Genomic DNA, 87,003 nt, shown 5'->3' with positions numbered 1-87,003 from the left:
AGAATAGCTTGTCGTGAATGCCGCCCTTCGGGCCTTCAGGCCCGGGCGGCCAAGCTTTGCGATAGCTTGTCGTGAATGCCGCCCTTCGGGCCTTCAGGCCCGGGCGGCCAAGCTTTGCGATAGCTTGTCGTGAATGCCGCCAAAACCGCCGTTGCTCATGCACAGCAGGTGATCGCCTGGCCTGGCCACCTTGACGACGGCCGCCACCAGCGCATCGACATCTGCGCCGACGACAGCCTGAGCGCCCATCGGCGCCAGCGCCTCCTTGGCATCCCACGTCAGCCCTTGCTGGTTGCAGAAGGCCAGGTCCGCCTCCTCCAGTGCCCAGGGCAGCTGGGCCTTCATGGTGCCGAGCTTCATCGTGTTGGAGCGCGGCTCGAAGATGGCCAGGATGCGGTCTGCCGGCGCGATGCGGCGGCGCAGCCCGTTGATCGTCGTGCGGATGGCCGTGGGGTGGTGGGCGAAGTCGTCGTAGACCTTGATGCCGTTCACCTCGCCGCGCAGCTCCATGCGGCGGCGCACGTTCTGGAACTCGGCCAATGCCGCCGCCGATTGCTCCGGCGACACGCCCACATGTTCGGCGGCCGCAATGGCTGCCAGCGCATTGAGCTGGTTGTGCTCGCCGATCAGGCTCCACTCCACGCGGGCCACCTTGAGGCTGCCGCGCAGCACGTCGAAGGCCTGCGGCTCGCCGCGCGCGCGGAGCATGCCGGCTTCTTCCTTCTTGGCGCCGAAGCGCTGCACCTCGCTCCAGCAGCCGCGCGCAATGACGCGCTGCAGCGCCTCCTCGCGGGCATTGACGACCAGGCGGCCGCTTGCGGGCACGGTGCGCACGAGGTGATGGAACTGCGTCTCGATGGCGGCCAGGTCCGGGAAGATGTCGGCGTGGTCGTGCTCGAGGTTGTTCAGGATGGCCGTGCGCGGCCGGTAATGGACGAACTTGCTGCGCTTGTCGAAGAAGGCGGTGTCGTACTCGTCGGCCTCGATGACGAAGGGGCTCGACGGGCGCGCGCCGGCGTCTGCGGGTGCTGCGCCCAGCCGCGCCGACACGCCGAAGTTCTGCGGCACGCCGCCGACGAGAAAGCCCGGCCGCAGGCCGGCGTGCTCCAGGATCCAGGCGAGCATGGACGTCGTCGTCGTCTTGCCATGCGTGCCAGCCACGGCCAGCACATGCCGGCCTTGGAGCACGTGTTCGGCCAACCACTGCGGGCCCGACACATAGGGCAGGCCGGCGTCGAGGATGGCTTCCATCAGCGGGAATCGCTCGCCCCGCGTGACCACGTTGCCGACGACGAAGACGTCAGGCCGCAGCGCCAGCTGGTCGGCGCCGAAGCCCTCGATCAACTCGATGCCCAGCGCTTCGAGCTGGGTGCTCATCGGCGGGTAGACGTTGGCGTCGCAGCCGGTGACGCGGTGGCCGGCCTCCCGGGCCAGCGCCGCCAGGCCGCCCATGAACGTGCCGCAGATGCCGAGGATGTGGAGATGCATGTCAGTGACCCAAGCGAGCTAGCCCGTGGGGCTGCAGCAATAAACGAGCCATCGAGCGGCGGCTGCGCCGGCCGCCGTGGCCACCGACGCCGAGGCGTCGGGCTTCATTTCAGCGCCGCGCGCGCTGCCGCCAGGGTGGCGTCGATGTCGGCCTGGCTGTGTGCGGCGGACACGAAGCCCGCTTCGTACAGGGCGGGGGCCAGGTAGATGCCGGCGTCGAGCATGGCGTGGAAGAAGCGGTTGAAGCGCTCCTTGTCCGTCGTCATGACCGTCGTGTAGTTCTGCGGCAGCTCGGGCAGCAGGAAGAAGCCGAACATGCCGCCTTCGCAGTCGGCACTGAACGGCACGCCGTTGTCGGTGGCGACGGCCTTCAGCCCGTCGACCAGCGCCTGCGTGCGCGCCGACAGGGCGTCGAAGAAGCCGGGCTTCTGGATCTCGCGCAGCGTGGCCAGGCCGCAGGCGGTGGCCACCGGATTGCCGGAGAGCGTGCCGGCCTGGTAGACGCCGCCCAGCGGCGCCAGGTGTTGCATGACCTCGCGCTTGGCGCCGAAGGCCGCCAGCGGCATGCCGCCGCCGATGACCTTGCCGAACACGGAGATGTCTGGCGCGAACCCCGGCAGCAGCCGCGCATAGTGCGCCTGGGCCGAGCCCAGCCCCACGCGAAAGCCCGTCATGACCTCGTCCAGCACCAGCAGCGCGCCGTGTTGCGTGCACAGGCGACGCATCGCCGCCATGAAGGGCAGGGACGCACGGACGAAGTTCATGTTGCCGGCGATGGGCTCCACGATGACGCAGGCCAGCTCGGCGCCGTGCTGCGCGAACGCGGCCTCCAGCTGCTCGACGTTGTTGTATTCCAGGACGACGGTGTCGGCCGCGGCGCCCGGCGTGACACCGGCGCTGGTCGGGTGGCCGAAGGTGGCCAGGCCCGAGCCCGCCTTCACGAGTAAGGCATCGGTGTGGCCGTGATAGCAGCCCTCGAACTTGATGAATTTGGGTCGGCCGGTCGCGCCGCGCGCGAGGCGGATGGCGCTCATCGTCGCTTCCGTGCCCGAGCTGACCAGGCGCACCTGGTCCATGCTGGGTACGAGCTTGAGGATCTCCTCTGCCAGCTCGATTTCGCGCTCCGTTGGCGCACCGAACGAGAAGCCTTCCACGGCGGCTTTCTGCACCGCCTCGAGCACGGCGGGGTGGCCGTGGCCCAGGATCATCGGCCCCCAGGAGCCGATGTAGTCCACATAACGCTGACCTTCGGCGTCATAGATGTAGGCGCCCTGGCCGCGCGCGATGAAGCGCGGCGTACCTCCGACGGCCCGAAATGCACGCACCGGGGAGTTCACCCCGCCCGGAATCACGCGAGTGGCGCGTTCAAACAACTGTGAATTGGTAACCATTGGAAAATGATGCAAGGGGTCAGTGCATGCGCCGGGGCGATTTGGCGGGTTCTTCGACCTCGGTTTCGGCGTCTTCGAAGTGCGATTCGCTACCCTCTTCGTCGGCCGGTGGCAGGGCCCAGAAGAAGCGGTCGGGCACCACGTTGCCCATGCCCGGGCGGAAGCCCGCATCGAGCGCTTGGTCCAGGAACGAGAGCGCCTCGCCGACCGCTGAGTGCAGCTCCGCGCCGACTGACAGCAATGCCGCCAGCGCGGCTGACAGCGTGTCGCCAGCGCCGACGAAAGAGGTCTCGAAACGCTCGAACTTCTCGCCGGCAATAGGGCCTTGCGAGCTTGCCAACACGTTGTCGACGAACTGGTTGGGCAGCTGGATGCCGGTCACCAGCACATGCTGCGCGCCCGATTGGGCGGCCGCCACGGCCAGCTCGCGGGCCGACGGCGCGCGCTCGCTTTCCCACTCGGGAAGCAAGAAATCGGTCAGCGTCTTGTGGTTGCCGACGAGCACCACCGTCTGCGGCAGCACCAGCTCACGCAGGGCGTCCAGGTATTGCTGCTGCTCGTCCTCGTCGATCCAGGCGATGGACGGGAGGTAGGTGACGAGCGGCACATCGGGGTAGTCGCTGAGCACTTCGGCGACCGCGCTGACGCCCTCGGCATTGCCCAGGAAACCGACCTTCCAGGCCGTGATCGGCACGTCTTCGAGGATGTGTCGCGCTTGCTCGGCCACGGTGTCGGGATCGAGGCTCTGGTGCTCGAAGATCTCGGCCGTGTCGCGCAGCACGACCGCGGTGACGACGGGCAGGCAATGCGCGCCCATGGCCGCGATGGTGGCCACGTCGCCGGCCAGGCCGCCAGCGCCCGAGGCGTCGCTGGCGTTGAAGCTCAGCACGCAGGCCGGTGGTGCGCTTTCCTCGTCCTGAGGCGGGTCGACCTCGTGGTCGTTGGGGTGGGGAGTTGGGCTCATGGGAAGGTCGTGGCGGTCGCGGCCAAAGAGCTGCCGAAAGCGTGGAGTCTGCCGCTAATTGGGCTGTTTCGAAGCTCAGAGCACAGGCGTTTGCCCTCAGCATTGCGCTTACGGGCCCTGGCTAGAATGATGCGATTGTAGTGAGCAAACCCTGAGTGACACGTGAGCGAACCCAGTACCTGGATGTGCCTGATCTGCGGATGGATCTACGACGAGGAGACGGGGGATCCCGAGCACGGCATCGCCCCAGGCACCAAGTGGGCAGATGTCGACATGAACTGGGTCTGCCCCGAGTGTGGGGCGCGCAAGGAAGATTTCGAGATGGTGCGCATCTGATCCCGGCCAGTCCCGAGCTGAAGTTCCTAGGAGGCTAGGTTTGAACGAGCAAGTTTCCAGCACAGCGCCCACCCGGGTTCTGGTTATCGACGACAGCAACACCATTCGCCGCAGTGCCGAGATCTTTCTCAAGCAAGGTGGTCATGAGGTGGTGCTGGCGGAGGACGGCTTTGATGCGCTGGCCAAGCTGGGCGATTTCTCCCCTGACCTTGTCTTCTGCGACATCCTGATGCCCCGTCTGGACGGCTACCAGACCTGCGCCATCATCAAGCGCAACCCTCAATTCTCCGGAGTGCCCGTGATCATGCTGTCATCCAAGGATGGCCTTTTCGACAAGGCCCGTGGCCGCATGGTGGGCTCTCAGGATTACCTTACCAAGCCCTTCACCAAGGACCAGCTCCTTCAGGCGGTGCTACAGCACCGCTCCTGAAAAAGCCCCCATTGAGAGACTGAGTCATGAGTATTCACAACATCCTGTTGGTTGACGATTCCAAGACCGAGCTGCACGCGCTCTCGGAAATGCTGACCAAGCGCGGCTACAACGTCCGCACGGCGGAAAACGGCGAAGAGGCGATGAAGCGCCTGGCCGAGGCCAAGCCTGACCTCATCCTGATGGACGTCGTCATGCCGGGCCAGAACGGCTTCCAGCTGACGCGGGCGATCACGCGCGATGAGCGTTTCATCGGCGTCCCCGTCATCATTTGCACGAGCAAGAGCCAGGAGACCGACAAGGTCTGGGGCATGCGCCAAGGCGCCAGCGACTATGTCGTGAAGCCCGTCAAGCCCGAAGAACTGCTGGCCAAGATCAAGGCTCTGGGCTAACGCGAGATGGCAAACAAGACCGCCCTGCGTGAGCTGCAGCAGCGCCTGGCCGAGCGCATGCAGGCGGCGCGCGAGACGACGCTGATCGCGAACTGGCTGGCTGTCGAGTGCGCGGGTGCTGGCATCCTGCTCTCGCTGAAGCAGGCGAGCGAGATCTTCGCGCCGGTGCCGATCAAGTCGGTGCCGTACGGCAAGCCCTGGCTGGCCGGCGTGGCCAACCTGCGGGGCGGCCTCTTCACCGTGGTGGACCTCGCGACTTATCTCGGGCTGCGCGAGGTGGCGCCCAGCCGCATCAGCTCACCGCAGGCCCGGCTGGTCTCGCTGAGCAGTGAAATGAATCTGAACTGTGCATTGCTCGTGGACCGCCTGGCGGGTCTGCGCGGCGATGATCAGTTGCCATTGGCATCTCAGCAGCCAACGGGGCCCGTGCCTCGTTTCGCAGGTGCCTTGCGCCGCGACGAGTCGGGCCGGCTCTGGCAGGAAATCAATTTGGAAGCGTTGGCGAGGCAGGATGACTTCCTGCACATCGTCAGGTGATGCGCGCTTCACAGCATCGACGTCCGCGCAGCAAAGCGGACATCACAAACATTGAAGGACGAGGGTGAGATGAGCCTGCTGGACAAAATCAGGGGAAAGTCCGAAGCCGATGCACTGCCGCACGCAGTGCCGGATGTCGATGACACGGCGGCAATGGACTTGCGAGGCGCAGGCCTGGATTCGACACGCGGCGGCGACGCCTCGGGCGAGGCTCGTTCCATCATCTCGGCTGCGGTGCCTACCGAGCCGGGCCCGAGCAGTGAATTCCCGTCCAGCGCGATGGGCTTCGCGCCGACGACTACGCAAGGTGCTGACGGCAGCGCAGGGTCGAAGTCGGGGGCCTTGGGCGCCGGCGACGGTTCCGGGTTCCTCAAGCAGAACCGCCAGCGTCTGCTGACCGGTCTGGTGGTCTTCGGCTTGGCCGGCACGGCGACGTCCGTCGGTCTGGTGCTGCTGAACTCGAGTCAAAGCGCTGCGCAGGGCCGTGCGGCCGGTCAGGCGCTGATGCACTCGCAGCGTATGGCGAAGTCCGTGTCGGCGGCGCTCGTCGGCAACGCGGCGGCCTTCGACGAATTGAAGGAGTCGGTCGGCACGCTGAGCGACGTCGTCAACAACCTGCGCACGGGTGAGGGTCCGCTGGCAGTGGCCCCGGCGGCCGTGCAGCCGACGCTGGAAGAAATCAAGCCGCTGGTCGATCGCGCCGAGAAGAACGGCAAGGTCGTGCAGGACCAGAAGAAGATCTTGACGCAGGTGGGTCAGGCGCTTCGCGCCATCAACCGTCAGTCCAGCGACTTGCTGGAAAGCGCCGAGGCGGTGTCCTCCCAGGCGCTGCAGATTGGCGCTTCCGCCGGTGAGGTCTCTGCGGTCGGTCAGCTGGTGATGTTGACGCAGCGTATCGGTAAGAGCGCCAACGAGTTCCTGACGCAGGAAGGCGTGAGCCCCGAGGCCGTGTTCCTGCTGGGTAAGGACTTGAACTCGTTCAAGCTCATCACCGAAGCCCTGATCAACGGCAACCCCGAACTGCGCCTGAACGCGGCGAAGGATCCGCAGATGCGTGAGCGTCTGGAGACGCTGCTCAAGCAGTACGAGCAGACGCGTGTCCAGGCTTCGGCGATTCTGGGTAACCTGCAAGGCCTGGTTTCGGCTCGTGAAGCCCAGACGGCCATCCTTGCGGACTCCGAACCGCTGCGCAAGAACATCGAACTGGCGGCATCGGAACTTGAAAAGTCCGGCGGCGCAGGCTTGGCGCTGATCGCGCTGATGGTGGTCTCCCTGATCGCTCTCATCGCCGGTGCTCTCGGTTTCCTGCGGCTGTTCGTGGCTGACAAGTCCGAACAGGCGGCGTTCGCCGATGCCCAGCGTCTCGAAGCCGAGGCGCAGGAGAAGGAAGCCAAGCGCGTCAACGACGCGAACCAGGCGGCCATTTTGCGGTTGATGAACGAACTGTCCACGGTTGCTGAAGGTGACTTGACGCAACAGGCAACGGTGACGGAAGACATCACGGGCGCCATCGCCGACTCGGTGAACTACACGGTGGAAGAGCTGCGCAATCTGGTTGGTCAGGTGCAGGCTACGGCAGCTCGCGTGACGGACACCACCGGCGCGGTGGACCAGACGTCCACCGACCTGCTGGCTGCTTCCAAGGAACAGCTGCACGAGATTCGTGCGACCGGTGAGGCCGTGCTGGGTATGGCGAACCGGATTACGGAAGTGTCGGCACAAGCGCAGACGACCGCTGAGGTGGCGCGCAAGAGCCGGGAAGCCGCCGAACAGGGTCTCTCCGCGATGCAGAACAACATCGCCGGTATGAATGCGATCCGTGACTCCATCCAGGAAACCTCCAAGCGCATCAAGCGGCTGGGCGAGTCGTCTCAGGAAATTGGCGAGATCACGGAGCTGATCTCGGACATTACGGAACAGACGAACGTGCTGGCGCTGAACGCCGCCATTCAGGCGGCGTCCGCAGGCGAAGCCGGCCGCGGCTTCTCGGTGGTTGCGGAAGAAGTTCAGCGACTGGCCGAACGCTCCGGCGACGCGACGCGCCGGATTGCCGCGCTCGTCAAGACCATTCAGACCGACACCCACGACGCCGTGGCCGCTATGGAGCGCTCGACGCGCGGTGTGGTGGAAGGTACGCAACTGTCTGACGCGGCCGGTAAGGCGCTGGAAGACATCGACAGCGTGTCGCGTCAGCTGGACGACCTGATCGTGCGAATCTCTTCGCAAGCGAAGCAGGAGGCCGAACACGCCAACGCCGTGGCCTCCAACATCCAGCACATCTTTGCGGTGACTGAGCAGACCTCGGAAGGTACGCGCTCCACGGCGCAGATGGTTCACGAGCTGTCGCGCTCCGCCGAGGCGCTGCGCGCTTCCGTGTCCCGCTTCAAGGTCGCCTGACGAGCCACGCATGGACAGCTCTTTGAGAGACTCCGAACTCCCGGCCGACCTCAGCCCACTGGCGTGGGTTCAGGAGGAACTGCGCCGCTCGCTGGAGTCGGTGCACAAGACCCTGCGCCGCATGGTGCGCGACGGTGGCGACGGCCGCCCGGTCGCCGTTGCCGGGGATGGCCAGGCAGGTGCGCCGCTGCAGCAGGCGGCCGCCCAGCTGCACCAGGTCAGCGGGGTGCTGTCGCTCGTCGGCCTGCCGGCCGGCGCCAGCGTGCTGCGTGCTGCGGAAGTGGCAGTCACCCGGCTGGCCGAGCGTCCGCTGGAGGTCGAGGGCCGTGCCGTCGACATCATCGAGCGTGCCGACTTTGCGTTGCTGGCTTACGTGGCGCGCTTGCTGGCCGGCACGAAGACCTCGCCGCTCGCGCTGTACCCGAGCTATCGGGAGCTGCAAAAGTTCAATGGCGTGGATCGCATCCACCCGGCCGACCTGTGGACGCATGAATGGAGCTGGCGCCCGGTGCCGCTCGAGGCCGATGTGCTGCCGCGCTCGCCTGAGTCGGTGCGCGGCCCGTTCGAAGCTGCGCTGCTGCGTCACATGCGCGAGCCCAGCGCTGCGCACGCGGCCAACCTGTCCGGCCTGTGTGCTGGCCTCGCCGCGGCGCTGCCCGCTGGCAACGCCCGTACGCTGTGGCAGCTGGCTGCCGCAGTCTTCGAAGGCCAGGCGCTGAAGCTGCTGCGCAGCGATGCCTACACGAAGCGCCTGGGCTCCCGGTTGCTGAACGAGCTGCGGGCCGTCGGGCGCGGAGAGCGCGATGATGCTCAGCGTGACCGTCTTGCGCAGGACTTGCTGTTCTTCTGTGCGCTGTGCCGGGTGGCAAAGGGCGCCGGGCCGCGCCTGACCGCCGTGCATAACGCCTATCGCCTGGGCGATGAGATCGCCGGCGAGTACGAGGACGCCAGCCTGGGTCGCATCGACCCGGCGTGGGTGGCTCAGGCCAAGCGCCGTGTGCTCGCGGCCAAGGAGAGCTGGTCCAGCGCCGCGGAAGGTGACCAACACCGTCTTGGCAGCCTGGACGAGCAGTTCGCCGGGTTGGCAGATTCGCTGGTTCGGCTGTTCCCCAGCGGCGAAGTGCTCGCGCAGACGCTGCAGCGCGCCGTCGTGGCGACGCTGCGCTCGCGCAGTGCGCCGCTGCCGGCGCTGGCCATGGAAATCGCCACCAGCCTGCTGTATGTCGAGGCGGCGCTGGAAGACGCCGCCTTCGACCAGCCCGAGCAGGCCGACCGTGTCCGCCGCCTCGCGCGCCGCGTCGAGGCCGTGGCCCATGGTCAGCCGGCCGAGCCGCTGGAAGGCTGGATGGAAGACCTGTATCGCCGGGTTTCCGATCGGCAGACGCTGGGCAGCGTGGTGCACGAGTTGCGCGCGAGCCTGTCCGAGGTCGAGAAGCAGTGCGACGAGTATTTCCGCAACCCGGCTCAGCGTGACCTGCTGATTCCCGTGCCCGGCCAATTGCAGGCCATGCGCGGCGTGCTCGGCGTGCTGGGGCTGGAACAGGCGGCGCACGCGACCGTTCGCATGCGCGACGAGATCGACGGCCTGGCCAACACCGAGATCGACTTCGATCGACCCGGTGCGCGCGATGTGTTCGAGCGCCTGGCCAACAACCTGGGCGCACTGGGCTTCCTCATCGACATGCTGAGCGTGCAGCCGGCCCTGGCCAAGCGCATGTTCCAGTTCGACGAGGCCAGTGGTCGCCTTGACGCAGTCATGGGTCGCCGGGAAGGCGCTGTCGAGCTGCCCGACTTCGAGGCTAGCGGCTTCCATACCGAGACGGCCGAGGTGGCGGCGTCCGTGGCGCCTGCAGCTGCGTCACACCCGGACGAACCGCAGGTCCGTGTGGACCTGGGTTCGCTCGACTTGCCGGACCTGAGCCTGCCGGATGTCGATTTGACGGCGCTGGCCGCCGAGCCGGCACCTGCGCCGGTGGTGACGGCCCCTGTGGCGGCGCCACGTGCGGCGCCGACACCCCTGCCTGCTGCCGAGCCCACCGTCGCCGACGATCCCGAGATGCGGGAGATCTTCCTGGAGGAGGCCGACGAGGTCATCGGCAATGCCCGCACTGCGCTCGCCGAGCTGCGCGAAGCGCCGTCCGATCATGGCCAGCTGACGGTCATCCGCCGCGCCTTCCACACGCTGAAGGGCAGCGCCCGCATGGTGGGGCTGGACGACTTCGGCGAAGGCGCCTGGGCTTGCGAGCAGCTCTACAACGCACGTCTGGGCGATCACACGCCCCAGGCCGATGAGTCGCTGCTGGGCTTCACCGACGAAGCGCTGGACTACTTCACGCACTGGCGTGAGCAGATCGCCGGCAATGAGCCGGGTTACAGCTCCTCGGAGCCGGTGCGTCGCAGCGCAGATGCCTTGCGCTTGAGCGGCGAGCGGCTGCCGTTGGCCGCCCATGTCGAGTCGATCGGCGAGTCCACGGGGGTCGACCTGGATCTGGCCCTGGAGCCAGCCGTCATCGAAGTCACCGAAGTTGTCGAGCTCGATGCGATGCCGGCCATCATCGACGTGACGCAGGTCGAGGTCGTCGAGGCGGTTGCGCCAGCGGAGGAGCCGGTGTCGCTCGAGCCCGACCTCGTGCTCGACCTGCCGCTGGAGCCGGTGCTGGTCGACGAGATCATCGCGGTCGAGGCCCTGTCGCTGCCGGAAGCCGAGTCGGCCATTGGTGGCGGTTTGCCGGTCGTTGGCGAAGACGACGTGCAGCGCGGCTTGCTCCTGCCGCTGACGCCGGAAGAGCCGGCGGCGACGGTGCCGGAGCTGCCTGCTGCCGAAGCGGTCGAGACGGCCGAAGGCCTGGAAGCGTTCACGCTGACCTTGCCGGACCTGGAGGTGGCTGAGCCCGAACCGGCCTTCGCGGCCACCATCGTGCCGGAGCCCGAGGTTGAACCGACCGCCGAGCCCGAACTGCTCGACGTGGTGGACCCGGACGAAGGCTACAAGGTCATCGGCCCGCTGCGTATCAGCATTGCGCTGTTCAACATCTTCCTGAACGAGGCCGACGAGCTGTCGCGTCGTTTGTCCATGGAGCTGGCCGAATGGGCGGCCGACACCAGCCATCCGGTGCCGGCGAGCTGCGAGGCTTATGCGCACAAGTTGGCCGGCAATGCGGCCACAGTGGGCTACGAGGATCTCTCGGGGCTGGCGCGCGAGTTGGAGCATGCGTTGGAGCGTGCCCAGCGTGCCACACGTTACGACGCGGCCGATGTGGAGCTCTTCCTGCGTGCTGCGGACGATGTGCGCCGCCTGTTGCACCAGTTCGCTGCCGGTTTCCTGAAGGAAAACGATCCAGACCTCATCACTCGCCTGCATGCCTACCAGCCGCAGGAGGAGTCGGTGGAGGTCGAAGCGCTTGCCGTGCCGGATGTGCAGGTCGAGGCGTTCGAGCCCGAGCTGCACGCGGAGCCCGACACACAGCAGGCGCCGCAGCCCGAGCTTGAGCCGGTTGTCGACCTGTCGAGCGAGGCGGCTTCGGAGGTGGTGCCCGCATCGGTGCCGGAGCCGATCATCGAGATCGCGGCGGTGCCTGCGGATCTGATGGACGAGCCGCTGCCGTCCTTCCATTCGGCGTCCATCGCGGCCGCGGATGGCCCGGAGCCCGAACCCGGCCTGCCCGACAACATCGAGCCCGAGCTCTATCCGATCTTCGAGGAAGAAGGTCGCGACCTGATCCAGCAGCTGCACGCCGCGTTGCGTGACTGGCTGGCCGAGCCGGGCGACCTGGGGCGTTCTGACGCTTGCATGCGGGCGTTGCACACCTTCAAGGGTGGTGCGCGTCTCGCGGGCGCCATGCGCTTGGGTGAGCAGGCTCACCACCTGGAATCCGCGATCGAAGCCTTGCTGCACGCCGGGTCGGCCAATTACGGCCAGGTCCAGACGCTGCAGGATGATGCCGACGCGCTGGAGCAGGCGTTCGATGAATTGGGGCGCAGCCTCAATGCGCCGACGGTCGCTCCGGTGGCTGCGCCCGCGCCTGCGGCCGTGGTTCAAACCCGGCCGGTCGTCGCACCGACGGTGTCGGCTGCGGGCGGGCCCGCCGAGACGGGGCGCACCGTCGACTGGAGTCGCTTTGCCGAAGCCAGCGAGATGGGCGCTGGCGTCGACAGCCTGGCGATCGGGCAGGCGTTGGTGCGGGTGCGCGGCAGCTTGCTGGAGCGCATGGCCACGCAGGCCGGCGAGGTCAGCATCCGTCGTGCACGGATGGAGTCCGAGCTCGGCCAGATGAAGGGCGCGCTGCTCGACCTGGACGACAACCTGGAGCGTCTGCGTGCGCAGCTGCGCGAGCTGGAACTGCAGGCTGAAGCCCAGATGCACATCCAGCAGGAGATGGCGCAGCAGGGCGGGCGCGAGTTCGACCCGCTCGAGTTCGACCGCTACACCCGCTTCCAGGAACTCACGCGCATGCTGGCCGAGTCGGTCGGTGACGTGGCCACGCTGCAGCGCGCGCTGACGCGTAGCGTTCAGACCGGTGAAGACGAGCTGGCGGCGCAATCGCGGCTGACCCGTGAACTGCAGGACGACCTGCTGCGTACCCGCCTCGTCGAGTTCGACTCGATCGGCGAGCGTATGCACCGCGTGGTTCGCCAGGCGGCTCGCGACAGCGGCAAGCAGGTCAAGCTCGAGATCAAGGGCGGCCAGACCGAACTGGACCGTTCCGTGCTGGAGCGGACGGCGGGTGCTTTCGAGCACTTGCTGCGCAACAGCGTTGCTCACGGCATCGAGGCGCCCGACACGCGGACGGCCGCTGGCAAGGACGCCACCGGCACGCTGCGCATCGAGGTGGGTCAGCACGGCAACGAAGTGCAGCTCAACTTCTCGGATGACGGCGCCGGCCTGGACCTCGCCCGCATCCGCGAGCGCGGGCTGCAACTGGGCCTCATCGCTGCAGACGCGACGCCCGACGAAGCGCAGCTGCGCCGCCTGATCTTTGCGCCGGGCTTCTCGACGGCCAGCCAGATCACGGAACTCAGCGGTCGCGGCATCGGCATGGACGTCGTCCGCGCCGAAGTCGGTACGCTGGGCGGCAGCATCGAGACGTCGTCGACCGCCGGCCAAGGTACCAGCTTCCTGCTGCGCCTGCCGCTGACGACGGCGCTCACGCAGGTCGTGCTGCTGAAGAGCGGCGAGCAGGTCGTGGCGGTGCCGGCGGGTCTGATGGAATCGGTGCAGCGCGTGCCGGTGGAGGCCATCGATGCGGCCTACGCCAATGGCAAGCTCAAGCATGCCGGCATCGAGCTGCCGTTCTACTGGCTGGGCGGCTTGCTCGGTCAGGTGGGCCGCGGCAATGTGCACGGGCGCCACGCACCGGTCGTGCTGGTGCGTAGCGCGCAGGCCGCGCTGGCGCTGCACGTGGACGAAGTGGTCGGCAATCAGGAAGTCGTTGTCAAGAACCTCGGCGCGCAGCTCAATCGCGTGCCGGGTCTTGCCGGCATCAGCTTGCTGGCCTCCGGTGACGTCGCGTTGATCTACAACGTCGTCGCGCTGGCCGACTGGTACGGCGCGGATGCGCAGGCCCGCCTGGCCGCCGCGCAGACGCAGACCGATGCGCCGAAGCCGGTGGTGCCGGTGGTTGACGACGAGCACCTGCCGCCGCTGGTGATGGTGGTCGACGACTCGCTGACGGTGCGCCGCGTGACCCAGCGCATGCTGGAGCGTGTGGGCTTCCGCGTGCTGCTGGCCAAGGACGGCCTGGATGCGATGGAGAAGCTCGCTGCCGACGAATTGCCGGCGGTCGTGCTCTCCGACATCGAGATGCCGCGCATGGACGGCTTCGACCTGGTGCGCAACATGCGGGCAGATTCGCGTCTGGCCGACCTGCCGGTCATCATGATCACCTCGCGCATCGCGCAGAAGCATCGTGATTACGCATCGCAGCTGGGTGTGGACCATTACCTCGGAAAACCGTATGACGAGGAGCACTTGCTGGGCTTGATCAGGCAGTACACGCAGTCAGCGGTGGTAGTCTGACGGCATGTCCCAGGTTGTCGACCACCTTGCCGAGCTGACGGGCTTCCGTGACCGTGACGTCATGGACGTCACGTTGGTGATGGCCTTGCGCGATCTGCTCGAGCCCGAGACGGTCGCCATCTATCGCACGGTGGGCGAGCCCGGCAAGGAGCGTTGGTTGACGCGCGCCCATCTGCGCGCGGGTGATGCGGTGGCCTCGGCGGACCCGCTGTGGGCCAAGCCGGAGGCCTTGCCGCCGGTGACCGACCACCCGCTGCGGCTGGAGGCCATGCGCAGCCGCACGGTGACGCAGGTGGTCCAGGACGGGCAATGGCTCTATCTGTTCCCGATCGCGACGGACCGGGATGTCATCGGCGTCATCGAGGTGCTGGCGGCAAAGCGGCTGGGCACAAGTGCCCAGCGCATGGTCAGCAGCGTGCTGCGGATCTATCACAACTTCCAGGGGCTGCTCGACTACTCGGAGCGCGACACGCTCACGGGGCTGCTGAACCGCAAGACCTTCGACGAGAGCTTCCTGAAGGTGCTGTCGGACACGCCGGCGCAGCACGATGGCAAGCATGACGCCGAGGATCGCCGGCACGAAGCGGCGACACCGCACTATGTGCTGGGCGTGATCGACATCGACCACTTCAAGTCGGTCAACGACCGCTTCGGCCACCTGATCGGCGATGAGGTGCTGCTGTTGCTGTCGCGGCTGATGCGCGGCTCGTTCCGCTTCCACGATCTGCTCTACCGCTTTGGTGGCGAGGAGTTCGTCGTGCTGATGCGCTGCGACGAGGAGATCCATGCCGGTGAGGCGTTCGAGCGGCTGCGCCTGAACACCGAGCGTTATGCGTTCCCGCAGGTCGGGCGCATCACGGTCAGCATCGGCTTCACGGAAGTGCGGGCCGGTGACTCACCCGCTGCGGCCTTCGAGCGCGCCGACAAGGCCGTCTATCACGCCAAGGGCAACGGCCGGAACCAGGTGCATAACTACGCGGCGCTGGTGGCCAGCGGCGTGATCCAGGAAGCCACGCAGCTCAGCGACATCGAGCTGTTCTGACCCGTGTCGGCCGGTTCGGCCGAACGTCAGCGCGTGGCCACGGCACGGCTCTTCACGACGGCATAGCGCGCCAGCGTGCGCTCACGGGCGATGGCGTGGTCGACGATGGGGCGCGGGTAGTCCACCCCTGACATCGCCAGCGGCGCGCGCTCCCAAGGAGCGTGGATGGCCTTGGCGTCCAGCGCCGCCAGCTCGGGGCAGTAGCGGCGGATGAAGCGGCCCTCGCCGTCGAACTTCTCGCTCTGACTGGTCGGGTTGAAGATGCGGAAATAGGGTTGGGCGTCGCAGCCGCTGCTGCTGGCCCATTGCCAGCCGCCGTTGTTGGCCGCGAGGTCGAAGTCCAGCAACTGCCGCGCGAAATAGGCTTCGCCGCGCCGCCAGTCCAGGCCGAGGTCCTTGGTCAGGAAGCTGGCCGTCACCATGCGCAGGCGGTTATGCATGTAGCCGGTCTCGTTGAGCTGGCGCATGGCGGCGTCCACCAGCGGGAAGCCGGTGCGGCCCTCGCACCAGGCCTCGAACAGCGCATCGGCCTGCGGCCCGGTCTCCCAGGCGATCGCGTCGTACTCGGGCCGGAAGGCCGACGTCATCGCGTGGGGGTGGTGGTGCATGACCTGGTGATAGAAGTCGCGCCAGATCAGCTCCGACAGCCACACCTCGGCGCCGTGGTCGCCGGCCTGCATGCGTTGATGCGCCAGGCGCACCAGGCGGCGCACGGACACCGTTCCGAAACGCAGATGCACGCTCAGGTAGCTGGGGCCTTTGACGGCCGGGAAGTCGCGCCGGCGGTCGTACTCGTCGATGCGGTCCAGGAAGTCGTCGAGCAAAACGGTGGCGCCGTGGCTGCCCTGGCCCAGGTGCGGTGTGAGGGTCGCCGGCGCGAAGCCGATCTCGTCGAGCGAAGGGACGCCACGTGCCAGCGCCGACGCCGCGAGCGCGCTGGCGTGGCGCTCGACCGGGTAGCTGCTCAGGTAGAACTCGTCGACCTTGCGCAGCCACGCGTTCTTGTAGGGCGTGAACACGCCATAGGCGCCGCCGGCGGCCGTCATCACCTCGCGGCGTTCGAAGACGACATGGTCCTTGAAGGTGTGTAGTGCGGCGCCCAGTGGCGCGAGCTGCCGTGCGACCTCCGCGTCGCGCATCAGCGCCTGCGGCTCGTCGTCGTGGTTCGCGAACACGGCCTGGGCGCCGAGTTCGGCGGCCAGCCTGGGGATCTCATCGGCCGCCCGCCCGTGCCGCACGATGAGCGCACCGCCCAGGCGTCGCAAGTCCTCGTCCAGCACCTGCAGTGCCTGCAGGATGAAGGCCACGCGGCGGTCCGTGCGGGGCAGGACGTCGAGGATGTCGCGGTCCAGCACGAAGGCGCAGAACACCTGCCGGGCGCTCCGCAGGGCGTGGTAGAGCGCGGTCTGGTCGTCGGCGCGCAGATCGCGCCGGAACCAGACCAAGGCTCGGTCAAGATGAGGCTTCATACCCACAGAATAAAATGACCGCCATGCCCGCCGACCGGATCGTCCTGACCAACCAGTTCCTCATCGCCATGCCGGGCATGGCCGACGAGGCTTTCGCCGGCACGGTGATCTACCTCTGCGAGCACAACGACAACGGTGCGCTGGGCCTGGTGGTCAACAAGCCGACCTCGCTGACGCTGGGCACGCTGTTCGAGAAGGTCGAGCTCAGCCCGCCGGCCGACCCGCTGGCCGAGACGCCGGTCTACTACGGTGGCCCGGTGCAGACGGACCGGGGCTTCGTGCTGCACGAGCCGCTGGACGACGAGGGCGGGCACTACAGCGCCACGCTGGCGGTGCCGGGCGGTCTGGAGATGACCACCAGCCGCGACGTGCTGGAGGCGCTGTCCAACGGCGCCGGGCCGAAGAAGCTGCTCGTCACGCTGGGCTACAGCGGCTGGGCCGCCGGCCAGCTGGAAGAAGAGATCGGCCGCAACGGCTGGCTGACGGTGGACGCTGCGCCGGAGGTCATCTTCGACACGCCGGTGGAGCAGCGCTACGAGAAGGCGCTGGGCCTGCTGGGCATCGACCCGCGCATGCTCAGCGCCGACGCGGGGCACGCCTGATGAAGCGCGACGCTGCCGCGCCGACGCTTCAATCCTTTCTCGCTTTTGATTTCGGCACGCGCCGCATCGGCGTGGCCAGTGGCACGCGGCTGCTCGGCGCCGCCGAGCCGAGAGGGACGATACGCAGTGGCGATTTCGAGGCCATCGCCGCGTTGATCCGCACCTGGCAGCCCGACGCCCTCGTCGTTGGCGTGCCGCGCCACCCGGACGGTGCGCCGCACGAGATGACGGCCAAGGCGCAGAACTTTGGCCGCCGCCTCGCCGGCCGTCATCACCTGCCGGTCTTCGAGGTCGATGAGCGCTACACCAGTGTGGAGGCCGAAGCCGAGGGCGCCCACGACGTGGACGCCGCCGCCGCCGCGCTGATCCTTGAACAGTTTTTCCGAGAACATCCCCATGAGTGAATTGCTGCTCGATGCTGAAGGTCTGTACCTTGAGCTCAAACGCGGCGTGCAGCGCCTGCTGACGCCCGACACCGCCCTGGTGGGCATCTGGAGCGGCGGCGCCTGGCTCGCCGAGCGGCTGGCGGCCGACCTGGGGCTGGCGGCCGGCACCATCTCCAGCGCCATGCACCGTGACGATTTCGGCTCGCGCGGGCTGGCCAAGGCGGACCACACCACGCTGCCGTTCGACGTCAACGGCCGCGACATCCTGCTCATCGACGATGTGCTCTACACCGGCCGCACGACGCGGGCCGTCATCAACGAGTTGTTCGACTATGGCCGCCCGCACCGCGTTCAGCTGGCCGTGCTGGTGGATCGCGGCGGGCGCGAGCTGCCCATCGAGCCGGCGTTTTCGGCGGCGCGCGTCAGCCTCAACGCGGACCAGAGCCTGCGCCTCGCGCGCAGCGACGACGGCCGCTTCAGCTTCGAGGTGAAGTGATGTTGAGCAAGCGAAATCCCCAGCTGAACAAGCACGGCGAGCTGATCCACCTGCTGTCCATCGAAGGCCTGCCGCGCGCCGTCGTCGAGCAGATCCTGGACACCGCCGGCAGCTTCCTGTCGGTCAACGACCGCGAGGTCAAGAAGGTGCCGCTGCTGCGCGGCAAGTCGGTGTTTAACCTGTTCTTCGAGAACAGCACGCGCACGCGCACCACCTTCGAGATCGCGGCCAAGCGGCTGTCGGCTGACGTCATCAACCTCGACATCGCACGCAGCTCCACCGCCAAGGGCGAAACGCTGCTGGACACGGTGGCCAACCTGAGCGCGATGCATGCCGACATGTTCGTCGTGCGCCACAGCGAGAGCGGTGCGCCTCACCTGATCGCCCAGCACTGCGCACCCCATGTGCACGTGGTCAACGCGGGCGACGGCCGGCATGCGCACCCGACGCAAGGCCTGCTGGACATGTACACGATCCGGCACTTCAAGAAGGACTTCCGCAACCTCACGGTGGCCATCGTCGGTGACATCGTGCATTCGCGCGTGGCCCGCTCCGACATCCATGCGCTGAACATCCTGGGCGTGCCGGAGATCCGCGCCGTGGGCCCCAAGACGCTGGTGCCTGGCGATCTGCGCGACATGGGTGTGCGCGTCTGCCACGACATGGCCGAGGGCGTGAAGGACGCCGACGTCATCATCATGCTGCGCCTGCAGAACGAGCGCATGAACGGCGGCATGCTGCCCAGCAGCGGCGAGTTCTTCAAGCACTTCGGCCTGACGCCGGAGAAGCTGGCGCTGGCCAAGCCCGACGCCATCGTCATGCACCCGGGGCCCATCAACCGTGGCGTGGAGATCGCATCGGAAGTGGCCGACGGCAAGAGCAGCGTGATCCTTCCTCAAGTGACATTCGGCATCGCTGTCCGAATGGCTGTCATGGCCATCCTTGCAGGGAACGAAGCATGAAGACGGCCCACCCCCGCGGCGCTTCGCGCCACCCCCTCAAGGGGGCACTCCAGGCCGCCCGGCCAAGCCGGATCGGCGGGAGTCGCTGGATGAACGGCGACGCTGCGCGCGCCTTGACTGGTTTTGCACGGGAGTGCTGCAAGTGAAGATCCTGATCAAAGGCGGTCGCCTCATCGACCCGGCCTCCAACCTCGACCGCATCGGCGACGTCGCCATCGCCAACGGCCGCATCGTGCACCTGGGCGACGTCGGCGACTTCCAGGCCGAGCGCACCATCGACGCCAGCGGCCTCGTCGTCGCGCCGGGTCTGGTCGACCTGTGCGCGCGCCTGCGCGAGCCCGGCCACGAGCACGAAGGCTTGCTCGAAAGCGAACTGGCGGCGGCCGCGGCCGGCGGCGTGACCAGCCTGGTCTGCCCGCCCGATACCGACCCGGTGCTGGACGAGCCCGGTCTGGTCGAGATGCTGAAGTTCCGCGCTCGCAAGCTCAGCCGCTGCCGGCTGTTCCCGCTGGGTGCGCTGACGCGCCAACTGGCCGGCAGCGCGCTGACGGAGATGGCCGAGCTGACCGAGGCCGGCTGCATCGGCTTCTCGCAGGCCGAGGTGCCGATCAAGGACACCGTCGTGCTCAGCCGTGCGCTGCAATACGCGGCGACCTACGGCTACACCGTCTGGCTGCGCCCGCAGGATGCCTGGCTGGGCGGCGGCGTGGCGGCCAGCGGGGCCGTCGCGACGCGGCTGGGGCTGTCCGGCGTGCCGGTCAGCGCCGAGACGATTGCGCTGCACACCCTCTTCGAGCTGGTGCGCGCCACCGGCGCGCGCGTGCACATCTGCCGTCTCAGCAGCGCGGCCGGGGTTGAGCTTGTGCGTGCGGCCAAGAAGGAGGGCCTGCCGGTGACGGCCGATGTGTCGATCAACTCGCTGCATCTGAGCGACGTGGACATCGGCTACTTCGACTCCGCCATGCGCCTGACGCCGCCGCTGCGCCAGGGCCGCGACCGCGACGCGCTGCGTGCCGGCCTGGCCGACGGCACGATCGACGCGCTCGTGTCCGACCACATGCCGGTCACCAGCGACGAGAAGGCCGTGCCGTTTGCCGAGGCCACGCCGGGCGCAACGGGGCTGGAGCTGCTGCTGAGCCTGGCGCTGCGCTGGGCCCGCGACAGTGATCTGCCGCTGCAGCGAGCGCTGGCGGTCGTCACGGCCGAGCCGGTGCGGGTGCTGGGCCAGGCGTTGGGTTCGTTGGCGGCCAGTGCAGGCCGGCTGGTGGAAGGTGGCGTCGCCGACGTCTGCGTGTTCGACGCGGGCGCGACCTGGGCCGTGTCGGCCGACAAGCTGGCCAGCCAGGGCAAGCACACGCCGTTCGCGTTCGACCGCACCGGCTTCGAGCTGCCGGCGCGCGTGCGCCACACGCTGGTGGCCGGCCACATCGCCTACAGCGCCGAATGAGCGTACCGCGCCAATGCGGGCGGTGGGCTGCATGAGGGGCGTGTTTCGCCTCGCGCGGCTGGCGCCGCATGTGCTGCACGGGCTGTGGATCGTCAAGCGCCGGTTCGGGCAACTGCCGGCCGTGGAGCGGCAGCGGCTCGTCCAGTGGTGGTCGCGCAAGACGCTGGCCATCCTCGGCATCTCACTGCAGCACGAAGGTGGCGCCCCGGCGCCGGCCGGTCATCTGCTGGTGGCCAACCATGTGTCCTGGCTGGACATCGCGGCCGTCCACGCCGTGCTGCCGCAGGCACGCTTCGTGTCCAAGGCGGATGTGAGGCATTGGCCGCTCGTGGGCGGGTTGGTCGAAGGCGTCGGGACGCTGTTCATCGAACGCGCCAGCAAGCGCGACGCCATGCGTGTCGTGCACCAGACGGCGGCGGCGCTGCAAGCCGGTGACTGCGTGGCGGTGTTCCCGGAGGGCACCACCGGTGCAGGCCCGGCGCTGCTGCCCTTTCACGCCAACCTGCTGCAGGCGGCCGTGGCCACGGAGGCGCCGCTGCTGCCCGTCGTGCTGCGCTGGCATGAGCCGGGCGAGCACTTCAGCACGGCGGCGCGCTTCATCGGCGAGACGACGCTGGTGCAAAGCCTGTGGGCCATCGCCTCGGCCCGACAGCTGGGCATCGCGGTGCAGGTGTTGCCGCCGATCGCCAGCACGGCGCTGGACCGGCGCGCCCTGGCCGAGCGCGCCCGCCAAGACATCGCGCGACATCTGGGCTGAGGCCGATGGCCCGCCTGGGTCCATCACGGGAAAAGTTGTGTGGCCTGGGCTGTTTTTTGCTGGAGTCGGCCGGCGATAGCTGCAAACATGGGGCACTCTGTCGAATTCTGAGGTGTCCCGATGAGATTGAACGCGTTGAAGCTGTCCACACGGCTTGCCGCCGGCTTTGGTGCCGTGCTGCTGCTGCTCGCGCTGATGATGGCGATCGGCTGCTTCAGCCTCGGCCGGGCCGCGGCCGACACCCGCGAAATGATGGCGACGCCGCTGCAGAAGGAGCGGCTCGTCAGCGAGTGGTACATGCTGACGCTCGTGGGCGTGAAGCGCTACACCGCCATTGCCAAGAGCAGCGATGCCAGCCTGGCGGACTATTTCGCCAACGACGTGAAGATCTCGACGGCGCGCGGCAACGAGATCGTCAAGGCGCTCGACGGTCTGCCGAAGTCCGAGGACGAGAAGAAGCTCGTCAAGCAACTGACCGAGGCGCGCGAGCGCTACATCGCCGCGCGCAACAACATCGCATCGCTGAAGAAGGCGGGCGACGAGGCCCAGGTGGCCCAGCTGCTGGAAAAGGAATTTCGACCTTCCTCTGAGGTCTATCTCGAGCAGATGAAGACCTACTGGCAGCAGCAACAGCAGGTGCTGGACGGCATGGCCAAGGGTGTGGACAGCGCCACCGAAGCCGCGCAGTGGCGTATCGCGCTGCTCGGCGCGCTCGCGCTGGTCGTCGGTACGGTGGGGGCCTGGGTGCTGACGCGCTCCGTCACCGGCCCGGTGGCGCAGGCGTCGCAGTGGGTGCGCGCCATCGCGGCGGGCGACCTGACCGTGCAGGTCGAGGCGCAGGGGCAGGACGAGATCTCGGCCATGCTGCGCTCGCTCGAGCAGATGCGCCTGAGCCTGCAGCAGGCCATTGCCCAGGTGCGGGACTCGTCCGACAGCATCCAGCACTCCTGCCAGGAAGTGGCGGCGGGCAATCAGGACCTGAGCCAGCGCACGGAGCAGACGGCGTCGAGCGTGCAGGGGGCCGCCAGCGTGATGGACGAGCTCAACGGCACGGTGGGCAACACCGCGCACTCGGCCGGCGAGGCCAACCGGCTCGCGATCTCGGCCGCCGAGGTGGCGACCCGGGGCGGCGCCGTGGTGGCCGATGTGGTGAAGACCATGAACGACATCCATGGCAGCTCGCGCCGCATCGCCGACATCATCGGCGTCATCGACGGCATCGCCTTCCAGACCAACATCCTCGCGCTCAATGCAGCCGTGGAGGCCGCGCGCGCCGGCGAGCAGGGGCGGGGCTTCGCGGTCGTGGCCGGCGAGGTGCGGCTGCTGGCCTCGCGCAGCGCCGAGGCGGCCCGCGAGATCAAGCAGCTCATCGCCGCCAGCGTCGACCAGGTGGAAGCGGGCACGGCGCTGGTCAGCAATGCCGGCTCGACGATGAACGAAGTCGTGGCCGCGATCCGTCGCGTCAGCGCGCTGGTGGGCGACATCAGCCTGGCCTGCACCGAGCAGGCCGAGGGCGTGTCGCAGGTGTCGGCGGCCGTGTCGCAGATCGACGGCTCCACACAGCAGAACGCCGCCATGGTGGAGGAAATCGCCGCTGCAGCCTCCAGCCTGCAGGGCCAGGCGCACAGCCTGGTGCAGGCGGTTCAGGTGTTCCGGCTTTAACCGACCGCTGCACCCAGCCAGGCCAGGCCGGCCGAGGTGGCGCCGCGCGGGCGGTACTCCAGCCCGACGAACCCCGGCCAGCCGTGCTCGGCCAGCAGTGCAAATTCGGTGCTGTATTCGGCCGCGTCCGGCTCATGCCGGCCGGCCACACCGGCGACCTGCACATGGCCGAGCACGCCCAGATCCAGCGCACGGGCCAGGTGGGGCAGCGACTCGCCTTCCGTCACCCGGCAGTGATAGAGGTCCAGCTGCAGCTGCACGCGCGGCGAGCCCAGCGCCGCCAGCAGGGCGAGCGCCTGCTGCTGGCCGTGCAGGAAATAGCCCGGCATGTCGCGTCGGTTGATGGGCTCGACGAGCAGCGGCAGCGGCGACTGCGCGGCCGCCCACGCGAGGTTGGCCAGCCAGCACGCGCGCGTCGCGGGCGTGTCCTCGGCCAGCCCGGACATCACATGCATGCGGCCCGCGCCCAGCCGGGTGGCCAGGTCCAGGCCGCGCAGCGTGGCATCGCGGAACTGCGCCTCGCGGCCCGGCAGCGCGGCAAACCCGCGCTCGCCGGTGGCCCAGTCGCCGGCCGGTGCATTGATGAGCGCCACCCGCAGCCCGGCCAGCGCATGGGTCAGTGCAGTCGTGTCGTGCAGATGGGGTTGCTGCAGCTCCACGGCGGCAAAGCCGTCGGCGCGGGCCGCTGCCGCGCGGTCGAGATAGGCGTGCTCCGCGTACAGCCAGTCGAGGTTGGCGGCGAAGCGGGGCGGGATCACTGTGCCTCCGCCACCAGCGCCGGGTTCAGGCGCGGGTCGTTGTACATCTTGAACTGGCGGTAGACCTTGAAATAGGCCCGGCCGGTGCGGGCGTCGGCCAGCAGCTCGTCGAAGCAGGCGCCGAGGTCGGCACGCTGGTGCGTCAGGCGCAGCAGGCGTTCGCCGCAGCAGTGGCGGTGGTCGTCGCCCACGTCCTCGCGCAGCGTCTGCTCGCGCATGGCGGCGATCTTCAGGCCCAGGATGGACATGCGGTCGAGCATGGAGCCGGCCGTCTCGCTGCTCAGCCGTGCGGTGGGGGCTGCGGTGGCGCGGGGCAGGGCGCAGCCCAGGGTGGCGGGGTCCACCAGGCCCAGCGCGGCCAGCAGGAACTCATCGATGCGCTCGATCGCATCGTTGCGTGCCTGGTTGTGGCGATCGATCGCGCGTTTGTTGGCCACGATCTCCGCAGCCGGGGCCTGGGTGCGCCGGGCCAGGTCCTCCTGGGCCCACAGGCAGCGGTTGTGGAAGTGGTTGACGGCAATCCAGCCGCGGATGTCGCGGGCTTCGACGAGCCGTGGGGCTTGCGTCAGTGCAGCGTCGTGAGCGGCGATCGTTTCGGCAGCGGCGGGCAGGGCGACTTGGAACATGGGATCGCGCAGCGCAGGCAGAATCCCGCGCCACTTTGCAAAGAACTGCAAATGATAGAAGCCTTTCGAGATCGTCAATCCCTAATCGTTCGCCTTCGCAATTTCGTGGGCGACACCGTGGTGGCGCTGCCCGCGCTGCGGCTGCTTGAGCAGCATGGCTACCGTCTGGAGCTGGTCGGCAAGGGCTGGGCGCCTGCACTGCTGGAGGCCGAGGGCTGGCCGGTGCATGTGCGCCCCGGCACGGTGATGGAGCGGGTGCGGCAACTGCGCGCGCTGCGCCACCGGTTGCGTGCGGCCGATGCCGGTTTTGACCGCCGGTCCAACATGCTGTTGTTGCCCTACGCTTTCTCGGCCGCCCTGGACGCGCGCCTGGCCGGGCTGCGCGCGGAAGGCGTTGCCGACGAGGGGCGTTCCTGGCTGCTGCAGCGAGTGCATCCCCTGCGAAATCGGCAGCACGCGCTGCTCGAATACTGGGCGCTGGCCTGCGACTTCCTGGGCATCGAGGCGCCACCGCCGCCGTCGCGCATCGGCATGCAGGTGACGGCAGCCAAGCGCGCGCAGGCGCTGGCGATGTTGGCGGACCGCAGCGTGGCGCCGGGGCGCTACGTGCTGATCTGCCCGTTTGCGAACGGCAAGGTGGAGTTTCTCGACCGCAGCTGGCCGGCGTTTCCAGCGTTTGTGCAGCGGCTGCATGCGGCGGGCCGCCAGGTCGTCATCGTGCCGGGCCCGTCGGAAGTGGAGGGCGCCCAGCGGCTGTACCCCGAGGCGATCCGCCTCGACGGGGTGGGCCTGGGCGTCTACAGCGCGCTGCTGCGTGAAGCGGCGGTGGTGGTGTCCAACGACACCGGGCCTGGGCACATCGCGGCCGGCGTGGGTGCACGGCTGCTCAGCGTCTGGGGTACGGCGAGCGCCGAGCGCTGGGCGCCGTGGGGCCCCACGGTGACGCTGATGCGACGCGGGCCGGGGGAGTGGCCCAGCGTCGACGAGGTGCTGTCAGCGGCGGATCAGGCCTTGCCCTGATTGGCGACCGCGGCGGCGGCCTTGGCGGCGGCTTCGGCGTCGCCCAGGTAGTAGCTCTTGATGGGCTTGAGGTTCGCGTCGAGCTCGTAGACCAGCGGGATGCCGTTGGGAATGTTGACGCCGACGATGGCGTCGTCGGCGATGTTGTCCAGGTACTTCACCAGCGCGCGGATGCTGTTGCCGTGAGCGGCGATCAGCACGCGCTGGCCGCTCTGGATGGCCGGTGCGATGGTGTCGTTCCAGAACGGCAGCACGCGGGCCACGGTGTCCTTCAGGCATTCGGTCAGCGGAATGTCCTTGGGGTCCAGCTTGGCGTAGCGCACGTCGCTGCGCTCGCTGCGCGGGTCGGTGGCTTCCAGTGCCGGCGGCGGCGTGTCGTAGCTGCGGCGCCAGATCAGCACCTGCTCGTCGCCGTACTGCTTGGCCATGTCGGCCTTGTTCAGGCCCTGCAGGCCGCCGTAGTGGCGCTCGTTCAGGCGCCAGGCGTGGCGCACCGGCAGCCAGGTGCGATCCATCTGGTCCAGCGCATGCCACAGCGTCCAGACGGCGCGCTTGAGCACCGACGTGTAGGCGATGTCGAAGTCATAGCCGGCTTCCTTCAGCAGCCGGCCGGCGCTCTTGGCCTGCTCCACCCCGGTGGGCGTCAGATCCACGTCGGTCCAGCCGGTGAAGCGGTTTTCCAGGTTCCAGGTCGATTCGCCGTGGCGGATGAGGACGAGCTTGTACATGTCACTCCAGAGTGGATAGGTGCGACGGAAATTGTAGGGATCAGGCAACGCCGCGCCGAGAAGCCCCCTTCGACTGTGATTCAGTGCGCGTTCCTGCGCCAAGGAGGCGATGAAATCGATAGTTGTGCCGAAATAATTGATTTTTAAGATCACAAATGGCCAATTCGGCTGCCTCAAGGAGTGAACAAATGATGGTCCAAGCCCGACGTCGCCTGCTTCCCCTGTTGCTTGCCTTGGGCGCCGGTGGCGCCTCGGCCGCGGATGGCATGTTCTCGCTGTCCGGGTTCGGCACGCTGGGCGTGGTCCGCACCAGCACCGATGACGCGCAATACGCGCTGTTCGGCCAGGTGCGCGGCGCGGACAAGGATCCCAGCGCCGAGGTCGACACCAAGCTGGGTGTGCAGCTGGGTGCCAAGTTCAGCCCGATGTTCTCCGGCACCGTCCAGGTCCTGACCAAATCCAACGGCAAGGGCAACTTCAACCCGGGCATCGAGTGGGCGTTCTTGAAAGCCCAGGTGACGCCCGGCCTGTCGCTGCGTGCCGGCCGCATGGGAGCACCGTTCTTCGCGGTGTCCGACTTCCGCGACGTGGGCTTCGCCAACACCGCGCTGCGCCCGCCGACCGATGTCTACAACCAGGTGCCGGTCAGCCATTTCGATGGAGCTGATGCCAGCTACCAGGCCAACACCTCGATGGGGACGCTGACGGGTCAACTGTTCGGCGGCAAGGCCAGCGACACCTCCCAGCGCTACAAGGTCGATGTCAAAGCCATGGTGGGCTTCAACACCACGCTGGAGACGGATTTCGGGCTGACGCTGCGGCTGGGGTACGCCCGCGGCAAGCTGACGGTGGGCAATGCCGCGCTGAACTCGCTGGTGACCACGCTGCGTGCCACGCCGTTTGCGTCCGTGGGCGACCAGCTGGACCCCAACGAGAGCCGCTCCACGTTCTCCGGCCTGGGGCTGACCTGGGATCAAGGCGAATGGGTCGTGAGCGCGGAGTACACGCAACGGCGCATCAAGACGTTCCTGGCCGACACGGACGGCTGGTATGTGCTGGTGGGTCATCGCTTCGGCACGCTGACGCCCTATGTCACGGTGTCCGAGGCCAAGACGGTGGACACCCACGTCAACAACACCATTCCGACCGCCACGGCGCAGCTCGCCGCCCTGAAGTTGGCCGTGGACGGCCTCGTGGACAGCCAGCGTCACTCACAGAAGACCGTGGCCCTCGGTGCGCGCTGGGACTTCGTGCGCAACTTCGCGCTGAAGGCGCAATGGGAGCACATCCGACCTGATGGTCGCGGTTACTTCATTGTGCCCACGGCGAACTGGGGCAATGGCAAGACCGTCAACGTCCTCAGCGTCGCCGTCGACACCGTGTTCTGATCCAGGAGGCAACGCCATGAACTACAAGAAACTCGTCCCGTGCTTCGTACTCGCCTTCTTCGCCCTGGCCGCGCAGGCACAGGTCGCCGTGATCGTGAACCCCAAGAGCGCCGCCGCCTCGATGACGGCCGACCAGGTCGCCAGCATCTTCCTCGGCAAGTCCGCCACGCTGCCCAGCGGTGCCACCGCGATGCCGGCCGATCAGGCCGAAGGCTCGGCGGTGCGCGAGCACTTCTACGCCAAGGTCGCCGGCAAGCAGGCCGCCCAGGTCAAGGCCGCGTGGTCTCGCCTGGTGTTTTCCGGCAAGGCCACGCCGCCCAAGGAACTGAGCAGCTCTGCGGAAGTGAAGAAGTTCGTTGCCGCCAACCCGGATGCCATCGGCTACATCGAAAAGTCCGCGGTGGACGGCAGTGTCAAGGCCGTCTTGACGGTCGACTGACAGCCCGGTTGATCCGATGATCGACGCGCCGCCGGCTGCCGGCGGCGCGTCGCGTTTGCTTCAAGCCCTTGGAGGCAGCTTATGAATGTGAAGACCCGGATCTGGTTGCTGCCGGCATTGGCGGCGGCCATCTTCGCCATTGGCATTGCCGTCGTACTGCTGTTCTCTTCGCGTACGTCGGATGCGATCAAGGCGGTGGGCAGCGTGGCCTACCCCTACCTGGACGCCACGACCCAGTTCGCCGCGCAGCTCGAGGCGCTGGGTGCCACCATCCAGAGCGCCGTCGCCGAGGGCGAGAAGAAGCGTCTGGACGAGGCTCGCGAGCGCGCGGCGGCGATTCGCAAGCTGATCGCGACGATCCAGAAGATCGACGGCAAGGCCGAGGTCGGTGACAAGTTGGGCAAGAGCTTCGAGAGCTATGTGTCGGCGTCGGTCGAGACGGCAGAGCTCTTTCTCGGCATCAAGCAAGGTGACCAGGCGGGGGCGATCCCGAAGATGCAGTCGGCGCTCAAGACGCTGGAGACCGACCTGGCCGCTGCGCGCGCGCAGGCGACTGAGGGCTTCGCCGCCGGGCTCGAGCGGGCGCAGGGCGGCGTGTCGTCCAGCCTGTGGGCCATCGTCATCAGCGGCGCCATCGTCGTGTTGTGCCTGGGGGGCGCATCGCATCTCGTGATCGGCGGCGTCTGGAGGCAGCTCGGCGGCGAGCCTGAGTACGCACGCGACGTGATGCGCCAGATGGCCGATGGCGACCTGTCCCAGGACATCCGTGTCGCGGCGGGGGCGGAGCAGAGTTTGCTGGCGGCCGTGCGCGACATGTCGCGCGGCCTGGCCGCCATCGTGTCCAACGTGCGGCAGGGCACGGACTCCATGACCGTGGCGTCGCGTGAGATCGCCGCCGGCAACCAGGACCTGTCCGAGCGCACCGAGCGCCAGGCCGGCTCGCTGGAGCAGACATCCGGCAGCATGCAGGTGCTGACCGACACCGTGCGCCAGAGCGCCGAGGCTGCCGCCCAGGCCAATCAGCTGGCCGGCTCGGCCGCCACCGTTGCACAGCGGGGCGGTGATGTGGTGGGTCAAGTCGTGTCGACGATGGAGGAGATCAATGCCAGCTCGAAGAAGATCGCCGACATCATCGGCGTCATCGATGGCATCGCGTTCCAGACCAACATCCTGGCGCTGAACGCGGCGGTGGAGGCGGCGCGTGCCGGCGAACAGGGGCGTGGTTTCGCTGTCGTGGCGGGCGAGGTGCGCTCGCTGGCTCAGCGATCGGCCGAGGCGGCGCGTGAGATCAAGGGACTGATCGGCGCCAGCGTCGACAAGGTTGAATCCGGCTCTCGTCTCGTGCAGGCGGCGGGCTCCACGATGGATGAGATCGTCGCCAGCGTGCAGCGTGTGTCAGACATCATCGGCGAGATCACGGCGGCAGCGTCCGAGCAAAGCCAGGGCATTGGCCAAGTCAACGCCTCCGTGGTGCAACTGGATCAGATGACGCAGCAGAACGCCGCCCTTGTCGAGCAGGCTGCGGCTGCGGCCACCAGCCTGGAGCAACAGGCCATCAACCTGCAGCAGGCGGTTGCGACGTTCAAGCTGGCGTGAGGCGGGCGCCGCGGTTCTCGCCTCGCCGATAATCGCGGGTTTTCTGCATGCCCCGAGGGTGAACGCTTGAGCTTCCTGCAACAAAACTGGTATCTGATCGTCGCCGCCCTCGTGTCGGGCGGCATGCTGCTGTGGCCGGCGCTCGTGTCCGGGGCGCAGGGGGCCGCGGTCGGCACGGCGGCGGCCGTGCAGCTGATCAATCGCGAGAAGGGCGTCCTCATCGACGTCAGCGAGCCGGAAGAGTTCGCCAAGGGCCATGCGGTCGGTTCGCGCAACATTCCGCTGGGCCAGATCGAGGGCCACAAGCAACTGCCCTCCAACAAGGCCCTGCCGCTCGTGGTGGTGTGCCCGACCGGCGCACGCGCCGGCCGCGCTGCAGGCATGCTGCGCAAGCTGGGCTACGAAAACGCCCAGGTGCTGGCAGGCGGCCTGAAGGCCTGGCGCGAAGCCAATCTGCCGGTCGAGAAGACGGCGTGAGCCGTCTGCGCTGAAACCGTGTGAGGAAGCCGGCCATGGCCCATGTGAAGATGTACACGACCCAGGTCTGCCCGTTCTGCATCCGCGCCAAGTCGCTGCTCAAGCAGCGTGGCGTCGAGCAGATCGAGGAAGTCCGCATCGACCTCGACCCCGAGGAGCGTCAGGCCATGATGGACAAGACCGGCCGCCGCACGGTGCCGCAGATCTTCATCGGTGACACCCATGTGGGCGGCTGCGACGACCTCATCGCGCTGGATCAGCGCGGCGGCCTGATGCCGCTGCTGCAAGCAGCCTGAAGCACCCCTGGGCTGTCACGCCTGATTTCAAGTCCGGGCAAGCCCCCGGGCGGCGTGTCACGAGGCGTCGCGGATAATTCTTCTACCGCCCGCAGCGCGCCGCCTGCGGGCTTTTGTTTGACGCTTCGCTAGAAAGAGTCCCATGGCCGACGAGATCCAAGCTGCCGCCGAAGGCGCGGCCCCCGTGTTCCAGATCCAGCGCATGTACCTGAAGGATCTGTCGCTGGAACAGCCCAATGCGCCGCACATCCTGCTGGAGCAGCAGCAGCCCCAGGTCGACATCAACCTGACGCTGTCGGCCGAGAACGTCACGGACGCCATCTTCGAGGTCTGCGTGACGGCCACCGTCAACACCAAGGTCGGCGACAAGACGCTGTTCCTCGTCGAGGCCAAGCAGGCCGGCATCTTCGAGATCCGCAACGTGCCGCAGGAGCAGATCGAAGGCATCCTGGGCATCGTCTGCCCGCAGATGGTCTACCCCTACCTGCGCGCCATCGTGTCGGACGTCTGCACCCGCGCCGGCTTCCCGCCCGTGCTGCTGACCGAAGTGAACTTCCAGGCCATGTTCGAGGCTCAGCAGGCCCAGCGCGCGGCACAGGGCGGCAGCGCCGTCAACTGATCGCGGCTTCCGAGCTGACAGCGCCCCGCCGTGTGCGGGGCGTTTTTGCCTCCGGCGAAAAAGAGTCGCATGCAGCGACTCTTTTTTCTTGGGGGACACTTCTACGCATGACGACGATGAAGATCAGTGTGCTCGGGGCCGGAGCCTGGGGAACGGCATTGGCCGTGCAGGCGGCGCGGGCCGGGCATGACGTGAGCCTGTGGGCGCGCGACGCCAGCGCGGTCGCGCAGATGCGTGCGACGCGCCGCAACGCGGCCTACCTGCCCGACAGCGAACTGCCGGCAATTCTGGGGCTGACGGCCGATCGTGACGCCGCCATGGCGCACGCCGCCGACGGCCTCACCATCGTTGCGACGCCGATGTCTGGCCTGCGCGAGACGCTGGCCGCGCTGCCCTCGACACAGCGCGTGTTGTGGCTGTGCAAGGGCTTCGAGGCCGGCACGGGGCGGCTGGGCCACGAGATCGCCCGCGAGCTTCAGCCGGCGATGCGCGTGGGTGTGTTGTCCGGTCCCAGCTTCGCGCAGGAAGTGGCGGCGGGCCGGCCGACCGCGCTGGTGGCGGCGAGTGAAGACGCGGCGCTCGCGCAAGCCGCCGTCGAGGCCTTTCATGGCGAGCGCTTGCGCGTCTACACCTCGGCCGACCCGGTGGGCGTCGAGGTCGGTGGGGCGGTCAAGAACGTCATGGCCATTGCCGTGGGCATCTGCGATGGGCTGTCGGGGTCGTCGCCCGATGCGCCTGGCCTGAACGCGCGAGCCGCCCTCATCACCCGCGGCTTGGCCGAGATGCTGCGGCTGGGCGTGGCGCTGGGCGCGCGCGTCGAGACCTTCATGGGCCTGTCCGGCCTGGGCGACCTGGTGTTGACGGCGACGGGCGACCTGTCGCGGAACCGCCGCGTGGGCCTGCTGCTGGCGCAAGGCCTGGCGCTGCCGCAGATCCTGGCGCAGCTGGGCCATGTGGCCGAAGGCGTCTACAGCGCGCCGACGGTGCTGGCGCGTGCGCGCGCGGCCGGTGTGGAGATGCCCATCACCGAAAGCATGGTGGCCTTGCTGGAGGGGCGCCTGCAGGTGGCCGAGGCGATCGACCGGCTGATGAGCCGCGACGCTCGCGCAGAGTAGTTGCGGCGCCCTGGCGGTCAGCTGCCGCCTGCGTAGCCGTTCTGCCGCCAGGCCTCGAACACCGCCACCGCAACGCTGTTGCTGAGGTTGAGGCTGCGCTGGCCTTCACGCATGGGCAGGCGCACGCGCTGCTCGTTCGGGAAGCCATCGCGCAATGCGGGCGGCAGGCCGGCGGTTTCGCTGCCGAAGACGAACCAGTCGCCCGGCTGCCAGGCCACCTCGCCGAAGGGGCGGCTGCCGCGCGTCGTGAACGCGAACATGCGTGCGGGATCGGGCTGCTCGGCGGCCACGAAGGCGGCCCAGTCCGTGTGCCGCTGCACGCGGGCGTACTCGTGATAGTCGAGGCCGGCGCGCTGCAGCAGCCGGTCTTCCATTGAGAAGCCCAGCGGCTCGATGAGGTGCAGCGCACAGCCGGTGTTGGCCGCGAGCCGGATCACGTTGCCGGTGTTGGGCGGGATTTCGGGGTGAACGAGGACGATGTGGAACATGAGGGCCGGAGTATCCCGCCGCAGCCTTGCATAGGGCCGAGCGCCGGGCGAGGGCCTCACTGATCGCTGGGCTCGGGCGTTCGGGCGACCACCCAGGCCTGGACCGACATCACGCCGGCCTGCCGCAGCAGGCGCGCCAGCTCGAACAGCGTGGCGCCGCTGGTCATCACGTCGTCCAGCAGCGCGACGTGCGTGCCGCGCAGCTGTGGCAGCCGCAGCGGATCGATGGCGAACACGCCGCGCACGTTGGCGGCGCGCGCTTCGAGTCGCAGGCCGGCCTGTCGCTCGTTGTGCCGCACGCGCAGCAGCAGGGCCGGGTCGCTGCGCAGCTCGCGCCGTCGTGCCAGCGCGCGGGCCATCTCGTGCGCCTGGTTGTAGCCGCGCTCGCGCAGGCGTTGGGCCGACAGCGGCACGGCCAGCAGCCAGTCAGGCGCGTCGACCTCGGCGGCCGTCAGCGCTGCGTTCAGTCGTTCCAGCAGGCTGTCGCGCAGTTCCAGCGCCTCGTGGTACTTGAAGTGCTGCAGCAGGCCGTCCCATGGAAATGCGTAGTCCAGCGCGGCCACGGTGCGGTCCAGCGGCGGCGGGGCGACCAGGCAGCGGCCGCACTGCGCGCGGGGGCGGTCGACCAGGGCCTGCGGCAGGCGGGTGGCGCAGGTCCAGCAGCGCGGCTGGACCGGTGCGTAGCGCTGCAGGCAGGGCTCGCAGATCGTCTGCTGGCTCCAGGCGTGGCACACCGCGCACTGGCCCGCGCAGCGCTGCAGCACACGCGCCACGAGTGCGGGCTTTGGGGCGGCCAGCGGTCGGTCGGGCATCGGCTCAATATACTGACTGGCCCATGAGCGAGCCGGCCACTGCCCCCAATTCAAACAAGGGGCTGCGGCCTCAAGACCTCGATGCCATCGCATTGCGGCGTCAGTCGCGGCGCCTCGCACGGGCGGCCGACGCCCCCTGGCTTCACGGTGAGGTGGCGCGCCGCATGGCGGAGCGACTGCCACTGATCAAGCTGCAACCCTCCCGCGTGCTCGATGCCTCACCCGCGTTGGGCGCCAGCGGTGACGTGCTGCGCCAGGCCTATCCGCGGGCGGAGCTGCTGTGGCACGAGGCCGACCCGGTGTTGGCGGAGCGCGCCGCGGCGGCCCGGCCGCCGGGCTGGTGGCAGAAGCTGCGCGGCGGCACCGGCGGGCGCGTCGATGTGCTGCCTGTCAGCCCCGAGGTGGAGCTGTTGTGGTCGAACATGGCGTTGCAGGGCTGCGCCGATCTTCCCGGCGTGCTGGGTGCCTGGCAGGCCAGCCTGGCGGTGGGCGGCTTCGTCATGTTCTCCGCGCTCGGGCCTGACAGTTTCGTCGAGCTGCGTCCGTTGTACGCGCGGGAAGGCTGGGGAAGGCCGGCACCGGATTGGTGGGACATGCACGACATTGGTGACCTGGTCTTGAAGGCCGGCTTTGCCGACCCGGTGATGGACCAGGAGCGCCTGCGTCTGACCTGGGGCGATGCGGACCGCTTGATTGCCGATTTACGTGCGCTGGGTGGCAACGTCGCGCCCGATCGTTTTGCCGGCATGCGCGGGCGCCGCTGGCGCGCGGCCCTGGCCTCGCAGCTCGAAGCGTTGCGAGGCGCAGACGGCCGTCTGGCCTTGACGGTGGAGCTGGTCTTCGGCCACGCGTTCAAGGCGGCGCCTCGGATTCCGGTCTCGGCCGAGACGCAGGTCTCCGTTGAAACCCTGCGTGCCAGCCTGCGCAAAAGCCGCTCTGGCGGGTCTGTCTAGGTGATTCCCGGGGGGGCTCTACCCCCCGGTTGCGAAGGGCCCCTGGGCTAAACTTTCCGTCGCCAAAAGGGTGCACGGCGAGTCGCCTCGGTCCACGGATCACGCATCGCCCACGTCCAGCCGGTCCGGCGGATGGCAAGTCCTGCTCTTCAAAGAACCAAGTGACAACCATGACGATGATGAACGCACGAGTGCATAGCGTCTCACGCGGCTGGGCCCGGTGGGCAGGCGCAGCGGCAGCAACCTTGGCAGCCGGATCGGCCTTCGCGGTGAACGACCTCAAGGGCGGTCCGGGCGTCAATCAGCTCAATCTGCACGAGCCGGTGACCAACATCGCGCGCGACCAGATGTGGCTGCACAACTTCATGCTGATCGTCTGCCTCGTCATCTTCGTGGCGGTGTTCGGCGTGATGTTCTATTCGATCTTCAAGCACCGCAAATCCAAGGGCGCGGTGTCGGCCAACTTCCACGAGAGCGTGGCCGTCGAGATCGCCTGGACGGTCGTGCCCTTCCTGATCGTCATCGGCATGGCACTGCCCGCCACCAAGGTGGTGGTGGCGATGAAGGACACGACGAATGCCGACGTGACCATCAAGGCCACGGGCTACCAGTGGAAGTGGGGTTATGACTATCTGAAGGGCGAGGGCGAGGGCATCGGCTTCCTGGCCACGCTGGACACCGCGCAGCGCGAGGCATCCAACTCGGGCAAGCCCGAGCCGGTGGACGACTACCTGCTGAAGGTCGACAACCCGCTGGTGGTGCCGGTGGACCGCAAGATCCGCATCATCACGACCGCCAACGACGTCATCCACGCCTGGATGATCCCGGCCTTCGGCGTCAAGCAGGATGCCATCCCGGGCTTCGTGCGTGACACCTGGTTCCGGGCCGAGAAGATCGGCGACTACTACGGCCAGTGCGCTGAGTTGTGCGGCAAGGAGCACGCCTACATGCCCATCCACGTGAAGGTGGTGTCCGCCGAGGACTACACCAAGTGGGTGGACGGCAAGCGCAAGGAAGCGGCCGCCAAGGCGGACGATCCGAGCAAGGTCTGGGAGCAGGGCGCGCTCATCGCCCGCGGCGAGAAGGTCTATGCGGCCAACTGTGCGTCCTGCCACAAGGCCGACGGCTCCGGCGCCGGCCCGATCAAGCCGCTGGACCATTCGCCCGTCGTGCTCGACGAGGACAAGCAGCAGCAGATCGCCGTGCTGCTGAATGGCCGCATGGACAAGGGCATGCCGTCGTGGAAGCAGTTGAGCGACACCGAGATCGCCGCCGTCATCACGTACACGAAGAACAGCTGGTCCAACAAGACGGGCCAGACCGTGCAGCCGTCCGACATCGTCGCGGCCCGCAAGTAACCCTGGACGCCGAAGCAGAGGAAATCACATGAGTGCAGTTCTCCCCACACCCGGCGTTCATGGCGGCCACGAGGGCCATGCGCACGACGATCACCATGCGCCCACCGGCTGGCGGCGCTGGGTCTTCGCGACCAACCACAAGGACATCGGCACGCTGTACCTGCTGTTCGCGTTCACGATGCTGATGATCGGCGGCGTGCTCGCGTTGTGCATCCGCGCCGAGCTCTTCCAGCCGGGCCTGCAGTTCTTCAATCCCGAACTGTTCAATCAGTTCACCACCATGCACGGCCTGATCATGGTGTTCGGCGCCATCATGCCGGCCTTCGTCGGCTTCGCGAACTGGATGATTCCGCTGCAGATCGGCGCCAGCGACATGGCCTTCGCGCGGATGAACAACTTCAGCTTCTGGCTGATGATCCCCGCGGCCATCATGCTGGTGGCGAGCTTCTTCATGCCCGGCGGTGCGCCGGCCGCCGGCTGGACGCTCTACGCGCCGCTGACGCTGCAGATGGGCCCGTCCATGGACGCCGGCATCTTCGCGATGCACATCCTGGGCGCGAGCTCCATCATGGGCTCCATCAACATCATCGTGACCATCCTCAACATGCGCGCGCCGGGCATGACGCTGATGAAGATGCCGATGTTCGCGTGGACCTGGCTGATCACCGCCTACCTGCTGATCGCCGTGATGCCGGTGTTGGCCGGCGCCATCACGATGACGCTGACGGATCGGCACTTCGGCACCGCCTTCTTCAACCCCGCAGGCGGCGGCGACCCGATCATGTACCAGCACATCTTCTGGTTCTTCGGGCACCCCGAGGTCTACATCATGATCCTGCCGGCCTTCGGCATCGTGAGCCAGATCGTGCCGGCCTTCGCCCGCAAGCGCCTGTTCGGCTACGCGTCGATGGTGTACGCCACGGCCTCCATCGCCATCCTGTCCTTCATCGTCTGGGCCCACCACATGTTCGCCACCGGCATGCCGGTGACGGGCCAGCTGTTCTTCATGTACGCGACCATGCTGATCGCGGTGCCCACGGGCGTGAAGATCTTCAACTGGCTGGCGACGATGTGGCGCGGCTCGATGACCTTCGAGACCCCGATGCTGTGGGCCGTGGGCTTCATCTTCGTGTTCACGATGGGCGGCTTCACCGGCCTGATCTGCGCGATGGCCCCCATCGACATCCAGATCCAGGACACCTACTACGTCGTCGCCCACTTCCACTACGTGCTGGTGGCCGGCTCGCTGTACGCGCTGTTCGCCGGCGTCTACTACTGGGGCCCGAAGTGGACCGGCGTCATGTACTCGGAGACGCGCGGCAAGATCCACTTCTGGTGGTCGCTGATCGCGTTCAACGTCACCTTCTTCCCGATGCACTTCCTGGGTCTGGCCGGCATGCCGCGTCGTTATGCCGACTATCCGATGCAGTTCACCGACTTCAACCAGATCGCCTCCATCGGTGCCTTCGCCTTCGGCCTCGCGCAGGTCTACTTCTTCGTGTTCGTCGTCGTGCCGATGATGCGCGGCAAGGGCGCCAAGGCCCCGCAGAAGCCGTGGGAAGCCGCCGAAGGTCTGGAGTGGGAAGTGCCGTCGCCGTCGCCGTTCCACACCTTCGAGGAGCCGCCCAAGCTGGACGCCTCGGCCACCAAGATCATCGGCTGAGGACGGCGGCATGACACCCGCGCAGCGCAAGGCCAACCGCCGTCTGGCGTTGATCCTGCTGACGGTGGCGCTGGCCTTTGGGGCGGGCTTCGTCGCCAAGATGGCGCTGTTCGGCCACTGACATGCGCCTGCTCGCCGCCCTGCACGAGGACAACCGCCAGCTGCTCGCCAAGCTGGCGGTGGTGGTGGTGCTGATGTTCGGCTTCAGCTACTCGCTCGTGTATTTCTACGACGCCATCTGCAAGGCGCTGGGCATCAACGTGCTGTCGCTGTCGGAGAAGCAGACGCTGCTGGCGGACCGGGGCCTGGCCAACGGCAACGGCCAGGTGGACTACAGCCGCGAGATCACCGTCGAGTTCGATGCGAATGCGCGTGGCCCCTGGGACTTCAAGCCGGAGGTGCGCCACCGCACCGTCCACCCCGGCGAGCTGGTGCAGGTGATGTACGAGTTCCGCAACAAGCAGGACCGCACGATGGCGGCCCAGGCCATCCCGAGCTATGCGCCCATGCAGGCCAGTGCGCATTTCAACAAGCTCGAGTGTTTTTGCTTCCGCGAATACACGCTGAACCCCGGCGAGAGCAAGCAGTGGCCGGTCGCCTTCGTCATCGACCCCAAGCTGCCGCGCGACGTGAAGACCATCACCCTGTCCTACACCTTCTTCGAAGTGGCGGGCAAGGGCGGCGTCAAGCTGGGCGAGGCGCCGAAGCGTGCAGGAGCCGCGCTGTGAGCGAGCCGGCGCGCGAGCTGAAGGAAGCGGTGGGCCGCAAGGCGTCCGTCGGCCAGACGATCGCGGCCGTGGCCTGGAGTTTTTTCGGCGTGCGCCGGGGCCGGGACCATGAGAAAGACATGGCCAGGCTCAACCCGGTGCACGTGATCATCGCGGGCGTGCTCGGCGCGGCCGTGTTCGTAGGGATGCTGGTGCTGCTGGTCCGTTGGGTCGTCAGCAGCGGCGTGGCCGGCGCCTGAGCGGCGGCGAAACTGAGAACGAGAGGAGAGCGACATGTCGGCAGCGACCACCTCGGGCAAAGCCCCGTACTACTTCGTCCCGGCGCCGTCACGGCATCCGGTGATGGCCGCCATCGGCCTGTTCTTCGTCATCCTGGGCGCGGGCCAGTGGGTCAACGGCCATGGCTGGGGCATGTATTCGCTGTTCGGCGGCCTCGCGCTGTGGGCCCTGGTGCTCAAGCAGTGGTTCGGCGACGCCATCGGCGAGAGCGAGGGCGGCCTCTACAGCGACCGCATCGACGCGTCCTTCCGCTGGAGCATGGGCTGGTTCATCTTCTCGGAGGTGATGTTCTTCGCCGCCTTCTTCGGCGCGCTGTACTGGGCCCGCGTGTTCTCCGTGCCGGCGCTGGGCAGCCTGGAGAACAGCCTGCTGTGGCCCGACTTCAAGGCCATCTGGCCCAGCACGGCGCCCGGCTTCACCGCATCGCCGGCCGGCACCGTCGAAGCCTTCACGACCATGGGCCCCTGGCCCATCCCGACGATCAACACCGCGCTGCTGCTGACCTCGGGCGTGACGCTGACGATCGCCCACCATGCGCTGATCGCCGGCCACCGCGCCAAGACCATCGCCTGGATGTGGGTCACCGTGCTGCTGGGCGCCACCTTCCTGGGCTTCCAGGCCTACGAGTACCACCACGCCTACGCGGAGCTCAACCTCAAGCTCACCTCTGGCATCTACGGCTCGACCTTCTTCCTGCTGACGGGCTTCCACGGCTTTCACGTCTGCGTGGGCGCGCTGATGTTGCTGTTCATCACGCTGCGCCTCATGAAGGGCCATTTCACGCCGGAGCGCCACTTCGGTTTCGAGGGCGCGGCCTGGTACTGGCACTTCGTCGACGTCGTCTGGCTGGGCCTGTACGTCGTCGTCTACTGGATGTAGGCCGGCCCCGCAAAGACAAAGCGCCGCAGCAGCGGCGCTTTTTCGTTGGCTCTCAGGACTTCACCGGCAACCCGGTCGGCTGGATCCAGCCGAGCTTCCAGCTGAGCAAGATGACCAGGAACAGCGCCACCGACAACCCCACCCGCACGGCCAGTGCGCGGGCCATGCTGGGGCTGCGGCGATCGCTGCTGCGGCCCTTGCGCAGCATGAAGAAGCCGGCCGCCGCGAGCGCGCCGAGGATGCCGATGAAGGCGACCAGGATCACGAATTTCATGGTGACGAATTATCTGCCCGGGGGCGCGGGTTGACGGCCCGGCGCTGGGGGCTGCTGGCTGCCGCGCTGCTGGGGGCTGCGCTGACGGCGCGGCTCGGCGTCTGGCAGCTGGACCGCGCGGCGCAGAAGGTCGAGCTGCAGGCGGCCATCGACGCGCAGGGCGCCTTACCGGCGCTGGAAGGGGCGGCGCTGACGGCCACGTCGCTGCACCGCCGCGCCGTGCTGCGAGGCCGTTGGGTGGCCGAGCGCACGGTGTGGCTCGACAACCGGCCCATGGACGGGCGCGCGGGCTTTTACGTCGTCACGCCGCTGCGGCTGGCCGGGCGCAGCGAGGCCATCCTCGTGCAGCGAGGCTGGGCACCGCGCGACGCGGCCGACCGCACCCGGCTGCCGCCGCTCGACACGCCGGGCGGAGACGTCGAGATCAGCGGGCGGCTGGCCGCGGCGCCGTCACGGCTATATGAGCTGGGCACCGGCTCGGGCGGCACGATCCGGCAGAATCTCGATGCTGCGGCTTTCGCTGCCGAGTCGGGCCTGGCGCTGCTGCCGCTGACCCTCGTGCAGACCGAGGGCGCCGGTGCCGATGACGGGCTGCTGCGTCATTGGCCAGCGCCGGACCTGGGCCTGCAGAAACACTACGGCTACGCCTTTCAATGGTTCGCGCTCAGCGCGCTGATCGTCGGTCTCTATGTCTGGTTCCAACACCTCCGCCCCCGGCTCCGTCGCCCCCAGCAGCCCTGAGCCCCTGAGCTTCGCGGTGCACAGCCTGCCCGACCCGCGCGCGCTCGGCAGCAGCGCGCAACAGCGTGCCGGGCGCTGGAAGATGCTGCTGCTGCTGGCCCTGTGCGCGGCGCCGGTGGTGGCGTCGTACTTCACGTTCTACGTCGTCAAGCCGCGTGGCACTGCGTATGGCGAACTCATCACGCCCACGGTCGAGATCCCGGCGGACCTGCCGCTGACCGACCTACAGGGCCGTGCCGTGCAGGCGGAGTCGCTGAAGGGCCAGTGGCTGCTGGTGGCCGTGCAGCCCGCCGCCTGTGGCGCGGCCTGCGAGCGTCAGCTCTACGTGCAGCGCCAGCTGCGCGAGATGCTGGGCAAGGAGCGCGGCCGGGTCGACAAGCTCTGGCTCATCCCGCAGGACGCTGCGCCCGCCGCGCTGCGCCCCGAGCTGCTGGCCGCCGTCAGCCAGCAGGGCATCGAGGTGCAGGTGCTGCAGGTGCCGCGGGCGCAGCTGGAGGCCTGGCTCAAGCCGGCGCCGGGCCACGCGCTGGCCGATCATTTCTATGTCGTCGACCCGATGGGCCGCTGGATGCTGCGTGCGCCGGGCGACCCCGATCCGAAGAAGTTCAAGGCCGACCTCGACAAGCTGCTGCGCGCCAGCGCCGGCTGGGACAAGGCCGGCCGATGAACGAGTTGCTGCTCCCTCTCGGCCAGGTGGCCGCCATCGGCGGCGCCGTGGCCATCGGCCCGCTGCTGTGGTGGCGCCAGCGCTCGCGCGCCGACACGCCCGCCGGCCGGCTGCGCGCGCTGACGCTGTTGACGCTGTTCCTCACGTTCGACCTCATCGTCTTCGGCGCATTCACGCGGCTGACCGATTCCGGCCTGGGCTGCCCGGACTGGCCGGGTTGCTACGCCTCGGCCAGCCCCGTCGGCGCGCGCGAGCACATCCAGGCCGCGCAGACGGCCATGCCCGGCGGCCCGGTCACGCATGGCAAGGCCTGGATCGAGATGGTCCATCGCTATCTCGCCAGCGGCGTGGGACTGCTCATCGTCGTGATGACCGTGCTGAGCTGGCGACTCAAGCGCCGGGGCGGCGAGGCCGCGCCGTCGCCGTGGTGGCCGACGCTGACGCTGGTGTGGGTCTGCGTGCAGGGCGGCTTCGGCGCGTTGACGGTCACGATGAAACTGTTCCCGGCCATCGTCACGCTGCACCTGCTGTTCGGCCTGGGCCTGCTGATGCTGCTGGCCTGGCAGCGGGAGGGCTACACGCCTCAGCCGCTGGCCGCGCCCGCCGGCCTGCGCGCGGCGGTGGTGGTCGTGCTGCTGCTGGCCGTCGCCCAGGTTGCACTGGGAGGCTGGGTCAGCACGAACTACGCGGTGCTCGCGTGCGACGAATTCCCCACCTGCCACGGCGGCGCGTTCTGGCCGCCGATGGACTTCGCCCAGGGCTTCCAGCTCTGGCGTCATCTGGGCCAACGGGCCGATGGCGGCTTCCTGGGCTTCGAGGCGCTGGCCGCCATCCACATGGCCCATCGCATCGGCGCCGCCGTCGTGTTCTCCGCCGTGCTGGCGCTGGCCTGGCGCCTGCGCCGCGTGTCGTCGGCCTGGTCGCGCTGGCTGCTGGCCGCGGCGGGCTGGCAACTGGCCACCGGCCTGTCCAACGTCGTGCTCGGCTGGCCCATCGTCGCGGCCCTGGGCCACACTGCCGGCGCCGCTGTGCTGCTGGCCCTGCTCACTACCTTGCTCGCGCGCTTGAAATGAATCGACCCCTCGCCCAGTCTTGCTCCGCAGAGCGGCTGCCCCTCGGCAGGCACGGCGAGTCCTCAGGGCTCGCCGTGTCCGGCCTCGGCCCCCGAGGGGACGGCGATGCTTGCCGGCTCGACCGGCACGCACATCGCCAGGCGGGCCGGCTTGGGGCGGCCCGGCGCTCGGCCCGGCAATGAACAACTGATATGGCTTCCACCTCTCCTTCGACCGCCAGCGCCATCGCGCACAGCCCGCGCTGGCAACAGTTCTACCAGCTGACCAAGCCGCGCGTCGTCCAGCTCATCGTCTTCTGCGCCGCCATCGGCATGGCGCTGGCCGTGCCGGGCCTGCCGACGGGGGAGCAGGCCTTGACCATGCTCGCGGCAGTCGCCGGCATCTGGCTGGTGGCCGGCGCGGCGGCCGCGTTCAACTGCCTCATCGAGGACGGCATCGACGCCCGCATGAAGCGCACCGCCTGGCGCGCCACCGCCAAGGGCGAGCTCAGCCGCCCGCAGACGCTGGTCTTCTCGGCGGCGCTGTGCGGCATCGGCATGGCGCTGCTGGGTGTCTACGTCAACGTGCTGACCATGTGGCTGACGTTTGCCACCTTCGTCGGCTATGCGGTCATCTACACCGTCATCCTGAAACCGATGACGCCGCAGAACATCGTCATCGGCGGCGCCTCCGGAGCGATGCCGCCGGTGCTGGGCTGGGCGGCGATGCGCGGGGAGCTGGGGTTCGAGGCCTGGCTGCTGTGCCTCATCATCTTCCTGTGGACCCCGCCGCACTTCTGGGCGCTGGCGCTCTACCGCGCCGATGACTACGCCCGCGCCGGCCTGCCCATGCTGCCGGTCACGCACGGCAACGACTACACGCGGCTGCAGATCCTGCTCTACACCTGGGTGCTGCTCGCGGCCACGCTGCTGCCCTTCCTGACCGGCATGAGCGGCTGGTTCTACCTGGCCAGCGCGCTGGCGCTGGGGCTGGGCTTTTGCGGCTATGCCTTCCGGCTCTGGCGGACCTATTCGGAGACGCTCGCACGCCGCACCTTCTGGTTCTCTATCTGGCATCTGTCGCTGCTGTTCGCGGCCCTGTTGATCGACCACTACATCCCATGACCACTCGCCGTATCACGATCGCCGCGCTGGCCGCCCTGGCCCTCGCCGGCTGCCAGCAGGCCGATCCGTCCAAGCCTGCCTTCAAGGGTGTCGACCTGACCGGTGCGGAGTACGCCCGCCAGCTCAACCTCACCGACCAGGACGGCCGCGCCCGCTCGCTGGCCGACTTCAAGGGCAAGGTGACGGTTGTCTTCTTCGGCTACACGCAATGCCCCGACGTCTGCCCGACGACGATGATGGAAGTCGCCGAGGTCAAGAAGGCGCTGGGCGCCGACGGCGACAAGGTGCAGGGTGTCTTCGTCACGGTGGACCCGGAGCGCGACACGCCTGCGCTGCTGAAGGCCTATCTGGCCAGCTTCGACCCGAGCTTCGTCGGCCTGCATGGCAGCGTCGAGCAGACGCAGGCGGCCGCCAAGGAGTTCAAGGTCTTCTACGCCAAGGTGCCTGGCAAGACGCCCGAGACCTACACGATGGACCACACGGCGGCGAGCTTCCTGTTCGACCCGCAGGGCCGGGTGCGCGTCTATGTGCGTTACGGCGCCGGCGCGGAGCCGCTGGTGCACGACATCAAGTTGCTGCTGGCCGGTAGATAGGCCCCCCTACCGGCTTCGCCACTGGATGAAAAAAGCCCCGCATCGCGGGGCTTGGTCGTTGGGAACGGCTGCGGAGGTCAGGCGGCTTCCGTCAGCGCCTTCTTCATCTTCTTCATCGCCGCGACCTCGATCTGGCGGATGCGCTCGGCCGACACGCCGTACTCGGCGGCCAGTTCGTGCAGCGTCATGCCGCCCGAGGCGTCGTCGTTCACCTTCAGCCAGCGCTCCTCGACGATGCGGCGGCTGCGCGGGTCCAGCACGTCCAGCGCGCGCTGGATGCCGTCGCCGGCCAGGTCGTCGCGCGAACGGGCTTCGAGCACGCGCGTCGGCTCCTGGGTGTCGTCGGCCAGGTAGGCGATGGGCGCGAAGCTCTCGCCGTCGTCGTCGCTCTGCGGTTCCAGCGCGACGTCACCGCCGGACAGCCGGGTTTCCATCTCCAGCACTTCTTCGCGCTTGACGTTCAGTTCGCGTGCGACATGGGCCAGTTCGGCTTCCGTCAGCGTGCTGCGATGGGTTTCGCCATCGACCTGGCCCGCCTTGAGCTGGTGCTTCATCGAGCGCAGGTTGAAGAACAGCTTGCGCTGGGCCTTGGTCGTCGCGACCTTGACCATGCGCCAGTTCTTCAGGATGTACTCGTGGATCTCGGCCTTGATCCAGTGCATCGCGTAGCTGACCAGGCGCACGCCTTGATCCGGGTCGAAGCGCTTGACGGCCTTCATCAGGCCGACGTTGCCTTCCTGGATCAAGTCGCCCTGCGGCAGGCCGTAGCCGACGTACTGGCGCGAGATGGACACGACCAGACGCAGGTGCGAGAGCACCAGCCGGCCGGCGGCTTCGACATCGCCCTTGTCACGCAGGCTGCGTGCAGCGGCGGTTTCTTCCTCCGCCGTCAGCAACGGCAGGCGGTTGACGGCGGAGATGTAGGCGTCCAGATTGCCCAGCGAGGGCACCATGGCCCAGGGACTGCGAACGGCAATGGCGGAAGAGGCAGACATCGTCTTGATTCCTGACTAGCCGCCGCGTGAAATGCAGCGGTGAAGGAATATTAGCACTCGGATTCCCGGAGTGCTAAAGCGCGAGCTGTATATCTTGGAACGCACTGTTTCCGTGGGTGAAACAGTGAGCGTGCGCCAACTTGAGGGTCTTGGCGCCTCAGTCGACCAGGCCGAAATCCGGGCTTTTGATCATCGCCTCGATGTCCAGCAGGATCAGCATGCGGTCGCCGATCTTGCCCAGGCCGGTGATGAAGCGGGAGTCCATGGCGGCCGGGACTTCCGGGCGCGGCTTGATCTCGTCCGCGCCGAGTTCCAGCACGTCGGACACCGAATCGACCACCACGCCGACCACGCGGCCGGCCACGTTCAGCACGATGACCACGGTGAACGCGTTGTACTCGCCGGCCTGGCCGAGGCGGATGCGCAGGTCCAGGATGGGCACGATGACGCCGCGCAGGTTGACGACGCCCTTGACGAAGGCCGGCGCGTTGGCGACGCGCGTGGGCGCCTCGTAGGAGCGGATTTCCTGCACACGCAGGATGTCGAGGCCGTATTCCTCCTCGGCGATGCGGAAGGTCAGGAACTGGCGGCCTTCGGTGCGAGCCACGGTCTGTACGGCCTGGGCGCCGGTGGCGGGAACGAGGTCGGTGGAGGTCATCGGGGTGCTAGGGGAGCTGTTTTCAGCGCTCATTCTGCACTTGTCGTGTGGCTGGACGGTGCCAACAAATCGTCGACCAGCGCCAGCAACTGCCGCACGTCCAATGGTTTGGTGAGGTAGTGATGGGCACCGGCGGCCCGGGCCTGCTCGATCTGCTCCGGCAGCGCGTTGGCCGACACGACGATCACTGCCGGCGGCGCCAGGCCCGCCTCCTGCAGCCGGCGCAGCAGCGTCAGGCCGTCGGTGTCGGGCAACTGCCAGTCCAGCAGCAGCAGGTCTGCCGGGTGGGCCCGTTGGGCGTCGAAGCAGGCGGCGGCCGTGGACACCACCTCCAGCGTCAGGCCGGCCCGCTGCCCGAGCACGCCGCGCATGACATCGGCGTTCAGCGCGTTGTCTTCCACATAGAGCACGCGCCGGCTGGGGGCGCGGCTGCTTGTTGGCTCTGGCAGCGCCGGGGGCAGGGCTGGCGGCGCCTCGTCCGGCGCGGCAGGCAGCCGCAGTACGAAGCGGGCGCCAGGAGGCGGCGTGGCGTCGGCGCGCAGGCTGCCGCCCATCATCTCGGCCAGGCGCTGGCTGATGACCAGGCCGATGCCGGTGCCCGGCAGGCCGCTGTCCTCCCGCCCGAGCCGGTTGAACGGCTGGAAGAGGTCGGCACGCTGCGCCTCGGTCAAGCCCAGGCCGGTGTCCTGCACGGCCACCTCCACCCAGCCCGGTTCCGGGCGGCTGGCTTCGATGAAGATGTGCCCGCCCGGGCGGTTGTACTTGACGGCGTTGCCGAGCAGGTTGGCCAGCACCTGCGTGATGCGGGTGGCGTCGCCCACCACGCAGCGCGCATCGGCCTCCAGCCGCTGCTGCACCGTCAGCCCGAGCGCGATGACACCGGGGTGCACCAGCGCCACGGCCCGCGCCACCAGCGGCGGCAGCTCCAGCGTGGCCGGCGTCAGCGGCAGCGAGCCGGTTTCGATGCGCGACAGGTCCAGCGTGTCGTTGATCATCGCCAGCAGGTGCCAGCCAGCCTGCGCGATCTGATGGGCGCGGTGGCGCTGCGCCGGCGGCAGCGGCTGGCTCGCGTCCATCTGCATGAGCTGCGTGAAGCCGAGGATGGCGTTCATCGGCGTGCGCAGTTCATGGCTCATGCGCGAGAGAAATTCGTTCTTGGCCTGGTTGGCCGCCTCGGCCGCTTCGCGCGCGCGGTCCAGCTCCTCGGCGCGGCGCAGGTCGGTGATGTCTTCGATGACGCCCACCATGCGGTGCGGCCGCCCGTCGGGCCCACGCAGCAGGCTGACGAGCGCGCGCGCATGCACGATGCTGCCGTCGGGCCGCACATAGCGCTTGACGCGGCGGTACAGCGGCAGCTCGCCACTCAGCAGCCGGCGGGCCAGGCGGATGTCTTCCTGGCAATCGTCCGGGTGCGTCACATCGATGCCGCGCCGCCCGATCAGCGCCGAAGCCGGGCGCCCGACGAGTTCGCAGAAACGCGCGTTGACCTCCTGCAGCGCGCCATTGAGGTCGGCGAAGGCGATGCCGATGGGGGCGGTCTCGAAGATGCTGCGAAAGCGCTGCTCGCTCTGCCGCAGGGCATGTTCGTCCGCCACGCGCGCGGCGATCTCGCGTGCGAGGGCTTCGGTGCGCTCCTGCACCATCGCCTCGATGTGCTGCGTGCGCCCCGACATCAGCAGCAGCAGGGCGCCGACCATGGCGGTGGCGAGCAGGCCGACGAGGGCGAACGCCCAGCTGCGGCCCGGCGTGAGCGCCAGGCCTGGCAGGTCGTACACACGCACCTCCCAGCTGCGGCCGGCGAACGTCAGCGGCAACTTCACGAGCGGCAGTGGGGCGCTGTCGGCGCGTTGCACGGCCTCGCAGCCCGGCCGGCCGGCGAGGCGGGCCTGCGTCGCGCCAGCACCGACGTCGACGAGACAGGCGGCCAGCTGCTCCGGCCAGCGGGCGGCCAGCCTCGACAGCAGCAAGTCGGGCCGCAGCGTGGCGAACACGAAGGCCTGCGGCGCGCCCTCGCGAGAGATCGGCTGATAGACGACGACGCCGATCGTGCCGTCACGGTCCTGCGACAACTGCAGGCCTGCTGTGGCGGCGGGGCGGCCGGTTGCGGCCGCGCGTTCCGTGGCGGCGCGCGAGGCCGGCACGCTGCGCAGGTTCACCCCCAGTGCCGCCAGGTTGCGCGACAAGGGTTCGATCAGCCGGATGGCGACCATGTCCTCGTCCGGCGGCGGGCGTATGTCGCCAGCGCGCGTGCGGTCATGGGCGTGGTAGCCGGCCGGAAAACCGTCGGCCGCCGCCTCGGCATCCAGGCGTGCCACGCCCGTGCGTGGCACCGTGACCGCCAGGCCGAGCGCGATGAGCGGGCTGTCCTCGTCCAGGAAGCCTTCCGTGGCCAGCGCGAACGCCTCGCGCGAGGGCTGTGGCTGGACGCGCACCAGCCCATGCGCACTCTCCAGGGCCAGCAGCGATTCGCGCAGGCGGCTGGCAACTTCCTGCGCGATGCCCGTGGCATCGCGCGCGAAATCGGCCCGCTGGCGCTGGCGATCCCAGTCCTGCGTTGCAGCCACGCCCAGGCCGACGAGCAGCGTGGTCAGCAGCATCGGCAGGGCCACGTTGAGGCGGCGAGGCGCCCAGGCCGCGCGTGGCTGGCCGATGAAGGCCAGCGTGATCGGCGTGGCGATGAGCACGCCCATCAGGTCGCCGGTCCACCAGACCGTCCACACCTGGGCCGCCTGGCTGTTCGTGATGATGCCCGCGACATTCAGCGCCAGCGTCGCGCCACTGGGGCTGATGACGCCGGCCAGCGCCGTGGCTGCCAGGTAGCCCGCCACCTCGCGCGGCAGCGCCAGCACGAGCGGGCGGCCGCACCAGCGCCGTACCAGCCAGGTGCCGGCGGCGGCCTGCGCTGCGGCGCCCAGCCCGATGCTGAGGGCGAGCGGCAGCAGCAGGGGTGGCTGCGTGTTCATGGTCGTCACCTGCACGATGAACGACCCCAGCGCCACGGCCGGCAGGTAGCGCAGCCCCAGCACCAGCAGCACCGCCAGGCCCCAGCCGGCCGCCGGGTAGATGGGCGCCACCTGGTAAGGCGGCAGCATCATCAGCAGGCCGAGCCGGCCCAGCAGGTAGTAGACGGCCGTGATGCCCGTCGACAGCGCGAGATAACGGGCGATGTCGCGGGCACCGGCTCCGCTCATTCGGCCTGCGCCTCCCTCAGCGTCTGCACCACGGGCCGTTGCAGCACGCCGCGCAGGCTCCACCAGCCGGCGCTCCAGGCCAGCAGCGCGCCGAAGCCCGCGCTCACGAGCGGCACCCAGGGCTTGATCTGCCACTCGAACTCGAACACGAAGCGCGCCAGCAGCGCCGCAATCACGAGTGCCACGGCGCCGGCCAGGAAACCGGCCAGCGCGCCCACGCCCAGCAGCTCGGCACGCTGCACCTGCGCCAGCAGCGACGACGGCGCACCCAAAGCGCGCATCAGCCCGAACTCGCGCGTGCGTGCCTCGCGCGTGCTGCCCACGGCGGCGAGCAGCACGACCAGCCCGGTCGCCAGCGTGAAGCCGAACAGGAACTGCACGGCCTGGATGACCTGGTCGAGCACGCCCTGCACCTGGTTGAGCTGGGCCGACACGTCGATGACCGTGAGGTTGGGGAAACGGCGGGCCAATTCGCGGTCCAGCTTCGCGCCGGCCGGTAGCCGAAAGGCCGCGATCTGCGTGGCGGGCAGGTCGGGCAGGGCGGCGGCCTCGAACAGCACGAAGAAGTTGACCCGCATCGACGACCAGTCCACCTTGCGCAGGTTGGTGATGCGGCCCTGCACCGGCTGGCCGGCGATGTCGAACGCGAGCTGGTCGCCGAGCTTCAGGCCCAGCGTCTTGGCCAGGCCTTCTTCCACGCTCATGCCCAGCTCGCCTGCGGGCGCGGGCGCCGCGCCGCCCCAACGGCCGGCGACGAGCTCGTTATGCGCCGGCAGCTCGCCCGTGTGGCTGAGGTTGAACTCGCGCTCCGCCAGACGCTGGGCGCGGTCCTCGAAGTGCCGCGCCTGCACGGCCTCGCCGTTGATCGTGGTGAGCCGGCCGCGGATCATGGGATACCAGTCGAACTTGGTGACGCCGGCCTCCGCCAGCGTCTGGCGGAAGGCGTCGGCCTGGTCGGGCTGGATGTTGATGACGAAGCGGTCCGGTGCGGCGGCCGGCGTGGCGCGCCGCCAGGAGTCGATGAGGTCGGTGCGCAGCAGCACCAGCAGCGCGAGCGCCAGCAGCCCCACGGCCAGCGACGAGACCTGCATGACGGCGAAACCCGGCCGCGCGGCGACCTGGCGCGTGGCCAGCAGCAGCCAGCGGGGCAGGCGCGCACCGCTGATGTTGGCCGGCACGATGCGGCGCAGCAGCTTCACGGCCGCGAAGGCCAGCGCCGCGAACAGCAGCACGGCGCCCGCAAAGCCGGCCGCGGCGATGCTGCCGAGCACCAGGTCTCCCGCCAGCACGACGAGGATGGCGGCCAGCCCGGCCACGCCCGCGCCCAGCACCAGCAGCGAACTGGCCTTGGGCGCGCCCAGGTCGCGGCGGATGACGCGCAGCGGCGGCACGGCAGCCAGTTGCAGCACCGGCGGCAGGCCGAAGCCCAGCAGCAGCGACAGCCCCAGGCCCAGGCCCAGCAGCGCCGGCCACACGCTGGGGGCGGGCAGCGCCACGTTCACCAGCCCGGCCAGCAACTGCACGAAGACCTGGTGCAGCGCCAGCCCGATCAACACGCCCACCAGGCTGGCGGCCAGGCCGGCGAGCAGGAACTCCAGCCCGTAGGCCCAGGCGATGCGCCGCTGCGGCTGGCCCAGCACGCGCAGCATGGCGCAGGCATCCAGATGGCGGGCCGCGAAGTCACGCGCCGCCAGCGCCACGGCCACGGCGGCCAGCAGCGCCGACAGCATGGCCACCAGCCGCAGGAAGCGCGCCGCGCGGTCCAGCGTCTGGCGCATCTCCGGCCGGCCGGACTCCAGCGATTCCAGGCGCAGGCCGCGCAGCTGCTGTGCCTCGATGAGCTTCTCGGCGGCGCTGACGAACGCCTTGATCGCGCCCGGTGCGGCGCCGGGGCCGGGCACCAGCGCCAGGCGGTAGGTGATGCGGCTGGCCGGCTGCACGAGATGCGTGGCGGCGAGGTCGGCCTCGCCGAGCATCACGCGCGGCGCGAAGCTCATGAAGCCGGCACCACGGTCGGGTTCCGTGTCGATGAGGGCGGCGAGCTTGAGCCGGCTGTCGCCCAGCAGCAAGGTGTCGCCCAGCTTCAGGCCCAGGCCGTCGGCCACCGCCGGGTCGGCCCAGATCTCGCCGGGTTGGGGCGACGGGCCCTGGCCGGGCAGGGCGTCGCGCAAGGCCACGCGGCCGCGCAAGGGATAGCCGGTGCTGACCGCCTTCACGGCGACGAGCCGGCTGTCGCCGCCCTGGGCCTCGTCGGCGCGCGCCATGCTCGGGAAGGCCGCGCTGCGCACCATCGTCAGCTTCAGGCTCGTGGCCAGCTCGACGAGGGCCGGCGGCGTGGGCTGGTCGCTGGCGACGACGGCATCACCGCCCAGCAGCTGCGCGGCGTCGCGGCGCAGGCCCTGGTCGAGCCGGTCCGACAGGAAGGCCACGGCGCACAGCGCCGCAACCGCCAGGGCAACGGCCAGCATCAGCAGCCGCAGTTCGCCGGCACGCCAATCGCGCAGCAGTTGGCGCCAGGCGATCAACAGCGTGGCGGGCGGGCGCGAGGCAGCGGTGGATTCGGACATGCGCGCGACTGTAGCCGCGCGGGGCTTCAATGCCGGTCGTCAGCCGCGGCGAGCGCGGCGGCCGCAGCGTCGCGCCAAGCCGGCTCGGCCGTGTTGGCTCGCTGCAGACCGCGCTGCGCCGCCTTGCGCGCGCCGGCGCGGTCACCGGCATCCAGACGCAGCCGTGCGAGGTTGATCCAGGCCACGGCGCTGTCGTGGCGGGTGGCGACCGCCTCGAACGCGGCACGCGCGCCGGCTGCATCGCCGCCGGCGTTCAGCGCGTTGCCCAGGCCGATGCCGGCCAGCAGGTTGTCGGGCCAGCGCGCCAGCAGCGTGCGGTAGGCGAGGGCCGCGCGCGCGGGCGGCGCGGCGCGCTCGAAGCCGATGGCGGCGTCCTGGGCGTCGGCCTGCAGCGCCGTGGCCGGCAGGCGGTCCGGGGGCAGCACGGCGATGGCCCAGTGGCCGCCGCGGGCCCAGGTGTATTCGAAGGTGCGCAGTGGCAGGGCGACTCGTGGCGTCGTGCCGCTGCGCAAGAGGATTTCGTGGCGCCCGACGTCGTAGCCGATGACGACGGCGTAGTGCCAGCGCGGGAACCATTCCAGCCCGAGGTTCTGCAGCACCACCACCGGGTGGCCGGCGGCGACCTCGCGCAGCAAGGCCTCGAGCTCGCGCGGCAGCCGGGTCGCGACAGCGCCCTGGCGCCGCGCGCCGCCGATCATTTCCAGCTGCAGGCTGCCGGCGCGCGAAGGCAGGAAGACCGCGTCGGCCAGACGGTCGGGGTCGGCGGGAATGCCGGCGTGAACCAGCGCCATCGCCAGCGCCGCCGGGCCGCAGTGATCTCGCTCCTGGGCGAAGAACGGCACCTCGGCGCGTTCGACGCGAGGGGCCAGGTCTTGTGGCGGGCGGGTCTGCAGCGCCGCCGTCTGCGGCGGCGTGAACACGGACGCGCAGCCGCTCAGCAGCAGCGCGGCCAGGGCCGCGCAGGCGCGGGTGATCAACGCACCGAGCGCGTGAACGGGAAGACCTTGGTCAGGCCGAGGATGTCGGTGATCAGCAGGATGATGAAGATCGTGAACAGGATGCCGACGATGTCGGACGCACCGGCCGGGGCCTGGTCGATCTGCGCCACCATTTGCTGGGCTTCGGCGTCCGTCAGGGCGTCGACGCGTGCGCGCAGCTCGTCGGTGGACACGCCGCGGGCCTGGAACATGGCGGCCAGATCCGCGCGGTCCAGCGTGGCTTGCAGGCGGGCATGGGCTTCGGAGCGCACAGCGCCCTGCATCGTCGCAGCGACTTGCTCGGTGCCGATCAGCGCGGTGGGCGCGGCCTGCGCCATGCCGCTGAAGACGATGGAGGAGATCAGGACGGAAGTGAGGATGCGCCGTGCTTGGTTTTTCATGGGAGGGGCTCCTGCTTGGGGAGTCGGTTGTAGGCGCGCGAATGCTAGTGCCTGTTGCGCCGCAGCCTGCAACGCGGTGTTAGGGCGTGGCGCCGCGCTCACAGTGAGCTGGTCCTACTTCTTGTAACAGCCGCCGAAATCCGCGGCGATCTGGCGGCGAGGGTGTCGTGCATCACCCAGCGGCGAACAGCGCATGCAAGGCGGCGCTGTTGGCCCGGCGGGCCGCCGAGGCGCTGCCTAGACTGACCGCAACATCCGCTTGCCCGCCCTGCCCATGAACGCTCGTCTTCCCTTTCACGCCCTGGCCCTGTGGCCGTTGTTGCTGAGCGCCTGCGGCGGCGGCGGTGGTGGTGATTCGAGCTACATGCTGGGAGGCACGGTGAGTGGCCTGAGCAGCAGCGGCCTGGTGCTGAGCGGCGGCGGCCAGACGGTGGCGGTGGCCGCCGGTGCCAGCAACTTCAGCTTCGGCACGGCTGTCAGCGGCAGCTACACGGTCACGGTGCAGTCGCAGCCGGTGGGGCAGACCTGCGCGGTCAGCAACGGCAGCGGCAGCGCCTCCGGCGACGTCACATCGGTGAGTGTGGTGTGCCGCAACTACATGGCCTATGTCGGCAATGCCGCTGGCTACCGCATCGGTCAGTTCAGTGTCGCGAGCAGCAGCGGCGCGCTGACCAGCCAGGGCGTGCTTGCCACGGTGGCGCCGGTCGCCGGCCTGGTGTTCAGCTCGGACGGGCGCTTCGCCTATGCGTCCCATGCCAATGACGCTGCAGTCAGCGCCTTCGCGGTGTCGAGCACCGGCGCGCTGAGCCTGATCGGCAGCGTCGCTGCGGTTGCCGACAGCCGGGGCCTGGCGATCAGCCCCGACAGCGCCCGCGTCTACGTCACCAACTACACCGACAAGACGATCTCGCAGTTCAGCGTGAACAGCAGCACCGGCGCGCTCAGTGCGTTGTCCACGGCGAAGGTGGCCACGGGCAGCACGCCGCAGGCGGTGGCGCTGACGGCCAACGGCAGTTTTGCCTACGCCGCGAATCTGGGCGACAACAGCGTCACGCAGTACAGCGTCGGCTCTGGTGGCAGCCTGGCCGCGCTGAGCACCGCCAGCGTCAGCACCGGCACGAGTGGCGCCCAGCCGGTCGCCCTGGTGGCCAGCCCCGACAGCGGCTCGCTCTACGTCGTGGCGAAGGGCAGTGCCCGGGTGTTGCAGTACACGATCGGCAGCACCGGCCAGCTGACGGCCAAGTCGCCCGCGAGCGTGGCCACCGGCAGCACACCGCTGGGTATTGCGATGACGCCGGCCGGCAAATGCGCCTATGTGGCCAACAGCGCGGAGGGCACGGTGTCGCAATTCATCGTCAGCGGCGGGCTGCTGACGCCGCTGTCCACCGCCACCGTGGCCGCGGGCACGACGCCCACCGGCCTGGCCGCCAGCCCCGACGGCGCGCACCTGTACGTCAGCAACGCGGGCGACGCGACGATCTCGCAATTCAGCATCGGCGCGGCCTGTGCGCTGACCGCTCTGGGCGCCGTGGCGAGCGGCGGCAACGGGCCCGCCGCGATCGCGGTGCGCTGATCAGGCTAAGATGTTGCCAGCGCGGGATTCGTATAGTGGTAATACCCTGGCTTCCCAAGCCAGCGCGGCGGGTTCGATTCCCGCATCCCGCTCCACGCCGCCTCAGTGGCGTGAGTGAACCGAAGCCTCGGGACGAGGCGCTCCGGTCCAACGTCTTTTCACATGACAGGCCCGGCAACGGGCCCGCCGCGCATCGCGCGCACGGGCCCAGCGAGCATCACTCGCGGACGATGCGGCCTGGCGTGGCGCGGTCCAGGGCCTTGGGGTCGGCCTGCAGCAGCTCGACCAACGCGTCGATGTCCGTGCCCATGACGGCGCGGTCACGGCCGTGGCGGAAACCGGCCTGGTCATCGCCGCCTTCCGACAGGAAGTTGTTGACGACGACGCGGTAGTCGCGCGTGCGGTCCAGCGGCTTGCCGTCGACGAGGACGTCGCCGAGCTGGGCTGCGCCGTCGGCACCCTGGCGCCACGTGACATGCAGCGTCCACGACGGCTGCAGGAAGCGCGGTGATCCGCCGTTCTTCGGCAGCTGGCGCTGCAGCACGTCCCACAGCTGCTGACCGGTCATTGTCAGCACGACGATCTCGTTACCGAAGGGCTGGATGGCCAGCAGGTCGCTCATGGTCGTCGGTTTGCCGGGCTCGACCACCAGGTCGGCGCGAATGCCACCCGGGTTCATGAAGGCCACGTCGGCCGGGCCCTGTTTGCGCGCGAAGGCCAGTTGGCTGTCGGCGATGAGGTTGCCCAGCGACGAGTCGCCGTTGGGGTCGCGCGAGCCGCGGCCCGCGCCGCGTGGCAGCGTCGCGACCGGCTTGGTGCGCGCCGCCTCGGTGAGGGCGGCGGCGCGAGCGACCAGGTCGGCTAGCGCGGCATTGGGGGCATAGATCGACTGCAGCACCGGGTGGTTGACGGCCTGGGCGTCGAGCACATGGCCGGCGGCGTCGAGCGTGAGCCGGCTTTGGGTGATCCAGCCGCCATAACTGCCGGCCTGCACGACGAGACGGCCGTTGATCTTGCACGTGTAGGCCTGGTGCGTGTGGCCGCCGATGATGATGGCGTAGGCCGGGTCCAGTCGCTTGGCGATGTCCTGCACACGGCCGGTCAGCGTCGGGCAGGCATAGGTGGGGTCGTTTGCGCTCGCGCCCGGCCCCTGCACGCCGCCCTCGTGCATGACGGCCACCAGCACCTGGGCGCCGGCCGCCTTCAGCGTCGGCACCAGCGCGTTCAGCGTGTCGGCCTCGTCGGCGAAGCGGATGCCCTGGATCGCCTTGGCGATGATGACCTGTGGCGTGTCCCGTGTGGCCACGCCGGCGATGGCGACCTTGAGCTTGCCGCTCTGCTGGAAGATGTGCGTGGGCAGCAGCGGCTGGCCGGTCTTGGCGTCCAGCACGTTGGCGCCGAGGTAGGGGAAGCCTGGGCCCTTGAAGCCGGGCCAGGCGCAGTCGACGGGCTGGCATTCGCCACGTGTCTTGCGCAGCAGCTCGGGCAGGCCGGCATCCAGTTCGTGGTTGCCCAGCGCGCTGCCCGAGATGCCGAGCTGCGACATGGCGGCCAGCGTCGGTTCGTCGCGCAGCAGGTTGGAGATTTGCGGCGAGGCGCCGATCAGGTCGCCGCCCGCCACGATCACCGCGTCGGGGTGCTTGGCCTTGAGTTCGGCCATCGCGGTGGCCAGATGGGCCACGCCGCCGGCCGGCTGGGGTTTCACTTCGCCGGTGGTCGGGTCGGGCAGGCGCGCCATCAGGGGCGTCGGGCGCGAGGCCTGGATGTTGCCGTGGAAGTCGTTGATCGACAGCAGCGTCAGTTCGGTGGTGGCAGGTTGCGTGGCGCAGCCGGCGAGCAGGGCCGCGGCCAGGGCCGCGAGCGCGGCGGGCGCAGTGAGGTGAAGGCGAAGGTGCATGGTGGGCGCAAATTTGACGGGTCCGTAGATCTTAGGAGCCTGTGTGTGACGCTGGTTTGTCGCGGTTTTGCGACAGGCTCTGGAGCTTTACGTACGCGTGGCGGCAGCGATCGCTCGGCCCGAATTGGTGCAGCAGGGATCAGCAACAACGGCGTTTCCGCGGGAAAAAATCGCTTGGCGCCCCAGTTCCTGTGTTGTGCACGGCCCTCCGAACTGCACTGATTTGGTGTGTTTTGTCGTCGACGCGCCCGAAAAATTTGGACTTCTGACTTACCCGTAAAGTTCTGTCATAGAAAGTCATGACAATTCCGGGACGGTCGCGAGACGGCCTCGCAGCCGCCGTCCTCGGGCCGGTGGCGCGCCAAAGAATTTATTGAAGCCCGCGCGCTCGTCGCGCCCACAAGGAGTCTAGGAATGAAGAGCAGATTGTTCTGCAAGACCGCCACCGCCCTGGCAGTCTCGGTTTTGGCCACCGGCACGGTGTACGCCCAGCAGGCGTCTGCCGATCAAGCCAAGGAAGAGGCCGCTCCCCGTGCGAAAGAGGACACGGTCCGTCTGGGCACGATCACCGTCATCGGGACTGGCGCCAAGCTGGGCACCGGTCTGATGATCAATGACGACTCCGTCAAGGGCCGCAGCACCCTGACCAAGGCTGCGATGGAAAAGGAACTGGGCACCGGCAACGTGCTGCAGTCCATCGCGCAGTTGCCCGGTGTCAATACCTACAACTACGACGCGACCGGCATGTTCGGTGGTGACGTGACCATCCGCGGCTTCGGCAATGACCAGATCGGCTTCACGGTCAACGGCGTGCCGGTCAACGACTCGGGCGGCTACTCCTTCTACGCCCAGGAAATGATCGACAAGGAGAACGTCTGTACCGCTTCTGTGGCGCAGGGTTCCGTTGAGCTGGAGTCGCCGAACAGTGGTGCTTCGGGCGGTTCAGTCAGCATGGTCACTTGCGACCCTGTCGACAAGTTCCGCGTGCGTGCCGCACACACCATGGGTGGCTTGAACCTGAAGCGTACTTTTGTGCGTGTTGATTCCGGTCGGTTTTTGAACGAAAAGGCCAAGGTCTTCCTGAGCTACTCGCATGCCGAAGCTGACAAGTGGAAGGGCTCTGGCTCGGCGAAGAAAGACCATATCGATGCCGGCTTCTCGCTGGATCTGAACGAAGACAACAAGATCCTGGGCTCCATCCTTTACAACCGGATGATGAACCAGAACGTGACCAACGTCAGTCTGGCTCAGTACAACAACCCGACGCAGGGCTATTTCTACGACTTCACATCGCCGACGTTCAACGCCCTGAAGGTGCCGGGCAATGGAGCGCAGGTGGATGTCTCGCAGTCGCCGATCTATTACGGCCTCAACCTCAATCCGTTCAAGAACGTCATCGCGTCGGTGTCGGGCTCGTTCAAGCTGGCTCAGGACACCTATCTGAAAGTGCAGCCGTACTACTGGTACGGTTTCGGCAACGGCGGCTGGGGCACTTATCTGCTTGACGAAACCGGTACCCGTCCGATTTGGGAGTCCTCCAGCAGCACCTCCAAGAGCCTGATCGGTGGCGCAGTGGACATCAACGGCGATGGCGACAAATTGGATACGGTGCTCGTCGCCCGTGCCAGTGTGACCAAAACCAACCGCCCTGGCATCACGGCCGAAGTCAGCACCACGCTGGGCAACCACTTCTTGAAGGCTGGCCTGTGGTTTGAGCGTGCCGAGCACCGTCAAACCCAGCCTGCCGTCCGGATCAACACGGACGGCACGCCGGCGGATCGCTGGTTGCAAGAAGGTTGCGTCAAGCGCTCCGACGGCAGCTGCTACGAAGGCCGCAACACCAAAACGATCAGCACGGTCTATCAGGCCTACCTGGGTGACCAGATCAGCCTGTTGAATGACCGTGCGTTTGTCAACCTGGGCCTGCGGTTGAACACCACGGTCCGCGACGTCACCAACTACGCCAACGAGACCGGTTTCCCGACATACACCGGAACTCCTGGCAGCTACGTCTCCGGTCCGCGCGTTTATAACCAAGACTTCAACATCAAGCGCACGTTCCACGAGGCGCTGCCGCAGCTGGGTGGTCGTTTCAACATCGATAGCCAGCAGCATGTCTTCGCCAATGTGTCGAAGAACTTCCGTGCGCCGCCGAACTACGCCTACATGGTCAGCTCCAGCGGCGTTTACGTGGCCTCCTTCAATGGCGGTGCCGTGCGTCCGGTTCAGGAGATCCAGTCGGAAACGACGGTCATGGTCGACGCTGGCTACCGCTTCCAGACGCGTGATGTCTCGCTCACGGCTACGCTGTTCAGCTCCGATTTCAAGGATCGCCAGGTCCAGGTGACGGACGAGGAAACGAAGCTGAGCACCTACCTGAATGCCGGTGGCGTGAAGAACCGAGGCCTGGAGTTGGAACTCGGTAGCGGCGTTTTCGGTGGATTCTCTGCCTATGGTTCGCTGACGCTGCAGAGCAGCGAGATGAAGGACAACCTGCGGGTCACCGCCGCTACCGCCACCACCCCCTCCGGCTTGCTGCCGACGGCTGGCAAGCAGTTCGCCAAGACGCCCGAGAAGATGGCGGCGCTGTCGGTGCAATACGAGCAGGGGCCAATCTATGCTCGCTTGAAGGGCAAGTTCACCGGCGCGCAATACGCCGACCTGATGAATCAGGAGAAGACTCAGGGCTTCACCAGCCTGGATCTGGACGCCGGCTATAAGTTTGGTGACTGGGGCATGCTCAAGAACCCACAACTGCGCTTGAACGTCGCCAACCTTGGCAACAAGCAGGCTCGCGCCGGTGTGGCTTCGGTGTACACGAACACGGCCGCTGTGCCGGCGCTGGTCGGCTCGGGCGCGCCGTACACGTCGACCAGCACTGCGTACTACTACCTGCTGGCCCCGCGCTTCACGTCCCTGACCTTCAGCGTCGACTTCGAGTAACGGTCACGACACCAGCGCTGGGTGCACAAGGCCCGGCGAGGTGTTTCGCAAACCGCGTGCGCAGCCACAAGCTGCCACGCGGTTTTTCTTTTCACGGCGCGCGCGGTGTGCGCAGCGCCGCGCCGGCCGTCAACGGTGCAGGTCGCCCAGGCAGAGGTACTTCACCTCGACATAGTCCTCGATGCCCTGCCGTGCCCCTTCACGGCCCAGGCCCGATTGCTTCATGCCGCCGAACGGCACTTCTGCCGTGGAGATCAGCCCGGTGTTGATGCCCACCATGCCGTACTCCAGCGCCTCGCCGACGCGGAAGATGCGGCCGATGTCGCGGCTGTAGAAATAGCTGGCCAGGCCGAACTCGGTCGAGTTGGCCAGGCGGATCGCATCGTCCTCGGTCTGGAACTTGAACACTGGCGCGACGGGGCCGAAGGTTTCCTCGCGTGAGCACAGCATCTGCGGGGTCGCGTCGGCCAGCAGCGTGGGTTCGAAGAAATTGCCGGCTGGCGTCTCCACGCGCTTGCCGCCGACCAGCACCTTGGCGCCCAGCGCGATCGCGTCGGCCACGTGGGTCTCGACCTTCTGCAGCGCCGCTTCGTCGATCAAGGGGCCGACGTGCACGCCGGGCTCGAAGCCGTTGCCGGTCTTCAGCGTCGACACCTTGGCTGCGAACTTTTCCAGGAAGGCGTCATAAACGCTGGCCTGCACGTAGATGCGGTTGACGCAGACGCAGGTCTGGCCGGCGTTGCGGTACTTGCTGGCGATGGCGCCTTCGACGGCGGAGTCGAGGTCGGCGTCGTCGAAGACGATGAAGGGCGCGTTGCCACCCAGCTCCAGGCTGAGCTTCTTGATCGTCGGCGCGCACTGGGCCATCAGGATGCGGCCGACCTCGGTGGACCCGGTGAACGACAGGTGGCGCACGACGTCGCTCTCGCACAGCGCCTTGCCGATGTCGACCGACTGCTCGGCGTCGGCGGTCAGCACATTCAGCACGCCAGCAGGCATGCCGGCTCGCTGCGCCAGTTCGGCCGCCGCCAGCGCCGTCAGCGGCGTGGCCTCGGCGGGCTTGATGATGACGGTGCAGCCGGCGGCCAGGGCCGGGGCGACCTTGCGCGTGATCATCGCCAGCGGAAAGTTCCACGGCGTGATGGCCGCGCAGACACCCACCGCCTGCTTGATGACGAGGTAGCGCTTGGTCGGGTCCGTGGTCGGCACGGTCTCGCCGTAGACGCGCCGGGCCTCCTCGGCGAACCAGTCCAGGAAGCTGGCGCCATAGATCACCTCGCCGCGCGCTTCGGCCAGCGGCTTGCCTTGCTCGGCCGTCATCAGGCGGGCGAGGTCGTCCGCGTGCTTGATGAGCAGTTGCTGCCAGCGCATCAGCACGGCGGCGCGCTCCTTGGCGGGCTTGGTGCGCCAGGCGTTCAGCGCATTGCTGGCGGCGGCGATGGCGGCATCCACTTCGGGCCGGCCCAGGTTGGGCACCTGGGCGAGCTCCCGGCCGGTGGCCGGGTCGTTCACGGCGAAGGTGGCGGCGCTGCCCACCCATTCGCCGTTGATGAGGGCCTGGGTGCGCAGCAGGCCGGGGTTCTCCAGCGCGTCCAGGGGGGAATTCGCATCCATCAAAGCTTCTCCAAACGAATTGAAGGGCACTCTAACTGCGGGACGCAAAGCCCCCTCCCTACAATCCGCCTTCTTTGTCACCGACCTTTTCGTCAATTTCGCAGGAAGCGCCGCAATGAAAGCCGCCGAGATCCGCCAGACCTTTCTGAAGTTCTTCGAGTCGAAGGGCCACCAGATCGTCGCCTCCAGCCCGGTGGTGCCCGGTGACGACCCGACCCTGCTGTTCACGAACGCGGGCATGAACCAGTTCAAGGACGTGTTCCTGGGCTTCGACAAGCGCGCCTACACGCGGGCCACGACCAGCCAGAAGTGCATCCGCGCCGGCGGCAAGCACAACGACCTGGACAACGTCGGCTACACGGCCCGCCACCACACCTTCTTCGAAATGCTGGGCAATTTCAGCTTCGGCGACTATTTCAAGAAGGATGCGATCAGTTACGCCTGGGAACTGCTGACCGTCCACTTCAAGCTGCCGACCGAGAAGCTGTGGGTCACCGTCTACCAGGAAGACGACGAGGCCTACGAGATCTGGAACAAGGTGGTGGGCGTGCCTGCCGAGCGCATCGTGCGCATCGGCGACAACAAGGGCGCGCGCTACATGTCCGACAACTTCTGGATGATGGGCGACACGGGCCCCTGCGGCCCCTGCACCGAGATCTTCTACGACCACGGCCCGGACGTCGCCGGCGGCCCTCCGGGCTCGGCCGAGCAGGACGGCGACCGCTACATCGAGATCTGGAACAACGTCTTCATGCAGTTCAACCGCACTGAAGACGGTGTGATGCACCCGCTGCCCAAGCCGTCGGTGGACACCGGCATGGGCCTGGAGCGCCTGGCGGCCGTGCTGCAGCACGTGCATTCCAACTACGAGATCGACACCTTCGTGAACCTACTGGCGGCGGCCAAGTCGGCCGTGGACGCGGCTGGCGGTGGCGACTGCGATGCGACGAGCCCGTCGCTGAAGGTCATCGCCGACCACATCCGCGCCTGCTCGTTCACCGTCGTCGACGGCGTTATCCCCGGCAACGCCGGCCGCGGCTATGTGCTGCGCCGCATTGCCCGCCGCGCCATCCGCCACGGCTACAAGCTGGGTGCGCGCACGCCGTTCTTCCACAAGCTCGTGGCCGCACTGGCGGCCGAAATGGGCGATGCCTACCCCGAGCTGCGCCAGGCCGAGAAGCGCGTGACCGACGTGCTGAAGCAGGAGGAAGAACGCTTCTTCCAGACCATCGCCACCGGCATGGAAATCCTTGAAGCGGCCCTCGCCAAGGGCGGCAACGTCGACGGCGACACGGCCTTCAAGCTGCACGACACCTACGGCTTCCCGGTCGACCTGACCGCCGACGTCTGCCGCGAGCGTGACGTGACGGTGGACGAAGCCCGCTTCCACGAACTGCTGGAAGAGCAGAAGAACCGCGCCCGCGCGGCCGGCAAGTTCAAGATGGCGCAAGGCCTGGCCTACAGCGGCGCGGCCACCACCTTCCACGGCTACGAGCACCTCGTCAGCGAGTCGGCCAAGGTCACTGCGGTCTATGTCGATGGCGTGCCGGTCGACGCGGTCCAGGCCGGTGACGACGCCGTCGTCGTGCTGGACCAGACGCCGTTCTACGCCGAGAGCGGCGGCCAGGTCGGCGATGCCGGTGAGCTGCGCAACGGCACGACGCGGGTCGTCGTGTCCGACACGATCAAGATCCAGGCCGATGTGTTCGGCCACCATGGCCAGATCGTCGAAGGCACGGTCAAGGTGGGTGATGTATTCACCGCCAAGGTCGATGCCGAGCGCCGCGCCAAGACCGTGCGCAACCACAGCGCCACCCACCTGATGCACAAGGCCCTGCGCGAGGTGCTGGGCGCACATGTGCAGCAGAAGGGCTCGCTGGTGAATGCCGAGCGCACGCGCTTCGACTTCGCGCACAACGCGCCGATGACGGCCGAGGAGATCCGCGAGGTCGAGGCGCTCGTCAACGCCGAGATCCTGGCCAATGCCGGTGCCAACGCGCAGGTGATGGCGCTGGACGACGCGCAGAAGTCGGGCGCGATGATGCTGTTCGGCGAGAAGTACGGCGAGACCGTGCGCGTGCTGAGCATCGGTAGCTCCAAGGAACTCTGCGGCGGCACGCACGTGAAGGCGACGGGCGACATCGGCCTGTTCAAGATCGTGGCCGAGAGCGGCGTTGCGGCCGGCATCCGCCGCGTCGAGGCGGTGACCGGCGACAACGCGCTGAGCTATCTGCAGTCGTTGGAGACGACGGTGCTGGGTGCCGCGATGACGCTGAAGACGACGCCGCACGACCTCGGCGCCCGTCTGCACGCCGTGCTGGAGCAGGTGCGCCAGCTGGAAAAGGAACTGACCGCCGCCAAGAGCAAGCTGGCGTCGGCCCAGGGCGACGAACTGCTGGCGCAAGCCATCGATGTGAAGGGCCTGAAGGTGCTGGCCGCCAAACTCGAAGGCGCGGACGCCAAGACGCTGCGCGAGACCATGGACAAGCTCAAGGACAAGCTCAAGACGGCAGCCATCGTGCTGGCGGCCGTGGACGGCGACAAGGTCCAGCTGGCGGCCGGCGTGACGGCCGACAGCGTGGGCAAGGTCAAGGCCGGCGAGCTGGTGAACTTCGTCGCCCAGCAGGTGGGCGGCAAGGGCGGCGGCAAGCCCGACCTGGCAATGGCCGGCGGCACGCAGCCGGCCGGTGTGGCGGCTGCGCTGAACAGCGTGGCTGGCTGGGTGGCCGAGCGCGTTTGATGCCACGCTTCATGGCCTGAAACCGGCCCGCCAAACTAAAAAAGGCCCGCACACTGCGGGCCTTTCTCATGGGGCAGGCGACGGGGTCAGAACGTTTCCCAATCGCCTTCCTCGGCGGCCGGTGCCGGAGCCGGGCGCGGCGCGACGGCCGGGGTCGGCTTCGTCGGTACAGGGGCAGTTCGGGGCGCCGTAGCGGCCTTGGTGGGGAGCGGCGCGGCCTTCTTGGCCGCAGTCGCCGGAGCTGACGGCGCGGGTCGCGGCACGGCGGGGGCCTGGGCTGGCCTGATTGCAGGCTTGGGTGCCGGCGTGGGTGCGGGGCGCGCTGTGTTGCTGCGTTGCGCATCGCCAGCGCCGGCCACGCGGAACACGGCCACGGCGTCGATCAGCTTGTGGGCCTGTTCCTTCAGGCTCTCTGCCGCGGCGGCAGACTCTTCCACCAGCGCGGCGTTCTGCTGCGTCATCTGGTCCAGTTGCACGACGGAGGTGTTGACCGAGGCGATGCCTTCGCTCTGCTCGGTGGCGGCCGAGCTGATCTCGCCCATGATGTCCTGCACGCGCTGCACGCTGGTGACGATCTCGCCCATTGCCGTGCCGGCGGTCTGCACGAGGCGCGCGCCGTTCTCGACACGCTCGACGCTGTTGCCGATCAAGGTCTTGATCTCCTTGGCGGCTTCGGCGCTGCGGCCTGCCAGCGAGCGCACCTCGCTGGCCACCACGGCGAAGCCTCGACCCTGCTCGCCCGCCCGGGCTGCTTCCACAGCGGCATTCAACGCCAGGATGTTGGTCTGGAAGGCAATGCCGTCGATGGTGCCGATGATGTCTGCGATCTTCTGACTGGCTGCATTGATGTCGTTCATGGTGGTGACGACCTGGCCGACCACCTCACCGCCTCGCGTGGCGGCGGACACGGCGGATTGCACCAGTTGGTCGGCCGTGCGCGCGGAGTCGGCCGTCTGGCGCACGGTGCCGGTCAGCTCGCTCATGGAGGAAGCCGCGTTCTGCAGGTTGCTGGCGGTCTGCTCGGTGCGCTGGCTCAGGTCCAGGTTGCCGGTAGCGATCTCGGTGCTGGCGGTGCCGATGCTGTCCACCGACAGGCGCACGGTGCCGATGGTCTCCGAGAGGCGTTGGCGCATGCGTTCCGCGTCCTGGATCAGCGTGCCGATCTCGTCGTGCCGCGTGCTGCTCACCGTTTGCGTGAGGTCACCCTCGGCAATGGCGCCGACGGCCTGCTGCAGCGTGCGCAGCGGCCGCGCGACCCAGCGCTGCATCATCCACAGGAGCCCGAAGCCCAGCGCCAGCGTCGTCAGCACCAGCGCGCCCCAGAAGAAGCGCAGCGTCGAGCGGCCGACGGCTTCCGTCTCCTCGCGGGACAGCTGGGCGATGACCCAGTAGCCGGTCTTGGTGTTCTTGCTGGCGAAGGCGAAGTTGTCCTTCAGGCCGTTGCCCAGCACGTCCGGTGCATCGTCGATGAGGACGGTGTTCTCTTTCTGCTCGGCGAGTACCTTCTCGAAGCCCGGAGCCACCTCGGACAGCAGCTTGCCCTTGGCGCTGGGATGGGCGGCGAGGGTGGCCTTGGTCGGGTCCTTGGGCACGGCGACGATGTAGGTGCCGCCGTGCTCGAAGAAGCGGGCGCTGGCAGCCATGCGGCTCATGGCCGCCTCGAAGGCTTCGAGGTCGTAGCCGACGAACAGGATGCCGATCACCTTGCCGGCGGCGCTCTTGATCGGCTCGTAATGCGTCATGTAGGCGCGCCCGAACAGCAGGGCGCGGCCGGTGAAGGACTTGCCCTCGGTGATGGCCGCATAGGCCGCACCCTGGCGGTCCAGCAGCGTGCCCATGGCCCGCGCGCCCTTCTCGTTCTTCAGCGATGTGGTGATGCGCTCGAAATCCGTGCCCTTGGCCGCGAAGACGGTAGCGACGCCGCCGTTGACCTCGGTGAACTGGTCTACCTGCGAGAAGTTGCCGTTGATCTTGACGCTGCCACTGCGCAGCTCGCCCGTGGCCTCGTCCAGCGTGAAGCCGCCGTCGAAGGCATGTTTGAAGGAGCCGAAGGTGCGGCGCGTCTGCGTTGCCGCGACTTCGTCCATGGCCTGCATGGCGTCGGTGAGGGTGGCGGTCTTGTCCTGCACCCAGTTCTGTACCTGGGCGTGGGACGAACGTTCAAGCAACGAGCCGACGATGAGGCTGACGATGAGCAGGATGACTGCGACTGCGATGGCGCCCGACAGTGACACCTGTCGTGCAATCGATTGAATCGGTTGGCGCATTAGGTCCACCTCTTGAATTTGTGTTGATGGACGACGCAGCGCGGGCTGCGGTCGTCTGCCTGGCATGTGGAAGGAGCAAAGAAGACCTGACGGGCCAGGGCCGCAGGGTGCTCCGACGCGTCAGGTCTTCTGTCTTTCCCGGCGCTGGGCGCTGGTTGGGTGGTTGGGCCGCCGAAGCTTGCCGCGCTCAGGCGGCGATGGCGGCGTCCATGAGGCCCATCTCGGCGCTGCTCATCAGCCCCTCGATGTCCATCAGGATCAGCATGCGTTCACCCACCGAGCCGATGCCGGTGATGAAGCTGGTGTCGACCGACGCGGCGCTGAGCTCGGGCGCGGGCTTGATCGCGTCGCGGCTGAGTTCCAGCACGTCGGAGACCGAGTCGACGACGGCGCCGACGACGCGGTTCTTGACGTTCAGAACGATGACGACCGTGAAGCTGTTGTACTCGGCCGTCGGGCAACCCAGCTTGAGGCGCAGGTCGACGATGGGGACGATGACGCCGCGCAGGTTGACCACGCCCTTGATGAAGTCGGGCGCGTTGGCGATGCGGGTGGGTTGCTCATAGGAGCGGATTTCCTGCACCTTCAGGATGTCGATGCCGTATTCCTCCGAGCCGAGCCGGAAGGTCAGGTATTCGCCACTCTTGGGGCCGTGGGACTGGGCCGTGACGGCGCCTTGCTGGCGCAGGGCGGGAACGTTGCTGGCTTCCATCGGGACCTCTCCTTGTTTGTGATGGGTTCAGTGGCGCGAACGGCGCACCAGGCTGCCGACATCAAGAATCAGCGCCACGCGGCCGTCACCCATGATGGTGGCGCCCGACACGTCGTTGACCTTGCGGTAGTTGGCCTCGAGGTTCTTCACAACCACCTGCTGCTGGCCGAGCAGCTCGTCCACCAGCAGTGCGACGCGGCCGCCCTCGGCCTCCACGACGACCATGATGGAGCTGACGTGCTCGAAGTCGAAGCGGGGCACGTCGAATACCTTTTCCAGCTCGATGACGGGCATGTACTCGTCACGCACCTCCACGACGCGGCCGGAGCCCGCCACGGTCTTGATGGTGTCGGACTGCACCTGGAAGGATTCCACGACGCTGGACAGCGGCAGGATGTAGCACTCGTCACCGACGCCCACGCTCATGCCGTCCATGATGGCGAGTGTGAGCGGCAGGCGCACCGACACCTTCATGCCATAGCCCTCGGCGGAGTCGATCTCGACCGTGCCACCCAGCGAGGTGATGTTCTTCTTGACCACGTCCATGCCCACGCCGCGGCCGGACACGTCCGTCACCTGCTCGGCGGTGGAGAAACCCGGCGCGAAGATCAGGTTCCAGCATTCGGCGTCGGTCATGGTGTCCGGCGCATCGATGCCCTTCTCGCGGGCCTTCTTGATGAGCTTCTCGCGGTTCAGACCGCGGCCGTCGTCGCGCACCTCGATGACGATGCTGCCGCCCTGATGCGAGGCCACCAGCGTGATCGTGCCTTGCTCGGACTTGCCCCGGGCGAGCCGGTCCTCCGGCATCTCGATGCCGTGGTCGCAGCTGTTGCGCACCAGGTGTGTCAGCGGGTCGGTGATCTTCTCGACCAGGCTCTTGTCCAGTTCGGTGGCTTCACCTTGCGTGACCAGCTCGACCTTCTTGCCGAGCTTGGCGGCCAGGTCGCGCAGCATGCGCGGGAAGCGGTTGAACACGGTCGACATCGGAATCATCCGGATCGACATGACGGACTCTTGCAGGTCGCGCGTGTTGCGTTCCAGGTCGGCCAGGCCCGAGGTCAGCTGCTGGTAGAGGCCGGGATCGAGCTCACGGCTGTTCTGCGCCAGCATGGCCTGGGTGATGACGAGCTCGCCGACGAGGTTGATGAGCTGGTCCACCTTCTCGATGGAGACGCGCAGCGTCGTCTGGTCGAGGCCGCCGCCGGCGGGTTTGGCGTCGGTCTTGGCGGGCGTGGCCGGGCGAGCCGGCACGATGGCCGCCGTGGGTGCGGGCGCGGCAGCTGCGGCCGGTGCGGCTTCGGCGGCCGGGGCGTGGGGCACGCCGGGCGCGTCGTCGAAGAAGCCGTAGCCTGGGTCGGAGGACGGGGCTTCGGCTGGCGGGGCACCAGGCGCGCCGTCGTAGAAGCCGAAGCCGGTGCTCAACGGCATCAGCTTGACCTGCTCACGCGCCACGTGGAAGGTGAAGAGGTCCAGCAGGTCGTTGTCCGAGGAACTCGTGAGCACCTTGAAGCGCCGCATGCCGTCCGAGCTTTGCCCGGCGTCCAGCGGTTCGATGGTGCCGAGATCGGTGATTTCCTTGAACAGTTCGACCAGGTTGTCGGCGATGCTTGGGTCGGGCAGGGGGCCGACCTGCAATTCCAGCAGACGTGTGCCGGGCTTGCCGGCGGCGGCCGGCGCGGCGGCGGGCTGAGCCGGTGCCGGCGCCGCAGCGGCCTTGGGGGCTGCGACGGGCGCGGCGACCGGTGCTGGCGCGCTGCCGCCTTCAACGAAGCTCTTGATGCTGACGAGCAGGTCCGTCGTGTCGAACGGGTCGGCGCCGGAGCCCTGGTGGCGGCCCAGCTGCGCGCGCAGCGCGTCGCCGGACTGCAGCAGCACGTCCACCATGGCCGCGTTCGGCTGGAGTTCGTGGCGACGCAGCTTGTCCAGCAGCGTCTCCATCTGGTGGGTCAGCTCGGCGACGTCGGAAAAGCCGAAGGTCGCTGCGCCGCCCTTGATGGAGTGCGCGCAGCGGAAGATGGCGTTCAGCTCTTCGTCGTCGGCCTCCTCGACGTTCACATTGAGCAGCAGCTGCTCCATGTTGTCGAGGTTCTCGCCGGCTTCCTCGAAGAAGACCTGATAGAACTGGCTGAGGTCGATGCCAGCACTGATGCTGGCGCCTTCGGTGGTCATGTCACCCATGGCTGGTACTCCCGTCGAACGGACTTCAGCGGATGACCTTGCCGATCACCTCGATCAGCTTGGCCGGATCGAAGGGCTTGACCAGCCAGCCGGTGGCGCCCGCGGCGCGGCCGGCCTGCTTCATCGTGTCGCTGGACTCGGTGGTCAGGATCAGGATGGGCGTGGTCTTGAATTTCGGGTTCTCGCGCAGCTTCTTGGTGAGGCTGATGCCGTCCATGCGAGGCATGTTCTGGTCGGTCAGCACGAGATCGAAGTCTCGCGTGCCGGACTTTTCCCAGGCGTCCTGCCCGTCCACTGCTTCCACCACGTTGAAGCCGGCGTTCTTGAGCGTGAAGGCCACCATCTGGCGCATCGAGGCCGAATCGTCGACAGCAAGGATTGAGTGCATTTGAATTTTCTCCGAGAGAACGTGTTGCCTGGGGGGCTGGGTAGATTCAGAAAAGTTCGATGGAACCGGCGTCCATCTCGTCCTGCGTGACCGGGTTGGGGCGCAGCGGCGCGATCTCGACAACGGCGGCGCCGTCTTCGTCATCCATGCCGAAGGTGTCGCGGGCCAACTGGTCAGCGCAGTTGCGCAGGCGTTGGCTGGTGTGGGCGATCAACTGCGTCGCCATGTCCTGGAACTGCAGTGCGGTGACCGCGCCGGCGATGTCCTGCATGATCTGTTTGAGACCGGCGGAGGCAGGCGTGCCATCACTGCTGCTGAGCAGCGTCATGGCCTCGTTGGACGCGCTGAAGAAGTGGGTCGACAAGGCTTCGCCAGCGTCGTCGAGCAGGCGCTGCAGGCGTTCCAGGTCGTTTGTCACCGTCATCAGGTGATCCTGCAGTTCCGCAGCCGCCAGCAGCGACATGGTGGACATGTCGCCGTCGAGTTCTGCAGTGGAGCTGTCTATTTGCATCGTGTCTCCGAGAGGGGATGCTGCTTCTTGTCCCATGGCCCTTTGAAATCGATGGGGGGCGAATCAATCATTGCATGTTCGGGCCATTTTCGTCAGGTGTCGACCGGCAGATGTTGCGAGAACGAGCGGTATTACCGGTCTGGCGGCGTTGAGCGTGGCGCCCTCGCGGCCCTGGGGCGCTCCTGGGGGCCGCCCAGGGGCGCGGCATACTGCGGTCCCATGACGACTTCTGGTGTGGAGCAGGCCGGCCGGATCCTGCGCGTGCTGCATGTCGAGGATTCCGACCTCGACCACCAACTCATCCGCGCCCAGCTGACGCGTGCGGGGCTGACGCTGGAGATGGAGCGGCTGGACTCGCTGCCCGCGGTGTTGGCGGCACTGGGCCAGCGCTGGGATGCCGTCGTGTCGGACTACAACCTGCCAGGCTTCACTGGACTGGAGGTGCTGGAGGCCGTCAAGGTGCGGCAATTGCTGACGCCTTTCCTGCTGGTCTCCGGTGAAATCGGGGAGGACGCGGCCGTCGCGGCCATGCGCAACGGCGCCTCGGACTATCTGCTCAAGAACAACCTCGCGCGGTTGGCGCCCGCGCTGCTCAACGCCATCGATGCGGCCGACAGCGAGCGCGCCCGTCAGGCGGCAGACGACGAATTGCTGCGTTCCAAGCAGCGTCTGCATGAGCTGGCGGGCCATCTGCAGACCAGCGTGGAGCTGGAGCGGGCGGCCATTGCGCGCGAGATCCATGACGACGTGGGCGGGTCGTTGACGGCCCTGAAGTTTGACCTCGCCTGGATCGATCGTCACGCGCAGGAGCCCGCGGTGCGCCAGCGCGTGGCGGCGGCGCTCGAGACGGTCAGCTCGGCCATCGAGGCGAGCCAGCGCATCATGCACAACCTGCGGCCGGCCATCCTGGAGCAGGGCCTGGTGGCTGCGCTGCAGTGGATGACGGCGCGCTTCGAGCGCCGCACGGGCATCGAGGCGGCGCTGCGTATCGGTGAGGAGCGCCTGGCGCTGCCGGCCGGGGTGCCGCTGGTGGCCTACCGCACTGCGCAGGAGGCATTGACCAATGTTTCCAAGCATGCCGGGGCGACGCGGGTGGACATCGAGCTCAGCCTGGACTCCGGCGTGCTGACGCTGGAGATCCGCGACAACGGCCGGGGCGTCGAGGCCGGGGACCTGGCCAAGGAGCGCTCCTTCGGCCTCCGTGGTCTGCACGAGCGCGCGGCGACCGTCGGCGGCTGGGTGGACCTGTCCAGCACGCCGGGCCGCGGCACCAGCCTCATCCTGACCGTGCCGCTCGCGGCCGAAGCCATCGAGGCGCTGGACGATGCCACCGGCTTCGGTGACGACCATGGCAACTCCATCTGGGGGCGTCTGTGATCCGTGTGATTCTCTGTGACGACCACGGCCTGATCCGCCGCGGCATCCGCGACACGCTGGCCGACGCGAACGACATCGAGGTCGTCGGCGAGGCCGGCGACTACACCGAACTGCGCGGTCTACTGCACACGCTGGGCAAGGACAACCCCTGCGACGTGCTGGTGCTGGACATCAACATGCCCGGCCGCTCGGGCCTGGACGTGCTGCATGTGCTCAAGGACGAGGGCTCGACGCTGCGCACGCTGATCGTGTCGATGTACCCGGAAGACCAGTACGCCATCCGTGCGCTCAAGGCCGGCGCCTACGGCTATGTCAACAAAGGCGGCGACCCGGCCACGCTGGTGCAGGCCGTGCGCACGGTGGCCCAGGGCCGCAAGTACGTGACGCCGGAGATCGCGCAGATGCTGGTCGAGAGCCTCACGGCGCCGGTCACCGAGCAGGCCCACCACAAGCTGTCCGACCGCGAGCTGCAGACGCTGGTGATGATCGCCTCGGGCAAGCGGCTGTCGGACATCGCCGAGGAGCTGATGCTCAGCCCCAAGACCGTCAGCGTCTACCGCGCGCGCATGCTCGAAAAGCTCGGGCTGACGAACAACTCCGAGCTGACCGTCTACGCCATCCGCAACGGCCTGGTGGCCAGCTGACGCCGCGCCGGGCGCGGCTGCGCCCGCCCGTTCTCCCGTTCATCGGCCGTGCTGTCGATTCGCTCCCGTGGGCTGCCTTTCATCGAAAGCCCTATGGTTTGTCAGCGCTGTCTACGCACAATCACCCCCGGTTCCTAACCGCATGACAACTTCGGGAGCTTGTCATCGATACCGGATTGCTGAAAGAGCTGCGCATCGACGGCGCGCAGCGTGACGACCATGACGGCGGGCCGCCGAAATGGCTCTGGGGCGTGGTGGCCGGCGCGGCCGTGCTGGCCCTGGCGTGCGGGGCTGCGTGGTGGTTCATCACTGCCAGCAAGCCGGTCGCCGTGGAGACGACCACGGTGCGCGCCAACGGGCAGGGGGCGCGCAGCGACGCGGTACTGCAGGCCACGGGTTATGTGACGGCGCGGCGCATGGCCACCGTGTCGGCGCAGATCACCGGCACGTTGACCGAGGTGCTCATCGACGAGGGCTTCAAGGTCAGGAAGGGGCAGGTGCTGGCGCGGCTGGACGACACGGGTCTGAAGGCCGCGCGGGCCGCTGCCGAGGCCCAGGTGCGTTCCGCTCAGGCCAGCCAGGGGCAGGTGCGGGCCCAGCTCGCGCAGGCCCAGGCCGACGCCCGGCGCCAGGCCGAGCTGGCCGCCACCGGCATGACGACGCGCCAGAACCACGAGCAGACGGCCACGGCGGTCAAGACCTATGCCGCGCAGCTGGAGGCCTCGCAGCGCCAGGTGGAAGCGGCGCAGGCCCAGCTCAAGCAGGCGCAGGTCAACTTCGACTACGCCACCGTGCGGGCGCCGTTCGATGGCGTCGTCACGGCCAGGGCCGCCCAGGTGGGCGAAATCATCTCGCCGCTGTCCGCGGGCGGCGGCTTCACGCGCACCGGCGTGGGCACGATCGTCGACATGGACTCGCTGGAGGTGAACGTCGACGTCAACGAGGCCTACATCGCGCAGGTCAAGGCCGACATGCCCTGCGAAGCGGTGCTGGACGCCTACCCGGACTGGCGCATTCCGGCCCATGTGGTGGCCGTCATCCCCAGCGCCGACCGTGGCAAGGCCACCGTCAAGGTGCGGGTGGCGATGGACCAGAAGGACGAGCGTGTCGTGCCCGACATGGGCGTGCGGGTGAGCTTCCTGGCGGCCAAGCCGCGCGCGGAGGCGAAGCCGCTGCCGGGCGTGCTGCTGCCGCCGGAGGCGGTCGTCGAGCGCGACGGGGGGCAGGTCGTGTTCGTCGTCAGTGACGGCCGCGCAGAGCAGCGCAGCGTCAAGCTGGGCGCTGACGTCGGCAAGGTCAAGCTGGCCATCGAAGGGGTAAAGGCAGGCGAGACGGTCGTCCTGTCGCCGCCTGCGGAGCTGAAGCAGGGTTCAACCATCGCAAGCAAGGAATGAGCATGAGCGCTTTGATCGAGGTCCGTGACCTGTCCAAGGTCTACACGCGCGGCAAGCAGACCGTGGAGGTGCTGCATCACATCGATCTCGATGTGCAGCAGGGCGACTTCCTCGCGCTGATGGGCCCGTCGGGTTCCGGCAAGACGACGCTGCTGAACCTGATGGGCGGGCTGGACGCGCCCACCGGCGGCGCCATCAGCGTGGGGGGCGAGCGCATCGACAAGCTCTCCGGCGGCGCGTTGGCGAAGTGGCGGGCGTCGCGCGTCGGCTTCGTGTTCCAGTTCTACAACCTCATGCCCACGCTGTCGGCGCAGAAGAACGTGGAGCTGCCGCTGCTGCTGACCAAGCTGTCGGCCGGCGAGCGCCGCAAGCGGGCGGCCATCGCGCTGCAGCTCGTCGGCCTGGCCGATCGCGCCTCGCACAAGCCGACCGAGCTGTCGGGCGGCCAGCAGCAGCGGGTCTCCATCGCGCGGGCCATCGTGTCCGACCCGACGCTGCTGGTCTGCGACGAGCCCACCGGCGACCTGGACCGGCAATCGGCCGAAGACGTGCTGACGCTGCTGCAGGCGCTCAACCGCGACCATGGCAAGACCATCGTCATGGTCACCCACGACCCGCGCGCCGCTGCCCGCGCCAGCCGCACGCTGCACCTGGACAAGGGCACGCTGGTCACGCAAGCCGAGGCCATGGCGGTGGCGTGAGGAGACGGCCATGAAATACCTCCATCTCATCTGGGCGGCGCTGTTCCGGCGCAAGCTGCGGACCTTTCTGACGCTGGTGTCCATCATCACGGCCTTCCTGCTGTTCGGGCTGCTGGACGCGGTGCGCGTCGGCTTCGACCAGGCAGGCAAAAGCGCGAACGGCGCACAGCGGCTGCAGACGGGCGCCAAGCTCAGCTTCATCCAGCTGCTGCCGATGTCGCTGGGCGCGCGCATCGGGCAGATCGACGGCGTCAAGGACGTGGCCTTCGCCAACTGGTTTGGCGGCGCCTACCAAAAGCCCGAGAACGCCGTGTTCAGCTTCGCGGTCTCGCCCAACTACCTCGACGTCTACCCGGAGATGCTGGTGTCGCCCGAGCATCGCAAGGCCTTTGCCGAGGTCAAGGATGGCGCCCTCGTCGGCGAGGGCCTGGCCAGGAAGTTCGGCTGGAAGGTGGGTGACCAGGTGCCCATGCAGTCCACCATCTTCCCCGATCGCAACGGCAGCCAGAACTGGCCGTTCAAGATCGTCGGGATCATCAAGGCGGCCGACAAGAAGAGCGGCGCCTGGTATGAACAGATGTTCCTGCTGAACTGGAAGTACTTCGACGACACCACGCCGTGGAACCAGGGCCAGGTGGGCTGGTATGTGACGCGCGTGAAGGACGTCGGCCAGGCCGACCGCGTGCTCAAGGCCATCGACGAAATCTCCGCCAACTCCGACCACGAGACGCGCACGCTGACGGAGCAGGCCGCCATGTCGGCCTGGATGCGCCAGCTGGCCGACATCAACCTCATCGTCACCTCCATCATGGGCGCCGTGTTCTTCACGCTGCTGCTGCTGGCCGGCAACACGATGATGCAGGCGGTGCGCGAGCGCACCGGCGAGATTGCGGTGCTCAAGACGCTGGGCTTCTCCGGCGGGAGTGTGCTGGCCATGGTGCTGGCCGAGTCCGTGCTGCTGCTGCTCATCGGCGGTGTCGTGGGGTTGCTGCTGGCCAGCGTCATCGGCCCGGCGGTCAGTGCGGGCAGTGGTGGTGCGCTGAACCTGCCGGCGGCCGGCCTGGCGAGCTGGATGACCGGTGCGGGGCTGTCGCTGCTGTTCGGCCTGGCTGTCGGCGCGCTGCCGGCGCTGCGCGCGATGCGCGTGAACATCACCGATGCACTGGCCGGGAGGGCATGACATGAAACCCCCACGTTCACTTCGTTCTCTGCCCCCCGAGGGGGCGCAGGCCTCCCTTGGGGCGGCCCGGCGGGAGGCCTGACCATGAAATTCCTGAAGAACTTCGGCCTCGTGCTGCTGCTGGCCGCCGTGCTCGTGGCATGGGTGGCCATGCCTTGGTACGGCGCACTGGCCGTGGCCGTGTTGTTGGCGCTGTGGATGCTGCTGTTCCGCAGCGGTGCGCAGACGCGCTCCGTCGCGGCGGTAGGCATCAGCACGCTGACGCAGCGCATGGGGTCGTCTGCCGTCATCGTGGTGGGCATTGCCGGCGTCGTGGGTGTGCTGGTGGCGCTGCTGGCCATGGCCGAGGGCTATGCGCGCACGCAGCGCAATGCCGGCAGCCTGGACACCGCCATCGTGCTGCGCGGCGCCTCGGCCAACGAGGTGTCGTCGGCGCTGAGCCGCGAAGACATCGTGCAGATCGAGCAGGCGCCCGGCGTGGCGCGCAATGCCAAGGGCGAGGCCATCGTTTCGGCCGAGACCGTGGTGGCCGCGAACCTCCCGGTGCGTGGCAGCCCCACGGGTGACTCCGGCAGCGCCCAGGTGCGCGGCATCAGCGAAGCCGCCTTCACCGTGCGGCCCAATGCCCGGATCATCGAAGGCCGGACCTTCCAGCCCGGGCTGCGCGAGATCATCGTGGGCAAGGGCGCGGTGCGGCAGTTCGACGGCCTCAAGCTCGGCGCCACGCTGAAGCTGGGCAACCAGCCGTGGACCATCGTCGGCATCTTCGCGTCGGGCGACGCGATGGACTCGGAGCTCTGGGCCGATGCCAACGTCGTCAACGACACCTACAAGCGCGGCAGCGGCCGCAACTCGGCCACCGTCAAGCTCGAGAACGCCGCGGCCATCAAGGCCTTCAGCGAGTCGCTGGAGAACAACCCGGCGCTCAAGGTCAAGGCCAGCACGACGCTGGAGTTCTTCACCAAGCAGTCCGAAAAGATGACGCAGATGCTGCGCGCCATCGGCATCACGGTGGGCGCCATCATGGCCGTGGGTGCGGTGTTCGGCGCGCTCAACACGATGTTCGCCGCCGTCGCGAGCCGCGCCCGTGAGATCGCCACGCTGCGCGCCATCGGCTTTCGCGGCCTGCCGGTGGTCGTGGCGGTGATGCTGGAGACGACGCTGCTGGCGCTGATCGGCGGCCTGGTCGGCGGCGCGCTCGCCTGGTTGATCTTCAACGGTTTCGAGGCGTCGACGATGTCGGCCGGGGCGGTCGGCAAGCTGAGCTTCAGCCTGGCGGTGTCGCCGCAGCTGCTGTGGGAAGGCATCAAGTGGGCGCTCGCCATCGGCTTCATCGGCGGCCTGTTCCCGGCGGTGCGAGCGGCGTCGTTGCCGGTGACGACGGCATTGCGGGAGGCTTGAGGGTTCGGCGATGGTGGTGGCTTGAGGCTGGTTGCTGCTTTTTGCAGCAGCCCCACGAAGCGGTGCACTCGACCCGGAGCGGCCTTCGAGACAGCCTGATGCGCCGCCACAAGGCGGTCAACGGGGAGCTGCAGTGAACTGCAGCCGACCTGCCCATGACGGTCGGGGATGCCTTGGCGACGACTGACTTGACGCGTTGCATCGCGCCGGGATTTCGCCCCGGCGGGCGACCTACTTTCTTGTGCGCACAAGAAAGTAGGCAAAGAAAGCGCCCCCGACCGCACCGCCCGCAGCAAAGCTGCGGGTTCCCTGCGCTGCTCAGGCCTTGAGGGCCCGTGCGGAACTCCCTCCGCTACGCTCCGGTCAGACAGCCGCACGGAGTCAGTTCACGAAGTGCGCTTCGCGCACGCCCTCAAGGCCTTGCGCTGCTCGGCGGCGCTAAAGGGGGCAAGGCGAATACCTCGCGGCAGCCGGCTTCGGGGCTTGGCCGTTCCGGGGTTCCCCTTTGGATGAGCCGAGAAGCGCAGCGAGGGGCGACGGAACAGGGGCGCGTTCTTTGCCTACTTCGTTGCGCGTGCAAGGTAAGCGCGCGGTGAAGGCATCTTGACCAAAGGGGCCACCATAATTTGAGCCCATGGACATGCCGCGCTTTCGGACGTTAAGGCAATACCAGGATGCCTGGGCGGGAGCCAGAGCTAGCTTTGCAGCGGCGCTGCTCACATCCGCGAGTTGGGCTCACGGTCACTTGCCACCGGCAATGCCTCCGCAGCCCGCCACTTCGGCCTGCAATTCCACCCGGTCATTTTGCGTCGTGTCAGACCCAGTTTCTCAACTGACTATCGTGACTCGTCCTGATGCTCGTACGGTTGTCTGGACGGTGCCTGTCTACCTCTCCAACGTTCTTGTCTCCAGCGATGGCAACACGCTTGCCAGCTTCGCGCCGCAAAGTGTCCGCGGCTCTGCGAGGACGCCGTTCCTCACCGTCTACCGGTTCGGAGGGATCACCGAGACAGTCAACTTTGGGAGCCTTTACCCGAACCTTCAAGATGCGCCTAGCGTCGAGCATCAGTTGTCCTGGGGTGAGCAGCTGTCCACATCGGACAATGACCTCGTCGTCGTTCGATCGGTGCGCGGGGCGTTGTTCCGCTACAGCTTGAACATAAAAGGCCCGCTGGTCCTTCCGTAGGGCGCGATGGCCACTGGCACAGATATTCGAGCAGCGTCACGGATCGCCGCAGCTTCTTCGCGACTGAATCGACCTTCGCTTGCATGTCCTCGAGCATCGTTGTGGTTTGCAACGAATCTACTCGGCCCCGAACAGCTGGGTACTGTGGCTAACCAGGGGCATGGCCGCTGCGGATCGGTCGACTGGCACGAAGCTGCAATCCTTCAGGTGGGCAAGAGAAGCGCTGCCCAGCATGCGGCTGTGCAGCTCGCTCCTCCGTCAGTCCGCCAGCCCGTCCCCCGTTGGCGAGCGCCGCGCCATCAGCCGCTTCCTCACCGCGTGGATGTTGTTGCGCAGCGCGTAGAGCTCGTCGGCATAGGACAGCGGCACGGCGATGCGGTGGGTGACGCGGTCGAGTTCGTCCAGTTCGTCGAGCAGCGCGTCGCGCTCGCCGGTGCCGGTTTCGAGCTTGGCTTCCACGTCGCGCAGCCGCGCATACCAGCGGAACACGCGTGAGCGCACGCGGAAGGTGTAGAGCGGCGGGACCACGCGTGACAGCGGCAGCATCAGCACCAGCAGGCCGCCCACCACCAGCCACATGCGCTCCAGCAGGTTGCCCGCCCAGAAGGGCAGGTAGCGGGACCAGGCCGGCGGCGTGCCGTTGATGGCGCGGTCGCCCTCTGCGCTGACGGGCAGTTCGCTGGTGCGGGTGTTGGGGAAGTCGCGCGCACCGTTGAACCAGCCGGCTTCGCTGTGCTGGCCCAGGGCTGCCTGCGCGAACAGTTGGCGCAGTGCCGGGTGGGTCTGCTCGCGTGCCAGCAGCGCGGTGGTGGTGGCCAGCAGAGGTACGTCGTGCGGTGGCAGGTCGGCCGCCAGGTCCACCACGCCGCGCGGCAGCGTCACGGTGGAGAGGAAGGGCAGGTGGCGCGAATAGGCCTCGTTCTGCTCGAAGGGCATCAGCGCGATGGCCGGGTCTTGCAGCAGCGCGCGGATCAGGCCGGCCTGTGGCGCCGAGATCAGCACGGCGGCGTCCAGTTTGCGTTGGCGCAGCGCCGCGCCGGCTTCGTCCGGCGCCAGGTTGGACAGCCGCAGGTCGCTGGCCTTGAGCTGGTTCAGCGCCAGCAGCTTCTCGGCGATCTGGGGGACGCCGCTGCCGTCCTGGTCGACATTGACGCGCAGGCCGCGCAGCTGTGTCAGGCGCTGCAGTTCGCCGCCGGGCTGGCGGCGGGCGATGGCGAGATCGCGGCGGTAGAAGACCCAGATGGGTTCGTAGAACAGGCTGCCCAGCGAGACGATGCCGGCCTCCGTGTCGGCGGCCGGGTCGGCCATGCCGCCGCGCACGAAGCCCACGTCGGCTGCGCCCGCGCGCAGCAGGGCGAGGTCGTCTTGCGCGCCTTCGGTGGCCAGCAACTGCACCTGGATGCGCTCGCGCGCCAACGCCTTGGCATAGCCGTCGCCGAAGCCGGCGTAGGCGCTGCCGGCCGGGCCGGTGGCCAGCCGCACCTGGCTGGGCGGTTGAGGGTCCAGCCACCAGTAGGCGGCCACGAGCAGGCCGCCACCGAGCAGCAGCAGCGGGCCCATGGAGACCATCATGTCGCGCGCCGTCTGCAGCAGCAGGCGCAGGCGGTGCGCGGCTTGGCGAGCCTGAGGTGGCGTCATGGCTGGCCGCCTTGCGCGGGCAGGGGAGGTGGGGTGCACGGGAGCGTGGTGCCGATGCGTTGCATGGGCTGGGTCTTGGCCGGTGGAGGAGCCGGCGATCGTATGCGAGGCCTGCGGCGCGGCCAGGCGCCAGCCCAACGCCGCCAGCGGCCGCTGCAGCGCCTCGGTGAACGGCGGCTGCCTCTGCGGCGGCGCCGATCAGGCCCTAAAAGCTGCCGGGGCCGGCCTGGCCACCTTCCGCAGTCGCGGCAGCGGTGATGGCGAGCACGAACTCCACGCGGCCGTCGCGGTAGGCGTAGGTCACGTCTCCTCCCATCGCGGTCGCAATGCGCTTCGTGATGTAGAGGCCCAACCCGAGCCCGGAGCGATTGGTGGCGGCGCGCCCGATGCGCTTGAGCGGGTCGAAAAGCGTTGCGAGCAGTTCGGCCGGGATGGGGCTGGCCACATTGCTCACCGCAAATCGCAGCTGGCTGCCCGCCTGCTCTAGCGTGACGTTGACGGTCGTGCCGACCGCCGCATGGTGGCGGGCGTTGCTGAGCAGGTTGCCCATCGCCTGGGACAGGCGGGAGCTGTCGGTGCGGCAGGGGAGGCTGGCCGGCGTCTCCACCTGGAAATCCACACCGGGGTGGCTGAACCGGGACTCCTCCACCAGGTCCCGCACGATGGCACAGATGTCGGCGTCAGCCTCCTGCCCCACGAGTGGCAGGCCGGCTTCTGCGCGGCTGAAGTCGAGCACCTGGGCGATCAGCCGCTGCATGCGGCCGGAGGAGCGATCGATGCGGTCACCGAGCTTGCGGCTGCCTTCGTCGCGCTGGAGCAGCGTCGCCGACAGGCGGATGGCGTGCAGCGGGTCGCGCAGGTCATGCCCGAGGATGGCCAGCAGGTGGCGCCGCGCCTCCTCGGCATCCAGGTGCATGGCGGCCACGGCCCGCGACAGCTCGGTGCGGATGGTGTTGGCAATCTCCAGCGTGACCGCCAGCCACGGCCGGGCAACGCCCGACACCTGCTCCTGCCACTCGTTGAAGCTGCCCCTGGGCGAAAGCCTGGGCCCGTTGGGCCCCTGGCCATAGACCTTGGTCGGCTCGCCGGCCCAGCGCACCGTGGCAAGCTGCTCCTTGCGCATGACGAGCATCCGGCCGCCTGCGGCGGGGTCGAAGTCGATCGGCAGCATGCCGACCCAGGCGCCCAGCACCTCTTGCAGCGTGGCCGGCCACTCATCGCGGCGAGTGACGGGATGGCCCAGATGATCAGGCTGCGCGAAATGTTGCGCGATGCGAACGGCCAGGTCATGCGGCACGTCGCCGGTGGCCACCATCTTGCCGCGATGCGTCAGGATCAGCCCGTCCGCCCGCAGCACGCGGCGGAATTCCTGTTCAGACCTGAGCAGATAGAGGATGGGGTCGTCCGCTTGCGCAAACTCCGCGCCCAGGCGGCTCGTGAGGCTGGCCGCGTCGCGATGCCGTGCGGCCAGTTCCTCGGCCAGCAGCGCCTGCAGGCGTGAGGTGACGAAGCTCGCCACCATGTCGCAGGATTCGCGCACGGCCAGCGGCACCTGCAGTGCGTCGTTGTGGTGGCAGGCAAACATGCCCCACAACTCACCGTTGAGCACGATGGAAACGCTCATGGAGGCGCCGACCCCCATGTTCTTGAGGTACTCGATGTGGATGGGCGACACGCTGCGCAAGGCAGCGCCCGACAGGTCCAGTGGAGCGGCCGCCGCGTGGCCGATCAGCGCGACGGGGGCGTAGCCGACGTCCGAGATGAAGCGCAGCGTGTTGCGCACGTACAGCGCGCGGGCCTGGGCCGGGATGTCGGAGCCGGGGAACCGCATGCCGAGGAACGAATCGGCCCGGTCGGACTTGGACTGGGCGACGACATCGCCGCTCAGGTCGGGCTGGAACACATAACCCAGCACCCGGTCGAAGCCGGTCCAGGCGCGGATCTCGTCGCAGCAGATCTGCAGCAGCGTCGGGATGTCTTTCTGGACCTTGATCTTGTTGAACAGCCGTGACGTCGCGTAGGGGTCGCGGACGCTGCTCAGCGAGCGCTCGAACTCGATGAGAACCTGACCGTCGAATCGATGCACGGCACGCGACCATTCCACGCCCGCCGGATCGACGACCAGGTCGGTGACAGGTTCGCCCTCGGCGACGTCGTCGAAGTCGGGATCCAGCTGGGCGAGCCAGCATGCCGGCCCTGTCAGCGTGGCGATCGAGCAGCCCAGCTGGGCGTCCAGGCCGGTCAGGCGGGACAGGTTGGCGGAGAACCAGCTGGCGCGACCGTCTTGGAACGCGATCAACGCCCCATGGGGCTGTATGGCCCCGGGGATGTGGATCGGCTCGCTGGCGCAATTGTCCAAACCCAAATCCTTGATCTCACCCATCATGAGTCAAACCTGAAACTATCCGCCCCGTTGGCCATTGATCTTCTTGTGTCGGTTCTGTGCAGGCCCCTGCGCGGGATGCTTGGCGGCATGAGCCGTGTGCAGCGCCATCTCCTGCGCGCCCTGCGTGCGGCACCGGAATTCCCGGTTCGCTGGTCGTTCGGCCATCATCCAGGCCGATGACCGAACAGCTAGTCTAGTGGGTACCCGTGACAGCCCGTCTGCCCTGAGCAGCCAACGCCACGCTGTGGGTGTTCCGGGCTTGCCCCAATTGCGACGCCTGGCGTGGCGTCAGTCGGTGGCCGGGCCGATCAGTTCCTCGACGAGCTCCAGCAGGCGCACCATCGGGAATGGCTTGCGCAGAAACCGGTGGTAGTCGGCCGTGTCGCGGCCGACGAGCTCCTCGGGTAGGCCGCTGTTGAGGATGATCTTGGTGGCGGAAAAGCGAGGGTCCGCATGCAGGGCCTGGACGAAATCGGCCCCGTTCATCACCGGCATCATGAAGTCCGCGATGACGAGGTCCGGCACGTGCGCCTGGGCCTGGGCCAACCCGGCGGCACCGTTTGCGGAATAGGTTGCGGCATAACCTTCCTCGCAAAGGAGCTGGCTGACTATCTCGGCCGTGCCGATTTCGTCATCAACAACCAGAATCGTCTTCACGCTGCGCTTCGTAATGCGTTACTTCGTCGACCCCGCACCGCCATCGGCTCTTGTCTCCGGTGCAGGGGCGGCCATCGGGATGACATCGCCAGCGGCAGCCAGCAAATCGCATACCCGCAGGCCGGTTGCGCCGATCTGCAGGCGTCGCAGTTCAGCGTGATGGTCGGTGTCGCGCATCTTGATGATGGTCAGCAGCCGCTCCACCTGCGCCTCGTCATGCACGAACCGCAGGAAGAACAGGTTGTCGACCAGGCCCGACACGCCCCACGGCATTGAAACGACGCTCGCCAGCGCGTCCCGCGTCTCCAGCGTCATGAACGTCGTGACTTGGCGGCTGCGCAGTTCGGCGACGAGGCTGGAGAAGTAGCGGTTGATGCGCTCGGGGTAGATCGCCGCGTCCAGAAAGCCCGACAGGCCATCGATGACCAGCCGCCGCGCGCCGGTTCTGTCCACGGCCGCGAGCAGTCGGTCGCCGATCTCGTCGAGCATGAATTCGCCGGGTGTCTGCCACATCAGCTCCAGGCAGCCGGCGGCTTCCAGGGCTTCCAGCGGCTGACCGATGGAGCGGGCCTTGGCGCGCAGGCGGTCTGGGGCCTCGAAGAAGCCCAGGTGCAGGCCAGGCTCCGCTGCCGACGACGCTGCGATGAAGTGAATGCCCATCGTCGTCTTGCCCGTGCCCGTAGAGCCCAGCGCCACGGTGGCGCTGGCCGCCGGAATGCCGCCGATCGCGAGCAGCTGATCCAGGCTGGGCACGCCGCTGGTAACGGCGCGGCGTCCCTGAACCGGCACGGACTGGCCGCCGTACAGCGTCTCGATCCTCGGGAACACGCTGATCCCCGTCTGGTCGATGCGCATCGCATGCTTGCCGCGCAGGGGCCCGGCGCCGCGGAATTTTTTGATCTGGATCGAACGCTCGGTCCTGACGTCGAAGAGCTTGTCCTCCACCTCGATGATGCCGTCGACCATGGTGTGCTCGGCGGCCATGCGCTGTGTGTAGCCGCTCGTCAGCAGCAGCACCGTGCATTCGTGGAGTTCGGCGATGCCTTGCAACTCGTGCACGAACTTCTTCAGCTCCAGGTCTGTGGATGCGGCCTCTTCGGCGGTGACCAGCCCGTCGAGCACCAGGATGCCGCGCCCGGGCTTCATCTCGCGGCGCAGGATGGACATCAGGCCTTTGAGCCCGCCGGTCTCCAGCTCATGGAACGCGCTGATGTAGGAGAGGCCGCTGGGCAGCGCATTGACATCGAAGAACGTCAGCGTCGACAGGTGCTGGATCATCCGCGAATGGGACTCGGCCAGCAGCGTGACGTAGATGGCCTTGCCGCCTTCCTTCACGTGGCTGTAGCAGATCTGGTTGGCCAAGATCGTCTTCCCGCACCCGGGCAGTCCCTGGATCATGTAGACGCCGGACTGGAAGAGTCCGCCGCCCAGGATGCGATCTAGGCCCGGAATGCCGGTTCGCAAACGGGCAACGGAGGCGACCTGATGACTGACGTTGGTCATGGTTCAGTTGATTGAAGGATTTCGCGACGACGGCGACGAGCGGGGCCGGCGGGATCTTATCCAGCGCTGAGGCCCGAACCGGTTGATTCAGCGGGCGCACATCCCGCACGAACGGCTGAACCGAACGGTGCCAGCCCGGATATTTCGCGAGGCCGGCCCCCGCCGACCTGCAACACCGATGAACACGGCGATCTCGCCGTTCAAGGTGATATCCACTTTGGCTTCAGGGGCCTACGCGGGCTTGCGCGGCGCCAGGCTTGTCGGCTGCACCTCAACTCCTCGCCAATGCCTGCGGGCATTGGCTGCGGCCGTCTCGGCGCATCCCCCGGCGCCTGGCATCCGCGCAATTCCCGCGTACCTCGCGACATATCCGGGTTAGCCGAATGCCGCCAGCAGCCGCTCCAGCGCCACGGTGAACGGCGTCTGCATCAGCGGCAGCGTGGCCACCATGCCGATCAGGCCGACGCTGACCGTCAGCGGGAAGCCGACCGAGAACACGCCGATTTGCGGCGCCACGCGGGAGATGACGCCCAGGACGAGGTTGACGAACATCAGCATCGTGATGAGCGGCAGCGCGATCCACAGGCCGATGTTGAAGATCTCGGCTCCCCATTGCTGGGGTTTTGCGATCCGCAGGAAGGCGAAGGGTTCGTCGCCGACGGGAAAGGCATGGAAGCTCTGGATCAGCGCGTTGATGAGCAGCAGGTGGCCGTTGATGGCGATGAACAGAAAGGCCACCATGCTGCCGAAGAAGCGCGCGCTGGCCGTGCCCTGGGCGCCGGAGCTGGGGTCGAAGAAGCCGGCGAAGTTCAGGCCCATCTGCAGGCCGATCAGCTCACCGGCGAACTCCAGCGCGGCGAACACGATGCGCACCGCGAAGCCCATGGACAGGCCGATCAGCAGTTGCTGGGCGATCAGCAGCGTGAGGGCGGGCAGCGAGTCCAGCGGCGTGGGCGGGATGTCCGGCAGCGAGGGCTGCGCCGCGACGGCGATGAACAGGCTCAGGCCGATGCGCAGCCGCAGCGGCACGTTGCGCTGGCTGAACGTGGGCATGCCCGCGAACAGCGCCAGTGTGCGGATGAAGGGCCAGAGCAGCGGGTTCAGCCAGGCGAGGAGTTGGGGTTCGGTGACGGTGAACATGGGCGCTCAGGTGCTCCGTTGTGGGCTGCCTTCGCGCAGAGCCTGTTCGCTCGGTGCATTGCCGGGAGTCCCGCCCGGCAGCGGGGTAACTTTCTTCTGCGGGGCCAGAAGAAAGTCACCAAAGAAGAGGCCCTGAACCGCATGCGAGCGGTACGCCGCCATGAGCGGCGCGCGAAAACATCCACCGGTATTGCGGGCAGACGCGAGCCGCTGCGCTCTCGCTGCTGTCCTTGTGAAGAGCGCCATGGCGCGCCACTTCACGCCGCCTAACGCCGGCTGCACGCCGGGCTTTCCAGTGCATGCAAATACGGCGTCGCTGGGGCGACGCTCCGGCGGATGCTGCGCCATGATCGCGTCGCCCGAGCGACGCTGCATTTGGATTTTTCGTGAGCACGGCGTGCAGCCGCGCGTTAGGCGGCCCGCTGTTGCGATGAGTGGCGTGGGTGACAAGGACAGCAGCGAGAGCGCAGCGGCTCGCGTCTGCACACTCGCCCAGAGTCTGTTGCGCGGCGCAACTCGTGCATGTGGTGCTGGTATGCGGTTCAGCGCCTCTCTTTTGGTGACTTTTCTCTGGCGCAGCAGAGAAAAGTTACCCGCCCGCCGGGGCGGACTCCCGGCAACACGGCGCCGAGTTGAGAGGCGCTTCGCGAAAGCATCCAAGCTCTCACCCCACCACAGACGGAATCGTCATCAACGTTCGCTGGATGTACTCCACCAGCGTCGTCAGCATCCACGGCCCCGCCACCGCCAAGGTCAGCACGGCGGCGACGACCTTGGGCACGAAGGACAGCGTGGCCTCGTTGATCTGCGTGGCGGCCTGGATCACGCTGATGACCACGCCGACGAGCAGCACGACGATGAGGATGGGAGCGGCCACCAGCATCAGCATGTAGAGGCCTTGCTGGCCGAAGGTGAAGACTTGTTGGGCGTCCATGTCTCTGATCCGTTGGGTGCGGCGCTGCGCGCGCCGATCGATGGGCGGGTTGGGCTTTTGAAGCCGTCAGGTCACGAAGCTGGCCGCGAGCGAGCCGAGCAGCAGGTTCCAGCCGTCGGCCAGCACGAACAGCATCAGCTTGAACGGCAACGAGACGAGCACCGGCGACAGCATCATCATCCCCAGGCTCATCAACACGCTGGCCACGATCATGTCGATGACGAGGAAGGGGATGAAGATCAGGAAGGCGATCTGGAAAGCGCTCTTGAGCTCGCTGGTCACGAACGCCGGCACCAGGACCTTGAAGGGCACGTCCTCGGGCTTGATGCTGTTGTCGAGCTTGGCCAGGCGCGCGAAGAGGGCCACGTCGGCCTGGCGCGTCTGCTTGAGCATGAAGCCGCGCATCGGCACCTCGGCGCGCTTGAGGGCTTCGTCGAACTGGATCTGCCCGGCGCTGTAGGGCTGCCAGGCGTCGGCATAGACCTTGTCGAGCGTCGGGCTCATGACGAAGAAGGTCAGGAACAGCGACAGGCCCACAATGACCTGGTTGGGCGGCGCGGCCTGCGTGCCCAGCGCCTGGCGCATCAGGCTCAGCACGATGGCAATGCGCGTGAAGGCCGTCATCATCAGGATGACCGCGGGCAGGAAGCCCAGCGCCGTGAAGAACAGCAGCGTCTGGATGGGCACCGAGTAACTGCTGCCACCGCCGCCCTGGCCGACCAGCAGCGGCAGCGTGGCGGGCGGTGTCTGGCCTTGCGCGAAGGCGGCACTGCCGGCGGCGAGCAGCAGCGCGAACGTCAGCAATTTACGCATTGCCGCGCTCCTTGCTCAGCAGCTTGGCGAAGGACGCCGGCGGCACCGGCTCGGCCTGCGGGGGCATGACGTGCAGCGTCGTGATGTTCTGCGCCGTGGCGCCCAGCACGAGCCAGCGCCGGTCATCGCCCTGGCCCACCTCCACGACGAGCAGGCGCTGGTTGGGCGCCGTGGGCAGCTGGGCCACGACGCGCAGCACGCCGGCCGCTGCCGCACCGCCCATGGGCGTGCGCTTGAGCAGCCACAGCGCGACCGGGATCAGCGCGACGATCGCGAGGAACCAGAGGAAGGGGAGCAGGCCGGGTGCATTCATGCCTCGGCATTCTGCGGACCGACTTGAGCCGTCGAACGCGCTAAATGGCCGGACAAATCCGCCGTTGTCCAGCGATCGCCGCTTCGAGCTGCGGTGACATCCAGCGGGCGCCAGCGGCGCGCCGTTGCGTTGCGGCGAAGCGCCTTGGAGGGGCGAGGGTGGGCTTGTTACGCCGATTTGCTGAGGCGGCGCATGCGTTCGGACGGCGTGACGATGTCCGTTAGCCGGATGCCGAACTTGTCGTTCACGACGACCACTTCACCCTGGGCGATCAGGTAGCCGTTGACGAGCACGTCCATCGGCTCGCCGGCCAGCGCGTCGAGCTCCACCACCGAGCCTTGGGCGAGCTGCAGGATGTTCTTGATCGGGATGCGCGTGCGGCCGAGTTCAACCGTGAGCTGGACGGGGATGTCCAGGATCATGTTGATGTCGCCCGCCGGGCCGCCCGCCGTCGTGGGCGCGAAGTTGGCGAAGCTGGGTGTCGAGACCTGCTCCGGCGGGGCTACCACTTCAGATGCGACAGACGGCGCCGGCGCGGCCTCGGCCAGCGCCGCGGCCCATTCCGCCGCCATCGCGTCCTGTTCTTCTTGGCTGGGTGAATCAGGTGTCATGTTTGGCTCCCAGCCAGCCCTCTTGCGGGCCGGTCAGCATCTTGTCGATCTTGAGGGCGTATTTGC

78 protein-coding genes and 1 tRNA gene (1 of these 79 only partly in view) are annotated in these 87,003 nt (G+C 68.0%); 45 read left to right on the top strand and 34 right to left on the bottom strand.

Features of this window, described 5'->3' with window-relative positions:
• Positions 1-93: 93 nt before the first annotated feature.
• From mpl to thiD, 3 genes are all read right to left on the bottom strand, one after another.
• Positions 94-1,488: a UDP-N-acetylmuramate:L-alanyl-gamma-D-glutamyl-meso-diaminopimelate ligase gene (gene mpl, locus ACG00X_RS08100; RefSeq protein ID WP_394487569.1), complete on the bottom strand. Its 1,395-nt coding sequence runs from the start codon at positions 1,486-1,488 to the stop codon at positions 94-96.
• Positions 1,489-1,592: 104 nt separating this feature from the next.
• Positions 1,593-2,879 carry a glutamate-1-semialdehyde 2,1-aminomutase gene (gene hemL, locus ACG00X_RS08095; RefSeq protein ID WP_394487568.1) on the bottom strand — a complete coding sequence of 429 codons (1,287 nt, stop codon included), beginning with the start codon at positions 2,877-2,879 and terminating at the stop codon, positions 1,593-1,595.
• 19 nt (positions 2,880-2,898) lie between these two features.
• Positions 2,899-3,843, bottom strand: coding sequence for a bifunctional hydroxymethylpyrimidine kinase/phosphomethylpyrimidine kinase (gene thiD / locus ACG00X_RS08090; protein WP_394487567.1), 945 nt, complete (start codon positions 3,841-3,843; stop codon positions 2,899-2,901).
• Positions 3,844-4,026: 183 nt separating this feature from the next.
• Here thiD and ACG00X_RS08085 point away from each other — a divergent pair, with 183 nt between their 5' ends.
• From ACG00X_RS08085 to ACG00X_RS08055, 7 genes are all read left to right on the top strand, one after another.
• Complete coding sequence (locus ACG00X_RS08085) at positions 4,027-4,179, top strand: rubredoxin (protein WP_394487778.1); 153 nt, start codon at positions 4,027-4,029, stop codon at positions 4,177-4,179.
• Between the two features lie 40 nt (positions 4,180-4,219).
• Complete coding sequence (locus ACG00X_RS08080) at positions 4,220-4,609, top strand: response regulator (RefSeq protein WP_394487566.1); 390 nt, start codon at positions 4,220-4,222, stop codon at positions 4,607-4,609.
• Positions 4,610-4,635: 26 nt separating this feature from the next.
• Positions 4,636-5,001, top strand: a complete 366-nt coding sequence (locus ACG00X_RS08075) for a response regulator transcription factor (protein ID WP_394487565.1) — start codon at positions 4,636-4,638, stop codon at positions 4,999-5,001.
• Positions 5,002-5,007: 6 nt separating this feature from the next.
• On the top strand, positions 5,008-5,538 hold the full coding sequence (locus ACG00X_RS08070; protein WP_394487564.1) for a chemotaxis protein CheW: 531 nt from the start codon (positions 5,008-5,010) through the stop codon (positions 5,536-5,538).
• A 69-nt stretch (positions 5,539-5,607) separates the two neighbouring features.
• Positions 5,608-7,935: a methyl-accepting chemotaxis protein gene (locus ACG00X_RS08065; protein WP_394487563.1), complete on the top strand. Its 2,328-nt coding sequence runs from the start codon at positions 5,608-5,610 to the stop codon at positions 7,933-7,935.
• Between the two features lie 10 nt (positions 7,936-7,945).
• Complete coding sequence (locus tag ACG00X_RS08060) at positions 7,946-13,951, top strand: hybrid sensor histidine kinase/response regulator (RefSeq protein WP_394487562.1); 6,006 nt, start codon at positions 7,946-7,948, stop codon at positions 13,949-13,951.
• Between the two features lie 4 nt (positions 13,952-13,955).
• Complete coding sequence (locus ACG00X_RS08055; RefSeq protein WP_394487561.1) at positions 13,956-14,993, top strand: GGDEF domain-containing protein; 1,038 nt, start codon at positions 13,956-13,958, stop codon at positions 14,991-14,993.
• A gap of 26 nt (positions 14,994-15,019) precedes the next feature.
• Here ACG00X_RS08055 and ACG00X_RS08050 read toward each other — a convergent pair whose 3' ends face one another.
• Complete coding sequence (locus ACG00X_RS08050; RefSeq protein ID WP_394487560.1) at positions 15,020-16,462, bottom strand: cryptochrome/photolyase family protein; 1,443 nt, start codon at positions 16,460-16,462, stop codon at positions 15,020-15,022.
• Positions 16,463-16,476: 14 nt separating this feature from the next.
• On the opposite strand from ACG00X_RS08050, the gene ACG00X_RS08045 reads away from it, so the two are divergent.
• The 7 genes from ACG00X_RS08045 (at position 16,477) to ACG00X_RS08015 (ending at position 22,774) form a co-directional block, all read left to right on the top strand.
• Complete coding sequence (locus ACG00X_RS08045; RefSeq protein WP_394487559.1) at positions 16,477-17,064, top strand: YqgE/AlgH family protein; 588 nt, start codon at positions 16,477-16,479, stop codon at positions 17,062-17,064.
• Positions 17,064-17,468, top strand: coding sequence for a Holliday junction resolvase RuvX (gene ruvX / locus ACG00X_RS08040; RefSeq protein ID WP_394487558.1), 405 nt, complete (start codon positions 17,064-17,066; stop codon positions 17,466-17,468). Before ACG00X_RS08045 ends, ruvX begins: the two co-directional genes overlap by 1 nt.
• On the top strand, positions 17,461-17,946 hold the full coding sequence (gene pyrR, locus ACG00X_RS08035; protein ID WP_394487557.1) for a bifunctional pyr operon transcriptional regulator/uracil phosphoribosyltransferase PyrR: 486 nt from the start codon (positions 17,461-17,463) through the stop codon (positions 17,944-17,946). Before ruvX ends, pyrR begins: the two co-directional genes overlap by 8 nt.
• Entirely contained in the window at positions 17,946-18,908 is a 963-nt protein-coding gene (locus ACG00X_RS08030; protein ID WP_394487556.1) for an aspartate carbamoyltransferase catalytic subunit, read from the top strand. The genes pyrR and ACG00X_RS08030 overlap by 1 nt, the downstream gene beginning before the upstream one ends.
• Before the next feature lie 142 nt (positions 18,909-19,050).
• Positions 19,051-20,355 carry a dihydroorotase gene (locus tag ACG00X_RS08025; protein ID WP_394487554.1) on the top strand — a complete coding sequence of 435 codons (1,305 nt, stop codon included), beginning with the start codon at positions 19,051-19,053 and terminating at the stop codon, positions 20,353-20,355.
• 31 nt (positions 20,356-20,386) lie between these two features.
• Positions 20,387-21,112, top strand: a complete 726-nt coding sequence (locus ACG00X_RS08020) for a lysophospholipid acyltransferase family protein (RefSeq protein ID WP_394487553.1) — start codon at positions 20,387-20,389, stop codon at positions 21,110-21,112.
• Between the two features lie 120 nt (positions 21,113-21,232).
• A complete protein-coding gene (locus ACG00X_RS08015) occupies positions 21,233-22,774 on the top strand; it encodes a methyl-accepting chemotaxis protein (RefSeq protein WP_394487552.1) in 1,542 nt (513 codons plus the stop codon).
• On the opposite strand, the gene ACG00X_RS08010 is transcribed toward ACG00X_RS08015, so the two are convergent.
• Entirely contained in the window at positions 22,771-23,532 is a 762-nt protein-coding gene (locus ACG00X_RS08010; protein ID WP_394487551.1) for a TIM barrel protein, read from the bottom strand. The two genes, ACG00X_RS08015 and ACG00X_RS08010, sit on opposite strands and share 4 nt — an antisense overlap.
• Entirely contained in the window at positions 23,529-24,158 is a 630-nt protein-coding gene (locus tag ACG00X_RS08005; protein WP_394487550.1) for a DUF4254 domain-containing protein, read from the bottom strand. The genes ACG00X_RS08010 and ACG00X_RS08005 overlap by 4 nt, the downstream gene beginning before the upstream one ends.
• Positions 24,159-24,263: 105 nt before the next feature.
• Here ACG00X_RS08005 and ACG00X_RS08000 point away from each other — a divergent pair, with 105 nt between their 5' ends.
• Positions 24,264-25,178 carry a glycosyltransferase family 9 protein gene (locus tag ACG00X_RS08000; RefSeq protein ID WP_394487549.1) on the top strand — a complete coding sequence of 305 codons (915 nt, stop codon included), beginning with the start codon at positions 24,264-24,266 and terminating at the stop codon, positions 25,176-25,178.
• Here the strand turns inward: ACG00X_RS08000 and gpmA are convergent.
• On the bottom strand, positions 25,163-25,906 hold the full coding sequence (gene gpmA / locus ACG00X_RS07995) for a 2,3-diphosphoglycerate-dependent phosphoglycerate mutase (RefSeq protein WP_394487548.1): 744 nt from the start codon (positions 25,904-25,906) through the stop codon (positions 25,163-25,165). The two genes, ACG00X_RS08000 and gpmA, sit on opposite strands and share 16 nt — an antisense overlap.
• 188 nt (positions 25,907-26,094) lie before the next feature.
• Between gpmA and ACG00X_RS07990 the strand changes: the two genes are divergently transcribed.
• The 7 genes from ACG00X_RS07990 (at position 26,095) to ACG00X_RS07960 (ending at position 31,836) form a co-directional block, all read left to right on the top strand.
• Positions 26,095-27,294, top strand: coding sequence for a hypothetical protein (locus tag ACG00X_RS07990; RefSeq protein WP_394487547.1), 1,200 nt, complete (start codon positions 26,095-26,097; stop codon positions 27,292-27,294).
• A 16-nt stretch (positions 27,295-27,310) separates the two neighbouring features.
• On the top strand, positions 27,311-27,733 hold the full coding sequence (locus tag ACG00X_RS07985; protein ID WP_394487546.1) for a type 2 periplasmic-binding domain-containing protein: 423 nt from the start codon (positions 27,311-27,313) through the stop codon (positions 27,731-27,733).
• Between the two features lie 81 nt (positions 27,734-27,814).
• Positions 27,815-29,329 carry a methyl-accepting chemotaxis protein gene (locus tag ACG00X_RS07980; RefSeq protein ID WP_394487545.1) on the top strand — a complete coding sequence of 505 codons (1,515 nt, stop codon included), beginning with the start codon at positions 27,815-27,817 and terminating at the stop codon, positions 29,327-29,329.
• A gap of 66 nt (positions 29,330-29,395) precedes the next feature.
• A complete protein-coding gene (locus tag ACG00X_RS07975) occupies positions 29,396-29,806 on the top strand; it encodes a rhodanese-like domain-containing protein (RefSeq protein ID WP_394487544.1) in 411 nt (136 codons plus the stop codon).
• A 35-nt stretch (positions 29,807-29,841) separates the two neighbouring features.
• The gene (gene grxC / locus ACG00X_RS07970; protein WP_394487542.1) at positions 29,842-30,102 is read left to right on the top strand and encodes a glutaredoxin 3; all 261 of its coding nucleotides are present in this window, start codon (positions 29,842-29,844) and stop codon (positions 30,100-30,102) included.
• Positions 30,103-30,244: 142 nt separating this feature from the next.
• Positions 30,245-30,721 (top strand): protein-export chaperone SecB, encoded by a 477-nt coding sequence (secB, locus tag ACG00X_RS07965; protein WP_394487541.1) that lies wholly within the window; start codon positions 30,245-30,247, stop codon positions 30,719-30,721.
• Positions 30,722-30,837: 116 nt separating this feature from the next.
• A complete protein-coding gene (locus tag ACG00X_RS07960) occupies positions 30,838-31,836 on the top strand; it encodes an NAD(P)H-dependent glycerol-3-phosphate dehydrogenase (RefSeq protein WP_394487540.1) in 999 nt (332 codons plus the stop codon).
• A gap of 17 nt (positions 31,837-31,853) precedes the next feature.
• Here ACG00X_RS07960 and trmL read toward each other — a convergent pair whose 3' ends face one another.
• The gene (gene trmL, locus ACG00X_RS07955; RefSeq protein WP_394487539.1) at positions 31,854-32,324 is read right to left on the bottom strand and encodes a tRNA (uridine(34)/cytosine(34)/5-carboxymethylaminomethyluridine(34)-2'-O)-methyltransferase TrmL; all 471 of its coding nucleotides are present in this window, start codon (positions 32,322-32,324) and stop codon (positions 31,854-31,856) included.
• Between the two features lie 56 nt (positions 32,325-32,380).
• Positions 32,381-33,136 carry a ComF family protein gene (locus ACG00X_RS07950; RefSeq protein ID WP_394487538.1) on the bottom strand — a complete coding sequence of 252 codons (756 nt, stop codon included), beginning with the start codon at positions 33,134-33,136 and terminating at the stop codon, positions 32,381-32,383.
• Positions 33,137-33,159: 23 nt separating this feature from the next.
• Here ACG00X_RS07950 and ACG00X_RS07945 point away from each other — a divergent pair, with 23 nt between their 5' ends.
• From ACG00X_RS07945 to ACG00X_RS07915, 7 genes are all read left to right on the top strand, one after another.
• Entirely contained in the window at positions 33,160-34,089 is a 930-nt protein-coding gene (locus tag ACG00X_RS07945) for a methyltransferase domain-containing protein (protein ID WP_394487537.1), read from the top strand.
• A 179-nt stretch (positions 34,090-34,268) separates the two neighbouring features.
• A complete protein-coding gene (gene coxB, locus ACG00X_RS07940) occupies positions 34,269-35,447 on the top strand; it encodes a cytochrome c oxidase subunit II (protein ID WP_394487777.1) in 1,179 nt (392 codons plus the stop codon).
• A 28-nt stretch (positions 35,448-35,475) separates the two neighbouring features.
• On the top strand, positions 35,476-37,110 hold the full coding sequence (gene ctaD, locus ACG00X_RS07935; protein ID WP_394487536.1) for a cytochrome c oxidase subunit I: 1,635 nt from the start codon (positions 35,476-35,478) through the stop codon (positions 37,108-37,110).
• Positions 37,111-37,120: 10 nt separating this feature from the next.
• Positions 37,121-37,231 carry a cytochrome oxidase small assembly protein gene (locus ACG00X_RS07930; RefSeq protein ID WP_394487535.1) on the top strand — a complete coding sequence of 37 codons (111 nt, stop codon included), beginning with the start codon at positions 37,121-37,123 and terminating at the stop codon, positions 37,229-37,231.
• A gap of 1 nt (position 37,232) precedes the next feature.
• Positions 37,233-37,838: a cytochrome c oxidase assembly protein gene (locus ACG00X_RS07925; protein WP_394487534.1), complete on the top strand. Its 606-nt coding sequence runs from the start codon at positions 37,233-37,235 to the stop codon at positions 37,836-37,838.
• Positions 37,835-38,077 (top strand): DUF2970 domain-containing protein, encoded by a 243-nt coding sequence (locus ACG00X_RS07920; RefSeq protein WP_394487533.1) that lies wholly within the window; start codon positions 37,835-37,837, stop codon positions 38,075-38,077. The genes ACG00X_RS07925 and ACG00X_RS07920 overlap by 4 nt, the downstream gene beginning before the upstream one ends.
• A gap of 34 nt (positions 38,078-38,111) precedes the next feature.
• Entirely contained in the window at positions 38,112-38,996 is an 885-nt protein-coding gene (locus ACG00X_RS07915) for a cytochrome c oxidase subunit 3 (RefSeq protein ID WP_394487532.1), read from the top strand.
• Between the two features lie 52 nt (positions 38,997-39,048).
• Here ACG00X_RS07915 and ACG00X_RS07910 read toward each other — a convergent pair whose 3' ends face one another.
• Positions 39,049-39,270, bottom strand: coding sequence for a DUF2909 domain-containing protein (locus tag ACG00X_RS07910; RefSeq protein ID WP_394487531.1), 222 nt, complete (start codon positions 39,268-39,270; stop codon positions 39,049-39,051).
• Between the two features lie 30 nt (positions 39,271-39,300).
• On the opposite strand from ACG00X_RS07910, the gene ACG00X_RS07905 reads away from it, so the two are divergent.
• The 5 genes from ACG00X_RS07905 to ACG00X_RS07885 all read left to right on the top strand — a co-directional run bounded on the left by ACG00X_RS07905 (position 39,301) and on the right by ACG00X_RS07885 (position 43,447).
• Positions 39,301-40,011: an SURF1 family protein gene (locus ACG00X_RS07905; RefSeq protein WP_394487530.1), complete on the top strand. Its 711-nt coding sequence runs from the start codon at positions 39,301-39,303 to the stop codon at positions 40,009-40,011.
• A complete protein-coding gene (locus ACG00X_RS07900) occupies positions 39,959-40,678 on the top strand; it encodes an SCO family protein (protein ID WP_394487529.1) in 720 nt (239 codons plus the stop codon). The genes ACG00X_RS07905 and ACG00X_RS07900 overlap by 53 nt, the downstream gene beginning before the upstream one ends.
• Complete coding sequence (locus ACG00X_RS07895) at positions 40,675-41,751, top strand: COX15/CtaA family protein (RefSeq protein ID WP_394487528.1); 1,077 nt, start codon at positions 40,675-40,677, stop codon at positions 41,749-41,751. The genes ACG00X_RS07900 and ACG00X_RS07895 overlap by 4 nt, the downstream gene beginning before the upstream one ends.
• A gap of 191 nt (positions 41,752-41,942) precedes the next feature.
• Positions 41,943-42,854 carry a heme o synthase gene (cyoE, locus tag ACG00X_RS07890; RefSeq protein WP_394487527.1) on the top strand — a complete coding sequence of 304 codons (912 nt, stop codon included), beginning with the start codon at positions 41,943-41,945 and terminating at the stop codon, positions 42,852-42,854.
• Positions 42,851-43,447 carry an SCO family protein gene (locus ACG00X_RS07885; protein ID WP_394487526.1) on the top strand — a complete coding sequence of 199 codons (597 nt, stop codon included), beginning with the start codon at positions 42,851-42,853 and terminating at the stop codon, positions 43,445-43,447. The genes cyoE and ACG00X_RS07885 overlap by 4 nt, the downstream gene beginning before the upstream one ends.
• A 77-nt stretch (positions 43,448-43,524) precedes the next feature.
• Here the strand turns inward: ACG00X_RS07885 and rpoH are convergent, their stop codons facing one another.
• The 6 genes from rpoH to ACG00X_RS07855 form a co-directional block, all read right to left on the bottom strand.
• Positions 43,525-44,442: an RNA polymerase sigma factor RpoH gene (gene rpoH / locus ACG00X_RS07880; protein WP_394487525.1), complete on the bottom strand. Its 918-nt coding sequence runs from the start codon at positions 44,440-44,442 to the stop codon at positions 43,525-43,527.
• Between the two features lie 157 nt (positions 44,443-44,599).
• Positions 44,600-45,100: a chemotaxis protein CheW gene (locus tag ACG00X_RS07875; protein WP_394487776.1), complete on the bottom strand. Its 501-nt coding sequence runs from the start codon at positions 45,098-45,100 to the stop codon at positions 44,600-44,602.
• 29 nt (positions 45,101-45,129) lie between these two features.
• Positions 45,130-48,291 (bottom strand): ATP-binding protein, encoded by a 3,162-nt coding sequence (locus ACG00X_RS07870; protein ID WP_394487524.1) that lies wholly within the window; start codon positions 48,289-48,291, stop codon positions 45,130-45,132.
• The gene (locus ACG00X_RS07865) at positions 48,288-50,858 is read right to left on the bottom strand and encodes an ABC transporter permease (RefSeq protein ID WP_394487523.1); all 2,571 of its coding nucleotides are present in this window, start codon (positions 50,856-50,858) and stop codon (positions 48,288-48,290) included. Before ACG00X_RS07865 ends, ACG00X_RS07870 begins: the two co-directional genes overlap by 4 nt.
• A 26-nt stretch (positions 50,859-50,884) precedes the next feature.
• A complete protein-coding gene (locus ACG00X_RS07860) occupies positions 50,885-51,835 on the bottom strand; it encodes a PA2778 family cysteine peptidase (protein ID WP_394487521.1) in 951 nt (316 codons plus the stop codon).
• Complete coding sequence (locus ACG00X_RS07855; protein WP_394487520.1) at positions 51,832-52,236, bottom strand: PA2779 family protein; 405 nt, start codon at positions 52,234-52,236, stop codon at positions 51,832-51,834. Before ACG00X_RS07855 ends, ACG00X_RS07860 begins: the two co-directional genes overlap by 4 nt.
• 274 nt (positions 52,237-52,510) lie before the next feature.
• On the opposite strand from ACG00X_RS07855, the gene ACG00X_RS07850 reads away from it, so the two are divergent.
• Both ACG00X_RS07850 and ACG00X_RS07845 read left to right on the top strand, forming a co-directional pair.
• Entirely contained in the window at positions 52,511-53,809 is a 1,299-nt protein-coding gene (locus tag ACG00X_RS07850) for a lactonase family protein (RefSeq protein WP_394487519.1), read from the top strand.
• A gap of 21 nt (positions 53,810-53,830) precedes the next feature.
• Positions 53,831-53,904: transfer RNA gene (locus ACG00X_RS07845), tRNA-Gly, on the top strand.
• A 122-nt stretch (positions 53,905-54,026) separates the two neighbouring features.
• Here the strand turns inward: ACG00X_RS07845 and ACG00X_RS07840 are convergent.
• Positions 54,027-55,706, bottom strand: coding sequence for a bifunctional metallophosphatase/5'-nucleotidase (locus ACG00X_RS07840; RefSeq protein ID WP_394487518.1), 1,680 nt, complete (start codon positions 55,704-55,706; stop codon positions 54,027-54,029).
• A gap of 414 nt (positions 55,707-56,120) precedes the next feature.
• On the opposite strand from ACG00X_RS07840, the gene ACG00X_RS07835 reads away from it, so the two are divergent.
• Entirely contained in the window at positions 56,121-58,649 is a 2,529-nt protein-coding gene (locus ACG00X_RS07835) for a TonB-dependent receptor (protein ID WP_394487517.1), read from the top strand.
• 129 nt (positions 58,650-58,778) lie between these two features.
• On the opposite strand, the gene ACG00X_RS07830 is transcribed toward ACG00X_RS07835, so the two are convergent.
• Positions 58,779-60,263 carry an NAD-dependent succinate-semialdehyde dehydrogenase gene (locus ACG00X_RS07830; protein WP_394487516.1) on the bottom strand — a complete coding sequence of 495 codons (1,485 nt, stop codon included), beginning with the start codon at positions 60,261-60,263 and terminating at the stop codon, positions 58,779-58,781.
• Between the two features lie 115 nt (positions 60,264-60,378).
• On the opposite strand from ACG00X_RS07830, the gene alaS reads away from it, so the two are divergent.
• On the top strand, positions 60,379-63,003 hold the full coding sequence (gene alaS / locus ACG00X_RS07825) for an alanine--tRNA ligase (protein ID WP_394487515.1): 2,625 nt from the start codon (positions 60,379-60,381) through the stop codon (positions 63,001-63,003).
• Between the two features lie 86 nt (positions 63,004-63,089).
• Here alaS and ACG00X_RS07820 read toward each other — a convergent pair whose 3' ends face one another.
• The 5 genes from ACG00X_RS07820 to ACG00X_RS07800 all read right to left on the bottom strand — a co-directional run bounded on the left by ACG00X_RS07820 (position 63,090) and on the right by ACG00X_RS07800 (position 69,059).
• Positions 63,090-65,270: a methyl-accepting chemotaxis protein gene (locus ACG00X_RS07820; protein ID WP_394487514.1), complete on the bottom strand. Its 2,181-nt coding sequence runs from the start codon at positions 65,268-65,270 to the stop codon at positions 63,090-63,092.
• 187 nt (positions 65,271-65,457) lie between these two features.
• Positions 65,458-65,982, bottom strand: coding sequence for a chemotaxis protein CheW (locus ACG00X_RS07815; protein ID WP_394487513.1), 525 nt, complete (start codon positions 65,980-65,982; stop codon positions 65,458-65,460).
• A gap of 27 nt (positions 65,983-66,009) precedes the next feature.
• Positions 66,010-68,160, bottom strand: coding sequence for a chemotaxis protein CheA (locus tag ACG00X_RS07810; RefSeq protein ID WP_394487512.1), 2,151 nt, complete (start codon positions 68,158-68,160; stop codon positions 66,010-66,012).
• Positions 68,161-68,185: 25 nt separating this feature from the next.
• Positions 68,186-68,548: a response regulator gene (locus ACG00X_RS07805; RefSeq protein ID WP_394410235.1), complete on the bottom strand. Its 363-nt coding sequence runs from the start codon at positions 68,546-68,548 to the stop codon at positions 68,186-68,188.
• A 46-nt stretch (positions 68,549-68,594) separates the two neighbouring features.
• Positions 68,595-69,059 (bottom strand): hypothetical protein, encoded by a 465-nt coding sequence (locus tag ACG00X_RS07800; RefSeq protein ID WP_394487511.1) that lies wholly within the window; start codon positions 69,057-69,059, stop codon positions 68,595-68,597.
• 219 nt (positions 69,060-69,278) lie between these two features.
• On the opposite strand from ACG00X_RS07800, the gene ACG00X_RS07795 reads away from it, so the two are divergent.
• The 7 genes from ACG00X_RS07795 to ACG00X_RS07765 all read left to right on the top strand — a co-directional run bounded on the left by ACG00X_RS07795 (position 69,279) and on the right by ACG00X_RS07765 (position 76,942).
• Entirely contained in the window at positions 69,279-70,436 is a 1,158-nt protein-coding gene (locus tag ACG00X_RS07795; protein WP_394487510.1) for a hybrid sensor histidine kinase/response regulator, read from the top strand.
• Positions 70,433-71,080 carry a response regulator gene (locus ACG00X_RS07790; protein ID WP_394487509.1) on the top strand — a complete coding sequence of 216 codons (648 nt, stop codon included), beginning with the start codon at positions 70,433-70,435 and terminating at the stop codon, positions 71,078-71,080. Before ACG00X_RS07795 ends, ACG00X_RS07790 begins: the two co-directional genes overlap by 4 nt.
• Positions 71,081-71,256: 176 nt before the next feature.
• Positions 71,257-72,474, top strand: coding sequence for an efflux RND transporter periplasmic adaptor subunit (locus tag ACG00X_RS07785; RefSeq protein WP_394487508.1), 1,218 nt, complete (start codon positions 71,257-71,259; stop codon positions 72,472-72,474).
• Positions 72,471-73,175 carry an ABC transporter ATP-binding protein gene (locus ACG00X_RS07780; RefSeq protein WP_394487507.1) on the top strand — a complete coding sequence of 235 codons (705 nt, stop codon included), beginning with the start codon at positions 72,471-72,473 and terminating at the stop codon, positions 73,173-73,175. Before ACG00X_RS07785 ends, ACG00X_RS07780 begins: the two co-directional genes overlap by 4 nt.
• Positions 73,176-73,185: 10 nt before the next feature.
• On the top strand, positions 73,186-74,355 hold the full coding sequence (locus tag ACG00X_RS07775; protein ID WP_394487506.1) for an ABC transporter permease: 1,170 nt from the start codon (positions 73,186-73,188) through the stop codon (positions 74,353-74,355).
• Between the two features lie 84 nt (positions 74,356-74,439).
• Positions 74,440-75,756, top strand: coding sequence for an ABC transporter permease (locus ACG00X_RS07770; RefSeq protein WP_394487505.1), 1,317 nt, complete (start codon positions 74,440-74,442; stop codon positions 75,754-75,756).
• 634 nt (positions 75,757-76,390) lie between these two features.
• The gene (locus tag ACG00X_RS07765) at positions 76,391-76,942 is read left to right on the top strand and encodes a hypothetical protein (RefSeq protein ID WP_394487504.1); all 552 of its coding nucleotides are present in this window, start codon (positions 76,391-76,393) and stop codon (positions 76,940-76,942) included.
• A 258-nt stretch (positions 76,943-77,200) separates the two neighbouring features.
• Here the strand turns inward: ACG00X_RS07765 and ACG00X_RS07760 are convergent, their stop codons facing one another.
• The 11 genes from ACG00X_RS07760 to fliM all read right to left on the bottom strand — a co-directional run.
• Positions 77,201-78,580 (bottom strand): TAXI family TRAP transporter solute-binding subunit, encoded by a 1,380-nt coding sequence (locus ACG00X_RS07760; RefSeq protein ID WP_394487503.1) that lies wholly within the window; start codon positions 78,578-78,580, stop codon positions 77,201-77,203.
• 205 nt (positions 78,581-78,785) lie between these two features.
• Complete coding sequence (locus ACG00X_RS07755; RefSeq protein WP_394487775.1) at positions 78,786-80,963, bottom strand: ATP-binding protein; 2,178 nt, start codon at positions 80,961-80,963, stop codon at positions 78,786-78,788.
• A gap of 291 nt (positions 80,964-81,254) precedes the next feature.
• A complete protein-coding gene (locus ACG00X_RS07750; RefSeq protein ID WP_394487502.1) occupies positions 81,255-81,623 on the bottom strand; it encodes a response regulator in 369 nt (122 codons plus the stop codon).
• A gap of 18 nt (positions 81,624-81,641) precedes the next feature.
• Complete coding sequence (locus ACG00X_RS07745; protein WP_394487501.1) at positions 81,642-83,126, bottom strand: RAD55 family ATPase; 1,485 nt, start codon at positions 83,124-83,126, stop codon at positions 81,642-81,644.
• 375 nt (positions 83,127-83,501) lie between these two features.
• Complete coding sequence (fliR, locus tag ACG00X_RS07740; protein WP_394487500.1) at positions 83,502-84,266, bottom strand: flagellar biosynthetic protein FliR; 765 nt, start codon at positions 84,264-84,266, stop codon at positions 83,502-83,504.
• A 6-nt stretch (positions 84,267-84,272) separates the two neighbouring features.
• Entirely contained in the window at positions 84,273-84,641 is a 369-nt protein-coding gene (locus ACG00X_RS07735) for a hypothetical protein (RefSeq protein ID WP_394487499.1), read from the bottom strand.
• A gap of 289 nt (positions 84,642-84,930) precedes the next feature.
• A complete protein-coding gene (fliQ, locus tag ACG00X_RS07730) occupies positions 84,931-85,200 on the bottom strand; it encodes a flagellar biosynthesis protein FliQ (RefSeq protein WP_394487498.1) in 270 nt (89 codons plus the stop codon).
• Between the two features lie 66 nt (positions 85,201-85,266).
• Positions 85,267-86,013: a flagellar type III secretion system pore protein FliP gene (gene fliP, locus ACG00X_RS07725; protein ID WP_394487497.1), complete on the bottom strand. Its 747-nt coding sequence runs from the start codon at positions 86,011-86,013 to the stop codon at positions 85,267-85,269.
• Entirely contained in the window at positions 86,006-86,326 is a 321-nt protein-coding gene (locus ACG00X_RS07720) for a FliO/MopB family protein (RefSeq protein WP_394487496.1), read from the bottom strand. The genes fliP and ACG00X_RS07720 overlap by 8 nt, the downstream gene beginning before the upstream one ends.
• A 167-nt stretch (positions 86,327-86,493) precedes the next feature.
• Complete coding sequence (gene fliN, locus ACG00X_RS07715; protein WP_394487495.1) at positions 86,494-86,937, bottom strand: flagellar motor switch protein FliN; 444 nt, start codon at positions 86,935-86,937, stop codon at positions 86,494-86,496.
• On the bottom strand, positions 86,927-87,003 hold the end of the coding sequence (fliM, locus tag ACG00X_RS07710; RefSeq protein WP_394487494.1) for a flagellar motor switch protein FliM. The gene runs 928 nt beyond the window's last position; 77 of the gene's 1,005 nt are visible here — the last part of the coding sequence; its start codon lies off the right edge, out of view; its stop codon occupies positions 86,927-86,929. Before fliM ends, fliN begins: the two co-directional genes overlap by 11 nt.

It is taken from the genome of Pelomonas nitida (assembly GCF_043555975.1).
Lineage (GTDB): Bacteria > Pseudomonadota > Gammaproteobacteria > Burkholderiales > Burkholderiaceae_C > Pelomonas > Pelomonas nitida.
The sequence above is the reverse complement of the archived record's forward strand: the minus strand, read 5'-3'. Positions and strand labels throughout refer to the sequence as shown.

Coding starts and splice junctions, on each gene's coding strand:
- mpl (WP_394487569.1), bottom strand. CDS start 1,488: ATGCATCTCCACATCCTCGGCATCTGCGGCACGTTCATGGGCGGCCTG.
- hemL (WP_394487568.1), bottom strand. CDS start 2,879: ATGGTTACCAATTCACAGTTGTTTGAACGCGCCACTCGCGTGATTCCG.
- thiD (WP_394487567.1), bottom strand. CDS start 3,843: ATGAGCCCAACTCCCCACCCCAACGACCACGAGGTCGACCCGCCTCAG.
- ACG00X_RS08085 (WP_394487778.1), top strand. CDS start 4,027: ATGTGCCTGATCTGCGGATGGATCTACGACGAGGAGACGGGGGATCCC.
- ACG00X_RS08075 (WP_394487565.1), top strand. CDS start 4,636: ATGAGTATTCACAACATCCTGTTGGTTGACGATTCCAAGACCGAGCTG.
- ACG00X_RS08070 (WP_394487564.1), top strand. CDS start 5,008: ATGGCAAACAAGACCGCCCTGCGTGAGCTGCAGCAGCGCCTGGCCGAG.
- ACG00X_RS08065 (WP_394487563.1), top strand. CDS start 5,608: ATGAGCCTGCTGGACAAAATCAGGGGAAAGTCCGAAGCCGATGCACTG.
- ACG00X_RS08060 (WP_394487562.1), top strand. CDS start 7,946: ATGGACAGCTCTTTGAGAGACTCCGAACTCCCGGCCGACCTCAGCCCA.
- ACG00X_RS08055 (WP_394487561.1), top strand. CDS start 13,956: ATGTCCCAGGTTGTCGACCACCTTGCCGAGCTGACGGGCTTCCGTGAC.
- ACG00X_RS08050 (WP_394487560.1), bottom strand. CDS start 16,462: ATGAAGCCTCATCTTGACCGAGCCTTGGTCTGGTTCCGGCGCGATCTG.
- ACG00X_RS08045 (WP_394487559.1), top strand. CDS start 16,477: ATGACCGCCATGCCCGCCGACCGGATCGTCCTGACCAACCAGTTCCTC.
- ruvX (WP_394487558.1), top strand. CDS start 17,064: ATGAAGCGCGACGCTGCCGCGCCGACGCTTCAATCCTTTCTCGCTTTT.
- pyrR (WP_394487557.1), top strand. CDS start 17,461: ATGAGTGAATTGCTGCTCGATGCTGAAGGTCTGTACCTTGAGCTCAAA.
- ACG00X_RS08030 (WP_394487556.1), top strand. CDS start 17,946: ATGTTGAGCAAGCGAAATCCCCAGCTGAACAAGCACGGCGAGCTGATC.
- ACG00X_RS08020 (WP_394487553.1), top strand. CDS start 20,387: ATGAGGGGCGTGTTTCGCCTCGCGCGGCTGGCGCCGCATGTGCTGCAC.
- ACG00X_RS08015 (WP_394487552.1), top strand. CDS start 21,233: ATGAGATTGAACGCGTTGAAGCTGTCCACACGGCTTGCCGCCGGCTTT.
- ACG00X_RS08005 (WP_394487550.1), bottom strand. CDS start 24,158: ATGTTCCAAGTCGCCCTGCCCGCCGCTGCCGAAACGATCGCCGCTCAC.
- gpmA (WP_394487548.1), bottom strand. CDS start 25,906: ATGTACAAGCTCGTCCTCATCCGCCACGGCGAATCGACCTGGAACCTG.
- ACG00X_RS07990 (WP_394487547.1), top strand. CDS start 26,095: ATGATGGTCCAAGCCCGACGTCGCCTGCTTCCCCTGTTGCTTGCCTTG.
- ACG00X_RS07985 (WP_394487546.1), top strand. CDS start 27,311: ATGAACTACAAGAAACTCGTCCCGTGCTTCGTACTCGCCTTCTTCGCC.
- ACG00X_RS07980 (WP_394487545.1), top strand. CDS start 27,815: ATGAATGTGAAGACCCGGATCTGGTTGCTGCCGGCATTGGCGGCGGCC.
- grxC (WP_394487542.1), top strand. CDS start 29,842: ATGGCCCATGTGAAGATGTACACGACCCAGGTCTGCCCGTTCTGCATC.
- secB (WP_394487541.1), top strand. CDS start 30,245: ATGGCCGACGAGATCCAAGCTGCCGCCGAAGGCGCGGCCCCCGTGTTC.
- ACG00X_RS07960 (WP_394487540.1), top strand. CDS start 30,838: ATGAAGATCAGTGTGCTCGGGGCCGGAGCCTGGGGAACGGCATTGGCC.
- trmL (WP_394487539.1), bottom strand. CDS start 32,324: ATGTTCCACATCGTCCTCGTTCACCCCGAAATCCCGCCCAACACCGGC.
- ACG00X_RS07950 (WP_394487538.1), bottom strand. CDS start 33,136: ATGCCCGACCGACCGCTGGCCGCCCCAAAGCCCGCACTCGTGGCGCGT.
- ACG00X_RS07945 (WP_394487537.1), top strand. CDS start 33,160: ATGAGCGAGCCGGCCACTGCCCCCAATTCAAACAAGGGGCTGCGGCCT.
- coxB (WP_394487777.1), top strand. CDS start 34,269: ATGAACGCACGAGTGCATAGCGTCTCACGCGGCTGGGCCCGGTGGGCA.
- ctaD (WP_394487536.1), top strand. CDS start 35,476: ATGAGTGCAGTTCTCCCCACACCCGGCGTTCATGGCGGCCACGAGGGC.
- ACG00X_RS07930 (WP_394487535.1), top strand. CDS start 37,121: ATGACACCCGCGCAGCGCAAGGCCAACCGCCGTCTGGCGTTGATCCTG.
- ACG00X_RS07925 (WP_394487534.1), top strand. CDS start 37,233: ATGCGCCTGCTCGCCGCCCTGCACGAGGACAACCGCCAGCTGCTCGCC.
- ACG00X_RS07915 (WP_394487532.1), top strand. CDS start 38,112: ATGTCGGCAGCGACCACCTCGGGCAAAGCCCCGTACTACTTCGTCCCG.
- ACG00X_RS07910 (WP_394487531.1), bottom strand. CDS start 39,270: ATGAAATTCGTGATCCTGGTCGCCTTCATCGGCATCCTCGGCGCGCTC.
- ACG00X_RS07900 (WP_394487529.1), top strand. CDS start 39,959: ATGTCTGGTTCCAACACCTCCGCCCCCGGCTCCGTCGCCCCCAGCAGC.
- ACG00X_RS07895 (WP_394487528.1), top strand. CDS start 40,675: ATGAACGAGTTGCTGCTCCCTCTCGGCCAGGTGGCCGCCATCGGCGGC.
- cyoE (WP_394487527.1), top strand. CDS start 41,943: ATGGCTTCCACCTCTCCTTCGACCGCCAGCGCCATCGCGCACAGCCCG.
- ACG00X_RS07885 (WP_394487526.1), top strand. CDS start 42,851: ATGACCACTCGCCGTATCACGATCGCCGCGCTGGCCGCCCTGGCCCTC.
- rpoH (WP_394487525.1), bottom strand. CDS start 44,442: ATGTCTGCCTCTTCCGCCATTGCCGTTCGCAGTCCCTGGGCCATGGTG.
- ACG00X_RS07875 (WP_394487776.1), bottom strand. CDS start 45,100: ATGACCTCCACCGACCTCGTTCCCGCCACCGGCGCCCAGGCCGTACAG.
- ACG00X_RS07870 (WP_394487524.1), bottom strand. CDS start 48,291: ATGAGCGGAGCCGGTGCCCGCGACATCGCCCGTTATCTCGCGCTGTCG.
- ACG00X_RS07865 (WP_394487523.1), bottom strand. CDS start 50,858: ATGTCCGAATCCACCGCTGCCTCGCGCCCGCCCGCCACGCTGTTGATC.
- ACG00X_RS07855 (WP_394487520.1), bottom strand. CDS start 52,236: ATGAAAAACCAAGCACGGCGCATCCTCACTTCCGTCCTGATCTCCTCC.
- ACG00X_RS07850 (WP_394487519.1), top strand. CDS start 52,511: ATGAACGCTCGTCTTCCCTTTCACGCCCTGGCCCTGTGGCCGTTGTTG.
- ACG00X_RS07840 (WP_394487518.1), bottom strand. CDS start 55,706: ATGCACCTTCGCCTTCACCTCACTGCGCCCGCCGCGCTCGCGGCCCTG.
- ACG00X_RS07835 (WP_394487517.1), top strand. CDS start 56,121: ATGAAGAGCAGATTGTTCTGCAAGACCGCCACCGCCCTGGCAGTCTCG.
- ACG00X_RS07830 (WP_394487516.1), bottom strand. CDS start 60,263: ATGGATGCGAATTCCCCCCTGGACGCGCTGGAGAACCCCGGCCTGCTG.
- alaS (WP_394487515.1), top strand. CDS start 60,379: ATGAAAGCCGCCGAGATCCGCCAGACCTTTCTGAAGTTCTTCGAGTCG.
- ACG00X_RS07820 (WP_394487514.1), bottom strand. CDS start 65,270: ATGCGCCAACCGATTCAATCGATTGCACGACAGGTGTCACTGTCGGGC.
- ACG00X_RS07815 (WP_394487513.1), bottom strand. CDS start 65,982: ATGGAAGCCAGCAACGTTCCCGCCCTGCGCCAGCAAGGCGCCGTCACG.
- ACG00X_RS07810 (WP_394487512.1), bottom strand. CDS start 68,160: ATGGGTGACATGACCACCGAAGGCGCCAGCATCAGTGCTGGCATCGAC.
- ACG00X_RS07805 (WP_394410235.1), bottom strand. CDS start 68,548: ATGCACTCAATCCTTGCTGTCGACGATTCGGCCTCGATGCGCCAGATG.
- ACG00X_RS07800 (WP_394487511.1), bottom strand. CDS start 69,059: ATGCAAATAGACAGCTCCACTGCAGAACTCGACGGCGACATGTCCACC.
- ACG00X_RS07795 (WP_394487510.1), top strand. CDS start 69,279: ATGACGACTTCTGGTGTGGAGCAGGCCGGCCGGATCCTGCGCGTGCTG.
- ACG00X_RS07780 (WP_394487507.1), top strand. CDS start 72,471: ATGAGCATGAGCGCTTTGATCGAGGTCCGTGACCTGTCCAAGGTCTAC.
- ACG00X_RS07775 (WP_394487506.1), top strand. CDS start 73,186: ATGAAATACCTCCATCTCATCTGGGCGGCGCTGTTCCGGCGCAAGCTG.
- ACG00X_RS07770 (WP_394487505.1), top strand. CDS start 74,440: ATGAAATTCCTGAAGAACTTCGGCCTCGTGCTGCTGCTGGCCGCCGTG.
- ACG00X_RS07765 (WP_394487504.1), top strand. CDS start 76,391: ATGGACATGCCGCGCTTTCGGACGTTAAGGCAATACCAGGATGCCTGG.
- ACG00X_RS07760 (WP_394487503.1), bottom strand. CDS start 78,580: ATGACGCCACCTCAGGCTCGCCAAGCCGCGCACCGCCTGCGCCTGCTG.
- ACG00X_RS07755 (WP_394487775.1), bottom strand. CDS start 80,963: ATGGGTGAGATCAAGGATTTGGGTTTGGACAATTGCGCCAGCGAGCCG.
- ACG00X_RS07745 (WP_394487501.1), bottom strand. CDS start 83,126: ATGACCAACGTCAGTCATCAGGTCGCCTCCGTTGCCCGTTTGCGAACC.
- fliR (WP_394487500.1), bottom strand. CDS start 84,266: ATGTTCACCGTCACCGAACCCCAACTCCTCGCCTGGCTGAACCCGCTG.
- ACG00X_RS07735 (WP_394487499.1), bottom strand. CDS start 84,641: ATGCAGCGTCGCTCGGGCGACGCGATCATGGCGCAGCATCCGCCGGAG.
- fliQ (WP_394487498.1), bottom strand. CDS start 85,200: ATGGACGCCCAACAAGTCTTCACCTTCGGCCAGCAAGGCCTCTACATG.
- fliP (WP_394487497.1), bottom strand. CDS start 86,013: ATGCGTAAATTGCTGACGTTCGCGCTGCTGCTCGCCGCCGGCAGTGCC.
- ACG00X_RS07720 (WP_394487496.1), bottom strand. CDS start 86,326: ATGAATGCACCCGGCCTGCTCCCCTTCCTCTGGTTCCTCGCGATCGTC.
- fliN (WP_394487495.1), bottom strand. CDS start 86,937: ATGACACCTGATTCACCCAGCCAAGAAGAACAGGACGCGATGGCGGCG.